Here is a 115,343-nt window from a genome sequence, read left to right on the forward strand (position 1 = left end):
CTGCCACCCGCGGCTTCCCAATCGAAATACGACCTGGAACAGTGGTTCCCCGGCGATGCCAGGGCACAGGCCTTGGCCGTGGCCGCCGAGCACGGCGATGCCGAGGAAGTGCGTCGGCTGATGCGCGAGGAGAAGATCAACCCGGACACGGTGTTCAGCACCGGCGGCACACCGCTGGTGGCCTGGCCCATCGTCACCGAGAACCCCGCGGGCTTGCAGGCGATGCTGGAGAACGGGGCGGACCCGAATGCACGTGTCCCGACGCCCCTGGTCGTGCACTACAACGACGGCAGCGTAGGCACTTACTACAAGAACAACGCGATGGTCTGGGCGGCTCGGGCCGATGACCCTGTCTACCTGCAACTGCTGCTGGACCACGGCGGCGATCCGAACACCCGTAACAGCAACGACGAAACCCTCCTCAAGCAAGCCCGGTTGATGGGCAACCAGTGGGAGAACGTGAAGCTGCTGGTCGAACGCGGCGCGGATGTGAATGCGCTGAGTCAGGGCTCGGCCTTCGTCGACATGTACGCCGGTCTGGGTGGTTTCATGCAGACCCATTGGTTGCTGGAACACGGAGCAACACCAACCCCGTCCACCATCGAAGCCATCTTCTGGCATCCGGGCAATCCCGAGAACCCGACATGGCAGCGTCGCTGTCAGCAGTGGCTGATTCAGCGCGGCTACGAGCGGCCGCCCATGCCAAAAGGTATGCGCAGATTGCGCGAAGCCTTCGGCTTCCCGACGGAAGAAACGGACATTCCCCTGCTGTAACGGAAGAAGGAGTTTTGCATGTACAGCCTGGACGACCTCCTTGACCAGCGCCTGTTGGCGGCTCAACCGGACATTGATTCCGACTCGCCTGCGCCCGCAGGCATCCCGGTACCGTCAGTGCTGGTCGCCGTCGCCTCATCACCTGTGTGCAGAGGCATGAAGCGTCGCGTTCGAGCGACATTGAGCCTGGGTTTTACCCTGCTGCTCAGCGCCTGCTTCCCCCTGCCACCCGCGGCTTCCCAATCGAAATACGACCTGGAACAGTGGTTCCCCGGCGATGCCAGGGCACAGGCCTTGGCCGTGGCCGCCGAGCACGGCGATGCCGAGGAAGTGCGTCGGCTGATGCGCGAGGAGAAGATCAACCCGGACACGGTGTTCAGCACCGGCGGCACACCGCTGGTGGCCTGGCCCATCGTCACCGAGAACCCCGCGGGCTTGCAGGCGATGCTGGAGAACGGGGCGGACCCGAATGCACGTGTCCCGACGCCCCTGGTCGTGCACTACAACGACGGCAGCGTAGGCACTTACTACAAGAACAACGCGATGGTCTGGGCGGCTCGGGCCGATGACCCCGTCTACTTGCAACTGCTGCTGGACCACGACGGCAATCCGAACACCCGCAACAGCAACGACGAAACCCTGCTACTGCAAGCCCGCCTGATGGGCAACCAGTGGGAGAACGTGAAGCTGCTGGTCGAACGGGGCGCGGATGTGAATGCCATGAGCCAGCAACAGGCGTTTGTAGATGAATATGCTTGGGTCGGTGGCTTCATGCAAACCCATTGGTTGCTGGAGCATGGGGCAAAACCGACCCCGTCCACCGTCGAAGCCGTCTTCTGGCATCCAGGTGATCCCGAGAACCCGACATGGCAGCGCCGCTGCCAGCAGTGGCTGATTCAGCGCGGCTACGAGCGGCCGCACATGCCAAAAGGTATGCGCAAATTGCGCGAAGCCTTCGGCTTCCCGACGGAAGAAACGGACATTCCCCTGCTCTAAGGAAAGAAGGAGTTTTGCATGTACAGCCTGGACGACCTCCTTGACCAGCGCCTGTTGCTGCTGCAACTGGACCTCAGCCGCGACCCGGCGGTGCTCGCTCACGCCGAGGCGTTGAGGACCCGGTACTACCATGCGCAGATGGCGATGCTGTGTGAGGACGTCTATGCCTCCGCCCGCGCGGCCGGCACACCGCCGCCGGGTTGGCTGCGCGCCAGCGAGCATCTATCCCTGTTGCGCCAGCAGATGCCGCAACTGGCGGACATGGGTGACAAAGCATTGACTAACCTGCTCAAGCCCAGTGACTCCGGCTTCCGCGCCGAACTCTACCTCCCCGATCCGGTGGTGCTGGGCCTGGACCACCGACCGACCGTGGTGTTCAAGGGCTCCAACGGCGAAGTGCTGCAGGCCGACGGCACCCGCCGGGAAACCGGCCCGGAGGACTTCGGCGCCAACAACTTCCCGCAGGCCGTCGGATTGAAGACGGACTACTACGACCGGGCAATGCGCCTTGCACGTGAATTGAGCAGGCGAGGCATCTCCGTCGACTACGCAGGCCACTCCCTCGGCGGCGGCCTGGCCTCGGCCGCCGTGGCGGTCAGTGGCGAGCGCGGCACCACCTTCAATGCCGCTGGTCTGCACCCGACGACCGCGCCACGCTTCCAGCAGGAAAATCCCGATGTCCGCCTGTATGACCCCCACACCCGCATCGTCGCCTACCAGATACACGGCGAGGTGTTGAACGACGGGTTGCAGAACAACGTTGCACGCATGGATGTGGCGCAGCGCCAGGTGCTGGCGGACGTGCTGAAGGAAACGGCCGACCTGGTCCAGCAGGTGCCCACGCTGAAGCAGGCGTTCGTCCGGCAATTGCAATCCGCGGACATGCCCGACCCGGCCCGCCAGTCGATCACGCGGTTCGTCGACACCCTGGCCACCGGTGATGTCGGTCGCATGCTGGACGCGCTGCCGCTGGCCACCGGTCAGGTACAGCCGCTGGCGGCGAAGACCTGGCGGGATGGCCGGTGGGTCGACCGGCCCGTGGAAATGCCGCTGGATCAGGTGCTGGCACTGGCCGGGCCGACCCTGCGTGCGGTCAAGGACGTGCAGGCCGGCGCGCATCATGGTCATCGCATCGGTGAAGGAGCGCAGGCCGTCGGTCATCTCGCCGGCCAGGCCCTGGACGCCGGCGGCGATGCGCTTCGCGCGGGTGGCGTTCAGACGTCGGCCGCGTTGTCGGCCGGAAGCGCGGGTCTCCACTGGGTGTCCTGCCGCACCGGCGAAACCCTGGGCGAGGCCGCCGCCAAGGCGCGCGAGGTGGCCGGTATGGCGGAAACCCTCGTGCAGGCGCGACACGAGCAGGTGGCATTGGATACGCGCACGGCCACGGGCGTGTTCTGGCAGGCCGTGGCCAACCTCGCTCCAGCCGACAGTCCCCTGGAGCGTTTCGCCGATGCCCGGGTGGAACGCAATCTCGATCACCATGCGGCGGCCCGGCAGTCCGCCGAAGCCGAACAGCAGGTGACGCGCCGGCAGGCCTTGCGGGATGCCGCTGCGATCCGGGCCGTCGGCGACGATGTCTGCCAGCAACTGGACACCGTCCGGGTCACCGTCGACCGGATGCAGCGAACCGCGTTGTCGGGTACGGCCACCGCAATGGATGCCGCGTTGGACCGCACCGGCCATCGGGTAAGGAGCATCGCCGACCATGCACCGGCGGTTGGCGCCACGCTCGGCGGTGCGGCCACCGCCCAGGCCAGCCTGAATCCCCTGGTGAATCCGGCGCTGGTTCCGAAAATGGCACGCCTCGCGCGCACGGCGCCCGAGTTGTTTGAACGCGCGGGGCCCGCCGCCGCCGAAGCCACCGAGCGGCACCTGATGGCCGCCACCGTGCTGCCCAGCCTGCGCATGAACACCGACGTGATGGAAGGCGAGGCCCGATCCTGGCTGGCTGCACAGCAGCGGGAAACACTGCAGCGGGATGCGCCGCGCGAACAACGACCTGCGCCGCATGCGGCAACCGGAGCGTTCAATGATCCCGCGCTCGACCGGGCCTATGCGGCGCTGATGGCGGGTGACCGGGACTGGCTGAGTCGCCTTGCCGACGAGGTTGCGCGTTCCCCGGAAGGACAACGCATGACTCAACGGGGCAGCACGCTGCCGACGCAGCAACCGTCGATGGCGCCGATGGCGGAAGAACAATCCTCGCCATCGCCGCGCGCCCCGAGGATGAGCCGGTGAATGCGCGCAGCCACGCCTTCCTGCAATAACGGCAACGTATCGCCGGTGCCTCAACCGATCGGAAGCGGCGCCGGCGCCAGGGCCGGCATCCGCCGCGCCTGATACCGCTGCCAGAAATGATTGGCCATGCGCAGCGCGGCTTCATCGGCCTCGCGGCGCATCGACGCGTTGCCGCATTCGGCGGTGGTCTGGCGGAACAGCGTGAGCCAGCGCAGGAACATGGCTTCGGTCAGGCCCGGCATGCCCAGATGACAGCTGACCGGCGCGCCATGGAAGCGCCGGGTTCCGCGCAGCAGCGAGGACCAGAACGCGACCAGCAACGAGTGGTGCGCGGCCCAGTCGCGCACGCGCGCGTCAAAGAAAGGGCCAAGCAGATCGTCCTGGCGCACACGCAGGTAGAACGTCTCCACCAGCCTGACGACCTCGGCTTCGCTGCACAGTCCGAGGCCCGGGCCGCCGTCTTCGGGAGGATGAATACGCATGGGGGCTTCCCGGATCTTCAATCCGCGCACCGTATCGCATCGCGCGTGGGTTCCAATTGATCGCGATCAAGTCGCTTGATCGCCGGGCGGCGGGCGAAACGGCGCTGGTTCATCGCACCGCGTACGGACGCGTCTATCCCGCCTGCGCCGGTACCTGCGGCTCCATAGGTTCCATCCCGGCATGGACCGCCCGCTGCAGCACGCGGCTGGCTTCCTGCTGTTCGTGCAGTGGCAATACGTCCAGGAACCGGACTTCGCCACCGGCCAGCACCGCGACCGCCAGGCCGTCGCGGTAGAGCACTCGCGAGCCGGGCACGCGCGCGACTTTCTCGCCGGGCAGCAGCGTGCCCAGCAGGTTGGCCGGATCGGTGGCGGCGATCGCCAGCCACTTGCCGTCGGCCGAGCGGCGGCGCGCCTGTCGCAAGGCCGCGATGGCTTCCGGCAATGCGAACTGTTCGCCCCGAATCCCGGTGATGAAGCGTCCGCCGCGGATTTCCCCGCGCGCCTCCAGGCGTTGGTAGACCCGCGCCAGTTCCCGCCAGGGCGGCAGCCACGCCGCCTCGCGCTCCAGCAATCGCCAGCAGACGACCCCGTAACGCCGCAGCAGGACGCGCGCGACGTGTTCGACCGCCTCGGCCTGGGCGCCGCCGCTGCCCGCCGGAGCGCCGGCCCGGATCAGCGCCCAGCGGCCGGCATCCTGGATGCCGAACATCGGCTTGCGGCGGCGATGGCGGGATCCGCCGTCGCGTTTCGACGCCGGCACCAGCAACGCGCGCAATCCGCCGAAGCTGTCGCAATGGACGCGGCCGCGGACCACCAGTTCCGCCAATGCGTCTTCCAGTTCGGTGCGCAGCAGATGCGCGCCGTCGCCGATCTCGTCGAAGAAGGAAGCGCCTCGGGCACCGAGATGGTCCACGACCCGGCGCGCGCGCGACCCCAGATCCTCGTCATCCGCCGGCGCCGGGGCCAGCCGGGTCCACAGCGGCGCCTGCCGGCGTGGCAGCAGCAGGATGGGCGTGCCGCGCAATGAAACGTTGCCGCGTCCGCCGCCTTCGCTGGCCGGTGGGCGCAACCGCGTCCACAGCGTGCGTCCGGCGGTGCACAGATCATCCAGCCAATGGATCGCGTAGCCGCGCACGCGCGCCGGCAGCAGATCCGTCTCCCAGCTCGCGGCGGGCGCCTCGAATCCTTCCAGTTGACCCAGCACGCCGGCCAGCGCTTCCGGGCCACTCACCCGTTCCGTCTCGCTCAGGTGCTGCCAATCGAACAGGAAGCGCTGGAAATCGCGGGGTTCGACCGGTTCGATTTCACGCCGCAACTGCTTGAGGGTGTAGCGGTGGATGCGCGCCAACAGATGCCGTTCGCACCATTCCTCTTCCCGCGCTCCGGGCGTGAACCGCCCCTGCATCACGTAGCCTTCGCTCTGCAGCGCCAGCAGCGCCGGTTCCACGTCGGCCACGGGCAATGCCAGCGAATGCGCCAGCGCCGTCGCCGTCGCCGGACCCAGCGCGGTCAGCCGCGCGCGCAGCAGTTCGCGCAGCGCGGTCTCGCGCGGCCAATCGGCCTGGGCATATTCATCGGGCGCATCGACCACCGGCTCGATGGGCGCGGCGGGGAACAACGCGCGCAGCATCGGCAGCTGTTCGGTGGCCAGCCACAGCGCCCGCGCGCCGTCATCGCTCAGGCGCATGCAGGTGGCGCGGCCGTCCGCCGCCAGCGCCCGCAACCATTCGCGCCAGCCGGCGTTGTCCGCGCCTTCATCGGCGGTGACGGCGCCCACGCCGGTCAATGCCTCGTGCATTTCGTCTGGATTTCGCGGCTGCGGCCAGGCTTCCTCGCGCACGGCCTGGATCGCGCCGACATCCAGCTTGCCGAGCTCGTCGGCGGACTCGGCTTCGCGATACAGGCGGCTCTGCACGGCCTGGGTACGGCGCTCCTCCAGCGGCGCGTCGTCCAGGAAGGCATAGGGCCGCGCATTGATGACCTCGGCCGCCAGCGGCGACGGCAGCGGCAGATCCCGCGCGACCACATCGATCTCGCCCGCTTCCAGCCGGCGCAGCAGGTGCAGCCAGCCCTCGGTGTCCATCGCCTCGTGCAGGCAGTCGTCCAGGGTCTGCGCGACCAGGGGATGATCCGGAATCTCGCGTTCGCCGACGATGTTCTCCAGGCAGGCGACCTGATCCGGGAACACCGTCGCCAGCAGATCCTCCGACTTCATCCGTTGCAGCTGCGGCGGCACCTTGCGGCCGCCGACGAAGCGCGGCAGCGCCAGCGCGGTGGTCGCGTTCCAGCGCCAGCGCACGCCGAACAGCGGCGCGTCGAGCAGCGCCTGCACCAGCACGTCCTGCGCCGACGACGAGTGCAGGTAGCGCGATACCTCGATGAGCGGGAAGCTGTGGCTGGTGGACAGCGACAGGATGATCGCGTCCTCGGTCGCGGCGGCTTGCAGTTCGAAGTTGAACTGGCGGCAGAAGCGCTTGCGCAGGGCCAGGCCCCAGGCGCGGTTGAGCCGGCTGCCGAAGGGCGAATGAATGATCAACTGGGTGCCGCCGGATTCGTCGAAGAACCGTTCCATCACGATCCGCGACTGGGTCGGCAACTCGCCCAACGCCACCACGGCCTTGCCCAGGTAATCGGTGATCTGGCGTGCGGCCTCTTCGTCGAGCGCCACTTCATCCATCAGCCAGCGGATGCCGGCCTCCTCGCCACCCACGGCGATAGCGGCAGCCACCGCTTCGCGCAGACGCGCCACGCCCGCCGACAGCTCGTCGCTGCGTCCGGGCGCTTCGCCCAGCCAGAACGGAATGTTGGGCGGCGCGCCACGCGCGTCCTCCACCCGCACCCGGCCCGGTTCCACCCGCAGGATGCGGTAGCTGGCGTTGCCCAGCTGGAACACGTCGCCGGACAGGCTTTCGACCGCGAAATCCTCGTTGACCGTGCCGATGGTGTGCGCCTCCGGTTCCAGGATCACCGCGTAGTCGCCGGTATCGGGAATCGTGCCGCCGGACATCAGCGCGGTCATCCGCGCGCCCTTGCGCTCGCGCAGACGACGATGCACGGCGTCGCGATGCAGATAGCCCGCGCGTGGTCCACGCCGGGTGCTGAACCCGTCGGCCAGCATCCGCACCACCGCCGCGTATTCCTCGCGCGTCAGCGCCGCATACGGCGCCGCCCGCCGGACCAGCGCATACAGCGCGTCCTCGTCCCATTCCTGGCTGGCGGTCTCGGCCACCAGCTGCTGGGCCAGCACGTCCAGCGGCGCGACCGGGATGCGCAATGCGTCGAGTTCGCCGCGACGGACGCAATCGAGCAGCGCCGCGCATTCGATCAGTTCGTCGCGCGACTGCGGGAACAGGCGCGCCTTCGGCACGCCGCCGACCGCATGCCCGGAACGGCCCGCCCGTTGCAGGAACGTCGCGATGGAGCGTGGCGAGCCCAGCTGGCACACCAGATCCACGTCGCCGATGTCCAGGCCCAGTTCCAACGACGCGGTCGCCACCAGCACTTTCAGGTCGCCGCGCTTGAGCCGCTGTTCGGCGTCCAGCCGCGCCTCCTTCGCCAGACTGCCGTGATGCGCTGCCACGCCTTCCTTGCCCAGCCGCTCGCCGAGGTGGCGCGCAGCGCGTTCGGCCATGCGCCGCGTGTTGACGAACACCAGCGTGGTCCGGTGTTCGCGCACCAACACCGCGACACGGTCGTACACCTGTTCCCATTGGTCGTTGGACATCACCGCGCCCAGCGGCGTCGGTGGCAGTTCCAGCGCCAGATCGCGCTGCTTGCCGTAACCGATGTCGACGATCTCGCAGGCGGGCGGCTGCGGTTCCCCGCCCGCGCCCACCAGGAACCGCGCGACCGCGTCGATCGGTTTCTGCGTCGCCGACAGGCCCACCCGCACCGGCGGCCGCGCGCACAGCGCCTGCAGGCGTTCCAGTGACAGCGCCAGATGGCTGCCGCGCTTGCTGGCGGCGACCGCGTGGATTTCATCGACGATCACCGTGCGCACGCCGGACAGCATCGTCCGGCCCGATGCCGAGCCCAGCAGCACATAGAGCGATTCGGGCGTCGTCACCAGCACGTGCGGCGGCTTGCGGAACACTTTCTGACGCTCGCCCGCAGGCGTGTCGCCGGTGCGCACCGCGGTGCGGATCTCGACATCGGGCAGTCCCATCTCCGCCAGTTCGGCGCGGATGCCGGCCAGCGGTGCGTCGAGATTGAGGTGGATGTCGTTGGACAGCGCCTTCAGCGGCGAGACGTAGACCACGGCGGTCTCGTCCGGCAGGCCGCCCTCGTCCAGCCCGCGCCGGACCAGATCATCCAGCGCGGCGAGGAAGGCGGTCAGGGTCTTGCCCGAACCGGTGGGCGCCGCCACCAGCGTATGTCGGCCCGCGCGGATCGCGGGCCACGCGGCACGCTGGGCAGGCGTGGGACCTGGAAACGCGCGCCCGAACCAGCGGGCGACGGCGGGATGGAAGGACTCCAGCGGCATGGCGGCGACGATACCGGGAAACTTCCCGGAAAACGGTGAGAACCTGACGCTGGAATGGTGCCGTCCGCGGGCGGATCCAAGCGCGCGGGATGAACGGCCGCCGTCTGCCTGTGTCTTCCCCGCATGCGGGACAAGGAGCGGACCATGGGTTCCTTCCCCCGCAACGCGGGGGAAGGTGTCGAAGGCGGATGGGGGCAAAGGCCCATGCGAAGAGCGCCCCCATCCGGCGCGGGCGCGCCACTTCCCCCGCATGCGGGGGAAGGGAACATGCAGTCCCCCGCGCGTGGCAGGGAACATGCGGGCGACCTGGCGCTTTGTTTCCTAGCCCGCCGCCGGCAGTTCGATCCGGATCACCGTGCCTTCGCCGACGGCGCTGTCCACGCCGATGCTGCCGCCGGCGCGCTGGATCAGGTCGCGCACGACCGACAGGCCCAATCCCGTGCCCTCGCCCGCCGGCTTGGTGGTGAAGAAGGGTTCGAACACCCGCGCCTGCACCTCCGGGCCCATGCCGGCGCCGGTGTCGCGGAAGACAATCGCGATCCGATCCGGTCCGGACGCCTCCGCCTCCAGCTCGAAGCGGCCGCCTTCCGGCATGGCGTGATTGGCGTTCGCGGCGATGTTGAGCGTCATCAGCTCGAACTGGGTCCGATCCAGCCGGATCGGCGACAACGGTTCACGCAGCGCCAGCCGCACGTCGACCTGCGGGTTGAACAGCTGCCGCAGCATCGGCTGCAGTTCGCGCAGCGCATGCGCGGGATCGAAGGTTTCCGGCGTGGTGTCGTCCTGGCGGCTGAAGGTCAGCAGCTTGTGGGTCACCAGGGTCGCGCGGCGCGCGGCCGATTCCACGCCCGCCAGCGCCAGTTTCAGCTCGGCCGGTTCCTCCGTGCGCCGACCGCGCCCCGCATACCCCAGGATCAGGGTAAGCAGGTTGCCGAAATCGTGTGCCACGCCGCTGGCCAGGCGGCCGACCGCTTCCACCTTCTGGGCGTGGATCAATTGTTCCTGCGCGCGTTCGCGTTCGCGGCTTTCCTGTTCCAGCCGGCGGTTGCTGTCCACCAGCGCGTCGCCGCGCGCGTTGGCGTCGCGCAGGCTCTCGCGCAGCGCGGCGGAGCTGCGATCCAGCACCACCGCGATCATCAGGAACATCGCGGTGCGCGAGGCCAGGTCGACCAGCAACGCCCCGGCGTCTCCCTTGCGGTCGATGTCCACCCACATGCCGCCGCAGAACGCCACCGCGATGCACAGGAACATGATCCACAGGGCGCGCCGGCCCACGATCAGACCGGCGATGGCCATCCACAGCACCAGGACCGGTTGCTCATAGACCTGCGCGGCGAAGCCGGTGGACAGGTAGGACGGCACCACGGTGACCGCGAACACTGCCAGCAGCAGGTAGGAAGCGCCGAAGAAGGCGCCGCGCCGGATCAACCAGAAACTGACGCCCGCGGCCGCGCACACCGTCAGGCTGAAGACCATGCTGGCGACCTCGCCGGGACGCCACGGAACATCCATGGACGCCCGGTAGATCCACGCCAACGGCGGAAGCACCGCCAGCAGCAGCGAGATCACCTGGATCATCGGCGCGTTGCGACGCGCCACCGGATCGGCGATCGGCACGTCCCGCAGCCATTGCAGCGGCCATCGCAGCAGCGGGCCGAACAGCAGTATGCGCGTCAGGAGCGTGGGGGGAGCTGCCGATGACGTCCGGGGCATGGTGATCCTCTTGGGTTCCCGGCGTGGCGATGCCCCCTGACATCCCACGCACGGCTTGGCCGGATTATAGGCCGGACGGGTTCTCCGTCACGGTCGAGGTATGCAGTTTCACCTCGACCCGGCGATTCGGAATCAGGCATTCGCGCAGGGCCTCGCGCGGCTTGACCCCGTCGCAGCCCTGGACCTGTTCGGTATCGCCACGGAAGGTGTAGCGGATCGCGTCGGTGGAGACGCCCTGTTCGACCAGCCATTCCCGCACCGTGCGCGCGCGGCGCTCGGACAGACCCTGGTTGTAGTCGTAGCCCCGGCCCTGCAGGCGATCGGCGTGACCCACCAGTTCCACCGATTCCAGGCTCCGGCCTTCCTCGCGCAGGCGCGCCAGTTCCCGCTCCAGGTTCTGCAGCGAGTAGGCGCGGATGTCGCGGCGGCCGTCGCGGTCGAATTCGAACAGCACGTTGGCGGTCAGCACCGCGGCGGTGGCGGGCGCGGCGGGTGTGGCACCGCACTGCCGGGACAGCGCCTCGGCGTCGCTGACCATGTCCTCGGCGATCTGGATGTAGGGCTTGGAGTGGCGCCACTGCTGCTGATTGAACTCGTTGCCCGCGTGCACCAGTTCGACCTCGCCGCAGGCCACCGCCTGCTGCGCGCAGACAAAGCCGGGCGTGCCGTGGATGGCGCCGAGGCGCTTCCACAGATCCTCGCGCACGCGGGCCGCGCCGTTGACCAGCGGGGTGTCGGTCGGCAACGGCGAGACACCCTGCTCCATGCCCACGATCAGCTTCTCCGATTCGGTCAGCGCTTCCTGCGGGAAAGCGCTGCGGTCGTTGCGGGTGTACTCGTGGAAGGACACGTCCAGCCAGCACTGGGCCTTGGACAGATGGTAGTCGCGTACCGGACGTCCGGCGTCGTTCAACGCCTTGATGCGCAGTTGCGTCGCCTCGTAGCCGGAAAGATCGGCATGGATGGCCTCGTCGGTGATGCGATCGCGCGGCGGCACGAGCTGGGTCTGCTGCGCGCCGGCGGTGCCGGCCAGGGCGGCCAGGATGGCGGCGGTGATGAGCGTGGACTTGGTGATGGTCATAGGGGGTTCCTCAGCGCACCGGATCGCGGTAGCGGGCGTCTTCCCTGCGGAAGAGGTCTTCGTCGAACTTGAATCGCAGGCGGATGAATGCGCCCTGCTGCGTGTACTCGTAACCGGTCAGGTCCTCGTCGCCGCGGAAACCGGTGGCGTTGTAACCGACCGACAGCCACAGGTTCTGCCGCAGCAGGCGGCCGACTTCCACGCCGAACGCATACTGGTTGGCGCCGTACTGGCCCCGGAACGTCGAGGCCAGCAGGCCGATGTCCCAGTTCTCGGTGATGTCGTAGACCACCCGGCCCGACAGCAGCACCGCGCGGAAGTCGTCGTCGACGCGACCGGTGTCGGCATAGAAGAAGCTGTCCTGCTGCCACTTCGCCGCCACCCGGCCGGTCAGCCACCACGGCCGCGACGGATGCCAGTCGGCGTGCGCGGACACGATGTGCGCGCTGGTGCGGATGTCCTGGCCGGTGTCGGACCCGAAACCGGAACCGTCCATGCCGCTTTCGTCCTTCTCCAGCTTGTACTCGTAGCGCGCCAGCGCGTTGATGCGGTTGGTGTCGGTATCGCGATAGGCCACGCCCACCTGGAACCGGTCCTGCAATACGTCGCCGCGCGCCGCGTAGGCGGTGCGCAGCAGGTAGTTGCGCGCCAGCACGGTCCAGTCGCGGTTGAGCTTGCGCGCCGCCAGGAACTGCAACAGCGTGGTGTGGTAGGCCTCGTCGGTCGGCGTGCCGGCGACGTCGTCGGAGATGCGGTGTTCCAGGCGGATGTTGCCGCGCCACAGCGGGTTGGCGCTGTAGTCCAGGGCGAACCCTATCCCGGTGGAGTCGCCGACGTTGCCGGAGATCACGTTGGTGTGCTCCAGCGAAGTGTCCAGACGCAGGCCTTCGCGCAGGTCCCAGCGATTGCGCATGCCCGATGCCGCCTGGATGTCGCGGCCGGCGATGGCATCGCGCAACCGGTACTCCGAGAACAGCTGGGTATCGCGCAGGAAGCTGGTGTCCACGCCGACGGCCACGGTGTCGGCCTCGCGGCCGTCCTGGGTCAGTCCATTGACGCCGCTGATGCCGGTCTGCTTCTCGTAGCGGCCATACAGGCGGCTGCGTTCGCGCAACTGGTAGTCCACGCCGAAAGCGACGCGGTTGCGGTCCTCGCCATGGATGTCCTGCTCCACTTCGCCGCCCAGGCTCAGGCGATCGCTGGCGCGGTAACCGACACCGAAGCGCAACATGTCCGAAGACAGCTCGGTGCCGACCGGCAAACCGCTGGCGACATCGTTGGGATTGCCGCTGTTGATGATCGGCAGGCCGGTCAACGGATCCAGCGGCTGCTGGCCATAGCCGAGCGCGCCGCCGCCGCTGCCGGTGGCGTAGCCCCCGGACAGGCCGCCGAGATTGCCGTAGCCGCTGTTGGTCGCCCAGGTGTAGTAGGCGCCGACGGTTTCGCGGATCGCGCGGTAGCCGAAATCCAGGGTCAGCTTGTCGGTGGCCTTGATGCGCGTGCCGATGCTGCCGGCATTGCGCTCGCCGCCGTCGGGATTGCGGTCCTCGCTGCGGAGACCCTCGGCGTACAGCTCGAAACGCTCGTTCAAGCGGTAACGCGTGGTGAGGCTGTACTCGCCGCGCCCGCCGTACAGCGGCGAGGCCGGATTGTTGAATTCCGGATCCGATTGGCCGGCGAACAGTTTCAGATCCGCTTTTTGGCCGACGTGTCCCAGTTCCACCCGCCAGGCGTTGCCCTCCACCAGTCCGCTCAGCCCCTGCAGCGCGGGCGTTCCGTACTGGTTGATGGAGTTGGTGTTGACCTCGCTGCGGGTGCGCGCGGCTTCGGCCACCAACCAGGTGTTTTCACCCAGGCGATAACCGACGTTGGCGCTGCCCATCTCGAAACTGGCGAACGGATTGCGGTCATCCACGTAGGAGCCGCCGATCTCGCCGTTCTTCCCGACCCGCAGCTGCGCGTCGCCGCCGACCACCCAGAACTTCTCGGTGCCCTGGTCCAGTTCATAGGTGATGCGCAGCGACACCGGGTTCAGATCGGCGTCGAACGACGGCAGGAAGCTGTTGAGCAGGATCCGTCCTGAGAACGGTTCGAAGCTGTAATCCACCAGCCGTCCCAACGGGCGCACCGAAACGATGCGCGAGGGCTGGTTGCGATCGCGCACCACCACCTCGACCCGCTCGCTGCCTTCCAGCACCGCGTTGTTGCGCAGGCCGTAGGGACCACTGCCCTGGCTGGGCAGTTCCTCGATCACCTGGCGCAACGAGTCCTCGATGGCGAACACGTTGCCGCGCGCCCGCTCGTTCTCGAAATGCCAGCCCAGGCCGGTCGCGGTGCGGTTATAGGTGCCCAGCACGCGTTGCGGGGCGCGCGAACCGAAGTCGACGCCGGTCTGGGTGGCGATGTTATCGCCGGTCTGGAAGTCGCCGTACAGCAGGTAGTTGCGCCCCTTGTCCACGCGCACGTACAGGCGCTCGGCCGAACGCGCGTCGAAACCGCGCAACGACGCATCGCCGTACACCGGGTAGAACTCTTCCGGCTGGATGTCGCGCAGCAGGCGCGCCCGCACGTCCTTGTCGGAATCGTACGCGGCGGTCAGCAGGTACTCGCCCTTGATCCGGCCCTTGACGAAGAACGCGGCGCGGGCGGCGCCGTTGGCCTTGCCGTTGTTGAACTGCTTCTCCCAGCGGCGGATTTCCCGTTCGAAACCATCGCCGCGGGTACTGCCGTCGATCAGGTTGTCCCCCTTGCGACGGAAGTTGATGACGCCCTCGATCAGGCCGGTCGCGATCATCTCGCGCATTTCCGGCACGAAACCGACCACGCCCTCGGCGGTCTCGCCGCCCGCGGTCACCCGCAGCAGCACGTCCTGCGGGTCGTGCGGCGCCAGCAGATCGAATTCGGCGCGGCCGTCGCGCACCGGCAACTGCACGCCGGGCGTGACCTTGTCGGCATCCAGGCGACCGGGGCCGAGTTCGTCGGTGCGGCCATCCGGCAGCTTGATGCGGCCGCCGGAGTTCTCGACGGTGGCGAAGGCCTCGCCGGCGAGCGGCTTGCCGTCCGCGCCGTACAGATGGACCACCACGTGCACCGGCGACTGGCCGTCGGCCGGCGCGCCATCGCGATCCACTTCCACCACCACCCTCTGCACACCGGCGTTGACGCGATAGTCGACGTTGCCGGGCTGCGCGAACAGCGGCTGCGAAGCGGTCTGCTGGCCCTGCGGCGATTGCGGGAACAGAGGCGCCGCCTGCCCCAGCACCGGCGTGAAGCGCTGATCACCGGAGACGTTCTGCGCCAGCGCCATGGCCGGCATCAGCACCAGCGACAGCGCCAGGCTCAGCGGTTTTCGGGAGAAAGGTTGGGAACGCATGGTCTTCCTGGCCTGGCGGACGCGGGCGGGACGCGGGGTGCGGCTCATGGCTGCACCTCCGTGCCGGCGGCGGGACTCGGGGCGGTCGGCCTCGGATCCACGATCGGCCGCTGGTTCGCCGAATCCGTGCCTTGTTGCGGACTGCGTGCCGGCTTGCTTTCGAAACGCAGCGGGGCCTGCCCGGCTTCGGTTTCCGGCGCGCGGATCTCGCCCTGGGTACGACGCGCCTTGACCTGTTCGATCACCGGATTGGAGCAGCTGCCTTCGATGAAGTCGGCGCGATGCAGCTCGCCGTTCTTGAGATCGATGAACAGGCTGTCGGCATCGCCGAGGTTGCGGTTGCTGCTGGTGGTCAGGCGCGAGCCGACCGGCAGCGTGGACGCGTCCACCTTCAGCGTGTGGCTCTTCGGCGGCAGACCGCAGTAGCTGTACTTGCCTTCCGAATCGCTGATCAGCCAGGTGCCGTCCTCGAAGTACATGCGCACGCCGGGGATGCCCAGCTCTTCCTTGTCCTGCACGTGGTTGACGTTGCAGTCCACGAACACCTTGCCGAGCACGCAGCCCTCGTCGGCGAACACGCCGCCGCTGACGATCACGCGGTACTCCGCCGGGTTGGAGGGCACGGTGCCGCCGTTCGGATACGGCGCCAGCGTGTTCGGATCCACGCAGCCGCCGGTGATCGAACAGCCCCAGGCGCGCGCGCGGTTGATGCCGTCGCCCTGCTGGCTGCCCACGCCCACCCGGACGCGGTAGCTCAGCACCTTCTGCGCGCCCACCGCCAGCGAACCGACGTCGAACACCAGGGTCGGACCGGGTTTGCCCAGCGGATCGGCGATGCCGCTGCCGTCCACCCGGGCGGTGCCGGCGATGAAGGTGAAGCCGTGCGGCAGGCGATCGACCACGTTCACCGTGCCCAGCGCCGCGCCGGCGGTCTGGCGGATGGTGATCGTGTAGACCAGGCTGTCGCCCACTTCCACGGTCTTGCGATCACCGGTCTTGGTGATGACCAGGCCCGGCGCGACCTGCGGATCCAGCGGGATGTGGTTGTGCACCGGCGCGGCCACGCCGGAACCCAGGTTGACCTCCAGGTAGTACGTGGTGCCGCTGCCCACCGGTGCGGTCGGCGCGGTCGCGTTGGTCTGCACCGGATGGCCCACGCCCGGCGTGGACGGCGGCGTCAGCGGCGAGGTTTCCGCCGGAATCATGCCGGACTGGAACGTGTAGCCCGCTGGCGGCACCACCGCGATCTGGAACCGGCACGATGCCGGCGCCGATGGCGCGAGCAGGAACTGGTAGAAGCCCTCCGTGCCCACGGTCATCGACACGCTGCTGCCTTCCACGCTGTAGCCACCGGACGCGGCGTTGAGCAGATGCGCTTCCGGCGAATAGCCGGCGCACACGCCCACCGGGGTCAGGGTGACCCGCGAGCCCGGCACCGGATTGCGGGTGACCGCGTCGTAGACCACGCCACCCGGATTCAACGGCAGGCTCTGCTGCGGCAGGTTCGCGCCCGGCGCCAGCACGACGGACAACTGGGTGTTGCCGCCTTCGCTGCTGCGGCAGGAACTGGCGGTGCCGTTGCCCATCGCGGTATCGGCATCGCAGGGCGCCGGCGGGCCAGCCGCGGTCTCGCCGCTGACCGGCCAGCCCCAGATCACGCCGGAGAACGGATCCCGGAAGCGAATCGACAAGCGCACGCCGGGAACCAGATCCGGCACCGCATAGCTGCCGTCCGCGGCGGTGGTGGTGGTGGCGATCACGCGTCCATCCGCATCCACCACTTCCACGGTCCAGCCGCCGAGGCGGCGATCGCCACCGTCGATCAGGCCGAAGTCGCTGCCCTGGTCGAACCACACCGTGCCGGAGACCGACGCGGCCAGTTGCACCGGCGTCGGCAGACGGCAGGCGTTTTGGGTGATGGCCGGATCGCAGACCGGCAGGTCGTCGACGTTGCCTTCGAAGTCGGCGCGCTCGTCCGGCGTCGGGGTGCGGAACTCGTTCTCGCCGCCGCCCTCGACCAGCACCGCGTTGTTCACCGGCGAGGCCGCCGCCGCGGTGGCGGCGACGCGCACGCGGGCGAGGATGGTGTCGATGGCGGTGGTACCGGCGGCGAGCACCGTGCTGCTGGCGCAACGGAAGCGGCTGTCGCCGGCCGCGCCGGTGCAGGTCCAGCCCGTGCCCACGGGCGTGGACTCCAGGGTCAGGCCGGCGGGCAGGCGGTCCTCCACCACGTATTCGCCGGCGCTCGGCTGCTGGCCGATGTTGCGCACGCGGATGGTGTAGGTACCGACGTTGTTGACGGTGAAGGTCGTCGGCGTGGCGGTCTTGCTCACCACCAGATCCGGCGAATCGCCGATCTCGCCGAAGTTGTTGTCGATCGACTGCCCGCCCGGCGGCAGCACGATGCCGCTGATGGCCGAGGGCGTGGTCGTGACCGGCGTGGCGGTACCCGTGGTGGTGCCGTCGATGGTGCCGGGCGTGGTGATGCCGTTGAGCGTTTCGGCCGGCTGCGTCGGCTCGGTCACCGTGTAGGTGCCCGGACGCAGATTCTCGAAGCGGTAGCGGCCCTCGCTGTCGGTGGTCACGGTGACGTTGACGGTTTCGCCGAGATCGTTGGTGCCGGTCAGCACGACCTGCACGTTCGGGAAGCCGCCCTCGCCCGTGTCGATGACGCCATTGTTGTTGCCGTCGTTGTAGACCCGGCCGGCGATGGTGCCGGCGGGAACCTCACCGAAGTCGTTGTCGCGGGCTTCCTCGCCCACGCCCAGGGTGATGCCGTCGATCACCGACGGCGCGGTGGTCGGCGGGGTCGCGGTGCCGCCACCGGTGCCCGGCACGGTGATGCCGTTGAGCGTGCCGGTCGGCTGCTCGGGTTCGGTGACGGTGTAGGTGCCCGGCGGCAGTTCGGTGAACGCATAGCCACCGTCCGGTTGGGTGGTGACTTCGCGGGTGATGGTGTTGCCGGCCAGATCGGTACCGGTCAGGCGCACCACCACCGAGCCGATGCCCTGCTCCGACGGGTCGATGACGCCGTCATTGTCCAGGTCGCGCCAGACCCGGCCGCTGATCGCGCTGTTGAGCGGGATTTCGCCGAACAGATTGTTCTCCGAGGCCGTGCCGGGCGTGGTCAGGTCAATCACGCTGATCGCGCTCGGCACGGTCGTGATCGGCGTGGCGGTGCCGGACGGCGTGCCGCCGACGGTACCGGCCATCGTCTGGCCATTGCTGGTTCCGGTCGGCTGCTGCGGTTCGGTCACCGTGTAGGTGCCCGGACGCAGGCCTTCGAAACGGAAATCGCCGTTGGCATCCGTGGTCGTGGTGAGGGTCACCGCCGCGCCGCTGTCGTCGGTGCCGGTGAGACGGAGGGTCACGCTTTCGATACCGGTTTCGCTGGCGCCGGCCTGCGCGCCGTCGTTGTTGGCGTCGAAGAACACCCGGCCGGAGACCGACACGCCCAGGGTTTCGCCGAAGTCGTTGCGCACGGAAGACTCGCCCGCCCCCAGCACGATGCCGGCCACCGCGCTGGGCACGGTGCCAGTGGCGGTGGCGGTGCCGGTGGTGACGCCGCCGACGTTGCCGGCCACGGTGATGCCGTTGAGGGTGGGCACGCCACCGACCACCGGCTGCTGCAACTGTTCGGTGACCGTGTAGGTCCCCGCCGGCAGATTGATGAATCGATAGTCGCCGTTGGCGTCGGTGATGACTTGCGTCACCGGATTGCCCAGCACGTCGAGCGTGCCGGCCGGCAGTGTCACCGCGACTCCGGCGATGCCGGCTTCACCCGCATCACGCACGCCATCGTTGTCGGCATCCAGCCAGACGCTGCCGCTGATGGTGGCGGCCAGTTCGCCGAAGTTGTGGTTGCTGGATCCGGTCTGCGGCAGTTGGGTGATGTTGATGACGTTGCTGGTGTTTTCCTGGCCATTGGCCAGGCCGGTGGGCTGCTGTTCGGTGATGCGGTAGTTCTGTCCGGCGATGGCGTCCGGATACAGATAGCCGCCATTGACGTCGGTGGTCAGGGTTTCGCGGGTATCGTCGCCGTTGCCGAACACACCGTCCGGACCGGCGCCTTCGATGACGATCCGCACGCCCGGCAGGCCGGGTTCTCCACTGTCCTGGGTACCGTCGTCGTCGTGATCCAGGTAGACGCGGCCGCTGATCGCCGCGGTGGTCAGCTCACCGAAGTTGAACTGGATACCGTTGCCGGTCAGATCGATGTCCTCGATGGTGTCGGTGCCGTTGCCGGAGGCGCTGGTACGTGGTGCACAACCCGCGCACGGCGTGCCGGCGATGGTGCCCGGATTGATCGCCAGCGGCTGGTTGCGGTAGCCGCCCGGCAACGGTTCGCGCACGGCATACCTGCGCGCCGGGCTCAGGCCGGTGAACTGGTAGCTGCCGTCGGTATCGGTGGTCGTGTCCGCCGCGAAGACGTAGGACGAGGAGGCCGTGTCCCAGACCAGCAGCTCGACCGTGGCGCCCGGAATCGGCGCATCGGTACTCGCGTCGCGCACATTGTTGTTGTTGAGATCGACGTAGACGAAACCGGACAGCGAGAACAGGCGCGGCTCCGGGAAATCGAACTCCACGCCATTGCCGCCGCTGCCCAGGACGATGCCGCCGATCACGCTGTTGCCGGCGGTATTGCTGGCCGTGTAGTCGGCGCCGGCGGGGGTGACGCCGGTGCTGATGCCATTGCGTTGCGGGCGCGGCCGGTTGGGCTGCGGCAGGCCGTTGTCGTAACCGGCCGGCTGGGTCTGGGTGATGGTGTAACCGGCCGCGTCGGCCGGCGCCAGGCCGGTGAACTGATAGTCACCAGTAGCATTCGTGGTGATCGAACGGTTGACCGGATTGCCGTAGCGATCCGTGCCGGTCAGCACCAGGGTGACGCCGGCGATGCCCTGATCGGCGCCGGCGCCGGTACCATCCTGATCGCCGTTGTCGTTGCGATCCAGGAACACGCGGCCGCCGATGCGCGCGTTGCGCACCTGCACTTCCGAACTGCCGTTGTTGTTGGCGGGATTGCCGTCGATCGACACGTCGCCGCCATCCGCGTCCTTGCCCGGCTGGACCTGGGCCTCGTTGGTGCGATTGGTGTCGAAGGGTGCGGCCGCGGAGCCGTCGTAGACACCGGGCACGGCTCGCGCGTACAGGCGCACCGTGACCGTATTGCCCGCGCCACCCGGGAACGTGCCACCAAAATCACAGGTGATCTGCTGGCGTTGCGCGGGTGCGGTGACGCTCGTGACCCCATTGGAGATGAAGCAGACATTGTCGCTGCCCGCCGCCGGCACCGAGGCCGACACCGCCAGCGGACCGGACAACGCCGCCGCGCCACTCGCCGACGCGACCGGCGCCTGCGCGCCGCCGGACAGCCACTCGAAGCCGCTGGGCAGCTGGTCGACCAGGCGCATCTTCTCGACCATGGCCGCGCCGTTGTTGCGCAGGACGATGCTGTATTCGATCGGCTGGGCGACATCCACCGGCGACGGCGTCACCGTGGTCTTGCTGACCAGTTCCAGATCCGCGGACGGGAAGATCGTGCTGTTGACCGAGGCGATGTTGTTGCCGGCCTGGGTCACGTCATCGGTGCATCGACCGGAGCTTTCGTAGGTATTGGTCTCGTCGGCGCACACATAGGCGCGGTTGCCGAACACCACCGGACCGGTAGCGGTGCCGTTCAACGTCATGACCACTTCGAAGTTCACTTCCTGGCCCGCGTCCAGGAAGCTGTCGGCCGGGGTCGCGCCCAGTCGGCAGATGACGTTGGCGTTGGCCGCGGACTGGCTGCACTGCACCGGCTTGGATACCAGCGAGTATCCGACGCTGGCGGCGGCCGCGTTGATGTTGGCCGCGTTGCCGCTCTGCTGGAGGGTGAAACCGGGCGGCACCGTGAGGATGTCGGTCATCTCCACTTCCTCGGCGCGCGAGGGACCGGCATTGCGGATGCTGAAGCGGTAACGCAGCGGGTCGTCCAGCGTGAAGCGGGTCTGGCCGGCCGGATAGACCGCCACCTTGCCCTGCTGCAGATCGATGGCCGGCACGGTCACGTCGAAGGTGGCCGTCTTGCTGTTGTTGGAGCGCGCGGCGGCGTCGTTGCAGGCGCTGGACTGCTGCACCGGTGTGGTCGACGTCTCGGTGCGGTACTCGCAGTAGGCCGGATTGACGGTCACGCCGGCCGTGTTGGTCGCGCCGGGATACAGCACGCTGCCGGAAGCGCCGGACAGGTTGCCGGGCTTCTTGATGCGGGCGCGGATGGTGATCGTGTGGGTTTCGTACCGCGCGACGGTGCCGGTGTTGGTACAGGAGATCGCGCCAGTCGAGTAATTGCTGGCCGCACAACTCATTGCGCCGGTCGCCGGCGTCACGTCGACGATCTCGTAGGCCGGATCAACGAGCGTCGGCGTGCCGGTGAACAGGTTGTCGGTGATGGTGAACCCACCCGCAGGAATGGGATCCGGCCCCAGGTTCTGCGCGGTGAGGGTGAAGCCCATCACCTGCCCCACCGCCGGCGTCGTCGGATTCGCGACCTTGGTGGTCAGCGCGACGTCCACACGCGGCGTCACCACGACGCGGGCGTCGTCCTGCATGGTGCCGCTGAGGATGGCGTTGGGCGAAGTCAGGGTCGCGATGTTGTCCAGGTTGCCGCTGCTCACCGGGCGCGATACCGCCAACTGCACGACGATGGTTTCGCCGGCCGGCACGTTGTTGAACGTACAGGCCAGGTTGGGGTTGCCCGAGGCCAACGAGGCCGGGCAACTGCCGGTCGCGCCGCCCGCGATGCTGGTCGTGATCGATACGGCCGGCGTGCGATGCGCCGGCGCCGGAGCGCCGGGACTGTTGAAGTTGATGATGCCGGGCAGATTGTCGACCAGTCGCAGGGTCGGGATCGTCTGCTGCGCCGGGTTCACCGCGGTGGTCGGGGTGGTGATGGTGATGCGCCAGTACAGCGTATTGGCGTCACCCGCCAGGGTCGGCCCGCTGGCGAGCGGGTCGAACCAGGCCAGATTGTCGACCGAGGACTCCTTGACCACCTTGACCGCTGCGTTGCCGCTGATGATCGGCGTGGCGTTCAAGCCGCTGCCGGCGTCGTCGCAGTCGTTGCCGGTGCGGCCGCCATCGGCGGGGCTCGGGCCATCGTTGGCGTTCAGGCCCAGCGCATCCAGCGCCCGGGTGCCGGTACAGGCGCGATTGCTCAACTCGATGGGCGTGCTGCCGAGCGCGCCGACGGTGGTGCGGAACTGCACCTGGGTGCTGGCGCCGCGCGCCAGCACGCCATCGGCCGTGGTCTGGCAATCGATCCGGGTCGTGCGGCTGCTGTCGCCGACAAAGGCCGGCGGCGTGACCCCCGGTGTCGCCGAACACGTCCAGCCCGCGGTGATCGTGGTGACCAGTCCGCCCGCCACTTCTTCCGGCCGCGCGTAGTCGACCACGCGCAGCGGCCTGGCGGTCGTGTAGGTGGCATCGTGGGTGCTGCCGCTGTCGTTGGTCACCGTCACCGTCGTCGTGATGGCGGCTCCCGGCGCGACCGGGCCGCTGCTGGGATTCTTCGCCTTGTCGGCGCGCAGATCGGCGAAGGGATCGGCGACCTGGAACGGCAGCAGCACGCTGTTGTTGCCCAGATTGGCATCGCCCATGCCCGCGGGTGGCTCGACCACGACCGGGAACTGGCCGTCGGTGGCGCTGGCCGGCATCGTCAGTGGCAGCGTGAACGGCTGCGAGTTGTTCACCGCCACCGTGCCGGTGGTGCAGGTCACCCGGGTGCCGGTGTAGGTGTTGCCCCCCACCGTCAGCGACTGGCCCGGCTGCGCGGTGCAGCCCGGAGGCAACGTACCGATGCCGAATCCGTTCGGAATGATCGTGCTCACGGTGCCGCCGGTCGACGGCTGCGGTCCGTTGTTGCGGAAACGGATCACCAGGTTCTGCGCCGCGTTGGTCGCTTGGTAGCTGGCCGGAAAGGTGCCCTGCGCCTGGATGTCGGTGCCCGGCACCGCGGTATACGGGACGTTGGCGTCGTTGTTGCTGCTGTCGGTGTCCAGGTAGCTGGCGTTGGCCGAGGCGATCGACGCTTCGTTGGTGAACGAGCCGTTGGTCCCCTGGGTACCGATCACCGTGATCCTGCTGGCATTGAGATCGGCCAGCGTGAAAGGACCGCTGTAGGTGCAGGTCAGCCGGCGCGTGCTGTTGGCGTTGGCGACCGTGTTGCAGGTGGGGGTCAACGGGCCGGCGAACGTGCGGCCGGTGAGATTGAAGTCGGTGCTGGTGCCCGGCAGGTTGTCGGTGACGATGATCGAAGCGCCGGCGGGCACGTTGGTGCCGCTGCCGATGCCGGGAGAGAGCTGGAATTGCACCTGGCTGCCCGATACCACGGGACCGGCCGCGGGCGTCGTCCGGGTCTTGTCCACCCGCAGATCGCCGCTGTTGCGCACTTCCGCCGACACCGTCGCCGGCGGCGGCGCGGTACCGGTGGCGGTCAGGTTGAAGCCGCCGACGTTTTGTCCGCGTACCTGGAAGGAGATCGTGCCGCTGGCGCCCGTGGTGCCGTCCGGCACCGCGCACACCAGGTTGGGGGCGGTGTAGGTGCAGCCGGCCGGCAGGTTGGCCGGTTCCACCATCAGCTGGCTGGGAATCAGGATGCTGACCGTGTCGCCCGTCGTGTTCGACGTGCGCGACCAGTGCACGTCGATCTCGGCGGTCATGCCCAGGCCGATGTCCGGCGGCGCGTCGACCGAGGTGGCCACCACCGCGGCCTGCGCCACGGGCGCCAGCAGCATCGCCAGCAAAGCGCCCCAGTGGGAAACACGTGTCGCGCGGGTCGCCGGTTTCCGGCTCCGGTGCTCCGCACAAAACCCAGCCGCCAGCGACACGCCGCCGGCGTTCGCCTTCTCGTCCTGCTTGTACACGCGTTTCCCCTGTTCCGTTTCGCCGCGTGGGGGCGGCGGTTTCGCCACCGCGAACGAACGCCGCCGCATCGCAGCCGGAACAGCCGCAACGGAAGAATTCTTCGGATGGTGTTTTGGCCCCACCGGTCCTGGTGGTGCCGGAAGGTACATGTGAAGAGCATGTACACACCGGCGGGCGCGTGCAGTCTAATGTGTGACTTTAGTCACCGCAATAACGAAACTTCACCCACACTTTCATTGGCTCTCGGTCGCTCTCTCACCAGCAGATCTGGCAATCGTCAGCCCGCCTCGCCCAGCCACAGATAGCCGCTGCCGCGCACCGCGCGCAGCGGCAGTTCGCGCCCGGTCTGCTTCTTCACCCGCGTCCGCAAGCGATGCAGCAGGACTTCCAGCCGGTGCGGATCGAATCCATCCGGGTCATCGGTGAGGCCCTGGATCAACGTATCCCGATCGACCGTCCGCCCCGCCTGCGCCAGCAGCGGTTGCAGGAACGCGCGCTCGCCTTCGGCCAGCAGCAGTTCCAGACCATCCGGCGCGCGCAGCTTCCAGCCGCCGGCGGTCAATGACCACACCGGCGTCGGTTCGGATGTGGCGGCCGCGCGGCTCGTCATCGACATCCGGCGCCGCAGGCTGTCGATGCCCGCGGCGAGCACATCCATATCCACCGGCTTGACCAGATACATGTCCGCACCGGTGCTGAGGCCGCGCGCCATGTCGTCGCTCCTTCCGCGCGCGGTCAGCATCACGATGCCGACCGAGGCGATCTGGCGCAGGTGGCGGGCGACCGCATAGCCATCTTCGCCAGGGAGCCCGATATCCAGCAGCACGATGTCGCACGCCTGCACGGCCAGGTGCCGGTAGAGCGCTTCGGCGCTGGCGAAACCCGAGGCCTCGAAGCCACGCTCGCTCAGTTCCGAAACGATCAATTCGCGGAGTTCATCATCGTCTTCCGTCACCGCGATGCGGGCGGGCGTCAGGGTGGCTTCGGACATGGCGTCAAGCGCGTGGGTGCCTGGATTTCGTGATCTTGATTACGCTTGCAGCATATCGGATTCGTAGTGAGAACGGTTGCCGATCGCCTGTTCCTCGGGGCACGGCGCCAAAGGCTCTCGAATACTCTCTCAATCTCTCCATGGACAACGCCGTGGCGGATGTCACCCAAACAAAATGCCCGTCCTGGGGACGGGCATTCCGTTCGGCACCGCGATGGGGCCGGACTCAATCCTTCCAGGTCTTCCGGATCGGATGGGCCTCGGTGTTGAACACCACCGCGTCGAAGTCCAGCGCGGTCTTGGGCGCGAACAGCAGGTAGTAGTACTTGAAGGTCTCGGCGAACAGGAAGCTCTCCATCGAGTCGTTCTTCTCCTTGCTGCGTACGTCCTTCAGCGCGGCGAAGCCGTGCTCGGTGCGGGTGTGGCGCACGAAGTCCTCGAAGAACTCCTTGCCCATGCCGCGGTAGCGCGCGTCGCCGGTGTAGTGATGCAGGTAGTACGCCGACTCGACGATCTCCGGGCGCAGCGGATAGCCCGGCGAAGTGACTTCCATCTTGGCGTAGTCGATCGCCTCCGGCTCGATGCCGTGCAGACGCCACATCTTCAGGCCGGATTCCTGCAGGCGCTTGGCGCGCTCCAGGTCACCGCCGAACGCGAGCAGGCCCGGCATGAACGCGTCCAGCGCACCGTAGGTGGTCTGGGTGCGCTTGCCGGTATTCATGTCGGTGTAGCCGTACCACAGCTCGCCCTCGCGCACTTCATCGGCGAGGTATTGATTGATCGGACCGATGCTTTCGTCCCACATGCGTTTGCAGTCGGCATCGCCGAACAGCTTCCAGCATTTGAACAGGTACTCGTAGTACGAATCGATGCCACCGGCGATGTGGCTGGTCGGGTTGGTCCACTCGCCGGTCTCGACGTCGATGTTCAGACCGACCAGGCCGATCCTGGAACGGCGATTGAAGGTCTCGGTCAGCGCACGCTTGGCCTTGTCGTAATAGATCGGGTTGCCGGTCAGCTTGCTCAGCGCGCCGAACTCGATCAGCAAGGTGCCGGTCTCGGCCGGATTGCTCACGGTGCCGCGGACCTTGCCGGTGCGCAGGTTGACGTGGGTGTACGGCAGCCCGGTCTTGCTCTCGAACACCGGCAGCAGGCGCTTGCCCAGATCCTCGGCCAGCTTGAGCAGGCGCTCGTCGCCGCTGAGCTGGTAGCCGGATATCAACCCGCCCAGCAGGCGGATGGTGATCTCGAAGTTCTGCACGTACATGTCGTGATCGAACGAGAGCTGGGTGGCGATCAGTTCGCGTGCTTCCGCCGCTTCCTTGTCCAGGCCCAGCAGGATCAGCGTGTCCAGCGCATCGACCGGCGACATCAGCAGCGACTTCTCGTACCAGTCGCGCGGCTGGCCGCTGATCGGCTTCAGATCATCGTGCCCCTTGGCGAACTGCATGTAGCCCTGCCAGGCGTGGCGGGTCTCGGCCTTGACCTGTTCGGCCAGGCGCGCGGCCTCGGCCTCGTCCACCGCCGGCACTTCCGCATTCGCGGCCTTCGCCGCCGGTGCCGGCGCTTCGGTTGCCGCGGGTGCGGCCGTTTCGGCCGCCGGTTTCCGGCTGCAGGCGGTGCCGGCCACCAGGGTCAATGCCATCACCACCGCGCCAGCCAGGCGCTGGCCACGCAGGGCGCGACGGAGGGAATTCGTCGGGTTCGATACGTCGTGCATGGGAGTTCCTCTTTGCGGAAAACGTCAGGGGGCCGGCGCGGACATCGCATCGGCGAGGGATTGCAGGGTCAGCGCCTTGCGCAGCGCCGCCGCGTCGGTCTTCGAAGACACGCGCAGGCTGACGGCTTCGCCCGGCAGCAGATCCAGCGCGTTGTCGGACAACGTCGCGTCGAGATCGCCGAAGTCCAGCCACAGCGCACGCACGAACACCGGCGAACGCAGGGTCAGGCGATAACCGTCGCCGTCGCCGTCGCCGTCGGCGGCCAGGTCGGTGTCGATGCGCGGCGCCGGCAGACGCAGATCCTTCGGCGCGGTGAAGTAGACCAGTCCGCGCGAAACCGTCTCGCCGCCGCGAACCAGATCGAACACCGCGAAGGTGCGCGCGGGATCCGCGCCGTCCAGCAGTTCGGCGTCGCGGAACTCGCCGGCCGGCGTGGCCGCCAGCGCCGCGAGCGTGGCCGGCTGGCGGCGTTCCTTCAGCACGCGGCCATCGAAATCCATCACCCGCAGGCGCCATTCGGCGTCCGTCTGCATGGTCAGGTCGGACAGCAGCGACAACCGGGTCACGCCCTCCTTGCGCAGTGCCGCGATCGCCAGCGGCGCGAAGAAGCGGCGCGCGTGGAAGTTCAGCGGCTTCCAGCGTCCGTGGAAATCCACGCTCGACCACGACGCGCCCGGCCATACATCGTTGAGCTGCCAATACAGCGACCCCATCGTGTACGGCCGCGAGGCGCGGTGATGCAGCGCGGCCAGTTCGATGCCGTCGGCCTGCATCACCCGGCTCAGGTAGACGAAGCCGGGGAAATCGCGCGGCTTGCCGTACTCGCGTTCGATGTACAGCGACAGGCGGGTATTGCCCTCCCCGGCCAGGAACTTCTGGTGCGCCTTGATCACCGGACTGTCGACCGCCTGCTCTTCCGGCTTGGCGAAGCTGGCGATCGTGCGCATGTCCGGCCACGCCTGCAGGCCGAACTCCGACATGAAGCGCGGGGTTTCATCCAGGTAAGCCTGCACCGGCTTGGAACCGGCCCAGACGTCCCAGTAGTGTTTGTCGCCCTTGCGCGAATCGTTGGCCTTCTCGTCCAGATCGTTGCTGGGCGAGCTGGACCAGTACGGCACGCCCAGCCCCTGCTCGCCCACCACCTGGCGCAGGTCCTGTCCGAACAGCGCGACGTAGCCTTGCCAGACCTTGTCGGCGAACACCGGATCCGCCGCGACCAGTTGCTTGCGGTGGCCCCAGTCCTTCCACGCCGTCTCTTCCTCGTTGTTGCCGCACCACAGCACGATGCTGGGGTGGTGGCGCAGACGGCGGATGTTGTCGCGCGCCTCGGCCACCACGTTGGCGCGGAACACCGGGTCGTAACCGGGCTGCATGCCGCCGCCGAACATGAAGTCCTGCCAGACCAGCAGACCGAGCTCGTCGGCGATCTCGAAGAACACATCATCCTCGTAGTAACCGCCGCCCCAGTTGCGCAGCATGTTCATGTTGGCGTCGCGCGCTGCGGTCAGCGCCACCCGCAGGCGCTTCTCGTCTGCACGCGGCGGGAAGGCGTCGAACGGAATGACGTTGGCGCCCTTGGCGAACACCGGCACACCGTTGATCACGAAGGCGAAGCCCTGGCCTTGCCCGTCCGCGTCGACGTCGCGCTTGAGTACGATCGTGCGCAGGCCGGTGCGGCGCTCGCTGCTCGCCTGCCCGCCCTTGGCCTTCACGGTGGCGCGGAAGGTATAGCGCGCCTGTTCGCCGTAGCCGACCGGCCACCAGCGACGCGGTTTGGGCAGGCTCACTTCCACCGTCACCGGCTGGACACCGGCGGTCAGCGCGGCCTTGCGACGCAGGATGTCGACGCGACGCCCCTCCGGATCCCGCACTTCGATTTCCACGTCGGCGGAGGTGGCGCGGGCGGCATCCACTTCCACCAGCACCGACAGCCGTGCCTGTCGCTCGTCCAGCGCATCGGTGCGTACCGCCAGATCGGTGATGCGCAGATCATTCCAGCTCTCCAGCCGGATCGGCCGCCAGATGCCGGCGGTCACGTAGCGCGGACCCCAGTCCCAGCCGAAGTGATAACCGGGCTTGCGCACGAAGTTGCCGACCATCGCGTCCTTCGGCTCGTCGCCATGGGGCGAAGGATAGTTGCCGGCGATCTTGTGCGGCATCGCCTGCACCTTCGGCAGCAGCGTGCGGATCGGCGAACGGAACACCACCCGCAGTTCATTGCCGCTCGCCTTCAGGCGGCCATCCACGCGTGCGCGCCAGGTGCGGTGGCTGTTGTCCGCCTTCAGCAGCGGCTGGCCGTTGAGCTCGACCTCGGCGAACGTGTCCAGCCCCTCGAACACCAGTTCGGCATGCGGGCGCGCCAAGGTGGCGGCATCGACGTCGAAGCGGCCCAGGTACTCCCAGTCGGCGAGGCCGATCCATTGCAGTCCGGCTTCCGGCGCGCCGACATAGGGATCCGGAATCACGCCGTTGGCGAACAGATCGGTATGGACCGTACCCGGCACCGCGGCCTTCGCCCATGCGGCGGCCTGCGGATGCGCCGGGAGCTGGGCATCGCCGGGCAGCAGGCGGAAGCGCCAATCGGCGGTGACCGCCTGCGATTGCGCGGCGGGCCGCGCGACAGCTGTCGCGGCCAGCAGCAACCAGCCGAGGCAGAACGCCACCCGCAACCAGGCGGGAACGACAGCGGCGATACGGTGGACTCTCATGAACTCGCTCCTCCTCTTTGACCGACGCGGTTCCTTGCCATGACGGAACCCGCGCGGCCTGACCCTGCGCTGTTCCCGCCACGCACGCGTGATGCGGGAACCTTTGCATCCGCCCGCGATCCGGTGCCCCGGATCCGGCCGGACCTCCCGATTCAATGCCGCAGCTGCGTCGCGTCCAGCGGTTTCAGCGACGCGTCGCCCTTCGCCCAGCTCAATCCCAGGCCGATATCGCCCGAACGCTGGTAGAAGTCCAGTCGCAGGCGATGCCAGCCCCGGCGCAGCGGCACGCTGCCTTCCACCGGCTGGTCGTAGGTCTCGTTGCGCACCACCGCCTCGCCGTCGATGTACAGCGCGGACGCGTCGTCGGCCTGCGCGCGGAAGCGGTACAGCCCGTCCTCGGGCACGTGCAGCCAGCCCTCGAAGACCAGGCCGAAATGCTCGTGCCGGCCGTAGCCGCGCCAGTCGAACGCCTGCGCGCTGCCACTGCGCACCGGCTTGGCCGCTTCCATCTCGGCGAAGCGATCGAAGGTGCCTTCGTAGTAGCGGTACGACACGCCGGCCTCGCGGGCGTCGGTCGGCTCGGGCTGCGCCGGCTTGTAGCGGCGATTGCGCAGGGTCGCCCGATGGATCGCGCTCTCGCGGCCGTCGGCGGTGATCGTCAGCGTGCGCACCGTGACCGCGCCATCGGCCGGCACGGTGACGCTGGCCGGCCCGGTCGCCTGCGGCGAGGCGGTGGTCGGGACGCTGCCGTCCAGGGTGTAGTGGATGCGACTGCCGGGCACGCGCGGCCGCAGGTCCAGCGTGTACTGGTCCTGTTCCACCGCCAGGCCGTCGCGCAACCCCCACGGCGCCGGGATGCGGAAACCGACGCCCGCCTGCGCCAGGCGCGGATACTGCCCGGACAGGCGCCGATCGAAGGCGTCGAAATCGCGCTTCGCCTGCGGCGTCCACGCGATCTCGGCCAGCGCCAGCAGGCGTGGAAAGACCATGTACTCGAGCACTTCCTCACGGGGAATGCGTTCGGTCCACACGTTGGCCTGCACACCGAGGATGTGATGGCGCTTGTCCGCTTCCAGCTCGACCGGCACCGGGTCGTAGGCGTAGACCGTCTCGATCGGCAGTTCGCCGCCCTTCTGCCACAACTCGCTGTCCTTCGGTCCCTGCCCGTAGTCGAAATAGCAGCAGCGGGTCGGCGTCATGATCACGTCGTTGCCGTGGCGCGCAGCCGCGATCCCGCCGGCTTCGCCACGCCACGACATCACGGTCGCGTCCGGGGCCAGCCCGCCTTCAAGGATTTCGTCCCAGCCGATCAACCGCTTGCCGCGCGAATGCAGGAAGCGCTCGATGCGGCGGATGAACCAGCTCTGCAGTTCGTGTTCGTCCTTCAGACCTTCGCGGCGGATCACCTCCTGCGCCGCCGCGCTCTGCTGCCAGCGCGTCTTCGGCGCCTCATCGCCGCCGATGTGCACGTACGGCGCCGGGAACAGCGGGATGACCTCGTCCAGCACGTTCTCCAGAAACTTGAACGTCGGCTCGGTCGGACAGAAGATGTCGTCGAACACGCCCCAGGTGGTGCCGGTCTCGAACGGTCCCGGCGTACAGCCCAGTTCCGGATAGGCGGCCAGCGCGGCCAGCGCATGGCCCGGCATCTCGATTTCCGGAATCACCGTGATGTGCAGTTTGGCCGCATAGGCGACCACGTCGCGCACCTCGTCCTGGGTGTAGAAGCCACCATAGGGCGTGCCGTCGCCGTCGGTTTCCCTGCGCTGTCCACCCACCTCCGTCAGGCGCGGATAGCGCTTGATCTCGATGCGCCAACCCTGGTCGTCGGTGAGATGCCAATGGAAACGGTTGAGCTTGTAGTGCGCCATCCGATCGAGCGTCTGCTTGATGAGCGCGACCGGGAACCGGTGGCGGGCCACGTCCAGGTGCATGCCGCGATAGGCGAAGCGCGGCGCGTCCTCGATGCTTTGCGCGGGCACTTCCAGGCGTTGCGCGCGCTCGATGGGCAGCAGTTGCATCAGCGTCTGCACCCCGTAGAACTGGCCGGCGGCGTCGCCGCGCAGGTTGACGCCCCGCGGTTGCACGTGCAGCTGGTAGGCCTCGGCCGCGATGCCCTTGCCGGCGGATGCCAGCCGGATCACATCGTCGGTCTCCATCGATGCCTTGCCGCAATCACGCAGCGCCCAACCCTGCCGCTCGCGCAGCCAGGCATTGAGCAGTTCGGCATTCGCCTGCGAATCCCTGCCCTCCGCGCACAGTCGCGTGGACGGCGACAGCACGAAGGTTCCGGTTTCCGGTTTGATCGATGCCGGCAACGGCACCAGCGAGGGCCCCGATGCCTGCGCGTGCGCGAATCCCGAAGCCAGCAGGGTCAGTCCTGCCGCCAGCCAACGTTGCATCGATCCAAAATTTGACGCGTGTGTTCCGTGCAAAGCCCTTCCCTCCTCGCTCGGTGTGGTGACCCGGCTCAGCCGCGCGGGCGCACCACGTTCAGTACCTCATGGCAGGCACCCATGGTGTGGTAGTCCGTCTTGCCGGCCGGACTCTTCTCGTCGCTGTACTTGCGGTTGTCCGCATCCAGGATGCGGTACCACGCGCCGTAGCGGTGATCGACGAAATGCTTCCAGGCGTAGTCCCACAGGCGGTCATACCACTGCCAGTAGGACGCATCGCCGGTGCCCTGCGCCAGCAGCGCGGCGGCGGCCAGCGATTCGGCCTGCACCCAGAAATACTTGTCGTCGTCGCAGACGGAGCCATCCGGCGCGAAGCCGTAGTAGAGCCCCCCGCGTGCCTCGTCCCAGGAACGCGCCACCGCGACATCGAACAGATGGCGCGCGGTCGGCACCAGCCAGTCGGCTTCGACATGGCGATCCAGGATCATCAGCAGCTTGGCCCACTCCGTCTGATGGCCCGGCTGGAATCCCCACGGGCGGAACAGGTGCTTGGGATTGTCGCGGTTGTAGTCCCAGTCGATGTTCCACCGGGTGTCGTAGTGTTCCCACACCAGACCGTCGGCCTTGGCGGCCTGGCGGCGGGTCATGTGGTCGGCCAGTTGCAGGGCGCGTTCGACGTAGCGGCGCTCGCCGGTGGCCTCGAACGCCGCCAGCATCGCCTCGCACATGTGCATGTTGGCGTTCTGGCCGCGGTAGCCGGTGAAGTTCCACTGCGCGTCGGCTTCGTCCTTGTACAGGCCGTATTCCGGTTCCCAGAAGCGCTGCTCCAGCAGGTTCCAGGTTTCGTCCATCCAGCCCCGCGCTTCCTCCACCCCGGCCTTCACGCCGCAGGAATATGCCAGCAGGACGAAGGCCACGCCGTAACAGTGGTTCATGTCGTCCTCGACGACACCGTCGCGCAGCGTCCACGCGTAACCGCCGGTGGCCGGATTGCGGTGCACCTCGCGCAGGTAGCGCAGGCCGTGCTTCACCGCGTCCAGGTATTCGGAATTGCCGAACTCGCGGAACGCCATCGCGTAGTTGAAGACGAAACGCGTGCTGCTGACCAGGTGGCGATGGCCGGCGTCGTAGACGCTGCCGTCGTCGCGGAAGTAATGGAAGAAGCCGCCGGCCGGATCGATGGCGCGCGGATGGTAGAAGGCCATGGTCTGCGCGATGTGTTCGCGCAGGAACGCGGGCGACCGGAAATCCGGCGCGATGTCAGGCGTGCTCATGTTGGTCCTGCAGCAGTTGTTGGACTTCGGCCAGGGCCGGCATGGCGGCGAAGGCGCCCTTGCGGGTCACCGCCAGCGCGCCGACCGCGGCGCCGAAGCGGAGGGTGTCCTCGATCGCCGCGCGATCACGGCAGAACGCGGTGAAGCCGGCACCATCCCCGCCCCGCTCGCCCAGCCGGAACAGCAGGCCGCCGACGAAGGCGTCGCCGGCCGCGGTGGTGTCACGCGTCTCGACCCGGAAGCTGGTCACCTGTCCCTCGGCCTCGCGGGTGAACCAGCGGATCGGCGCGGCGCCATCGGTGATGATCAGCAACTGCGCCTGGCCTTCGAACAGGCGTTCGCGCACCTTGGTTTCGCCTTCCCCGCCACCGCCCATCGGGCGCGCCAGGTAGTCGAGCTCTTCCTGCGACAGCTTCACCAGATCCGCGTTGCCCAGTGCTTCCCACAACCGCGGAGCCGGATCCACGCCGGCCGGCCACAGCGCCGGACGCAGGTTCAGATCCAGGCTGACCACCGCGCCGGCCGCGCGTGCGCGCAGCATGCCATTGAAGGTGGTTTCGGCGATGGTCGGTTCGGTCAGGCTGTTGGAACAGACATGGAAGCTGCCGGTGCCGTTGAAACAGTTCGGCTGGAAATGCTCGGTCCGGAACAGCAGGTCGGCCGCCGGCGGCCGGTAGAAACTGAAGCTGCGTTCGCCCGCCGCGTCCAGGGCGACGAAGGCCAGCGCGGTCTTGGCCTCGCCGGTGCGCACGACGCAATCGGTGGCCACACCGGCCGATTCCAGGCTGTCGCGCAGGAAGTCGCCGAACATGTCCTCGCCGAGCATGCCGGCGAAATGGGTGTCCGCCCCCAGTCGCGCCGCGGCCACCGCCACATTGGCGGGAGCGCCGCCCGCGTATTGCAGGAAGGCGCGCGGGGTATCCGGCGTGGCCGGCGGCTGGGCGAGTAGATCGATCAAAACCTCGCCGAAACAAACGATCTTCGACATTTTGGCCCTACGCTCCCTTGGCCGCCGAGGCGTCCGGGCGGGAACCCGAGAGGCCGTAGAAGATGATGTAGCCGTAGCAGAGCAGCGGCAGGATGAAGGCGTGATGCAGACCGATGTTGTCGGCCAGTACGCCTTGCAGGTACGGAATGATCGCACCGCCGACGATCGCCATGATCAGCAGGCTCGAGGCCTTGCCGGTCAGCGGTCCCAGACGCTCGATGCCCAGCGCGAAGATGGTCGGGAACATGATCGAATTGAACAGGCCCGTGGCCACCACGCTGTACACGGCAACCTGGCCCTCGGTCAGCATGGTCATGGCCAGCAGAACGACATTCACCGTGGCGAAGATCGCCAGCAGCTTGCGCGGCGAGAATTTGACCATGATCGCCGAGCCGACGAAACGGCCGATCATCGCCATGGTCCAGTAAGCGGCGACGTAGTGGGTGGCTTCCTGTTCGGTGAAGCCGCCGATGTTCGGCATCGACAGGTAATTGACCAGGAAGCTGCCGATCGCCACCTCGGCGCCGACGTAGAAGAAGATGCCAAGCACACCGTACAGCACGTGGCGATGACGCAGCGCCTCGCCCAGCGTGTGTTTGACCGGATCCGCCTGTTCGGTGGATTCGGTCAATGCCGGCAGGCGGAACAGGAACACGAACACCGCCAGCAGGAACAGCGCGATGCCCAGACCCACATAGGGGCCCTGCACGGCCTGGGCTTCCTGGACGCGGTAAGCCAGTTGCTCGGCTTCAGGCATGGCCGCGATCTGATCGGCGCTCTTGACCGTGTTGCCCAGAATGAGCAGGCCACCGAAGATCGGCGCAATCGCCGTACCCAGCGAATTCAACGCCTGCGCCAGGGTCAAGCGGCTGGAGCTGGTCTGCTCCGGTCCCAGCAGCGCGACATACGGATTGGCCGCCACCTGCAGCACCGTGATGCCGGTGGCCAGCACGAACAGCGCCCCGAGGAAGGCTTCATAGATGCGCAGTTCGGCCGCCGGCCAGAAACCCAGCGCGCCGATGCCGGCGATCACCAGGCCAGCGACGATTCCCTTCTTGTAGCCCAGGTGCGCGACCAGCCGGCCGGCCGGGAGCGACATCAGGAAGTACGCCCCGAAGAAGGTGAACTGCACGAGCATGGCGCGCGCGTAGTTCAGTTCGAACACCGCCTTCAGGTGCGGGATGAGGATGTCGTTGAGGCAGGTCAGGAAGCCCCACATGAAGAAGATCGTGGTGACCACGGCCAGGGCCACGCGGGTGTTGACCGCGGGGGCGCCGGCGGAGGTCCGGGGCTGGGGTGTCGGAGCAAAGGCCATGCGGGGCTCGCCTCAGGGTGCGGTTGGTACGAAGAAGGAAGACATCGGGTGCGCCAGGATCATGGGTGCGGCGCCCCGCTGCTCTCGCGGATGCGCAGTTCCACCGATGCGGTGGTGCGCTGCGGCGGCGCTTCGGGTTCACCGAGCCGGCGCAGCAGCAGTTCGGCGGCCTGCCGGCCCCGCTCGCGCGGATTGACCGCCAGCGTGGTCAGCGGCGGCGTGGTCACCGCGGCCTCGGAAATATCGTCGAAACCGGTGACCGCGAAATCGCGCCCGGCATGGATGCCCCGCGACGCCAGACCGAGCATCAGGCCGAGCGCGACGGTGTCGTTGTAGCAGACCGCCGCGGTCGGGGCCGGTTCGCTGGCGAACAGTTCACCGGTGCGCGACGCGGCTTCCAGGCGGTTGGGCGCGGACTCGATCATCCGGCCATCCTCGACGGCCAGGCCGGCTTCCCGCATCGCCTGCGCGTAGCCCGCGCGGCGTTGCCGGCAGGAAGACGAATCGGCGTGGCCGCCAAAGAACGCGATGCGTCGATGGCCCAGCCCGATCAGGTGCTGGGTCGCCATGTAGGCGCCACGCTGATTGTCCAGGGCCAGGAAGTCCCAGTCGGCGCCGTCCAGTTCGCGGTTGAACAGCAGCACGTTGCCGTGCGCGCCCAGCACCTGCCGCAGTTGCGTGCTGTCGCTGCCTTCGGCCGGCGACAGGATCAGGCCGGCGGGCATGTGCTCCATCAGCGTGGACAGCACGGCCTGCTGGCGTTCGGGCGACTCGGCGGTGCTGCCCAGCAGGGTCACGTAGCCGCGCGCGCCCAGGGCCTCGTCCACGCCGGCCGCGAATTCGGCGAAGAACGGGTTTGAGAGATCATTGATGACCAGCGCGACGCTGGAAGACGTCTGCCGGCGCAGGTTGGCCGCGCCCCGGTTGTAGACATATCGCTGGCGACGCAGTTCGGCCTCGACCCGCGCCCGGGTATCCGCATGCACCAGCGGACTGCCGCGCAGCACCAGCGATACGGTCGCGCGCGAGACTCCGATCGCGTTGGCGATATCGGTGACCGTGACGGCCCGGCGGCCGGCCTTGCGGCCCGCCCCTGCACGGGTGCCTTTCCCTGTCGCGCTGGCTTTGTCTTTCATCTGTTCGTAACGTCCCGGGAAGCCGCAAGCCTAAACGATCACGCGGGGGAAAATGCCATGCCGGCCGCCGGACCGGTGGGAGAGAGAGCCGGCGCGGCGGCGGACATGGCGCAACTCACTGCGCTCCCGCGGACGGAACGGCGCAGAACGACACCGGCAGATCACCCGCGCGGGTGCCCCAGCCGGTGGTCGGCGGGGTGGCGGTCAGCGCGTACTCGATGCGGCCGCCCTGCTGCAGGCGATTCCAGTCCAGCCAGACCGGCGCATGCGCCTGTCCATCCACGCGCACGCCGTCCACATACTGCAGCCTGCGGCCATCGGCGCCGGGGGCGTCGATGCGCAGGGTGCGGCCCTGGCCCAGATCCATCTCGACCCGGCTGAAGCGCGGCGCATGCAGCAGGAACTGGCCGGTGCCGGGCACGGCCGGATACAGGCCCATGGCACTGAACAGGTACCACGCCGACATCGTGCCGAGGTCATCGTTGCCGGTGACGCCGTTGGGCGCGTTGGTGAACAATTGCTGGGCCGCGCGCAGCACGGTGGTGGTCTTCCACGGCTGGCCGATCAGCGTGTACATCCACGGCGCGTGCAGATCGGGTTCGTTGTTGGGGTTGTAGCGGTACTGGTTGTAGTAGCTGTACGGACCGACCACCCACTCCTTGCGCGCCGCGTGCAGCGGGTCCTTCACCAGCGCGTCGTAGGCGAAGAACATGTCCAGGCGCTTGCCGGCCTGCTCGACACCATGCATCGCCTCGACCAGGCCCGGCACGTCCTGCTGCGCCAGCCACTGGTACTGCCAGGCGGTGCCTTCGTGGAAACCGTGGTGCGAGCGCGGGCTGTAATGACCGTCGGCCGGCACGTACCAGCTGCCGCCCTCCATGCGCGGACGCGGGAAGCCCTCGAAGCCGGCCTCCTCGTCGCGCACGCCGGCATCCCACACCTTGCGCCAGTTGCGGCCGCGCTCGCGCAGCACCGCCACGTCCCCGCCCAGACCGAGGCCATCGGCCATCTGCGCCAGCGAGCAATCGGCCAGCGCGTACTCCAGCGTGGCCGAACCGCCGTGGTGCGGATCCACATCCATGCCCTTGGACGGCCAGGCGCGGTCGTACTGGACGAAACCATTGGCCAGGTAGCTGGCGTTGCCCGAACGACCGGCATGGCGCGAGTTGGTCGGCGGCATCTCGAACGCGTTCTGGCGCAGCGCCGCGTAGGCCTGCTTCTCGACGCCCTTGAGCGCGCCGAAGCGCCACAGATCGACCATGAACGGGGTGACCGGATCGCCGGTCATCACGTTGGTCTCGAAGTTGGCATAGCCCCAGCGCGGCAGCCAGCCACCCTGCTCGTGGATCGCCAGCAGCGAACGGCCGATGTCGCGCGCGCGCCCGGGGCGCAGCATCGCCAGCAGCTGGTTCTGCGAGCGGTAAGTGTCCCACAGCGAGAAGTATTCGTAGTAGGTCCAGCCGTCGGCGCGGTGGATCTGCTCGTCGTAGCCGCGATAGCGGCCATCGGCGTCGCTGCCGGTCAGCGGTTGCAGCAGCGCGTGGTACAGCGCGGTGTAGAACACCGTGCGGTCATCCGGGTTGCCGCCCTGCACGCGCACGCTGGCCAGTTCCTCGCGCCAGGTGTCCTGCGCCTGCTTGCGCATCTGGTCGAAGCCGAGCAGCTTGCCACCGCGCATGCCATCGCTGCGCAGGTTGTTGCGCGCGCCTTCGGCGTCGACGTGCGAGATCGCGCTGATCGCGGTGACCGCCTTGCCCTTGCTCGTGTCGAAGCTCAGCCAGGCGCCGTTGAGCTTGGCCTCGCCTTCCATGCTGTGACGCGCGCCCGGCAGGCCACCGGTCTCGCCCCAGGTACCGAACGCTTTGAACGGCCGATCGAACTCGATGCGGAACCAGGTGGTGTACTGGTGGCCGCCGCAGAAGCTGCGGGTGACCAGCTTGCCTTCCACCACCCGATCGCCGACCACGTCGACGGTGCTGCCGATCACCGAATGGCGCTCGTTGGCCTGCGCGACGTTGACCAGCACATGGCCTTCATTGGCGCCGGCGGAGAAGGTATAGCGCTCGGCCGCCGCGCGGGTCAGCGCGGTCGCCTCGGCGTCGATGCCGCCGTAGTCGAGCAGGCGCACCTTGTAATAGCCCGCCTGCCCCACTTCGCCGTCATGGCTATAGCGGGAGGCATAGGTCTTGTGATTGAAACGCTTGGGATCCTTCGTGTCGAAGTCGCCGCCCGGGCCGATGGTGCCGGTGACCGGCAGGACCGAGACCTGGCCGCCCTGCTCCCAGCAACCGGCGCCGGACAGGAACGAATGGCCGAAGCCACGAATCTTGGGGTCGTCGTAACGCCAGCCCGTGTAGTGCTCACCGATCGGGCTGACCTGGATCAGGCCGAACGGCGCCGAGGCGCCGGGGAAGGTGTTGCCGTCGTCCTTGCTGCCGATGAAGGTGTTCACCTCGCGCACCGCGTCCACTGCCGGAGCGGCCTGGACCAGCGGCGCCGCCAGCGCCAGGAGACCCGCAAAGGCCAGCGAGGCCGTGCGGAAACGCGGGGAAATCGGGACTCGGGACGTCGGTGCCATGCGGTCTGATTGCCTTGTATGCATGCGGTCTCGCGACCGCGGGTTGGAGCTCCCGGATTCCATGCGGCATCGCCTTCGGGAAGGCGATGCCACCGGATTGTATGACGCGTCATACGGTTGCTGGAGCGGTAAAACTGGCCCGGCCGAAGCCGGGCCGACTTGCCCGGGCCGTCCCGGAGGACGGGAGAGATCCCGGGGTCCTGCTTAGAACGTGAACACGTATTCCATCGCGACCTCACGGCCCACCGCGCTCAACAGGCGGGTCGGCGCGAAGTCGTAGTCGAGCTTGTACGGATCCTTGTGGTTCCAGCTGGCCGCGTTGAAAGCGTTGTTCACATAGAAGTTCAGCTTGGCGTGCTCGCTGATGCGATAGCCGACATTGAAATTCCAGGTGATGAACGGTCCGACGCGTCCGTAGTAACGCTTGGTGGACTGACCGGCGTTCGGGTTCGGATTCGGCTGGCCGTTCGGCAGCGTGGCCGGCTCGTGGCAGTTCAGCGACGGGTTGTCGCTGGGCACGTAGCCATCCGCGAACGGCAGGCAGCCGCCGGGGTTGCTCAGGCGATCCGTGCCCCAGTGGTAGCGCACGCCGGGCACCGAGCCCACGCGGTCGGCGTAGACGTTGGCGTTCCAGTTCCCGCGCTGCCAGGCCACGCTCGCACGCAGCTTGCTGCGCAGGTCGCGGTCACGACGCTCCGGGTTCGGATCGTTCTCGTAGCGCTGTTCCTTGGTCGACAACTGGTTGGTGTAGTTGAAGCCGAACTGGAAATTGCCCCAGTTGTCGGTGTCCAGACGGTAGCGACCGGTCACGTCCACGCCCTTGACGGTGCGCTGGGCCAGGTTGAACGGACCCCGCTCGATCGAGACCAGGCGGCCATCGACGCGCGTCACACGGTCGTAGATGCCCTGGCAGTACTCGGCGCCGGCCGGATTCGACCACGGCGTGCCATCCATGTTCATGCCGGTACGGCAGCCTGCTTCGGCCGCCAGGATTTCATCGGCGCCGACGTCGACGATCATCTCTTCCAGCTTGATCATCCAGTAGTCCGCCGAGAACGACAGATTCTGCATCGGATCCCAGACGAAACCGACCGTCCACGACTCGCCGGTTTCCGGCTTCAGGAACGGTGTGCCGCGACGATTGATGTCGAAGGTGTACCAGACGTCCGGATTGCCGACGCCACAGTTGTTGGTCTGGTAGGCGCCGCTCTGGATGCAGGTCAGACGATCGGTGGTGGTGACCGCCGCGCTGCTGGGCTGGCCCAGCAGGTAGTGCATGTCGGGCGCGTGGAAGCTGGTCGCGTAGGAACCACGCACCAGCAGGTTGTCCAGCGGACGCCACTCCATGCCCAGATTCCAGGTGGTTTCCTTCTGCGAACCGACGTTCAGACCAGCATCGTTGTTGTAGGCCTTGTAGCTACCGTAGCGATCGTAGCGCGCGGCTGCGGTGGCGGTCAGCGAACTCAACAGCGGCACCTTGAATTCAACGCCCGCCGAGTAGCGGGTACGTTCGCCGCCGCCGCGATCCACGTTCTGCAAATCGAAGTCGATGCCGGCGCGGGCATCCGGGTTCAGCGTATAGCCCTGCTGGGCGGCTTCCACGACCGCCGCGAATCCAATCGGACCCGCCCAGCCTTCAAACAGATCGCCGGATACATCGAACGATGCCTGATTGACCCAGGACGCCGCCTTGTTGACGGCCACCGTACCGAACTGTCGGTACGCGTCCGGGGTGATTGGATTCCACCAACGCTCTTCGTTCAGATCGTAGATGGCTTCGCCATCGGGCGTGGTGCCCAGGCGCGGGCCAAGGAAGTAGTCATACGACTTCTGCTCGTCCACCACGTTCTGCCGCTCTTCCACGCGGTAGTAGGAGCGGCCGATGGAGGCGTTCCAGTCGAAGCGATCGGCAAAGGTGCCCCGCAGGCCGGCGCTCCAGTCCCACGACAATTCCTGGTTGGTGTTGCGCAATGTATCCAGGCCGCCCACTTCATTCGGAGTGAGCTGGCGCGAGCCAATCAGCGCACGACCGGACGGCTGGTCGATGAAGTAGCCATTGGCATCGTCGACCAGGTACACGCTCGGCGGCGCGGTGCCCCAGAGCGCTTCGGAATGGAACACTGCCAGGTTCGACCATGCCTGCAGGCCGTTGCCGAAGTCCCATGTGCCATACAGATTGCCGGAGAGATTCTCCGAACCGCTGGTAAGCAGCCAGTTGGCGTAGTCCGCGCTCATGCCGCACAACTGGCCGGTATTGGTGACGGTGTTGGTGCCGTAGTTGTAGACCAGACGGTCGGCGGTGTAGTACTCGCCCCCGAACTTGTCGCAGGTGCCCGTCGGTGGAGCCAGACGGGTGCCGCTGCCGGCATCGATCAGTGCCAGACCGGTGTTCGGACGGAAGCCGACCTTGCGCTGCTCCATGTTCCAGGAAGAGTGCGGCGCATCCGAGTTGTCGTCCATCTCGGGACGGTCACGACCGAACAGCGGATCGCGCTTGTTGTACTGCAGGGCGTAGGTCACGCTCCATTGCTGGCCGGTCTTGCCGCCCGCCCAGGACAGATCCCAGGTATCGCGGCCACCTTCGGTCGAGGAACCGCCACGGATGCGGAACTCGTCGCCGTCGTAGTTCGTCTTCAGGATGATGTTGACCACGCCGGCGATCGCGTCGGAACCGTAAATCGCGGACGCGCCACCGGTCAGCACTTCCACGCGCTCGACTGCGGCCGCGGGAATGTTGCTGTAGTTGGAGAAATTGGTTTCGCCGTTGTACGGCAGCGGGTAATCGGCGACACGGCGGCCGTTGACCAGCAGCAGCGTGCGGTTCGGCCCCATGCCGCGCAGGTTCAGGCCGCTGGCGTTCGGGGTATGGGATCCCCACTGCGAATCGGCTTCGACCGTGCCGGTGGCCTCGGTCAGGGTGGTGAGCACGTCGTAGACGGTGACGAAGCCTTCTTTCTTGATCTGGTCGGCGCTGATGATGTTGACCGGCGCCGGGCCTTCCACCTGGGCGCGCTTGATGCGCGAGCCGGTGACGGTGACGGTGTCGAGTTCCTTGGTGGACTCGGGTGCGGCCTCCTGGGCGGCCACGGACAGTGCGGGAAGCATCGCCAGCAGCAACGCGCTGCTCAGGATGTTGCGACGATAGCGGTGGGACTGAGCCATTTTGCTGATTACTCGGTGGGTGGTGTTGCGTGTGGGTGTGTGAGACAGCAGTGGGACGTGTCCAGAAGTTTTCTTTCGATTTAATCCCGCGTTTGAATCGGTCTAATCGATTCTTCCGCGCGCTCTGGATCGATCCAAATTAAGCATGGGTGAACACAAGCCGCATTCCGCACCGCAACAATCCGCGAACCGGTCAGATTTGAATCGAAATAAATGTTTCAAATCAAAATGTTGCAGGCCCCCCATTCGGGGTGCTGCCACAGCTTCATGACGGAGGCATGAAGGAACTGCGCTAAAAGCGACCGCTGACGTGGCGGCGGCGATGGCCCAGCCCGGCCACCGCCCGCTCCGCCGGAGCCTCAACGTGTGGCCAGCGCCTGCCGGAACGCGGCCACGATCGCCGGATCGGTCTCCTGGCGGTCGTACTCCAGCCCGGTCAGGGCGGGGTTGCGGAACGCCATCGCGGAGGGCCGCCACACCTTCGCCGAGGCATGCACTTCGGAAACGCCCGTGGCCTCGATGAGACCCGAAACGTTGCCGGGAGTGAGCCCCGCGCCCGCCAGGATCGACAGCCGACCGGCGGCCTGCCGCACGAATCCCGCGATGGCCAGGGCGCCCTGCACCGCATCGGCCTGTGCGCCGGACGTCAGCACCCGGTGGCACCCCAGGGCGATGATGGACTCCAGCGCCTGCACGGGGTCACGCACGGCGTCGAACGCACGGTGAAAGGTCACCTGCATGCCGGACGCCGCCGCCACCAGCTCGCGGCACAGCGGCAGGTCGATGGTGCCGGTGGAATCCAGCGCGCCGATGACCACGCCGTCGCAACCCAACTGCCGGCAGGCCGCGATATCGCGCAGCATCACCTCGGTTTCGCGGGCGTCGTAGAGGAAGTCGCCCGCGCGCGGCCGGATCAACACGAAGATCGGAATCGAAAGCTTATCCCGGGTCATCGCCAGGGTGCCGTAGGACGGGGTGGTTCCGCCCTCGCCCAGGTTCTCGCACAGTTCGATCCGGTCCGCGCCGCCGGCCTGCGCGGCCAATGCCGACAGGTGCGAGTTGGCGGCGATTTCCAGCACGAGGCCGTTGGGAAAGTCGCTCATGACTGGGTGGTGGTGTAGACCGAACCGGATTCGCGCAGATCGTCGCGCTTGCCGGCGTCGCACACCGCGTAGACGAAGCCGCGATGCAGCGCGAACGCGCCGACCTCGCCGTGCTTGTTGAGCGCCAGGAAGCAGACCTGCAGGTTCCTGCTGGCTTCGGGACGCTTGCGCACCACCCGGTCGATGGCTTCACGGCAGGCATCCATCGGCGAGCGCCCCTGGCGCATCAGTTCCACCACCAGGAAGCTGGCGGCGTTGCGGATCATTTCCTCGCCCACGCCCGAGGCGGTGGCGGCGCCGACTTCGTTGTCGACGTAGAGCCCCGCGCCGATGATCGGACTGTCGCCGACCCGGCCGTGCATCTTCCAGGCCATGCCGCTGGTGGTGCAGGCGCCGGCCAGACGGCCCTGCGCATCGATGGCGAGCATGCCGATGGTGTCGTGGTTGTCCTTGTTGCCGGGCTGGCCACGCCGTTCGGCGTTGATCTCCGGCTTGTACTCGGCGGTCTTCAGCCACTCGCGCCAGGCCTTCTCGGCCTGCGCCGTGAGCAGGCGTTTTTTCTCGAAGCCCTCGGCGATCGCGAATTGCTGGGCACCCTCGCCCACCAGCATCACGTGCGGGGTCTTCTCCATGACACGCCGCGCCACCGAAATCGGATGCAGGATGTCTTCCAGCGCGGCAACCGCGCCACAGCGTCCGTCGCCATCCATGATGCTGGCGTCCAGGGTCAGCACGCCGTCGCGATCCGGATTGCCGCAATGGCCGACCGTGGGATTGCACAGATCGCTCTCGGCCCAGCGCGCCCCGGTTTCCACCGCGTCCAGCGCGTTGCCGCCACGGGCCAGCACCGGCCAGGCCGCCTGGTTGGCGGGCACACCGAAATCCCAGGTGGACACCACCCGCGCGCCGGTCGTGGAAGCGGCGCCCGCGCGCACGGCGGGCATGGACAGGGCGCCGGCGGCCAACAGGCCGGCCTGCAGGAACTGCCTGCGATCAGTCATCGGATCCTCCCTCGGGATGGGCGCGCATCGCGCCTTGTCGGTTCAATCCAGGTGGTGCGAGGCGTACCACGCGGCCGCGCCCATCACGCCGAGCTGGCCGTGATCGACCCGCCACACCGGCACGTGCCGCAGCACGTGACCGAGTACGCCCTTGTTGAGATAGCGCTCGCGGAACGCGCCCTTGCGCAGGAACTGTTCGATATGGCCGGAGATGCCACCGGCCAGGTAGACCGCCTTGGCGCCGAAGGCGATCGCCAGATCGCCGGTCAGGCTGCCCAGCCAGCCGCAGAACACCTCCAGGGTTTCCACCGCGAGCGCGTCATCGCCCGCCTGCGCGGCCGCGATCAATTGTTCCGGGGTCTGCCAGCGCGGCACCGCGCCGCGGATTTCGCACAGGCAGGGATACAGGTTCATCAGTCCGCTGCCGGACAGCACACGCTCGTTGTCCACGTGCGGCCAGCGCTTCATCAGCAGCGCCAGGACTTCCATCTCCAGCGCATTGCCCGGCGCCAGCGCCGCGTGACCGAACTCGCTGGCCAGCACCGGCCGCGTGCCGCCCTCGAAACGCAGCGCGGCGCCGAGTCCGGTGCCCGGACCGAGCACCAGCGCCGGCCAATGGAAGGTGTGCGGATGATCGCCGCTCAACGGCGACAGACCGTCGGCGTGCAGGTAGGGCACCGCGTAGGCGACCGCCTCGAAATCGTTGATCAGCGCCAGCGAGCCCAGCCCGGACGCCTGCCGGGTGCGCTCCAGCGACACCGGCCACGGCAGGTTGGCATTGACCAGGGTGTCGCCGTCCAGCAGTCCGGCGATCGCCACCACGGCCGCCTCCGTCCTGGCGTGCTCGGCGTCGGCGAACGCCCGCAGGATTGACGCCAGGTCCGGGTAATCCGCGCAGGCGTACTTCTGGTAAGCAAGAATCTGCGGTGCGCGGCCCGCCGCCACCACGACCCGCGCCAGACGGGCGAAAGTGCCGCCGACATCGGCGACGATCAGTTCCCGGCCGGGGGCCGCGTGCGTGGCTTGGGTCATCTGCGGCACTTCAGGATTGGCCGGGTACGGTACCGCTGCTGCATTCACGCGTTAGCCCTGGTTTGGATCGATTCAAGCGCCTGGATTCTGTGGCATCGCAAGGCGTTTGGAAAGATGCCGGGTCCATACCGGGGCGTACTCCACGGGCGCTCGGAAAAACACCCGTTCACTTTAGCAGGCATCCGCCAGCGGTTCGCGGCCGGACTGGACCCGCCTCCAATGCTTATCCCCGCGTGTATGGCGCGGGATTCGGCTGCACATTCACCGGCGACGCGGGTAAAGTACCGGCCAGCCATGTCCCTTCCCTCTCTGCTGCTGCGGATCGTGTTGAGCGTCACCCTGCTGGTCTCGGGGACGGGCAACGCCGTGGCCGCGTTGCAGATGCATCTGGCCCAGGCCAACCTGCCGCATCACGGGCATGCGATGGATGACTGCGCCATGACGGCCATGGCCGAACCGGCGATGTCCGCGCCCTGCCACGATATAGACGGTTCCCGGTTCGCCCCCGAACCGGCGCCCGTCCAGGACCATGGACAGCCCGATTGCTGCTCCACGGGCCATTGCGATGGTTTCTGCGCCCAGCAGGCCCCCGCCACGATGCCGGCCGCATGGACGGGCAACGGACCGCGCGCCAGCGCCGATCCGCTTGGCCCGGTGCCCACGGGCCATCCGGCCCCGCCGCTTCCTTCCCCGCAGCGACCTCCCATCGCCTGAATCCGGCCCCGCAGGGCCGTGGATATTCCGCGCGCCACGACACAGCCGTCGTCCCGCGCGTCTTTCATGCAGTCCCGACCCCGGGCTGCCTTTGAATATCGTCAGGAGTTTTCATGTCTTCCGATTCTTTCGGCGCGGGATCCGGCTCCGGATTCCAGCTTTCCCGGCGCCGCTTCGTCACCGGCCTGGCCGCTGGCGGCGTTGCCGCCGGCTTTGGCCTCGCGCGGTTGCCCGCATGGGCGAGCACGGCACATTCGATGTACCAGGCGCCGGTGTTGACCGGCACCGATTTCGATCTCGCCATCGGTACCTCGCCGGTCAATTTCACTGGCCGCCCCCGCCCGGCCATCACCGTCAACGGCAGTCTTCCCGCACCGATCCTGCGCTGGCGCGAAGGCGACACCGTGACCCTGCGGGTGGCCAATCGCCTGCCCGACGCGCACAGTTCGATCCACTGGCACGGCATCCTGCTGCCGGCCAACATGGATGGCGTTCCGGGCCTGAGTTTCGACGGCATCGCGCCGGGTGAAACCTACCAGTACCGCTTCCAGCTCAAGCAGTCCGGCACCTATTGGTACCACAGCCATTCGATGTTCCAGGAACAGGCCGGCCTCTACGGCGCGCTGGTCATCGATCCGGCCGAGCCGCCGCCCTACCGCTTCGATCGCGAGCACGTCGTGCTGCTGTCCGACTGGACCGATCTGGATCCGGCCGCGCTGTTCCGGCGGATGAAGAAGATGCCGATGCACGACAACACCTACCAGCGCACGGTCGGCGATTTCGCCCGCGACGTCCGCCGCGACGGTTGGTCGGCGACGCTGTCCGACCGTGGCATGTGGGGACGCATGCGGATGACGCCCTCGGACATCTCCGACATCAACGCGCACACCTACACCTACCTGATGAACGGCAACGCGCCCGCCGGCAACTGGACCGGACTGTTCCGCTCCGGCGAGAAGGTGCTGCTGCGTTTCATCAACGGCTCGGCGATGACCTACTTCGACGTGCGCATTCCCGGGTTGAAGATGACCGTGGTCGCGGCCGACGGCCTGTACATCCATCCGGTCACCGTCGACGAGTTCCGCATCGCGGTGGCCGAGACCTTCGACGTGCTGGTGGAGCCCAGCGGCCAGGACGCCTTCACCATCTTCGCCCAGGACATGGGCCGCACCGGCCATGCGCGCGGCACGCTGGCCGTGCGCCAGGGCCTGGAAGCACCGGTGCCGGCACGCGACCCGCGCCCGCTGCTGACGATGTCGGACATGGGCCATGACATGGGCGGTGGCGGTCACGACATGGGCGGCCACAAGGGCATGGAAGGCGGTTGCGGCGCGAACATGTCCGGGCAGAAGGGCATGGAAGGCGGCTGCGGTGCGAGCATGGGCCACGGCGCGCATGGCGCCGGTGGCGGCAAGGCGCCGGTGCATGCGCCCAGCGAAGCCGGCAACCCGCTGATCGACATGCAGACCGCGGCCACCTCGCCCAAGCTGGACGACCCCGGCATCGGCCTGCGCGACAACGGCCGCAAGGTGCTGACCTATGGCGACATGAAGAGCCTGTTCGACGATCCGGATGGACGCGATCCGGGTCGCGAGATCGAACTGCATCTCACCGGGCACATGGAGAAGTTCGCCTGGTCGTTCAACGGCATCCCCTTCGCCGGCGCCGAGCCGCTGCGCCTGAACTACGGCGAGCGCATGCGCATCGTGCTGGTCAACGACACGATGATGCAGCACCCGATCCACCTGCATGGCCTGTGGAGCGATCTGGAGGACGACCAGGGCAACTTCCACCTGCGCAAGCACACCATCGACATGCCGCCCGGCACCCGGCGCGCCTATCGGGTACGCGCCGACGCGCTTGGCCGCTGGGCGTTCCACTGCCATCTGCTGTACCACATGGAAGCCGGCATGATGCGGGAAGTGCGGGTGGAGGAATGAACATGCGTCCCCATCTCCCATTCGGCCTTCTCGCCGCCGCACTCTCACTGGCGCTCGCCGGGAACGCCAGCGCCCAGCAGCACGATCACGGCGCCCACACCGCGCCCGCGCAACAGAAGCCGGTCGCACCGCCGGTGGAACCCGCGAAGACCGACCATTCACAGATGGATCATTCAAGGATGGATCACGCGAAGACGGACGATTCCCGGATGGACCACTCGCAGATGGACCATGGTTCGGCAAGCCAGGCTCCCACCGAACCGCGCGAGCCCATTCCGGCCGTCTCCGACGCCGATCGCGCCGCGGCCTTCCCGCCGATCAAGCCGCACGCGATGGAACACGCGCCCGCGTTCAATTCGCTGGTGATGATCAACCGCCTGGAAGGCTGGGATGCGGACCACGGCACCGGACAGGCCTGGGAAGGCAGCGCCTGGTTCGGCAGCGATCTCAACCGGCTGTGGCTGCGCAGCGAAGGCGAGCGCGAAGGCTCGCGCACCGAATCGTCCGAACTGGAGGTCCTGTACGGTCGCGGCATCTCGCCCTGGTGGGACGTGGTGGTCGGCGTCAAGCAGGATTTCCGCCCGGCCGATTCACGCACCTGGGCGGCCTTCGGCGTGCAGGGCCTCGCGCCGTACAAGTTCGAGATGTCCGCCACCGCCTACCTGGGCGAATCCGGACAGGTCATGGCCACCGTGGAAGCCGAGTACGAATTGCTGCTGACCAACCGCCTGATCCTGCAACCGCTGGTCGAAGCGAGCTTCTCGTCCAAGGACGTGCCCGAGTATGGCGAAGGCACCGGCCTCAACAAGGTCGAGGCTGGCCTGCGTCTGCGCTATGAAATCAACCGGCGTTTCGCGCCCTATGTGGGCGTGGTGCACGAGCGGCTGTTCGGCGATACCGCCGACTATCGCCGTGGGGAAGGTGGCGACGTCACCGATACCCGCTTCGTCGCCGGTATCCGCTTCTGGTTCTGACCCCCGGGCGACGGCAATGCCGTCGCCCTCATCCCGATTGGAGAATGACCCGATGAAAACCATCCCCGCCTCCGCCCTGCTTGCCTTGTCGCTGTTGGCCGCGCCCGTGTTCGCCCAGGATCACGGCAGTCACGCCGGACACGGCGCCCAGCCCGCCGCCAAGAAAACCGAGACCGGCAACGATCAGGCGTTTGATCGCCTCGACAAGAACCGCGACGGTTTCGTCAGCAAGGCCGAACTGCCCGAGCGCCACCCGCTGCTGCCGCATTTCGGCATGGGCGACAAGAATCGCGACGGCAAACTGGATCGCAAGGAATTCGCCAGCGTGATGGCGATGCTGTAAGTCCCGCCGGCGGGATCCAGCCGGATTCCGCCGGTCTTCCGGAGAAACGACAACGATGAACTCCCTGATCAAACACGTCACCGCCACCGTCTTCCTGGCGGGTTCCGGCGCGCTGCTGATGGCCTGCGGCGCCGCACCCGGCGCGGCCTCCGCCAGTGATCGCGTCGCGGCCGCCCCCACGCCCTCGCCCATCCCGTCCGCGACGACATCCGCCGGTTCCCTCGCCGCCGCGCCCGCCCACCTGCCGCTGATCCGCGTGCACAAGAGTCCCAGCTGCGGTTGCTGCGGCGTATGGGTGGACCACGTCCGCGCCGCCGGTTTCCCGGTCGAGGTCCATGACACCGAGGACATGATGACGGTGAAGGATCGCCTCGGCGTGCCCGAGCCGATGATGTCCTGCCATACCGCCGAGGTCGACGGTTATTTCGTCGAGGGCCATGTCCCGGCCGAGGACATCAAGCGCCTGATCGCCGAGAAGCCCAAGGCACGCGGCATCGCCGTGCCCGGCATGCCGCTCGGTTCCCCGGGCATGGAAATGCCCGATGGTCGCATCCAGCCCTATGAAGTGGCCCTGGTCGGCGGCGACGGCGCCACCGAAACCTTCTCGCGCCATCCCTGAAGAAAGAGAACCCCGGCGGATGTCATTTCCGCCGGGGCAGTTCCGCGCTTCGGCTAGATCTTGAAGTCGTCGTAGGCGATTCGCGCCTCGTCCACGCCCAGCCGCTTCAACAGTTGCCGCGTCGCCATCAGCATGGCCGGCGGGCCGCACAGATAGAAATCGCAGGCGTGCAGATCCGGATGGTCACGCAGCAGGGTGTGTTCGGCGACTTCATGCACCAGCCCCCGCAGCAGTCCATCACCGCACTCGGCCTCGTCCGAGAGCACCAGATGCCAGCTGAAGTTCTCATGCCGTTGTGCCAGCGCCGCCATTTCCTCGATGTAGGGCGCGTCGCGCAGGCTGCGTGCGCCGTACCAGAAATGCATGCGTTCGCTGGCCCCGCCATCCAGGCAGGCATGGATCATCGCGCGCAGCGGGGCCATGCCCGCGCCGCCACCGATGAACACCTTTTCGCGATGACCGTGCTTGATGGCGAAATCGCCAAACGGTCCGCTGAAACGCACCCGATCGCCTGCCTTCAACGAGTACAGGTAGGTCGAACCCTTGCCGGTCGGCACCCGCTTCTTGCCCTGTGCGCCCGGATTGAAGCGCGCCAGCAGGCTGAGGCGCCCGTCCGTGCTGGCCACTGGCAGCGACAGCGAATAGGAGCGCCGCACCGCTTCCTTGTTGACCAGATCGGCCGGCAGTTCCAGCGCCCGCCAGTCATCGCGGTGATGCTCCGGATGCCCCAGATCGCGGGATCGCAGGCGGTAGTCCGGCACATGCACCTGCAGGTAGGCACCCGGCTGGTACTCCTCGCCCAGCGCGGTGTCCGTCTTCAGCACGATCTCGCGCAGGAACGGCGTCACCGCTTCCACCCGTTCGACCACCGCCTCGTGTTCGGTCCACAGCCGGCTGCCACCCGACACCTCGACGTGGGTGTCCTTGTCGACGTGCAGATTGCAGGCCAGCCGATAACCGAGTTTCAGGCGCGATTCGGGCAGGTGCGCGCGATCGGCCGCGGTCGCCGCCGGCGGCGTGCCGCGGAACCGGACTTCGCACAGGCCGCAACTCTGCCCGCCACCGCAGTTGGACGGCAGCTGCAGGCCGTTGCGCGCCAGTGCCAGATAGACGTTGTCGCCATCGGCGGCGGTGACCGTACGCAGGCAGGTACCGTCCGGATCATGCACGGCCAGTTCGTGCCCGCCACGCCAGCGGCGAGGCACGAATTCGCTCAGGCGGAAACTCGCGAACAGCAGCCACACGCCGGTCAGCGCCATCCACAGTCCGCCGATGCCCGCCGATACCACCAGCGGATTGTTGAAATTCACGCGTCCGCTGTAGTCCATGATGTGCAGCATCCAGAACACGTCGAACAGCCGCCAGGTGCGGTTGCGGTGTTCGAGCACCTGGCCGGTGTCCGCGGCCAGATACACCGTCGTTTCCTCGGCATCGTCGAAATCCACCCGCCACAGCCGGCCGGGGTGATCGCGTACTTCCAGCGTGCGTTCGAGCAGGCGCGCCGGCGCGGGCCGGCCCGGACCGGTGTAGGACGCCCTCGCCAGCTGGCCCGCCAGCGCCGCGTCGATGCCCAGGTGCGTTCCCTGCCGCGCATCGACCAGATGGATGCGCGCGCCGTCGAACACCTGGTACACCGGTCGTTCCAGTAACCAGCCGGTCGCCACCGTGAGCGCCTTGTCTCCCGCCACCGGCAGCGCGGCCGATGCCGGGCGCGCGTCCGCCGGCCATGGTCGCGGCGGCGTCGCGTGCGCGCGGAACTCGTGCCCCTGCACCTTGTCGTGTTCCAGCCAGGCCATCATCAGGCCGCTCGCCATCCACAGCACGAACTGCGCGGCGATGATCAGCCCGACCCACTTGTGCAGTTTCCTCAGCCAGGGCGTCATGCGCTGCGCCTCCGGGTGAAGCTGTAGAACAGCAACCACGCGCCGCTCAGGGCGAACAGCACGCCGCTGGCCGCCGCCACCCGCAGCAGGGTGTTGTTGACGTCCGTGCGCTTCTCGTAGTCCATGATGTGGAACATCCACAGGAAGTCGAACCAGCGCCACAGGCTATGCCGGCGCGCCAGCAGTTCGCCGGTGTCGGGCGAGAAGTACAGCGTGGTCTGGCCGCGGTCGTCGAACCGCACCGCCCACATCGGCACCGGCCGGGTCTGCACCTCGCGCGGCGCGCGGGTGATCCATTCGGCGCCGGTCACTTCCGCCTCGCCCTGGTAGACGGCTTTCGCCAGCGCGACCACTGTCGTTCGCTCCAGCGGTGTGATGCGCTCGCCGGTGCCGGCATCCACCAGGGACGCGCGATCGCCCTGGCGGATTTCATAGACCTCGCGTTCCAGCAGGCGTTTGATCTTCAGTGCGGTGATGTCGGGATAACGCGCGGCCAGCTCCGCCTGCGCCACGCGTGGCGCGTTCGCGGCCAGGGGTTCGCTGTGGCTGTGCGCCAGATGGTCGCCATGGATGATGTCGAGCGGCACGACGGTCATGTAGACGCCGCTGATCATCCAAAGCAGCGCCTGTACACCGACGATCAGCCCGATCCATTTGTGGACGCGGCGCGCCCAGAAAGCGGGTTTCATTCGATTGTTCCTGTTGGGTGCGGCGTGGCCGCGATCGCCCCGTCCGCCGGCAGGCCGGCGGACGGGTCACGGTTCACCAGCGGTAGCCGAAACGCGCGTACCAGCGCCTGCCCAGCAGGTCGTAGGTCATCGTGTCGGTGTTGCCGTCCGTATAGCTCTGGATGAACGGTGCCTGCTTGTCCCACAGATTGTCGATGCCGAACGAGACGTCGAACGACTTGCCCACCGGCGCGAACTTCACCTGCACGTTGTGATAGGTCAGGCTGGGTGCGTGATCGCCCGTGAAGCCCTTCGTGGCGGTGATGTCGTCGGTCTTGCCGATGTATTGCACGCTGTAGGAGCCCGACCAGGCCTCACGCTTGGCCGTCAGCGAGGTGAAGGCCCGCCAGTGCGCGTAGCTGCCGCGCCCGCCGGTGATCTTGCCGGCGTATTCGATCAGATCCGCACCCGGGAACGGCCGCACGTCGTACCGGTCCAGGTAGGAGACATCCATGCTGAAGGTCGAGTCGAAACCCATCGCATCGAACTCGTACAGGCCACCCAGATCGATGCCGGAAATCCGCTCGTTGGCCGCATTGACCGGCTGCGATGACAGGAAATCCACTTCACCGGTGATCGGGTTGCGGGTGAAGTTCTCGCTGCCGCAGAACGGATGCGCCAGGCCCGGGGTGGTGTAGCAGATGGACAGCTTGGTCGAGCCGTCGATGCGCTGGATCGCGTTGTCGATGCGGATGTTGAAGTAGTCCACGGTCAGGGTGAGCCCCGGCAGGAAGCCCGGCGTCCACACCGCGCCCACGGTCAGCGACTTTGCGTCTTCCGGTTCCAGATCCGGATTGCCGCCGGAGGTGGTCAGGATGGTGTTGCCCGGCTGCACGTAGCCGGCCGGCACGCCGTAGGCCTGGCAGTTCTGGCGCACGGTCGGGTCGATGGTCGTGCTGGTGCTCCAGCCGCTGCAGGGATCGGTCGTGGTCAGGTTGCCCTCGGCGACGCCGCCGAACAGCTCGGGAATGTTCGGGATGCGAAAAGCGGTGGCGTAGTTGGCGCGGATCTTGAGCGACGGCATCACCTGCCAGTCCAGGCCGACTTTGTAGTTGATGTCCTCGCCGAACAGGTCATAGTCCGAATAACGCACGGCGGCATTGAGGATCAACGAATCCGCGATGGCGCTGTCCATCAGCAGCGGCACGGCGAACTCGACAAACGCTTCCTTGGCGGTGTACTCGCCGGCGATCGCATCCTGCTGGTTGGTGTTGGCGATGCCCATCACGGTCAGCGGATCCGGATCGCGCCAGCCGCGCTCCTTGCGGACCTCGATGCCGGAGGCGAAGCCCACCCAGCCCGCCGGCATCTCGAACAACTGGCCGCTGATGTTGGCGGTGAAGCTCTTCTGTTCGTTGCCGCCATGGTCGCGGGTGGTGAACAGGATGTAGTCCAGCACTTCCTGGGTGACGTCGCCGTAGCCCAGGTAGTCGGCGCAGGGGATCGCCGCGCCCGGCGCATTGCTGCAGATCGCGGTGTTGAGGGTCTGGTCCACGCGGTCCAGGTTGGCGACCTTGGTGGAACCGTCCAGGCCGGTGTTGCGCCCCCAGTTCAACGCGGCCGACCAGTCCCAGTTCATGCCCAGCTGGCCTTCCAGTCCGACCACGGCGCGGAAGGTGTTGGTGTCCTGGAAGAACCGGCGGGTGCCCGCCTCTTCCAGCCGGCGGCGCTGCAACAGCAGGTCCTGTCCGGTCGGGTTGGTCGGGTGATCCGCGGCGATGTTGATCGGCCGGTACACGCCAAGCCCGCCGGGGGTTGCCAGTTGGTGCGATTGGCGGTTGGTGTACATCAACTCGGTGAACAGGCGCGTGGTGTCGCTGAGCTGGGTATCACCGAACAGGCTGAAGCTCAGGCGCTTGATCGGGTTGACCGCGTTGAGGGTCGGGTTGCCGTTGTAGTTGTGCTTGGCGGCCGAATAGGGCTCGTAGAAGTCGCCGTCGCCGTTCGGATCCTGATTGAAGTTGACCCGGCTGCCGTCGGCCAGCAACGCGCGGCCGCCGATGGTGGTGGAACTGCCCGAGCAGACCAGGCCGCCGGTTTCCTCGTCCACCGCCAGCCCGCACGGCGCGCGCGTGGCCATGTTGACACTGCCACTTTCCGAGTAGCTCAGTCCGGCCATCAGCGAACCGCGCTCACTGGTGGTGCCCCAGACCAGATCGAAGGATCCGTCTTCGCCATCGCTTTCGAAGGTCTGGCCGTAGCGCATCGCCAGTTCGGCGCCCTCGAAGTTCTTCTTGGTGATGATGTTGACCACGCCGGCCACGGCATCGGCGCCATAGATCGCCGACGCGCCGTCCTTCAGCACTTCGATGCGCTCGATCAGCGCCACCGGGATCATGTTCAGGTCGACCGAACTGTTGGCGCCGGTGCCGCCGTTGACCACGCGGCGGCCATTGAGCAGCACCAGGGTGCGGTTGATGCCGAGGCCACGCAGGTTCACCTGGGTGGTGCCGTAGCCGTTCTCGGCCCAGTAGGCATTGGTCTGGCTGCCGGCGAAACCGGCGGAGGCCGGCAGGCGCTGCAGCAGGGTCTCCACCGAGGTGGCGCCGGAGCGCTGGATTGCTTCGGCGTCGACGACACTCACCGGACCGACGCCTGAAATCTGCAGGCGCTTGATGTGGCTGCCGGTCACCTGGACGGTGTCCAGCGTGGTGGCCTGTTCCTGGCCGGACTGCTCTGGATTGGATGGGGTTTCCTGCGCGTGCAGGGTGTGGGCGAAGCCCGCGCACAACAGTGCGCCGACGGCTGCGGCCAGCGGATTGGGTTTGAAAAACATGGGCTCTCTCCCCGTGTCGGGTGTCTTGTCTGGTTCGGATGGTGTCCCGCGGAAAGTCCGGCAGGACGAACGGGCCGCGCGGGGCGGCCGTGACAAGATCAGCCGATCGGAGGTCGGAACACGCGCGAGACGCCGCTGCGCACTTCCGGCAGCAGCGGGGGATTCAGATAGGGCGCATCGAGGACATGCTGGGCCGCGAACAGCGGCGCGCTGCGTCCCGGATAGAAAGTGAGCACGCAACTGCAGGCGCAACTGGTCGCGCTGCCGCAATCGCAGTCGTCGTGGTGATCGCCGTTCGTCGGATCGCCGGTCAACCAGCCGGCATCGGCGGTGCAGGCGGGCGCACCGCGGTCGGGTTTGGCCTGTTCATCATGCTGTCGATGGCTGCCTGCGCCACGCTCGCCGCCACCGACCGTGGCCAGATCGTCGACCGCCATCCGCGTCGCCGCCCACGCGCTGGCCGCGCCATCCAGGCAAAGGATGGTGATCAGGACCAGTCGCAGGAGCAGGCGAATCGACATCGGGAAAAGCGGGCACCAGGTTGTCTATACGAGAGACTTAACACTTATCGAAAACGAGTGTCAACCGTTTGTGCGGCGCGTCATCGAAATCACTGGCGGAGGTTGTATAGACATGACATGCTTTTTCCATGGAGACGCCCAAGCCGCACTACCTCAAGCTGAAGCAGTACATCCTCCGCCATATCACCAATGGCGATTGGCCGCCGCTGAGCCGGGTGCCCAGCGAGAACGATCTGGTGGTCAAGTTCGGCGTTTCGCGGATGACCGTCAACCGCGCACTGCGCGAACTCAGCGACTCCGGCGTGCTCACCCGCGTGCAGGGTGTCGGCACCTTCGTCGCGGGTCCGAAGGCCGAGTCCGCGATGTTCGAAGTGCGCAGCATCCGCGAGGAAATCGTCGCGCGCGGGCAGGTCCACAGCGTGCAGGTGCTGATCGGCGAGGCGGTGGTCGCGCGCCCCACCGTCACCAGCCAGTTCGGACTGGAATCCGGCGCCGAACTCTTCCACAGCCGCCTGCTGCACAAAGCCAACGGCAAACCGCTGCAGCTGGAGGATCGCTTCGTCAATCCGGCCAGCGCGCCGGACTACCTGGGCATCGATTTCCAGACCGAAATTCCGCACCAGTACCTGATGCGCGTGGCGCCGCTGGAGCGTACCGAACACGTCATCGAGGCCGAGACCGCCAACAAGCGGCTGGCCGCGCAACTGGAGATCGCCGAGGGCGATCCCGTGCTGGTGCTGACCCGCCGCACCTGGTCGCGTGGCCAGGTCGTCACCTGGGTCCGCCTCACCTACCCCGCTTCCCGCTATCGGTTCGTCGGCACCTTCCAGGTCGGCGCCACCATCACTCCAGGAGGATAACCATGACCGCCACCGATCCCTCGCGCACCGCCGGTGCCCGTCCCGTCCGCGCGCCGCGCGGCACCGACCTGCATTGCCGCAGCTGGCTGACCGAAGCCGCCTACCGCATGCTGCAGAACAACCTGGATCCGGATGTGGCCGAGCGCCCCGACGAACTGGTCGTGTACGGCGGCATCGGCCGTGCCGCACGCAACTGGGCCTGTTTCGACAAAATCCTGGAAACCCTGCGCACGCTGGGCGATGACGAGACCCTGCTGATCCAGTCCGGCAAGCCGGTCGGTGTGTTCCGCACCCACGCCGACGCGCCACGCGTGCTGCTCGCCAACTCCAATCTGGTTCCGCACTGGGCCACCTGGGATCACTTCAACGAGCTCGACAAGAAGGGCTTGATGATGTACGGCCAGATGACCGCCGGAAGCTGGATCTACATCGGCAGCCAGGGCATCGTCCAGGGCACCTACGAAACCTTCGTCGAACTCGGCCGCCAGCACTACGGCGGCGACTGGTCCGGCAAGTGGATCCTCACCGCCGGCCTCGGCGGCATGGGTGGCGCGCAGGCGCTGGCGGCGACGCTGGCCGGCGCCAGCAGCATCGTCATCGAATGCCAGGAATCGCGCATCGACTTCCGCATGCGCACCCGCTACGTGGACTTCAAGGCCAGGAGCATCGACGAGGCGCTGGAGATCATCCGCACCACCGATCGCCCGGTCTCGGTCGGGCTGCTTGGCAACGCGGCCGAATTGCTGCCGAAGTTCGTCGAACTGGCGCGCCACGGCGTGGCCAGGCCGGACGCGGTCACCGACCAGACCTCCGCGCATGATCTCATCAACGGCTACCTGCCGGCCGGCTGGACGGTCGAACAATGGATCGCCGCGCGCAACGGCGGCGACGCCGAGCGTGTCGCGCTGACCGACGCCGCCGCCGATTCCTGCGCCGTCCACGTCAAGGCGATGCTCGATTTCCATCACATGGGCGTGCCGACGATCGACTACGGCAACAACATCCGCCAGGTCGCCAAGGATCGCGGCGTCGCCAACGCCTTTGACTTCCCCGGCTTCGTCCCGGCCTGCATCCGTCCGCTGTTCTGCCGCGGCATGGGCCCGTTCCGCTGGGTCGCGCTGAGCGGCGATCCGGAGGACATCTACAAGACCGACGCCAAAATCAAGGAACTGTTCCCCGACAACGCCCATCTGCACCGCTGGCTGGACCAGGCGCGTGAACGCATCGCGTTCCAGGGCCTGCCCGCGCGCATCTGCTGGCTTGGGCTGGGCGAGCGCCACCGCGCCGCGCTGGCGTTCAACGAGATGGTCCGCAACGGCGAACTCAAGGCGCCAATCGTGATTGGCCGCGATCACCTCGACTGCGGTTCGGTGGCCAGCCCCAACCGCGAGACCGAAGGCATGCGCGACGGTTCCGACGCGGTCTCCGACTGGCCGCTGCTGAACGCGATGCTGGCGACCTCCGGCGGCGCCACCTGGGTCAGCCTGCACCATGGCGGCGGCGTCGGCATGGGTTTCTCCCAGCACTCGGGCGTGGTCATCGTCTGCGACGGCAGCGAGGCCGCCGACCAGCGTCTGTCGCGCGTCCTGTTCAACGATCCGGCGATGGGCGTGATGCGCCACGCCGACGCCGGCTACGAGGACGCCCTCGCCTGTGCCCGCGAACACCACCTGCATCTGCCTGCCACCACCGGATAAGCCTCCATGTTGAATCTCGTTCCCGGCCAGCTGTCGCTGGTCCAGATCCGCGCCATCGCCAACACCTTCGAGCCGATCCAGCTGGATCCGGCCTGCCTGCCGGCGGTGCGCGCCTCCGCCGAAACGGTGCAGTCGATCGTCGCCGCCGGCGCGCCCGCCTACGGCATCAACACCGGCTTCGGCAAGCTCGCCAAGGTGCACATTCCGGTCGACCAGCTGGAGCAGTTGCAGACCAACCTGGTGCGCTCGCACGCGGTCGGCATGGGCCCGCTGCTGGACGACGACACCGTGCGCCTGATCCTGGCGCTGAAGATCGCCTCCCTGGCACGTGGTTTCTCCGGCGTGCGCGAGCAGACGCTGCAAGCCCTGATCGCCATGTACAACGCGCAGATCTGGCCGTGCATCCCGTCGCAGGGTTCGGTCGGCGCGTCCGGCGATCTGGCGCCGCTGTCACACCTGAGCCTGGCCGCGATGGGCGAAGGCCAGGTCCGAGTCAACGGTGAACTGCGCGACGCCGGTGAAGCATTGCGCGCCGCGGGCATCACCCCGATCAAGCTCGCCGCCAAGGAAGGCCTGGCCCTGCTCAACGGCACCCAGGTCTCCACCGGCATCGCCCTGCGCGCCCTGTTCGCGGCCGAGCAGGTCTATTCGGCCGCGGTGCTGGCTGGCGCGTTGAGCGTGGATGCCGCCTGCGGTTCCGACGCGCCGTTCGATCCGCGCATCCACGCCGTGCGCGGCCAGCCCGGCCAGATCGAGGTCGCCGCCGAGTATCTGCGCCTGCTGCGCGGCAGCGCCATCCGCGAGTCGCACCGCCACAACGATACCCGCGTGCAGGATCCCTACAGCCTGCGCTGCCAGCCGCAGGTCATGGGCGCCTGCCGCGACCAGTTGCAACAGGCCGCGCGCACGCTGTGGATCGAGGCCAACGCGGTGTCCGACAATCCGCTGGTGTTCACCGACACCGGTGACGTGATCTCCGGCGGCAACTTCCACGCCGAGCCGGTGGCCTTCGCCGCCGACCAGATCACCATCGCGGTTTCCGAAGTCGGCGCGCTGTCCGAACGCCGCATCGCCCTGCTGATCGACGCCAGCATCTCCGGCCTGCCGGCCTTCCTGGTGGCCGAGCCGGGCATCAATTCCGGCTTCATGATCGCCCACGTCACCGCCGCCGCGCTCGCCAGCGAGAACAAGACCCTTGCCCATCCGGCCAGCGTCGATTCGCTGCCGACCTCCGCCAACCAGGAGGACCACGTCAGCATGGCGACCTTCGCCGCGCGCAAGGCCGGCGACGTGGCGACCAACGTGCGCCGCATCGTCGCCATCGAACTGCTCGCCGCCGCCCAGGGCATCGATTTCCGTCGTCCACTGAAGTCCTCCGACCTGCTGGAAGCCGCCCACGCCCGCGTCCGCGCGGAAGTGCCGCACTACGGCGAGGACCGCTACCTGGCGCCGGAAATGCAGGCATTGGAAGCACTGGTCGCCAGCGGTACATTGACGGCCTTCGTCGACATGCCGCTCGGAGCATCCGCGTGATCCCAGGCTGGAAAGGCCGCATCGATTCCCCCGGCGACGGCGACACCCGCCGCTGGCACCAGATCGTCGCCACGCCCGAGGCGGGCGCGCCCGCCGGTGTGGCGCTGGTGGGTTTTGCCTGCGACGAAGGCATCCGCCGCAACAACGGCCGCACCGGCGCGGCGCAGGGCCCGATGGTCCTGCGCGCGGCGCTGTCGAACCTGCCGGTCCGCGACGACGCCCCGCTGTACGACGCGGGTGACGTGATCTGCGAGGGCGAGGATCTGGAAGGCGCGCAGGTGGCGTTCGGCGCCCGTGTCGCCGCCCTGCTCGACGCCGGCCACCTGCCGATCGGTCTGGGGGGCGGGCACGAGATCGCCTTCGCCAGCTACCTGGGCCTGATCGGGCACCTGCGCGATCGCCGGCCGCGCGTGGGCATCGTCAATTTCGACGCGCATTTCGATCTGCGCCAGCAACCGGTCGGCAGTTCCGGCACGCCGTTCCTGCAGGCGCTGGATCACGCCGCCGGCATCGGTCTGGATCTGCAGTACCTGTGCCTGGGCATCAGCGCCTCGGCCAACACCCGCCAGTTGTTCGAGACCGCGCGCCGGCGGGGCGTGCGCTATCTGCTGGACGACGAGATGGACATGCGCCGGCTTGATCTCTGCCAGCAGCGCGTGGCCGACTGGCTGCGCGACATCGACCTGATCTACCTGACCGTCTGCCTGGATGTGCTGCCGCATGCGATGGCGCCCGGCGTCAGCGCGCCGAGCGCCCGCGGCGTGCCGCTGGAAGTGCTGGAACCGCTGCTGGAAACCATCGCCGCCACCGGCAAGGTCGCGCTGATGGACGTGGCGGAGCTGTCGCCTCCGTTCGACCGCGACAACGGCACCGCCCGGGTCGCCGCCCGCCTGATCCACCGCGCGGCGCACGCCATCCGCGGCTGAGCCCGCCAATGTGACAAAACCCTTGACTCTTGACCAAGGTCAAGGGTGCAGAATGGCGCCATTCCGAACCGGAGAACGCCATGAATATCGGCCAATTGGCACGCCTGGCGGGCGTGCCCATCGATACCGTCCGCTACTACGAGCGCCAGCAGTTGCTGCCTCCGCCGAGCCGCAGCCCCGCCGGCTACCGCCGCTACGAAAGCGGGGACGTCATCCGCCTGACCTTCATCCGCCGCGCCAAGGCGCTCGGCTTCACCCTGGATGAAGTCCGCGATCTGCTGGAAATCAGCGCCGGACGCGAGGACATGGGCCAGATGAAAGCCGCCGCCGCCAGCAAGCTGGCCGTCGTCGAGGAGCGGCTGGCCGAGATGACCCGCATGCGCGATGCCCTGCGCACCCTGGTCGAGGCCTGTCCGGGCCATGGCGATCTGAGCGAGTGCCCGATCGTGGCCGCGTTGGCCGAGGAGCCGAAATGAGCGGCTCCCGCCATTCGCACGACAAGCCGGATGCCAACAGGACGCAAGGTGGATGCTGCGGTGACGGCTCGCCTTCCACGCCAACCTCCGCGCGTGACCCGGTTTGCGGCATGAGCGTCGATCCGGCCACCACGCAGCACCACGTCGAACACGATGGCCAGACGTACCATTTCTGCTCTGCCGGCTGCCGCGACAAGTTCGTCGCCGAACCGGCGCGATTCCTCGCCGCATCCGCGACCGAAGAGAAGCCTTCGGCCTGCCGTGGCGGCGGAAAGGACGAAGATGCCAGCGCCGCGAAGGCGAAGGGTGCCTGCTGCCAGGCCAGCGATGCGGAGCATTCGCACGCGGGCACGCATGCGCGCGGGCATGCCCCGACCGCGCCTTCCCACGCCGGTCATGACCACGCACACCAACACGCCGCCCACGCGGCGGGCACCGTGATCGATCCGGTCTGCGGCATGAGCGTGGATCCCGACGCCACCGCGCATCGCGCCGAACACGACGGCAAGACCTATCACTTCTGCTCAGCCGGCTGCCGCGGCAAGTTCATCGCCGATCCGCCGCGCTGGCTGGCACCGAAGCGCGAGCCGGAAGCCGCGGTGCCCGGCGCGCAGTACACCTGCCCCATGCATCCGGAAATCGTCCGCGACGGTCCCGGCACCTGCCCGATCTGCGGCATGGCGCTGGAACCGATGATGCCTTCGCTGGACGATGGCGAGAATCCGGAACTCATCGACTTCCGCCGCCGTTTCTGGTGGACCCTGCCGCTGAGCGTGGCGACCCTGGTGCTGGCGATGTTCGGCCAGTACTTCCATTCACTGTCGCCGACCACGCGCACCTGGATCGAACTGGTGCTGAGCACACCGGTGGTGTTGTGGGCGGCATGGCCGTTCTTCCAGCGCTGGGCGCAGTCCATCCGCAACCGCAGCCCGAACATGTGGACGCTGATCGGCACCGGCGTCGGCGCGGCCTACGGCTACAGCGTGGTGGCGACGGTCGCGCCGGACCTGTTCCCCGCCTCGTTCCACGAACACGGCCGGGTTGGCGTCTATTTCGAGGCCGCCGCGATCATCGTCTCGCTGACCCTGCTGGGCCAGCTGCTGGAACTGAAGGCGCGCTCGCAGACCTCGGCGGCGATCAAGGCGCTGCTCGGACTCGCCCCCAAGACCGCCCGCCGCCTGCGCGAGGATGGCCAGGAAGAGGACATCGAACTCTCGCACGTCCACGTCGGCGATCGCCTGCGCGTGCGTCCCGGCGAAAAGGTGCCGGTGGACGGCGTGGTGATCGAAGGGCGTTCGCACATCGACGAATCCATGCTGACCGGCGAACCGGTGCCGGTGTCCAAGGCCGACGGCGACGGTGTCATCGGCGCGACCATCAACGGCTCCGGCAGCCTGATCATCCGCGCCGAGCGCGTCGGCAGCGACAGCGTGCTCGCCCAGATCGTGCAACTGGTGGCGCAGGCGCAACGCTCGCGCGCGCCGATGCAGCGGCTGGCCGACAAGGTATCGTTCTGGTTCGTGCTGGCGGTGCTGGCCGCGGCTGTGCTGACCTTCCTGGGCTGGGGTCTGTTCGGTCCGGAACCGTCGTGGACGTATGCCGTGCTCAACGCGGTCTCCGTCCTCATCATCGCCTGCCCGTGTGCGCTGGGCCTGGCCACGCCAATGTCGATCATGGTCTCCACCGGACGCGCCGCCCAGCTGGGCGTGCTGTTCCGCGATGCCGAGGCCATCGAAACCCTGCGCAGGGTCGACACCCTCATCGTCGACAAGACCGGCACGCTCACCGAAGGTCGCCCGGCGTTCCGCACGCTGATTCCAGCCATCGGATTCGACGAGAACGAAGCGCTGCGGCTGGCCGCCAGCCTGGACGCCGGCAGCGAGCATCCGCTGGCGCACGCCATCGTCGCCGAGGCGCGCGAGCGCGGTATCGCCCTCGCCTCCGCGCAGGATTTCGAGTCCTCCAGCGGCATCGGCGTGCGTGGCCACGTGGATGGCAAGGCATTGGCGCTGGGCAACACCGCGCTGATGCAGGAAACCGGCGTCGACGTCTCGGCGCTGGACACCGACGCCCGCCGCCTGCGCGCCGAAGGCGCCAGCGTGATGTTCCTGGCCGTGGATGGTGGCGTCGCCGGGCTGATCGCGGTGGCCGATCCGATCAAGATCACCACGCCTTCGGCGCTGCGTGCTTTGCAGGCGGCCGGCGTGCGCATCGTGATGGCGACCGGCGACGGCGAGCGCACCGCGCAGGCCGTGGCGTCGCAGGTCGGCATCGACGAGGTCCACGGCGAGGTGCGTCCGGCCGACAAGGCCGCGCTGGTCGCCCGCCTGAAGGCCGAGGGCCGGGTGGTGGCCATGGCCGGCGACGGCATCAACGACGCGCCCGCCCTCGCCTCCGCCGACGTCGGCATCGCCATGGGCACCGGCACCGACGTGGCGATGTCCAGCGCGCAGGTCACCCTGGTCAAGGGCGATCTGGGCGGCATCGTCCGCGCCAAGGCGCTGTCGGAAGCGACCGTGCGCAACATGCGCCAGAACCTGGGCTTCGCGTTCTTCTACAACGCGCTGGGCGTGCCGGTCGCCGCCGGCCTGCTGTACCTGTTCGGCGGCCCGCTGCTTTCGCCGATGCTGGCTGCGCTGGCGATGAGCCTGAGCTCGGCCTCGGTGGTCGCCAACGCCCTGCGCCTGCGTCACCAGTCGCTGCCGATGGCCGGCTGAAGCCGCTGCTCCCGTGAACGGATGCGCCGCTAGAATGCGGCGCATCCTTCAGGCGCGGGGTCCACCGGTACATGCAAGATTCGCAGATACGGTCCGGCGCAACCTCCCCCTGGCGTTATCTGCTGCTGGTCGCCGCACCGCTGCTGGCCGCGCTGCTGCTCTCGCGCTGGCCGTTGCCGGTGTCCGCGCCACCGCCGGCACCCGCGGCGGACGCCGGCCACGGCGGCGCTGGCACGCCGTTGTCCCTGTTCCTGCTGCAACTGTTGGTGGTGCTGTCGGTGGCCAAGGGGGCCGGCTGGCTGCTGAAGCGTTTCGGTCAGCCCGCGGTGATCGGCGAAATGGCCGCCGGCCTGCTGCTGGGGCCGCTGCTGTTCGGGGCGGTGATGCCGGAAACCCAGGCCTGGCTGTTCGCGCCCGGATCGCTCGGCGCACTCGGGTTGATCAGCCAGTTGGGCGTGCTGATGTTCCTGTTCGTCGCCGGCGCCGAACTTGAACTGTCCACCCTGCATGGCCGCCGCGCCTTCGCCCTGCTGGTCAGCCACAGCGGCATCGCCCTGCCGTTCCTGTGCGGCGTGCTGCTGGCGTTCGCGTTGTTCAACGCGCATGCGCCGGCCGGCGTCGGCTTCGCCAACTTCGCCCTGTTCCTGGGCGTATCGCTCAGCATCACCGCCTTCCCGGTGCTGCTGCGCATCCTGTCCGATCGCGGCATCACCCACACCCCGCTCGGCCGCATCGCGGTCGCCTGCGCCGCGCTGGGCGACGCCAGCGCGTGGTGCCTGCTGGCCGCCATCGTCGCCTCGGTGCAGGCCAGTGGCTGGAACGCGGCCCTGATCAGCCTGCTGGGCACGCTGGCATTCGCCGCCGCGATGATCGCGCTGGTGCGGCCGTGGCTGTCGCGGCACGAAGTCGCACCCGAGCGCGAGGGCCGCCATCTGATTGGCCTGCTGCTGATGGCGCTGGCCGCCGCGCTGGTGACCGAGCTGCTCGGCATCCATGCCTTGTTCGGCGCATTCCTGGCCGGCATCGCCGTATCCGGCAACACGCGCCTGCGCGAACTGCTTATCCAGAAGGTCGAACCCTTCGCGATCTCGCTGCTGCTGCCGCTGTTCTTCGCCATGACCGGGCTGCGCCTGCGCGTGGACGGCTGGCGGGCCAGCGACCTGCTGCTGTGCGTGATCGTGATCCTCGTCGCCAGCCTCGGCAAGGGCCTGGGCACCTGGCTGGCCGCGCGCAGCGCCGGCATGCCGCGGACCGATGCGCTGCGCCTGGGCGCCTTGATGAACACGCGCGGCCTGATGGAACTGATCGTGCTCAACCTGGGCTACGAGATGGGCTTGATCGGTGATCGCCTGTTCGCGGTGCTGGTGATCATGGCGCTGGTGACCACGGCGATGACCGGCCCGCTGCTCAACTTCATCGAGCGCCGTGCGCGGTCGGCCTCGTCTGCGTAGCGGCCGGGCTGAAAAGCACGCCCATCCCGGTGGGGGACGGGGCGGAACGCCGTGATGGCGAGGTGATCTCCTCTCTCCCCACCGAATCACGACCGGCGAAGTCACGGCGTCGCCTGGCCCATGCCGCACCGGCACACGGAAACCGCTCCCTCCCCCGCCTGCGGGGAGGGTTGGGGAGGGGCAAGCGGAAGAATTCCACACCACGACACTCAACGTCGGAAATACAGCCCCTGCATCACCACGTTCGACAGAAAGCAGCGCTGAAAAGCGCCCCATCCCGGCCTTCCCCCGCAAACGGGGGAAGGAGCGGAACGTCGTGATGGCGAGGTGATCTCATCTCCCCACCGAATCACGACCGGCGAAGTTACGGCATCGACCCAGCCATACCGCACTGGCACACGGAAACATCCCCTCCTCCGCTTGCGGGGGAGAGTTGGGTGGGGCAAGCGGAAAAATCCCGCGCCACAACACCCAACGCCGGCAACCGCCCCACACCACCACGCCCGTCAGGACATGACGGCCGAAAAACGCCCCGTCAGGGCCGCCCCCATTCGATACTGACCACCTGCGGTTCCTGCCCGGTTTGCTCCAGCCCAAGGAACACGGCTTCGCTGCCGCGGTCATTGCAAAGCGCCACATAGATGTGGATGTGTCCTTCCCACCGATCGGGCGGCTCGCTTGTCACCGTGTCGATCGGTTCCTCCAGGTAGCCGGTCATCTCTTCGTAGCACTGCTTCAGTTGGGCAGGCGTGCAGTCGGCTCCCAGCTTGGCACCCATCATCTGGTGGGCAGCCTCGAATCGGCCGTCGATCAGGTGGTAGGCAAACCGCTCTCCCGCCTCGATGGCGGCTTCCTCTTCCTCGAGGGTCAGCGGATCGCGCCCCGCTTCGGCCTCCGAATCCTCATCGTCGATCTGTTCACCCAGCGCCGCATTGGTCTGCAACAAGGCCATCAGTTCCTGCTGCAGATCCTGCATCGGACCCGGTGCATTCATCATCGCAGTCAAGCTTTCAGGCAGCCCCATATCAATACTACCCGGCGGATCAACGCCATCGACCAGCCCTGCTTGCCCGCTCCGTCGGTCATTGCGCAAAGCACGGGCGCGGCGTGCGAAGTCGAGGTAGACCGATTCCTTCAGGCCATTGAGTTCCCACGCCCTGTCCAGTGACGCCGCAAGATTGAAGGCTTCCTCCGCCGCGGCGTAGTCCTCCAGTTCCATCAGAACCAAGCCGCGCCAATGCGCCCAAGTCTGTTCGGGAAACAGATCCAGCGCCATGCCATACAACTGTTCGGCTTCGCGCAGGCGCTCGTGCCGGGCCATTCTGTTGTCCTCCGCCCGTGCGGCGGTTCGCCGGGCCAGACTGACGATCGCCGATGCCGCCCGCTGTTTGATGCGATCACTCATAGGTCACGCCCTTTCCCGTTCATGCGTAAGGTCTTCGTTGGAGTCATTCAACCTTCATCATGCCATCATGCGATGCGCTTCCCGCGTGCTGGCCTTTGCCTGTTCTTCTCTTTTTACCCACGGATAACCGCGATAACTTCGCCTTTCCCGTGACAACGAAAACATTGGCTCGAAAACGCTCAAAGTTAGTCGACAGGACCCAGCGCCAGCGCCAGACTCCGACGTCTGGAGCTCATCGCTCCTTTGCATGGAAGTACCTCTTTCGTTGTCCGCGAACTCATTCATCGTCGTCACTGGACGGCGAGCGGAAAACCTACTTCATCGTCGGGAGGCAGATACTGGCAGGCTTCGGCTCTTCCACCCTCTGGCATCTGCCCGCCGCTTTGCGGCTGCTGGCAATTATCGGGCTCACGCTTGCAATCCACCAGCGCCCCATTTCCAGATCAACCTGAAAGAAGAACTTCGAGATGTCCCGATCACGTTCCACCATCACACTCATGATGCTCTGTCTCATGGTAGCGACAACTACCCAGGAAACGCTGGATCAGCCCCCGAAAGGAAATACCATGACTTCAACGACAATGGCTTCCCAGGACCCCGCGAGCATCATCGCAACTCATATCCCGGCCGGATATCGTGAAGTTGCCAGACGCAACGTCACCGTCGACAAACAAAAAGCTGAGCTGGTTCGCTACGAACGCAAGGATGCTCGCAACGCAGCGCTCGGAGGCGAACATTTCAGCGCCGTCATAGCGAACGATGGTCGCCTGATGGGCTTTACCCGCATGGACCTCGACCTCGCCGGAGGCGAACTTCCCACACGAGACGAAACGCAGGAAATCGCCATGGACTTTCTGCGGACTGTTGCACCCGACCTCCTGCCGGGAATGAAACTCAGCTGGATCGAACCACATGACGAACCACTGCGCGTGATTCGCAACGGCAAGACGGAGAACCTGACACTCACAGGCATGAAAGTGAAGATGCGCAACACCGCCGACGGCCTCTGGATGTGGGTCATCGTCGGAGCCGATCGCAAGGTGATGGTGTTCGAACGGGACATCCATTGGATCACATTCCCCGGCCATCGCGGCACTGAAAAATGGCTCCATGACACATGGCTGTCTGAGAATGGATATAAAGTTCGAGACTCCTGAGCATTCTGGCAAACTGAATCTGAGGAGAACATTCCTATGGTCATGCATCTCAATATCCAAGGAAAAGCCCGGCATCGCCGGGCTTTTCCTTGGATTAAAACTGATCGACGGACTCACTTCACCTTCGCGTAAGTCCCCTTCAATGCCACGCCCGACATGATGTTGCCGGCGTAGCATTCATAGTTGGTGGGGCTCTTGAACTCGTTCTTCTTGAAGTAGCTGGTGATGTCGATCACCGCGTTGGCGCCGCGCGCCTTGGCGCTTTCCTGGAAGGCCTTGAGCACCGACAGGGCGACCCAGCGGCAGGATTCCACATCGTTCTTGCCGACGCCGTTGGTCTTCTTGTTGGAGACGTCCTCGCCCATGCGCGAAGTCACCGCGGGGTGGGCCTGGCCGGACAGATAGAACCGCACGCTGCCGTCGATGCCGGCTTCCTTGGCCTGCGGCGAGTCAATCAGTTCCTGCAGCGGCAGTTCCAGGCGGGTATCGCCGGCAAAGGCGTTGGGCGGGGCGATGGACAGGGTCAGCAGGGCGGCGGTGAGCAATCGTTTCATGTCGGCACTCCTTGTAGTGAAAGAAAAACGGTATCAGTCCTGCCAGCGGCGGAAGATCAGCGAGGTGTTGATGCCGCCGAAGGCGAAGTTGTTGCTCATCACGTGTTCGGCCCGCAACTCGCGTCCTTCGCCGGTGATGTAGTCCAGGTCGGCGCAACGCGGATCGCGCGAGTCGAGGTTCAGCGTGGGGGCGAACCAGCCCTCGCGCATCATTTCGATGGTGGCCCAGGCTTCATAGGCGCCGCAGGCGCCCAGGGTGTGGCCGACGTAGCTCTTCAACGAACTGATCGGAATGCGCGGACCGAATACCTGCGCGGTCGCGGTGGTCTCGGCGATGTCGCCGTGGTCGGTGGCGGTGCCGTGCGCGTTGACGTAGTCGATGGCGTCCGGCGTCAAGCCGGCGTCTTCCAGCGCCAGCCGCATCGCTTCGGCCATGGTGTCGGCGCTGGGCTGGGTAACGTGCTGGCCATCGCTGTTGGTGCCATAACCCACAATTTCAGCCAGGATGTTCGCGCCCCGCGCGCGCGCATGCTCCAGTTCTTCCAGGATCAGCGTGCAGGCACCCTCGCCCAGCACCAGGCCGTCGCGGTCGGCGTCGAACGGCCGCGGCGTGGTCTGCGGATCGTCGTTGCGCACGCTGGTGGCGAACAGGGTGTCGAACACCGCTGCGGCGGTGGCGTCGAGTTGTTCCGCGCCACCGGCGACCATCGCGATCTGCTTGCCGAAGCGGATCGCCTCGTAGGCGGAACCCACGCCCTGGCTGCCCGAGGTGCAGGCGCTGGAAGTGGTGATGACCCGGCCGGTCAGGCCGAAGAACACGCCGATGTTCACCGGCGCGGTATGGCTCATCATCTTCAGATAGGTGGTGGCGTTGATGCCGTCAGTGGTGTGCTCGTTGAGCATCCGGCCGAAGTCACCGATTGCGCTATGAGTACCGGCCGAGGAACCGTAGGACACCCCCACCCGGCCGCTGCGCAGCAACGGCTCGCCCAGCAGGCCGGCCTGTTCCAGCGCCAGCTCGGTGGCGCGCACCGCCATCAGCGCGACCCGGCCCATGCTGCGGGTGGTCTTGCGGTTGTAGTGCGCGGGCAGTTCGAATTCGGCGGCGGGCGCGGCCAACTTGGTGTTCAGGCCCTCGTAGACATCCCAGTCCTGCATGTGGCGCACCGCGTTGCGGCATTCGCGCAGGCGCAGATGCACGCTGGACCAGTCGTTGCCCAAAGGGCTGATCGTGCCAGCGCCGGTGATCACCACGCGTTTCAGTCGTGTATCGCTCATCCGATCAACCCTCCATTGACGGAGATGACCTGGCGGGTCACATAGGCGGCCGCGGGCGACAGCAGGAACGCCACCACCGCGGCGACTTCCTCCGGCTGGCCCATGCGGCGCATCGGGATCAGCTTGAGCGCTTCCTCGGCCACTTCGCCGGCCACCATCTCGGTGTTGATCAATCCGGGGGCGACGCAGTTGACGGTGATCTCGCGACTGGCCAGTTCCAGCGCCAGCGCCTTGGTCGCACCGATGATGCCGGCCTTGGCGGCGCTGTAATTGGCCTGCCCGCGATTGCCGACCAGGCCGGACACGGACGACAGGGTCACGATGCGGCCGGGTTTGCGTCGGCGCACCATCGGCATGGTCAGCGGATTGAGCACGTTGTAGAACGCGTCCAGATTGGTGTGAATCACCGCGTCCCAGTCCTCCCCGCTCATCGCCGGGAAAGCGTTGTCGCGCGCGATGCCCGCATTGCAGACCACGCCGTAGTACGCGCCATGCGCGGCGACGTCGGCTTCCAGCGCCTGCGCGGCGGCGGCGCGATCGCCCACGTCGAAACCCATCACCCGCGCCTGCCGGCCAATCGCGCGGATCTCCGCGGCCACGGCCTCGGCTTCCTCCCCCCGGCTGCGGTAGTGCACCACCACGTCAAACCCGTCCTGCGCGGCACGCAGCGCGATCGCGCGCCCGATGCCACGGCTGGCCCCGGTAACCAGGACCGTCGAGTCTCCACTCATGCTTGCTCGTTCTCCAGATAGGCCATCGCGTCCGGTGGTTCGAACACCGACACGTTGGCGCTTGCGATTTCGTCCCCGTTCGCCTCGATCCGGCAGGCGAACATCCCCAGGCCATTGTCGCCCAACATCTCGCGAATCGCCTCCACCCGCAGCAGGGTGCCGGCCGGGAAATGGGGCCAGATGGACTGGTACCGGCGGGTGCCCAGCAGGAAGCCGATGTTCGGCTCGCCACCGGCCTGGCGGGCGCGGCAGCCGGCCCAGGCGGCGATCGCCTGGGCCATGTACTCCACTCCGACCCAGGCCGGGACGCCGGCTTCCTCGCTGAACGGTCCGTCCGCCGGAACCCGCACCTCGACCGCCACCCGGTCCTCGTCCCAGCCGAGCAGGCGGTCGATCAGGCGCAGGGTGCCGCGATGCGGGATGACCCGTTCGATGTCGTACAGCGGATGCGCGATATGGATGCTGTCGCCCTGCATCATCCGGCTCCCAGCAACAGGACGGCGTTGCTCCCGCCAAACGCGAACGAATGGCTGAGCACATGCCGCAGCGGACACGCGGCGCGTTCACCGGGGACGGCGAAGCGCAGCGGCGCCAGCTCCGGATCCGCCTCGCCATCCCACCAGTGCGGCGGCAGTCGATGTTCGGGATTGGCGGCCAGCGCGAGCCAGGACAGCCCGGCCTCGATCGCGCCCGCCGCGCCCAGGGTGTGTCCGGTCAGCGGCTTGGTCGAACTCACGGGTGTATCGGGCCGCATCGTCGCGGCGACGGCGCGGCTTTCCATCGCGTCGTTCTGCGGGGTGGCGGTCCCGTGCAGGTTGACGTAGTCGATGTCGTCCGCGTGCAGGCCCGCGCGCGCCAACGCCTGCTGGATCGCCGCGATTGCACCCACGCCCTGCGGCTCCGGCGCGGAAATATGGTGGGCGTCGGCGGTCTCGCCCCACCCGGCCAGCCGTACAGGGCCGGAATCACGGGTCATCAGGAACAGCGCCGCGCCCTCGCCGATGTTGATGCCGTTGCGATGACGCGAAAACGGGTTGCAGCGGGCGGCCGACACCGATTCCAGCGCGCTGAAGCCGTCGATGGTGAAGCGGCACAACGAATCCGCGCCGCCGGCGATCACCGCGTCGACGATGCCCGCGCGCAACAGCCGCGCACCCGAGGCCAGCGCCTTGGCGCTGGAGGAACAGGCCGTGGAAATGGTCCAGGCCGGACCATGCACGCCTGCCTCGGCGGCGATGAACCGCGCCGGCGTGCCGATTTCCTGCTGGGCATAGTGGAACCCGGCAGGCCACACGCCATGCGCGTGCTTGAACGGCAATGCCTGTTCGGACTCACCGATGCCCGAGGTGCTGGTTCCCAGCACCACCGCCACGCGATCCGCGCCATGGCGTTCGATCGCGGCGGCCACCGCGGGTGCGATCTGGGCGAACGCATCGCGCAGCAGCGCGTTGTTGCGTCCCCGCAGTTGCAGCGGACAGTCCGGGAGATCCGGCAACGGCGTGGTCACCGTGCCCAGCACCAGCGGGCGTCCCGGCGTGAGCGCCTCGCTGACGCCGGCCCCCGCCGGCGAATCGCTGGCGAACAGCGCCGCGGCGACCGCGTCAGGTCCGCGTCCCAGCGCGCAGGTGATGCCGAGTTCGTTGAGGAAGACCGACGCGGTGCTCACGGGACCGGTTCTCCACCCACCGTCTGGATGTCCAGCGCGTAGCCTTCGGCCAGATTGCGCAGCCGCAGACGATCCGGCGCTTCGCGGATGAGCACCAGCCAGGCGGTACCGTCCCGCAGCAACCGCCGTTCGCGTCCGTCGTCCTCCACCCGCCATTCGGCCGGCAACGCACCGCGCACGGCATCCACCGGCCACAGCGCGAACTGGAGATCGTCCAGCACACGCTCGCCGCGCACCGCCGGCGGCAACCAGGGCGCGCGTTGCTGTCGCAATTCCCGGCCGTCCCATTGCAGGCGCACGCCGGACTGGCCGAGCGCCTGCACGGCCAGCCGCACTTCCTGCGCATCCACTTCCAGCAAGGCATCCAGATCGCGTTGTTGCGCGCCAAACTCGAAATGCAGGCGCTGCTGCACCGCCAGCGGCTCGCCCAGCGCGGCCGGCGCCAGCCGCAACGCCGGCAACGCGACCGCCGGCGCCGGCGCGCGATGCGCGCAGGCGGCCAGCAGGCACAGCATCCCCAACAGGACGATCAGGCGTCGCACAGTTCCTCCAGCACGCGCAGGCGGCGGCCGGTGTCGGCGACATAGGGGTTCTGGGTATCCCAGGCATAGCCGGCCAGGATCGAGCAGATCATGCGACGAATCTCCGGCTGCTGGTCAGGATGGAAAATGATCTTCTGGAAGCCGCCTTCGTACCAGGCTTCCACGAAACGGCGGAACGTCTGCACGCCCGCGCGCAGTGGTATCGAATAGTCGTTTTCCCAGTCCACGGTTTCCCCCGCATACCGGCGCCGCAGGCAGTCGGCCGCCAACTGCGCCGACTTGAACGCGATGGTCACGCCCGAGGAGAACACCGGATCCAGGAATTCGCCGGCGTTGCCCAGCAAGGCGTAGCCGGATCCCCACAGCGAGTTCACGTTGGCCGAGTAACCGGTGATCTGGCGCACCGGCAGCACCGCCCACTCGGCGTTCTTCAGCAACCGGGTGAGGTTGGGATCCTCGCCGACGATCGCCTGCAGGCGCTCCAGCTCCGTGCCCGGATAGCGATTGAGGAACTCCATTTCCGCGACCACGCCCAGCGAGCAGCAGCCATTGGAGAACGGGATGGTCCAATACCATACGTCGACGTGCTCGGGGTGGGTGGTGATCAGGATCTTGTTCCGATCGAAGCCGGCATCCTGCGCGATGTGGTCGCGAACGTGCGTGAAGATGGCCCCGCGCACCGGAAAATTCGATGGTGATTCCAGTTTCAGCAGCTTGGGCAGCAGGCGACCGAAGCCGCTGGCGTCCAGCATGAAGTCCGCTTCGACCTGGTAGATCTCGCCCTCCGGCGAGCGCACGGTCACCCGCGGGCGCTCGCCCGGTTCGGCCGCCAGCACCTCGTGCCGGTAGCGGACCTCCGCACCCATCCGCTCCGCGCCCTTGGCCAGCACGTGGTCGAAGTCGGCGCGCTGCACCTGGTAGGTGGTGCCCCAGCCCGGCGAGAACTTGTCGCGGAAATCGAACTGCGTGGTGCGCTCACCACGCACGAACGCGGCGCCGTTCTTGTACTGGAAGCCGGCTTCCACCACGTCCCGCAACAGGCCGGCGGCTTCGATGTATTCCATGCTCTGCGGCAGCAGGCTCTCGCCGATGGAGAAGCGCGGGAACTGCTCGCGCTCCAGGATCAGGACGCTGCGCCCCTGCTGGCGCAGCATCGCCGCCGCCACCGAGCCCGCCGGGCCCGCACCGATGATGAGGATTTCCGTTTGTTCGACTTTCATTCCGTAGGACTCGTGTTCGTGGATGGACGGGGACTGGCCGATGGGCGGGCCGACGGGCGCGCCGATGGGCGGAACAACGGTGAAACCAGCCAGACCAGGCCGATGCCCAGCAGCAGCGTGAGACCGAAGGCGCGCAGCGCCGGCGTGGCCGACAGGGCCAGCAAACCGAATGACAGCCAGGTGCTGGCTGCGCCGATGCAGACCGCCATCCACGCGCTGGCGTCGCCACGGTGTTCGGTCAGGAAGATGCCGTAATCGATGCCCATGCCGAGCAAGAGCAGCAGGGCCAGTACGTTGAAGAGCTGCAGCGGCTGCCCGGCCAGGCCCAGCAGCGCCACGGTCAGCGCGCCGGCCAGCAGCGTCGGCAGCATCACCCGCCACGCGCCGGCGCGATAGCGCCACCACAGCAGCGCGTACACCAGTACCGCACCGGCCAGCAGCAAACCGCTCATCAGGTGGCGATGGTGGCGAAGCAGGCGCGAGAAGTCGGCGGTGCGGTCGACCCAGCGCACACCGGGCAGCTGCGCGGCCTGTTGCTCCAGCAACGCCAGCGCACCGTCGCGTCCCAGATCATCGATCAGCACCACGCTGGCCAATTGCCCGCCCACCTGCCCCAGCCACTGGTGGCGGAACGGCGCGGACACCGGCGAAGCCAGCCATGCCTCGGGCCGCAGGGCCGTGGCGCTGAAATCCGGTCGCGCCAGCGATTCTCCCAGGGCCTGTCCAACCTGCGTCATCACCGCGCTCTCCACCCGTCCGGTCAGCGCGGCATCGGCCTGTTGCCGGCGCTGCGACGGCAGCCAGTCGCTGATCGCGCGATGGCCGCCGATGCGGCCATCGGCTTCCAGCTTGCGCAGGCGTGCGGTCAGGGCCTCTTCTCGTTGCAGCAGGGTTTCGGCGTCGCCGGCGCGAATCAGGAAAAACTGCGCCGGGCTCGGCATCCCCAGCAGTCGCCCCACTTCGATCTGCTGGGTCATCACCGCCGGCGGCGAGGATTGCAGGCTGCGCAGGTCGTCATCGCCGCGCACGCGCAGCAGGCCGGCGACCAGTACCACCGCCAGCAATACGCCCGCCACCATCCAGCCACGGCTGCGAACCGCGCGCGGCCAGCGGTCCAGCGAATGGCCAATCACCTGCGAGAAACGCGTGTCGCGAACCTGACCACCGTCGAGCCAGGGAAACAGGCAGATCACGGTCAGGAACGCTCCCGTCAATCCGACCACCGAGAACAGCGCCATCTGCCGCAGCCCCGGAAACGGCGCCAGCCCCAATGCCAGATAGGCCAGCGCGCTGGTCGCCAACGCCAGCCACAGGCCGGGCAGCAGATGGCGCAGCAGGGTCCAGCGCCGCTCCGCCGCCACGCCCTGGCGCGAGGCGAACCAGTGGATGCCGTAGTCCTCGGCCACGCCGACCAGACTGGCGCCGAAAATCAGGGTCAGCAGATGGACCTGACCGAACACCAGCGCGGTCACCGACAGCGCGGTCGCGCAACCGACCACGAGCGAGGCGGCCACCAGCAGAATCGGGCGCAACGAACGGAACGACAACCAGACCAGCAGCAATACCGCCGCCAGCGAGCCCCAGCCGATGGTGTTGATTTCGCGGTTGGCCTGCACCGCCGCCGCCTCGGCATGCAGCGGCACGCCCGCGCGCAGCACGCGCACCGAAGGCTCGGCCGTGCGCGCGGTGGCGCCGGCGCGATCCAGCGCATCCTGGATGATGCGTTCGCCGTCGAGCCGGAACGCGGAGGCACGGGTCTGGAACGTCAGCACACTCCAGTGCAGGCCGTCCTTCTCCAGCAGGCCGTCCTCGCCGACACTCAGGCCCGACGCCTGCGCGCGCGCCTGCCACCATTGCGGCCACAGGCCCAGCGGATCCTGTCGCCACTCCGTCAGGCGCGGCGCGCCCATCGGTCCGTACAGCGCCGCCAGCGCCTGCTCGGCGAAGGCGCCAACCTCGGTTTCCGCCAACTGGCCGCGCTGCGCGGGCGTCAGCAGGCGATTCCGGTACGGCGCGTAGAACGCCTGCGCCTTTGGGAACCAGTCCGCCGCGTTGTCAGCCGGCGCGAACGGCAACCGTGCGACGTCCTCGCCCGCCAGCGAGCGCCGGAACGCCGCTTCGGCCCGTTGCGCCCGCGCCGGTTCGGAGGCGCCCAGCATCACCACGATCTGGCGCGCGCCGGCATCGGCGATGCGTTCGGTGGCATCGGCCAGCACACGATCGTCGGCGGCCCGCGGCAGCAGCGCGAGGATGTCGCTGTCAATGGGCGGGTGCTGCCAGAACCGCCACTGGTGCACCGCGACCGCGACCACCACTCCCAGCCACAGCAGGGCCAGCCAGCGCCAGCCCGCGCGCCAGCGTCGATCCCGGGCGTCCAGGCCTTCAGTCAAAGCAGCGCGCCTCGTCCGCACTCAGGCTGGCCGGAGCGTCCTTCAGTTCGGAAAAACGCAATTGGGTGCTGTCGCCGTTGGCCTCCTCGATCCGCACCTCGCGCACGTAGCGATCACCGCTCAGCACGATCCGCGCGAACGCTTTCGCCAGCGCCGCCGAGCGTGGCTTCAGGCTCAGCCGCCAACCGTTGTCCGGCAGCGCCTGCGCCTGGGTGTCGAAGCGCGAGGACAAGGCCCCGACATCGCCGCTGACCAACGCGAACATCATCGCGTTGACCGAACGCAGCGCCGGTTGTTCGCGTCCGTCCACCTCGACCCGCTGACTGCCGTCGCGCTGGCGGCTGAGGATGCGGTCGCGGGTGATCACCACCTCGGACGGGAACGGTTTTTCCGTGGCCCAGATCACGCCCTGCTGGCGCGACACCACGAACCGGCCCTGCGAGCGCAGCGGGTTCCTGAAGCCGGTGATCCGCTTTTCCTGATCGAACCGCCCGCGCAGCACTTCCACCTGGGCGACGCGCTGCTTGACCACCGCCAGATCGTCCGCGGCGCGGGCGGGCGGCGGCCACGTGATCGCGGCCAGCGCCAGTACCGATGACAACAGAAAGCCCGACCACCGTTTCATGCGACCTGCACTCCCAGCCGTTCCCACAGCACCGGCGGACACACATAGAGCATCTCGCCTGAAGCGGCATCGACCGCCACCTGGAGGGTGTGGGCGCGGGTCAGGACCTGTCCGGATTCGGCGTCGCGGATGGCGTATTCCAGCTTCAGCCGGTTCTCCCACTCCACGATTTCCGCACGCACCACCAGTGGCTGCGCATAGCGCAGGGGGCGGATGTACTTGATGCGTGCATCCACCACCGGCCACAGGAAGCCGGAAGCCTGCATCTGCGGATAGTCGTAGTCGAACCGTTGGAGCAGCGCGCAGCGGGCCAGTTCGAGATACTTGAAGTAGTTGCCGTGCCAGACCACATCCATGGGGTCGCAATCGTGAAATGCGGGCGAGAGCGCGATTTCGCGGGACAGGTCAGGCGTCGGCATACAGGCTCCAGCGCCGCTCACGGACGTCCCCGCACAGCGCACGCAGTTCGGTATCCAGCGCGCGGTCTTCCTCGACCAGGGCGATGCGCCCGCGCAGATCCGCGTACATCGCCGCGGCCTGTTCGCCGAACGCGGCCGAACCACCGGCCCGGGCGCGCAGTTCCACCGCCTGGCGCGCGGCGATCAGCATGGCCGCGACCACCTGCTCGGTCAGCGTGATCACGCGCAGGCAGTCGCGTGCGGCGATCGTGCCCATGCTGACCTTGTCCTGGTTGTGGCATTCGGTCGAGCGCGAGAACACCGAGGCCGGCATGGTCAGTTTCAGCGCCTCGGCGGTCCACGCCGACACGCTGATCTGCAGGGCCTTCAGACCATGGTTGATGGCCGCGCGCGGACCGGTCGCGGCGGACAGGTTGGACGGCAGCCCGTGGTTGAACCGGGTATCCACCAGCAGCGCCAGCTGGCGATCCAGCAGGTCGGCCAGATTGGCGACCGCATTCTTCATCGCATCCATCGCGAAGGCGATGTGGCCGCCGTAGAAATGTCCGCCGTGCAGGATCTGGCCCCGCTCGGGATCGATCAGCGGATTGTCGTTGGCGCTGTTGAGCTCGGTTTCGATCAACTGGCGGAAGAACGGAAGCGCGTCTTCCAGCACGCCGATCACGTGTGGCGCGCAGCGCAGCGAATAGCGGTCCTGCAGGCGCTGCTCGTTGCGCGGCGGGCGGTCGCTGTGCAGATCCTGGCGCAGGCGCGCGGCGGTTCGCGATTGACCGGGATGCGGCTTGGCGTCGAACAGCACCTCGTCGAAGTGGTGCGCGTTGCCGTCGCTGGCCAGTACGTTGAGCGCGGTCAGTCGTGTCGCCAGCCGGCCCAGGTAATCGGCCCGTTCCCAGGCCAGGCAGGCCAGCGCGGTCATCACCGCGGTGCCGTTCATGATGGCCAGCCCTTCCTTCGGCCGCAGCTTCAGCGGTGCCATGCCGATCTCCGCCAGCGCCTCGGCGGCGGGGCGGCGCACGCCGGCATGGATGACCTCGCGCTCGCCGCACAACACCGCCGCCACGTAGGACAGCGGGGTCAGGTCGCCGCTGGCGCCCACCGAGCCTTCCGCCGGAATCAGCGGCAGCACGTCGTGCCGGAGCAGGTTCTCCAGCCCGTCCAGCAGGCCCTGGCTGACCCCGGACATGCCGCGCGCCAGCGATGCCAACCGGGCCGCGAGCACCGCGCGGGTTTCCTCGGCGTCGAGGAACCGCCCCAGACCACAGCCGTGGTAGGTGTAGAGATGGTGCGGCAGTTCGGCGACCAGTTCCGGCGGAATGTTGACCGTGCAGGAATCGCCGTACCCGGTGGTCACGCCGTAGATGACGCCGTCTTCGCGCAGCACGCGATCCAGGAAGTCGGCGCCGCGCGCGATCCGCGCGCGGAAACCGGCGTCATCGGACAGGCGGGCCTCGCGCCGCCGGCGCGCCAGCGCCGTCACGTCCTCGATGCGCAGCGGGGCATCGCCGAACCGGACCGCGCCGGCGTCACTCTCGGGGGGAAGCGTCATGCGTAACCTGATCCCAGAAGGGGAAGAAATTGAACCAGTCGTAGGGAGCGCCGACCAACTGGCGCTCCAGCCATTGTGCGAACCGTCCGGCATGTTCCGCCAGCGCCGCGTCGCGCGAACCGCGTGGCAGGCGCACGACCTCCGCGAACGGCTCGAACCGGACTTCGTAACCATCGCCGGCATGGGTGCAAGCCATCGTGAATACCGGGCATCCCAGCGCCGACGCCAGCGCGTAGGCGCCGATCGGAAACGCCGCCGTATGTCCCAGGAACGGCACCCGCACGCTGCGCCCGCCCTGCAACGGCACCCGGTCGCCGGCAATGGCGACGAACTCGCCGGCGGCGATGCGCTCGGCCAGCACCGTGGCGGTGGCCGGCCCCAGTTCGGTCACCTGCATCAGGCGCACGCCGTTGGCCGGATCCAGCCGATCCAGCAACCGGTTGAAACGCGCGGCGTGTGCGGTATGCACGAGCGCCGTGAGCCGGAAGCCCGGAACCCGATCGGCCAGCGCCTGGCACAGTTCCAGGCAGCCGATGTGGGCGGTGATGATCAGCCCGCCACGGCGCTGCGCGACCATCGCCATCATCACGTCGCGGTGGGTGGTGACCTTTTGCTCCGGATATCGGTGGCCCATCGCCAGGATCTTGTCCAGCAGGGTCTCGGCGAACATGAAGAAATGGCGCAGGCTGCGCCGGGCGCCGGGCTCGCGGCCGAACACGCCGCGATCGTGTGCATGCAGCCGACGCAGGTATTGCAACGACGCGGCGCGCGCGGTGCCATTGCCCAGCCAGTGCAAGAACACGACCGGGTAGACGCACAGCCGGAACGGCCAGCGTCCCAGCCAGCGGTGCACGCCGCAGAGGAAGCGCACGCCAGCCACCGAGGTGGACTCGGCGATGTCGGCCCAGTGCGGTTGTCCGGCGTCGCTCACGCGGGCATCGTCCGGCCGCGCAGCAGCCAGCGCGGCAGGCGCCGCAGCATGCCGAAGAACAGCCGCGCATGCATGCGGCTGATCCGCACGTTGTCGCGCCAGACATCGAAATGCGACACGCCGTCACTGGGATAGGTCACCCGGGTCGGCAGATTGATCACCGCCATGCCACGCCAGAACAGCCGCACGATGATCTCGACGTCGAAATCCATCCGCCGTCCGATCGGCTCCTGTGCCATCAGCGCCAGCACCGGCGCCAGCGGATAGATGCGAAAGCCGCACATCGAATCGCGGATGGCGAACGACAGCGTGTTGATCCAGACCCAGACGTGGGTCAGGTAGCGTCCATACAGGCGCCCCTTGGGCACGCTGTCGTCGTATTCGGGCACGCCGCAGATGATCGCGTCCGGCTGCTTCCGCGAAGCCTCGGCGAAACGCGGAATGTCGCCGGGATCGTGTTGCCCGTCGGCGTCGATCTGCAAGGCGTGGCTGGCTCCCAGCCGCGCGGCTTCGTGAAAGCCCGCCATTACCGCGCCGCCCTTGCCCTGGTTCCGGGCAAACCGCAGCAGTCGCACACGCGGCGCATGCGCCCGGGCCAGTTCATCCAGCACCTGCGCGCAGGCCGGACCGGAACCGTCGTCCACCAGCAGGCAGTCCAGGCCGGTGGCGAGCACGCCCCCGACCATCGCGCCGATCGCGTGTTCGTGATCGAACACCGGAATGATCACCAGCATGCGTTCGTCCTGCATCGCTCAGCTCTCCGCCTGCGCGCCGAACACCACCCGGCCGCTGGCATGCGGACCATGCGCGGAGGTGTACTGGAAGGCCAAAGTTGCCTTTTCCGCGGCCCATTGCAGGTGCAGGCGAATGCGATCGCCGGGGCGCGCGACCCGCTGGAACTTCAGCGCCTCCATGCGCAGGAACCGCGGCGGCATCGGGAATACTTCGCGGCCGAACCGGATCGCCCAATCCAGTTGCGCCACGCCGGGCAGGATCGTCGCCTGCGGGAAATGGCCGTCGAACACCGCCAGATCCGCATCGAGATCCAGCTCGAGTTCGGCGACCGCGGATTCGCGCACGCGCCAATGCGGTTCCGGGCGCTCGGGCCGGAACAGCGCGGTCAGCGCGCGCTCGGTGACCTTGCCCTGCGCGTTCACCGGCAGGGCCGCGGCGTAACGCCAGCGCCGCGGTCGGATCACCGCGTCGTGTCGACTGGCCAGATGCTGGGACAGCAGCTGCGAGAACGCGCGCCGCCCCTGGCCACGCAACAGTTCCCAGCCCGCCTCGCTGGGCACCACCACCGCCACCAACGCGTCACGCGTGCCGGGCAGCACGCAGACGCGCGCCTCGGCGACTCCCGGATGGATGCCGATGTCCCGTTCCAGCGCGTCCAGCGATACCCGGCGCTCCTCGATCTTGACGATCCGGTCCGCGCGCCCGAGCAGTCGGAACCCGCCGCCTTCCGCGCTGACCTGATCTTCACTGGTCCACCAGTCCCGTGCCTGCGCCAGGTGCGGCGAGCGCACCTGCAAGCGTCCGTCGTCGATGCGCCAGTCGACACCGGGCAAGGCTCGCCAGGACGGCAGTTCGCTGTCCCAGCGGCGCCAGGCGATGCCGCCGGTCTCGCTGCTGCCGTAAATCTCGGTGGGGGCCACGCCCAATCGCTCGCGGGCTTCCAGCGCGGCTTCCGCCGCCAGCGCGCCGCCGGATGAAAACACGGCCCGCAACTTCCCCCGCAGGGCGTTCCAATCGAGTTGTTGCGGCAACCGTTTCAGGTGCGCCGGGCTGGCCACCAGCAGCGAAGGCTGCACGGCCAAGGCGGCCAGCAGATCCTCATGGAAGAAGGTCCGCGGCGCGATCGGCCGGCCGGACGCCAGCGGCCAGAGCACCCGGAACAGCAGCCCGTAGATATGCTGGTGCGACACCGTGCCATGCACCGTGGCGGTTCCCGCGTCGGCGCCGAAGGCCGCCTCCAGCGCTTCCACTTCCCGCGCCAGCTGATCCAGACGCTTTTCGATGGCCACGGGTTCACCGGTACTGCCGGAGGTGAACACCACCAGCCGGGCCGCCGCTTCATCCAGGGGCCGCAGATCCTGCTCGCCCGCCGACGCCGCGGCCACCAGACCACCGTCCGGGAAATCGCCCGCGAACCCATCCACCTGGCCCGCCAGGCGTTCACGCGTGGCGGGCAGGTTGTCGGCGCACAGGAACACCCGCTTGCCCGCGTGCCAGGCACCGAAGAGGGCGGCGGCGAATGCCAGGGCATCGTCGAAACAGAGTGCCCAGTCCTCTCCCCCGGCTTCTGCGAATGCCGTCCGCCACTCCAGCACGCTGGCCCGGAACGCCGGATGCTCCCACCCGGGGCCCACCTTCCGCCCCACGCGGGGCTGGACGGCGATGCGATCCAGCGGCAACCACTCACTCATGCCGGTGCGCCGCCCGCACGCGCTGCCGCACCAGCCATTCGCCCGCGAACAGCGCGCCCATCAGCAGATAGGCGATGCCGCCGTTGTAGAGCGCCCAGACGCGATCGGTGGTCCATAGAGCCGTTGCCAGCGCCAGCGCGCCATTGAAGATGAAGAACACGCACCACACCTGGGTGACCCGTCGGGTGTAGGCGACCGCGCGCGGCGGCAGATCCGGTTCGCTCAGGCGGGCGATGCGCTCCACCACCGTGGGTGGAAACCGCAGGCTCACCGCGAACACCACCAGCATCACCGCGTTGACCAGCGCCGGATACAGCTTCAGCGGCAGCGCATCGTTGAACAGCGTGGTCAGCCCGGCCAGGATTGCCGCCCCGCCCGCCGCGGCCAGCCAGACCGGCTGGCGGGTGGCCAGCGCGCGCAGCAGCGCCAACGCCATCAGCAGCAGGGCCAGCCAGCGCGGCTCGAACCGGCCCAGCGCCAGATAGACGACCAGCGGATAGGCCAGCGACAGCGCGATGAACAATGCCGCGCGGACCCGGTTCGCCATGAACGCGCCGCGCCTTGATCAGGCGGCTTGGTCGCGGATCAGGCCATACAGCACGTCGACGACGTCCTGCACCGTGCGGACGGTCTTGAACGCATCCGGCTGCAGGTTGCGGCCCAGCAGCGGCTTGAGCTGGACGATCAGATCGACCGCGTCGATGCTGTCGATGTCCAGATCGTCGTACAGGCGCGATTCCGGCGTGATCTTCGCCGGATCGATTTCGAAAGTGTCGTGCAGGATCGTGGCGATCCGATCGAATAGTTCGTTCTTGGTCATGTCTCTCCCCTCGCCGCGTACGTCACGCCGCCCGCTGCGATGCCACGAATTCGGCCAGCGCGCGCACGCTGGCGAAGTGCCGGCGGGTCTCCTGCGAGTCCGCCGACAGGCTGACGCCATAGCGCTTCTGCAGCGCCAGGCCCAGTTCGAGCGCATCGATCGAATCCAGCCCCAGTCCCTCGACGAACAGCGGCGCCGCCGTGTCGATGTCATCGGGACCGATGTCCTCGAGGGACAGGGCGGTGATGATCAATTCCTTGATCTCGTGCTCAAGTGCCTGCACGCGTTTCCTCTCTCCGAAAAAGGTGTCGTCAAACAAAAAGAAAGTTCGTCAAATAGTCGGTGAGCCGCCTGGCGGCTGCCGCGTCCCCTCCGGTTCCGGGCTCGGCGGCATTCAGGAACCGTGCGACTGGCAGGTCTTCCTGAACGTCCACCACCACATGGAACCGGCGCGTGGGCACACGATACCATTTCTCCCCTTTCCCCAGCGTCATCGGCGTGCAGCTCAACCTCACCGGCGTCACGTCCAGACGGCCCCGGACGGCGATGTTGGCGGCACCGCGCTGCAGCCTGGGTGGCTGCCCGCGGACGGTCCGCGTGCCTTCCGGAAAGATCACCAGATTGCCCCCCGCCTTCACCGCCGCGATGCAATCCTCCACCAGCCCGGCGCCGTCGTCGTTGGATACGTAACCCGCGGCCCGGACCGGCCCCCGCATGAAGGGATTCCGGGCCACCGCCGATTTCACCACGCAGTCGGCGTTCGGCAGCAGCGACACCAGGAACACCACATCGATCAGGGTGGGATGGTTGGCAAGGATCAACAGCCCGTCGCGCTGGAGGCGCTCGCGGTGACGGATCTCGTAGGTCAGCAGCCCCAGCCGGCGCATCAGCTCCACATGCGCGGCGAAACTGCGCTGCACGGTCCGCCGGACCAGTCGCCGCCGCCGCCGCGGGTCGCGCACTAACCATTGCATGGGCGGGAACACCAGTACCCGCAGGACCAGCCCGCCCAGGCCGAACGCCAGGAAACTGAGGCCGGTGCCGAGCACCCGCCAGAGGTGGTTCAGGCGATCACCCACCGTGGCGCCACTCCCACTGCTGGGCGTCCACCCGGTGCCGCAATGCCCCGGATCCGGTCAGCAGGAAACGCAGGACTTCCAGGCCGTGCGGCAGGTCCGCTGGCGGCGCCTGCCCGGTTTCCGTACCCGCCCCGCAGGCAAGGGAGACGCGGATGCCTTCCCGATCCGCGGGCGCCACCCGCCAGCACCAGGCATGGAAGGGGTCGGGCTCGTCCCTGAAATCGGCATAGACCTCGGGCAGGGCCGCGTCGTAGATCACCACCAATACCTCCGGCGCGCCGTCCCCGAGCAGCCCGGCCGCCTCCACCAGCGCCGTTTCCGGGGTGGCCCGCCCCGCCGCCAGCGCCAGATAGTTCCCGCGTTCTCCCCGCACGATTGAATACAGCGCGGCGATCGCGTTGTGCACGGACAGGCCGAAACTGGTGGGCGACAGGGTTTCCCGCCGACTCAGCGCTTCCAGCAGTTGCACCGAGCAGGCCACGTCGCCATGCCGCGATGCGAACACGAACGGAATGCCTTCCGCTTCCGCGCGCTGGCACCAATAGGCGGTCTGGATGGCCATCCGGCCCAGGCGATCGATGCGCCGCCGCTGCATGGCCGGCACTTCGCCCAGGGCCGGTGTGCCGTCGCCGACCGGAATGAAGGGTTTCCGTGCCCACGCCCGCCAGGCCTCGGCCGTCTCCAGTCCGGGCGCCCAGGCGGCCCACTCGGCGATGGTGAACTGAATATTCACGATGCTGCGTACCGCCTGTTTTCTGCGAGCGCCTATTCCAACGGATGTGCCCCGAATCCGCCACCGTGAAATTTTTTTTTCACGAATACTTGCAAGTCGCCAAGGCTCTCCCTACAATTTCGCCTCTCCCGCCGCGTGGGGCCATAGCTCAGCTGGGAGAGCGCTTGCATGGCATGCAAGAGGTCGCCGGTTCGATCCCGGCTGGCTCCACCAACTTTCCAGGCATTAGGCCGTCTGGAAAGAAAAACTTAAGCGGCAAAGTTTCAAACGCGTCCCCATCGTCTAGAGGCCTAGGACATCACCCTTTCACGGTGGCGACCGGGGTTCGAATCCCCGTGGGGACGCCAATTTTGAAGAAGCAATCAGGGCCCGGGAAACCGGGCCCTGATTGTTTTTGTCTTGCTGTTCGAATGGGTAACCGGAATGCCGCCCGTCTTTCCGGCGTGAATCAGGCCCGCTTGTGCAACGCGACGATGCGCCACCCTTCCGCCAATGTTTCATCGCAACGTGTCTGCGAGGCGCGTACCACTAAGCGGCATCCAGCGCCGCGCTTTCCACTGCCTTCAGCGTCGCCACTCCATGCCCCTGCTCGGCCAGGTACTCCAGCCATTTGCCGAGAAAGGTGTTCATGCGCATGCGATGGCTGATCACTTCCGCCGGTGGCGGGTACAGACCGATCACATCCTGCCAGCGTCGGCCCACATAACAGTGGGTGGCCTCGGCCTGATGCGCGTCGCGGTAAAGGCGCACGAAGGCGGAGGGATCCGGTTCGCCGGTCAGCGGATCACGCAGGTCGTAGGTAATCCGCAGCTCGACCGTGTAGCGATGGGTCTCGATCACCTCCAGGCGCACGTCCAGGCCGTCCCCGACCGAAGACAGGTAGGTACCCGCGGTCAGATGATCCGGCGCGAACAGACGCATCAGCCGCGCATGGTTTTCCGCATACAGCGCCATCAGCCAGCCGAAGCGGCTGAGCTTGGGAATGCGGGCCTGGCGGTCGGTGGAGGGCGGTTGCATGGGTCCGATGCTACACGCTGGCCGCGGCTCGCGGCAGCATTGACGGCATCGCCCGGGAAGCCTAAGTTAAGGTTTCCCGTCACGGGATTCCACGGTCATTTCCGGCCATTTCAGGCCCCTTCCCCGTCTCAGAACATCTCGCGCTGCAGCCCCAGCGTGGACAGCACCTTGCTGGAGATTTCCTCGATCGACTTGTTGGTCGTGCTCAGGGTCGGAATGCGCTCCACCTGGAACATCGCCTCGGCGGAAGCGACTTCGCGCTTGCACGTATCCAGTTGCGCGTAGCGGGAATTGGGGCGGCGCTCCTGCCGGATCTGGTGCAGGCGGTCGGGATCGATGGTCAGCCCGAACAGCTTGCGCCGATACGCCCGCAGGCGCGGCGGCAGCCGATCGGTTTCCAGATCCTGATCGGTCAGCGGATAGTTCGCCGCGCGTATCCCGTAGTGCAGCGCCAGATACACGCAGGTCGGGGTTTTGCCCGCGCGCGACACGGCCACCAGGATGACGTCGGCTTCTTCGTACTCCAGCGCGATGCCGTCGTCGTGGGTCAGGGCGAAGTTCATCGCGTTGATGCGGCGATGATAGGTCTCGAAATCCACCAGTCCGTGCGCCTGGCCCACCCGCGATTGCCGGGGCGTGCCCAGCTCGCGCTCCAGCGGCTCGATGAACGGCGCGAACACGTCCAGCATCAGGGCGCCGCTCTCGGCCAGCACCCCGCTCAGGGCCGGATCCACGCAGGAATTGACCACGATCGGCCGGGTTCCGAGCGCGACCCCGGCCCGGCGGATGCGGTCGGCGGCGTCCCGGGCCTTTTCCTCGTCGTCCACGAAGGAAATGCGATCGGTCTGGAAGCGGAAACCGGTGAACTGCGTCAGCAGGCTGTGACCGATGGTCTCGGCGGTGATGCCGGTACCATCGGAGACGTAGAACACCGGCCGGGTCACCAGGCCGGGCTGGTCCGGATTCATCATGAAACCCCCTTCAGATCAAGCTTGTCTGCAATTGGTATTGCATAGCATCATATCGCCTCTTTCCCCACGGACACGGCCCGGCCGATGGTCTCGGCGCGGCGCACGGTCAGCTTTGGAGCTTAACGCTTGAACGAGAACATCCTCTGGCTGCATGCGTTGCGCCTGTCCGACCTTGCCCGCGTCGGCGGCAAGAATTCCTCGCTTGGCGAAATGATCGGCCATCTGGCTGGCTTGGGCGTGTCCGTGCCGGGCGGCTACGCGACCACGGCCGAGGCGTTCAAGGCGTTCATCACCCACAACGACCTGTCCAAGCGGATCTTCGACAAGCTCGCCACCCTGGACGTCGAGGACGTGCCGGCCCTGACCGCCGCAGGCCGCGAGATCCGCGGCTGGGTCATCGATGCCCCGCTGCAGCCCGATCTGGACCAGGACATCCGCGACGCCTACGCGCAGCTCTGCGCCGAAAACGGCGGCGGCGAAGTCGCGGTCGCGGTGCGTTCCTCCGCCACCGCCGAGGACCTGCCCGACGCCAGCTTCGCGGGCCAGCAGGAAACCTTCCTCAACGTCACCGGCGCGGAAGACGTGGTCCACAAGGTGAAGGAAGTCTTCGCCTCGCTGTACAACGATCGCGCCATCGCCTACCGCGTGCACCACGGCTTCAAGCACGAGGACGTGTTCCTGTCCGCGGGCGTGCAGCTGATGGTGCGCTCGGACGTGGGATCTTCCGGCGTGCTGTTCACTCTGGACACCGAGTCCGGCTTCCGCGAGGTGGTGTTCGTCACCGCCAGCTACGGCCTGGGCGAGAACGTCGTGCAGGGTGCGGTGAATCCGGACGAGTTCTACGTCTACAAGCCCACCCTCGCGCAGGGCAAGCCGGCGATCCTGCGCCGCGCCCTGGGCAGCAAGCAGATCCGCATGGTCTATTCGGACAGGCCGGGCGAGCGCGTGCGCAACGAGGACACCCCCGCCGAATTGCGCGGCAAGTTCTCCATTTCCGACGTCGACGTGCAGGAACTGTCCAAGCAGGCGCTGGTGATCGAAAAGCACTACGGCCGTCCGATGGACATCGAATGGGCGAAGGACGGCGTCAGCGGCAAGCTGTTCATCGTGCAGGCGCGACCGGAGACGGTGAAGTCGCGTGCCAAGGCCACCCAGATCGAACGCTACGCGCTGGAAAAGCGCGGCACGGTCATCGCCGAGGGGCGTGCCATCGGCCAGAAGATCGGCAGCGGCGTGGCCCGCGTGGTGCGTTCGCTGGAAGACATGAACCGGGTGCAGGCCGGTGACGTGCTGGTCGCCGACATGACCGATCCGGACTGGGAACCGGTAATGAAGCGCGCCTCGGCCATCGTCACCAACCGCGGTGGCCGCACCTGCCATGCGGCGATCATCGCCCGCGAACTGGGTGTGCCGGCCGTGGTCGGCACCGGCAACGCGCTGGACAGCATCGCCGATGGCGTGGAAGTGACGGTCAGCTGCGCGGAAGGCGATACCGGCTTCATCTATGACGGCGCCCTGCCCTTCGAGCGCACGACGACCGATCTGGACAATATGCCGCCGGCGCCGCTGAAGATCATGATGAACGTCGCCAACCCGGAGCGCGCGTTCGACTTCGGCCAGCTGCCCAATGCCGGCATCGGCCTGGCCCGACTGGAAATGATCATCGCCAGCCACATCGGCGTGCATCCGCTGGCGTTGCTGGAATACGACCGCCAGGACCTGGATACCCGTCGCAAGATCGACGCCAAGATGGCCGGCTACGCGGACCCGGTGAGCTTCTACGTGGATCGCCTGGCCGAGGGCATCGCCACCATCACCGCCTCGGTCGCGCCGAATCCGGTCATCGTGCGCCTGTCGGATTTCAAGTCCAACGAATACGCCAACCTGATCGGCGGCACCCGCTACGAACCGCATGAAGAGAACCCGATGATCGGCTTCCGTGGCGCCAGCCGCTACGTCGATGCCTCGTTCGAACCGGCCTTCGCGCTGGAATGTCGCGCGGTGCGCAAGGTCCGCGACGAGATGGGCCTGGACAACCTGTGGGTGATGATCCCGTTCGTGCGCACCCTGGAGGAAGGCCGCAAGGTGGTCGAGGTGCTGGCCCGCCACGGCCTGAAGCAGGGTGATGGCGCGACCGCCGGAAAGCCGGGACTGAAGATCATCATGATGTGCGAAGTGCCTTCGAACGCGCTGCTGGCGGACGAATTCCTGGACATCTTCGATGGCTTCTCGATCGGCTCCAACGACCTGACCCAGCTGACCCTGGGCCTGGATCGCGATTCCAGCATCGTCGCCAACCTGTTCGACGAGCGGAACCCGGCGGTCAAGAAGCTGCTGTCGCTGGCCATCCAGTCCGCGCGCGCCAAGGGCAAGTACGTCGGCATCTGCGGCCAGGGCCCTTCCGATCACCCGGATCTGGCCGAGTGGCTGATGCAGGAAGGCATCGAGTCGGTGTCGCTGAATCCGGACACCGTGGTCGATACCTGGCTGCGTCTGGCAAAGCGAAAAGCGTCATAATCCGGGCCGCATGGCCCTGATCACGCTCCCGACCAAGACGCCCCCCGCGGCGTCCACGCCCTCCGCCCCCCGCGCGTTCGACTGGAGTTCGATCGACTGGGGGGCGGTGCTCGCCAACTGGGCCATCGCCGCCGCCATCGTGCTGGTCGGCTACTGGCTGTCCAAATGGATCAGCCGGATCGTGTACCGCGCGCTGACCCGGGGGGGCGTCGAAGCCACCCTCGCCGGCTTCCTCCGCAATGTCTGCTATGCGGTGATGATGGTGGTGGTGCTGATCGCCGCGCTGCAGAAGATCGGCGTGCCCACCACGTCGGTGCTGGCGGTGGTCGGCGCCGCCGGCCTGGCGGTGGGCCTGGCGCTCAAGGATTCGCTGTCCAACATCGCCTCCGGGGTGATGTTGATCGTGCTGCGGCCGTTCCGCGACGGCGATCATGTGCAGGCCGCCGGATTGGAGGGCGTGGTCGAGGAAGTGCGTATTTTCCAGACCCGCCTGCGCACCTTCGACAATCGCCTGATCGTGCTGCCCAACAGCATGATCACCACCGCGCCGATCATCAATTTCACTGCCAAGCCGCGCCGCCGCGTCGACATCCTGGTCGGCGTCGGCTACGACGATGACCTGAAGCAGGCCAAGAATGTGCTGCTGTCACTGGCGCACGCCAACCCGCTGGTGCTGGCGGATCCCGCGCCGGCGGTCATGGTGAGCAAGCTGAGTGAAAGCAGTGTCGATCTGACCCTGCAGGCCTGGGTGAAGACCAAGGACTTCGGTGACGCCCGCAGCCAGCTGACCGAAGCCGTGCGCACCGACATCATCGGCCACGGCCTCAACATCCCGTATCCGCAGCGTGATCTGCACGTCTACCATCACAATGCCGACGGCACCCCGCTGACCAACCTGGTCACCCGCGCCGTCGCCGACGATGGCGATGTGGCGCCGTCGCCGACCACGTCCGCCCCCTGACCCGCCGGTTCCTGTGGGAGCGACGTCAGTCGCGATTACTTCACCGGGGACGACGGTTCGGTGTTGATGATCTATCGGGTCGCGACTGACGTCGCTCCTACAGCCGATTGCTCCATGCAGGAGCGACGTCAGCCGCGACCGGGTACTTTCCGAACGAGGCCATCGCGACTCACGTCGCTCCCACAGGTACAGATGCAGGGAAAGCGCGCCTCAGCCGGCCAGTTCGGCCAGGTGCTTGCGGTAGTGGCGCAGTTCCTCGATGGAATCGCGTACGTCGCTGAGCGCGGTGTGCGCAGCCTGCTTGCGCACGCCTTCCAGCACCGGCGGGGCCCAGCGGCGCGCCAGTTCCTTCAGGGTGCTGACATCGAGGTTGCGGTAGTGGAAGTACTTTTCCAGCCGCGGCATCAGGCGATGCAGGAAGCGGCGGTCCTGGCAGATCGAGTTGCCGCACATCGGCGACGCGTTGGCCGGCACCCATTCGGTCAGGAAGGCCACGGTCAGTGCCTCGGCCTGGCCCAGGCTGACCTGGCTGTCCACGACCCGCTGCCACAATCCGGACTTGCGATGCTGGTTGCGGTTCCAGTCGTCCATCGCCTCCAACGCCTCCAGCGGATGGGCGATGGCCAGTTCCGGCCCCTCGGCCAGCACGTTCAACTGCGAATCGGTGACCACCGTGGCGATTTCCAGGATGGAGTCTCCGCCTGTATCCAACCCGGTCATTTCCAGGTCGATCCAGATGAGTCGGTCGTTGTTCGCGTTGCTGGCTGCCATGCACCTGTCCGTCGGAAGGATGAAGCCGGAAATCTCCGGCGCGTTGCGGGAAATCCGCGTGATGTCATCATAACGCAGACGCCCACCACGACCGGCCCATGAACAATTTCGCGCACTACGCCGTCCTGACCGCGATGCTGGCGCCCGCGTTCTTCCTGACCGCCACCGCCTCCCTGCTGCTGTCCGCCAACAACCGCCTGGCCCGGATCATCGACCGCGCCCGCACCCTGCTGCGCGAGCTGGTCGACATCGAGGACGAGCACGAGCGCCAGCTCTACGAGATGCGCATCCGCCTGCAGCGCCGCCGCAGCCTGATCATCCTGCGCGCCGGCCAATTGCTGTATGTGGCCATCAGCTGTTTCGTCGGCACCAGCCTGGCGGTGGCGGTGGACACCTTTCTCGGTCACCGGCTGGGCAGCCTGCCCACCTGGCTGGCCGCGGCCGGGGTTCTGGCGATGCTCGCCGCCAGCCTGTTGCTGGCGCGTGAATCCACCCTCGCGGTGACCGCCATCAACGAGGAAATGGATCACCGGCACGTCAAGCGCCGGTAGGACGACGGCGCTTGCTCCGCTGGTGCCAGGCCGCTCCCTGGAGGGGTCAGAAAGCGGCGGAGCAGGCGCCGCTCTACCGCAGCGGACGGCCGCGCTTGGCGCGGAAATAATTGGTCAAACGCCGACCGGCCTCGTCTCCCAGTATCCCGCCCCGCACCTCCACGCGATGGTTGTGGCGCGGATCGGCCAGCAGATCGAACACGCTGCCGCAGGCGCCGGTCTTCGGATCGGTGGCGCCATAGACCACCCGCGCGACCCGCGCATGCACCATCGCCATCGCGCACATCGCGCAGGGCTCCAGGGTGACGTACAGGGTCGTGCCGACCAGCCGGTGGTTGCCCAGCGCTTGCCCGGCGCGACGCATGGCGACGATCTCCGCATGCGCGCTGGGGTCGTGTTCGGCCAGGTTGCGGTTCCAGCCCTCGCCCAGCACCTGCCCGTCCGCATCCACCAGCACGGCACCCACCGGAATCTCGTCGTCCTCGCGTTCAGCCCGCTCGGCCAGCGCCAGCGCGTGCTGCATCCAGCGGATATCGTCGTCATGCGTGGCCATCGGGTGCGATTCGCTCAGCGGAAGGCCGACATCGTGGTCGATGCGGGCGGCCAGCGTCAACGCGACCGGCACCGCGCGCATATGCCTACGTATATCCGGCACGCACCAACGGTTGCGACGGGAACGCCAAGGCAGGCTGTTCCTGCCATCCGGCGCTGCCGATAATTTTCTCCGGCGGCAACGAACGTCAAGCCGACGTCCACGCTTCCATCGCATCTCGCACTCCTTCTCACGCAGGCAACGGACATGGATCCCGACCCAGGCTGCCGCACCCGGCCGCCGTTCTCCTTTCTCTCTGAATTCACCGTTCGCATTCCCTTCCGCGCCTGATCAATGACGGGCCCGACGGGGGATCCGCCGAGGTCATGTCATGGACAACACCCGTATCCACGCCGCGTTGCGCGCGGCGCTGCTGTTCCAACGCCCTTCCCGCCTGCTGACCGCGCATGGCAGCGACGTCTTCGCCGGCGCGCTGGCGTCCTGTCCGCCCCGGCTGGTCGCCGAAGCGTTGGCCCAACTGCCCGCGGATGCAGGCATCCGGGTCCGCCAGGCCCTTCCCGGTTCGTTGAGCCGCGATTTGCGTCGACTGGCACGGCCCGCGGCATGTCCGGAAGTTCTTTCGGTCGGCGGCCACGTGGCGACGACCGCGCGGGAACCAGCATGAGCGTCACCACCTCCGGCGCGGCCAACGCCGCCGTCGTCCGCCGGGACGGCCCCCGCCAGATCCGGATCAGCCTGTGCGTGCAGGTCGGCCTGCATCCGCGGGTGGAACGCTGGTTGCGCATGAGCATCCGCCAACGGTGCCTGCGCCTGCATGCCTGTCATCGCAGCCGTGCCACGGCGCCCTGGGTGTTCTATCTCGACGTTCCCGTCGACACGCGCCGCGAACTGCTCCGCCGCCTGCGTCGCCTGCGCCTTCGTCCCGGGATACGTCAGGCGTCCTGGGAATTCGTGCCTGCCTGATCCACGCGTCCTCCACCTTTCCACATCTCCCGAAGAGACTCTCATGTCCCACAGGAACCTAGCCACCATCGCGCTGATGTCATGCGCGATCCTGACCGCCTGCGGTCTCTCCCCGGCCTCCACTGCCGATGGCGGCGCGCCGCTTCGCCATGACGGCGGCGTCGTCGAGGTGCCGCCGTCCTCGCCGTTGCGCGAACGCCTCCAGATCACCATTGCGACGGTCTCCGAGATCGCCCGGCCACTGGGCGCGCCGGGCGCCATCGAGGCCGCGCCTGAGAAACGGGTCAGCATCACGCCCCCGGTGCCCGGGCGGGTGGTGAAGATCCACAAAGTCCTGGGCGATCGGGTACGCGCGGGCGACGCGCTGTTCACCCTCGATTCCGCCGAAGCGGCCGGTGCGCGCGCCGAACATGCCAAGGCGATCGCCACCGCCGCCCAGGCAAGGCGCGACCTTGAACGCGAGCGCCAGTTGTTCGATGCGGATGTGGGCGCGCGCAAGGACTTCGAGGCCGCGCGGCTCACCCTGGTCAGCGCCGAAGCCGATGCCCGCGCGGCCACCGCGCAGTTGGCCCAGTTGGGCGCAGCCCGGGGCACGGGCCGCGCCTATGTACTGCGCTCGCCGATCGGTGGCCGCGTGGTGGAAATGCTGGGAGCACAGGGCGGCTACTGGAACGACATCAACGCGGCGGTGATGGCGGTCGCCGATCTTTCGACCGTGTGGATGACCGCCAGCGTGCCCGAACGCGACGCCGGCCAACTGTTCGTCGGCCAGCCCGCCAGCATCGTCCTGGACGCACTTCCCGGGCAGCCCATTCCGGGACACGTGCGCTACATCGACGAAATGCTGGATCCGGAGACCCGCAGCGTCCGGGTACGGGTGGCACTGGCCAACGCCGATGGCCGTTTCCGTCCAGGCATGTTCGGGCGGATGGTCCTGCAGGGGCGTGCGGAATCGGCGCTGATGGTGCCCGCCTCGGCGGTGTTGCAGGACGGCATGAACGCGCGCGTCTTCGTAGAGCGCGCACCGTTCCGGTTCGAGCCACGCACGGTGACGACCGGCTTCCAGCAGGGCGAACGCATCGAGATCGTCTCCGGCCTCAAGCCCGGCGAACGCATCGTTACCCGCAACGGGGTGCTGCTCAATGATTGACCGCATCGTCAACACCTGTTTCCGCCGACGCGGAATCGTCTGGCTGGTGTTCGCCTTCGCCGCGCTGTACGGGTTGTTCTGCTGGAAACAGCTGCCCGTGGAAGCCTATCCGGACATCGCCGATACCACCTCTCAGATCGTCACCCAGGTTCCCGGCCTGGCCGCCGAGGAAATCGAACAGCAGATCACCATTCCACTGGAACGCGCCCTGCTCGGCACGCCGGGCATGCACGTACTGCGGACCCGCAGTCTGTTCGGTCTGTCGCTGATCACGGTGGTGTTCCAGGACGGTGTAGATGGCTACTGGTCGCGCCAGCGCCTGCAGGAGCGGCTCGACGAAGTCGATCTGCCCTATGGCGCCGCGGCGGGCCTGGATCCCTACACCTCGCCCACCGGAGAGATCTACCGCTACACCCTGGAAAGCCCCACCCGCAGCCTGCGCGAACTGTCCGAACTGCAGTTCTGGACCGTCATTCCACGCCTGCGCAAGGCGACGGGCGTGGCCGACGTGACCAACTTCGGCGGCCTGACCACCCAGTTCATGCTGGAACTGGAACCCGACCGGCTGACCCAGTACGGGCTGACCCTGGGCGACGTCGTCGATGCGATCAACGCCAACAACGAAAGCGGTGGCGGCAGCGCGGTCGATCGCGGCGAGATTTCCTACGTCGTGCGCGGCGTCGGCCTGCTGCGCTCCCTCGACGACATGGGCAACGTGGTGGTCAAGAGCGTCAATGGCATCCCGGTGCTGGTCAAGGATCTCGGCCGCCTGACCTATGGCAACGTCGAGCGCCGTGGCGTCCTGGGCAAGAACGCCAATCCGGATACCGTCTCCGGCATCGTGCTGCTGCTCAAGCAAACCAATCCGTCCGTGGCGCTGGACGGGATCCACGAGGCGGTACGCGACCTCAATGCGAACCTGCTGCCGGCCGACGTGAAGCTGGTTCCCTACCTGGATCGCAGCACGCTGATCGAGCAGACCACGCATACGGTCGGCAAGACCCTGGCCGAGGGATTGCTGGTGGTCTCGCTGGTGCTGCTGCTGTTCCTGGGCAGCCCGCGCGCGGCGCTGATCGTGGCCCTCACCATCCCGCTGGCGCTGCTGCTGGCCTTCGCCTTCATGCATCACTTCCGGATCCCGGCCAACCTGCTTTCGCTCGGCGCGATCGACTTCGGCATCCTGGTCGATGGCGCGGTGGTGGTGGTGGAGAACATCCTGCGCAGGCGCGAGGCCCGCGAACAACGCCCGCTGTCCCCGCATGACGCCATCGCCGCGACATTGCAGGTCGCCCGTCCGATCTTCTTCGGCATGAGCGTGATCGCTGCCGCCTACCTGCCGCTGTTCGCGTTCGAGCGCATCGAATACAAGCTGTTCTCGCCGATGGCCTGGGCGATCGGCGGCGCGCTGGTGGCCGCGCTGTTGGTGGCGCTGACACTGACCCCGGCGCTGGCCTGGCTGGCGTTCCGGCGCCCACGCAAGGTGTTCCACAATCCCGCCCTCGCCTGGCTGGGCCGCCGTTATGACGGCTTCCTGCAACGCAGCCTCGGCCGCCGCCGCTGGCTGGCTGGCGGCACCCTGACCGCATTGCTGGTGCTGGGCCTGCTGGCCGGCAGCATCGGCCGCGACTTCCTGCCTTATCTCGACGAGGGTTCGATCTGGCTGCAGGTGCAGATGCCGCCGGGCATCACCCTGGACAAGGCCGCCGCGATGGCCGACGAACTGCGCGCCGCGACCCTGGAGTTTCCGGAAGTCTCCCACGTGGTGACCCAGACCGGACGCAACGACGACGGCACCGACTACTGGACGCCTTCGCACATCGAGGCCAGCGTCGGACTGCACCCTTACGGCAGTTGGAAATCCGGCATCGACAAGCAGGAACTGATCCGCAGGCTGGGCGAGCGCTACGCCCGCATGCCCGGCTACTCGGTGGGATTCATGCAGCCGATGATCGATGGCGTGCAGGACAAGCTGTCCGGTGCGCACAGCGATCTGGTGGTCAAAGTCTTCGGCCAGGATCTGGACGAGGCCCGGCGCATCGCCACCGGGGTGGCAACCACGCTGCGCAAGCTGCCCGGCGCGGCCGACGTCGCCGTCGACGTCGAGCCGCCGCTGCCCAACCTGCGCATCGAACTGGACCGCGCGGCCGCCGCGCGCCATGGCATCAATGCCGCCGAGGTCGCGCAACTGGTCGCCACCGGCATCGGTGGCGCCGGCATAGGCCAGATCTACATCGGCGAACGCAGTTACGACATGACCGTGCGCTTCACGCCCGAGGCGCGCGCCAATCCGCAGGCCATCGCCGATCTGCGGCTGACCGCCTCCAATGGGGCCAGGATTCCCTTGGCCGATGTCGCGGCCATTTCCACCACCTCCGGCGAGAGCGTGATCGTGCGCGAGATGGGCGAACGCCACATCATCGTGCGGCTCAATACGCGTGGTCGCGATCTGGCCAGCTTTCTCGCCGAAGCACGCCCGGCGGTCGAGCGCGAAGTGAAGTTCGATCCGCGACGCTTCCGCATCGAATGGGGCGGCCAGTTCGAGAACCTGCAGCGTGCGGAAGCGCGGCTGATGATGATCCTACCGTTGACGCTGGGCATCATGCTGCTGCTCCTGTTCGCCGAGTTCGGCAACCTGCGCCAGCCGCTGCTGGTGCTGGGCGTGGTTCCGCTCGCGATGATCGGCGGCTTCGCCGGCCTGCATCTGCGCGGAATGACCCTCAATGTCTCCAGCGCGGTCGGTTTCATCGCCCTGTTCGGCGTGGCGGTCCTGGGCGGCGTGCTGATGGTCGCGCAGATCAACCGGCTGCGGCGCGAAGAAGGACTTGCCCTGCGCGAAGCGGTGCGCGAAGGCGCGCTGAGCCGGATGCGCCCGGTGCTGATGACCGCCAGCGTGGCCGCGTTCGGTCTGTTCCCGGCCATGCTGGCGACCGGACTGGGCAGCGACGTCCAGCGCCCGTTGGCGACCGTGGTGGTGTGTGGCCTGGCCAGCGCCACCGCGCTCACCCTGCTGTTGTTGCCCGGACTGTACTACTGGCTCGAATCGCGCTTCGAGAAATCTCGCTTCGAGAAGTCCCGCTTCGAGAACCGGACGGCGCGCAACCGCACTTCCCCATCCCCCGCTACCCGTTCGCCGGAGGCATCCGCATGAAATCCCCCTCGCGCTTCCGGCTTCCCCGCCGATGGCTGGCGCATTGCGCAGCCGGCTGCCTGCTGGCGCCCCATCTCGCCGGCGCGACTCCGTCGCTCCGCTTCCAGGAGTACCTGGATATGGTGGAACAGCGCAATCTTGAACTGGCCGGCCAGCGTGAAGCCCTGACCGCCGCCCGCGCCGGCATCGGCATCGCCGGCCTGCGGCCGGATCCCGAGTTCACCTGGGAGGCCAGCCGCGAGCAGGTCCGCGCCCATCATCCGCGCCCGGTCAGCCGGGGTCCCACCGTCAGCTGGACCCTGGAGACCGGCGGCAAGCGCGGCGCCCGATTGCGCCTGGCCCGCAGTGAACTGGCCGTCGCCAGCGCGAACCAGCGGACGGTGCTGCATCAGGTCTATTCCGATGCCGCTTCGGCCTTCGCCGATGCCTGCCACAGCCACGCCGTCCTCGAACGCAAGGAACAGACCCTGGCCGCGCTGGACGGTACCGTGCGTGCCAACCAGACGCGCCACCGGCTTGGCGATATCGGTGGCGTCGAATTGTTGCAGTCGCGGCTCGAACGAAATCGCTTCCAGGCCGAAGTGATCCAGGCCAGGGCGGAGGCGGAGGCGGCACGGCTCGCGCTGTCGGTTCCGCTGGGAAGCGACGCCGTCGAAGTGTTCGGTGATCGCGGCTACGACTGCGCATTCGCGCCATTCGCCGGCGGCGAGAATCTTGCCGAACTGCTGCCGGCGGCGATGCAGGCGCGCGATGAAATCCAAATGGCGCGCGCAGAACTGCAACGCAGCGACGACAACGCCGGTCTGGTCCGCGCAAACCGCTGGCTCGATCCGACGCTTTCGGTGGGCGTGTCGTCCACGCGTGGTTATCCGGCCGGGCTGGACGAGGATGGCGGCGTCGTGGATGCGACTCCGAAGTCACGGGAGCTCACCGTCTCGATCAGCATCCCCATTCCGCTTTCGCGCCGCAACCGCGGCGATCTGGTGCAGGCGGATGCCGAACGCGCGCAGGCCGCGCTGGCGCTGCGCCAGGCCGAACGGGTGGCCGACACCGAGGTGCGCTCCGCCCATCGCCGTTTCCTGGCCGCGCGCGAGAACGTCGCCCGCTATCGAAACGGCGTGCTCGACGATGCCCAGCGGGCGCTGGACGGCGTCCGTCTTTCCTACCGCAACGGCGCCTCTTCGCTGCTGGAACTGCTGGATGCCCAGCGTTCCGCCGACGAAACCCGGCTCGACTATCTGCAGGCCGAACATGATCTGGCGATGGCCACCGTCGTCCTGCAACTTGCCATCGGCCAGCGTCCGCGGTTGTGAGGAACGCCGGCCATGCATCCACGTTCCGATCCCGCCGTCATGTCGTCACCAGTGCCGCAATCGGCGTCGACGGTCCTGCATCATCGGCTCACCGTGATCGTCACCGCCGAAGCGGTACGACAGGTCCGCAAGCTGATCGGGCGAGCCATCCACGACCTTCGCGTTCCGCTGGATTCAATACGCCAGGAGCCCATCCTGGCCTCTCCGTGCCGCTACCAGCTGAGCGGCGAGTTCCCGGGCTCGCCGGAACTCGCGCAACGGCTCATGCGTTTGCTGCTGACCCACTTGCCGCTGCCCTGCCTGGTGGTGGCGCGGCTGGAAACCCTGGGCGAGGCGGCGCGGGCCGGTGGGCGGGAATGCGCGCCGTTGTCCCGGCCCTCGCCGCGGACGCGGGAATGTCGCGATCTCCTGGATTGAACCTATACCCGGGTATATCCGCGGCACACCACGAGAGGCTAGGCGCCGACGCATGCGACGCGAATAATCCATCCCACGCATCGCGCACGGCATCGCAGGCCGATGCATCCCCGGTTTTCCCGCAATCAGGAACATCCATGGATCCCGACCCTGGTCGACGCGTCCCGTTGCGCGTTCTTCCCGCATTCCGCCTTTCCATCCCGGTGCCCTCGCCGCCTCCCTCCGACACCTGATCGCCGGGGAGCCTCGCGGGCGCCCCTCGCAGGCCTTTTCCCCATGATTCGCCAGTCCCCCCTTTATCCCGCCATCCGCGCCAGTGTCCTGGCACGGGACGTCACCGCGCTGCACCGGCTGCTTCGCGAACGCGGCGCGCCCGATTTCGCCATCGCGCTGTCTTCCTGCTCACCGCGCGTGGCCGCCGACATCCTGTCGCTGCTTTCGATGCCGGATCGCCTGCGCGTCCTGCCCCACCTGCCCACCGGCGTGCGGCGCCATGTGCAGCCGCTGTATCGCACACGGACGCCGCGCGCCGACGCTGCTCCCTCCCCCCTGCAGTCGCGGTACTCCGCATGATGGCCCTGTCGTTCCGCGCGGCGGAGACCGGCACGCGCCATCCCTACTTCCGCCTGAGCCTGCGCGTGGACGCGGGCCTCGCGGACACCGTGGTCGCCCGGGTGCGCGCCGCCAGCGGCACCGATCTGCGTCTGCTGTTCGTGCATCGCCGCCATGGTCACACGGTGTTCGGCATCAGCGCGCCGCACCATGCCCGGCTCCAGGTTGCCCGCCTGGTCCGCCGGCTGAACCAGCACCCCGGCGTGCGTTCGCTGCGCTGGGAAGTCGTGCCCACCACCGCCGACGCCTTCGCCCCCTTTGCCTGAGTTCCGCGTCCCCGCGGACTCCCGGCGCACCTCCGCGCGCCGCCCATCCAGGAGTTTTCCATGAACCTGCTCAAGACCTGGTTCGATACCTTTCTGCACAGCCGCCGCGCCGCCGGCCTGTTCGGCCGTCGCGCCATGCCCGGGGCCGGCTTCGGGCGCGCCGATGCGCGCGCGACTGCCGTCCTTCCGTCCCGCACCCTGCTGCAGACGGCGCGGGACGACGTGGCCGCCGCGCTGGCGCGCCTGCAATCGCACGAGGACGGCCTGAGCATGGCCGAAGCCGCGGAGCGCCGGACGCGCTTTGGTCCCAATGAAGTCGATCACGAGAAGCCGCTGCCCTGGTGGCGCCATCTGTGGCAGTGCTACCGCAATCCCTTCAACCTGCTGCTGACCGTGCTGGCTGCCGTGTCCTACCTCACCGAGGATGCGAAGGCGACCGTCGTCATCGGTACCATGGTGCTGCTGTCCACGCTGATCCGGTTCGTCCAGGAAGGGCGCTCCAATCGCGCGGCCGAGCGCCTGAAGGCATTGGTCGGCAACACCGCGACCGTGATCCGGCGAGACCTGGGCACCGAGGCCGCCGACGTCGCCGAGCGCTACTTCGGCACGCACCTGCATTCGCGCCGTCCGCCGAGCCGGCAGGAAGTGCCGATCCGCGATCTGGTCCCGGGCGACCACATCGTGCTGTCGGCCGGCGACATGATTCCCGCCGATTGCCGCGTCCTGGCGGCCAAGGATCTGTTCGTCGCCCAGGCGGCGATGACCGGCGAATCGCTGCCGGTGGAGAAGTTCGCCGAAACCAGCCGGGACGAGGGCGGCGCGCTCGAACAGAACAACCTGCTGTTCATGGGCACGAATGTCGTCTCCGGCACCGCCACCGCACTCGTGGCGGCAACCGGCCAGGAGACCTGCTTCGGCGCCGTCGCCCATCGGGTCACCGCCGGCGATCACGCGCCCACGGCGTTCCAGGCGGGCGTCAACAGTGTCAGCTGGCTGCTGATCCGCTTCGCGCTGGTGATGGTGCCCTTCGTGCTGCTGATCAACGGCTTCACCAAGGGCGACTGGATGGAAGCATTCCTGTTCGCGCTGTCGGTCGCGGTCGGACTGACCCCGGAAATGCTGCCGATGATCGTCACCTCCACCCTGGCCAAGGGCGCGGTGCTGCTGGCGCGCCGGAAGGTCATCGTCAAGCGGCTGGACGCGATCCAGAACTTCGGCGCGATGGAAGTGCTGTGCACCGACAAGACCGGCACCCTGACCCAGGACCGGATTGCGCTGGAGCGGCATACCGATGTGTTCGGCCACGATTCGGAGGACGTGCTCAAGTTCGCCTATCTCAACAGCCACTACCAGACCGGGCTGAAGAATCTTCTGGACCGTGCGGTGCTGGAACACGTGGAACTCCAGACCGAATTGCGACTCGCCCAGGACTATCGGAAGGTCGACGAGATTCCATTCGATTTCGAGCGCCGGCGCATGTCGGTGGTGGTGTCCGAGCGCGAGGATCACCACGAACTGATCTGCAAGGGCGCGGTGGAGGAAATGCTCGCGGTCTGCACCCGGGTTCGCGACGGCGACACCGTCGTGCCGCTGGATGCGCGCATGCTGGCGCGCGTCCGTCGGGTCACCCAGGAACTCAACGAGGAAGGCCTGCGGGTGGTCGCGGTGGCGATGAAGGAGACCCCGCCCGCCCGCGACGCCTACTCCATCGTGGACGAATGCGATCTGACCCTGGTCGGCTACGTCGCTTTCCTCGATCCGCCCAAGGAATCGGCGGCGCCCGCGCTGCGGGCGCTCGCCGACCACGGCGTGGAGGTCAAGGTCCTGACCGGCGACAACGAACTGGTCGCGGCGCGGGTGTGTTCGCAGGTCGGTCTGGAGGGCGACGCGGTCATCACCGGTCCGCAACTGGATCGGATGACCGATGCCGCGCTCGCCAGCGCCGTCGAACACTATCGCGTGTTCGCGCGACTCAACCCGCTGCACAAGGAGCGCCTGGTGCGCGCCCTGCGCGCGCAGGGCAAGGTGGTCGGCTTCCTCGGTGACGGCATCAACGACGCCCCCGCCCTGCGCGCGGCGGACATCGGCATCAGCGTGGATGGCGCGGTCGACATCGCCAAGGAAGCGGCCGACATCATCCTGCTGGAGAAGAGCCTGATGGTGCTGGAGGAAGGCGTGGTCCAGGGCCGCCGCACCTTCTGCAACATGCTCAAGTACATCCGCATGACCGCCAGCTCCAACTTCGGCAACGTGTTCTCGGTGCTGGTGGCCTCGGCGTTCCTGCCGTTCCTGCCGATGCTGCCGCTGCAACTGCTGGTGCAGAACCTGCTGTACGACGTGTCGCAGATCGCCATTCCGTTCGACAACGTGGACGAGGAACTGGTGCGACGCCCGCTGAAGTGGAACCCGGCGGACATCGGTCGCTTCATGGTCTTCTTCGGCCCGATCAGCTCGATCTTCGACATCACCTGTTTCGTGGTCATGTGGTACGTATTCGGCGCCGACACGGTGGCCGAACAGGGGCTGTTCCAGTCCGGCTGGTTCGTGGTCGGCCTGCTCACCCAGACCCTCATCGTGCACATGATCCGCACGCCGCGCCTGCCGTTCGTGCAGAGCCTGGCCGCGCCGCCGCTGCTGGTGATGACCGGCGTGATCATGCTCATCGGCGTGCTGCTGCCCATGAGTCCGTTGGCCGGCTACTTCAAGTTGCAGGCCCTGCCCACGGGCTACTGGCCGTTCCTGGTGGCGATCCTGCTGGGCTACGCGATCCTGACCACGCTGCTGAAACGTTTCTACATCCACCGCTTCGGCTGGCAATGAGCGGGCGCGAACATCGTCCGCGAGGAAGCCCCCATGAATCTGGACCTGAATCTGCCCCCGTTCGACCCGGGGGCCACCCTGAGCTCGCTGATCAGTCTGGCGACGGCATTCCTGCTGGGCTCGCTGATCGGCTTCGAGCGCCAGGTGCGGCAGCGCACCGCGGGGCTGCGCACCAACACCCTGGTCGCGGTGGGCGCGGCCGTGTTCGTGGATCTGGCCGTGCGTTTCCATGCCCTGCATGGCGGCACGCCGGGCCCTTTGCAGGTGGTGGCCTACGTCATTTCCGGCATCGGCTTCCTCGGCGCGGGCGCGATCATGAAGGAAGGCGCGCAGGTATCCGGCCTCAATACCGCGGCCACCCTCTGGGGTTCTGCAGCGGTCGGCGCCTGCGCGGGCGCCAAGTTGCTGCCGGAAGCGGCCATGGCCGCGCTGTTCGTGCTCATCGCCAACACCGTGCTGCGACCGGTGGTCAATCGCATCAATCGCCGCCCGTTGCAGGAGGAGTTCAGCGAAGCGATCTATGCCATCCACGTGATCTGCGAGCGGGCGGCGCAGGCCGGCGTACTGCAGCGGACCACCGATCTGCTGGAGGACGCGCACTATCCGATCCGTTCGCTCGAACAGCAGCCCTTCGGCACCGATGAAGTCGAACTCGAAGCGGTCCTGTATGCGACCGCGGTCGAGGCGGACGAACTGGATGCGGTGATGGCCACGCTTTCACGTTTGCCCGGCGTATCACAAGCCTTCTGGAACGCCAGCGCCGAGGAATGAATCCCGCCTCGGCGCCTGCGGGGCGGTGCTATCCTGCGTCGCCTCCGGGACACTGACACCTAGGATCATGCGCGCCCCCTCCTCCCGCCTGAGCCTCAGCATCGCCATCGCCCTGGCGATCATGGCGGCCATCTTCATCGCCGATACCTCCACCGACTACGCCGTGGCCGCCGCCGGTTTCTATACCGTGGTCATCCTGGCGGTCGCCCACCGGTTGTCGGCCGGCCAGCTGATGTTGCTGGCCGGCGCCTGCATCGGGCTTACCATCCTCAGTTTCGCCCTGACCGGGTTCGGCAGCTACCGGGTGGGCCTGATCAATTCCGCCATCGGCATCGTGACCATCGTGGTCACAACGTACCTGGCGCTGAAGATGGAAGCCGCCCGCGCCACCGCGCAGGAAGCGCAGGCCCAGCTGCTGCGGGTGGCGCGCGCTTCCACCCTGGGCGAGTTGACCGCGTCCATCGCCCACGAGGTCAACCAGCCGCTCGCCGCGATCGTCACCAGCGGCAACGCCTGCCAACGCTGGCTCGCACAGGCGCCTCCCAATGTGGACAAGGCGCAGCAGGCGGTCGAGCGCATGCTGGGCGACGCCCAGCGCGCCAGCGAGGTCATCGTCCGCATCCGCGGCATGACCCGCGGCCAATCGCTGCAACCACAGGCATTCGCGATCAATCCGGCCATCGAGGAGATCCTCTCGCTCTCGCGCGCCGAGCTGGAGCGCCATGAGGTGGACATCACCCTCGATCTGGCCGACGACTTGCCACCGGTGTTCGCCGACCGCGTGCAGGTACAACAGGTACTGGGCAATCTGGTGCTGAACGCGGTGGAGGCAATGTCGGGAATGCCCGACGGACCGCGCACCCTGGGTCTCGCGACCGCGCGCGGCGCTGCCGGCCATGTGCTTGTCAGCGTTTCCGATACCGGCGGCGGCCTGCCCTTCGCGGCGGCCGATCAGATTTTCGAGGCGTTCTGGACCACCAAGGCCGATGGTCTCGGCCTGGGCCTGAGCATCAGCCGCAGCATCATCGAGGCCAACGGCGGCCGGATCCAGGCGCGCAACCACGCCGAAGGCGGCGCGATCTTCCAGTTCGAACTGCCCGTGGTACCGGGAGCCTCCGCATGAACCAGCGACGTTCCGCCACGCCCACCGAACCCGCCCCGCTCGTCCACCTGATCGACGACGATCGTTCCGTGCGCGCGGCGCTGGAGGATCTGCTGGCGTCCGTTGGTCTGCGCGTGCGCGCTTTTGGTTCGGTCAGCGAGTTCCTTGCCGCCCCGCGCGAGGATGTCCCGGGCTGCCTGATCCTGGACGTGCGCATGCCGGGCCGGAGCGGGATGGATTTCCATAGGCAGATGGGGGAGCTGGACATCCATCTGCCTGTTATCTTCATCACCGGCCACGGCGATATCGCCATGGGCGTGGAAGCGATGAAGAACGGCGCCGTTGAGTTTCTCACCAAGCCATTCCGCGATCAGGATCTGCTGGATGCGATCCAGCAGGGCATCGAACGGGATCGGCAGCGCCGCCGGGAAGAAGGCGCCATCGACGAGCTGCGCCAGCGCTGGGCCTCGCTCAATGCCGGCGAGCGGGCCGTGGTCCAGGGCGTGGTGCGCGGACGGCTCAACAAGCAGATCGCCGCGGACCTCGGGGTCAGCGAGATCACCGTGAAGGTCCGCCGCGCCCAGGTCATGCGCAAGATGCAGGCGAGAACGCTGGTCGATCTCGTACGGATGTACGACCGCCTGCAGGCGTCGTAGCGATTCACTTCCGAGAATCCCGCGCTGCCGCATCCACGTGGTTGCCGGACCGCCATTGCCCGCCCGGACCGGCCGCAGGCATTGAGGCACATCGCGACTTCCAGCGTCCGCGCTCATCGCCATGCGTCCGTGCTCGACTTTCCCGCCTCACTCGACGATGAGCCCGAGTCGGGTTGAGCCCCGACACCCGCAGGCATCACGGCTCGCGCGGGTACCGGGTCCGTCCGCGGGAACCGCTCCGCCTTCTTTCAACTTCCGAGGAACGAATTCGTTCCACACGAACAGACGATGGGCGGCGGAAGCCACCGCCCCGGTCTTCGTCAAGACGCGCGACGTGCCGGCGGCATCAGGCGACGCCCAGCTTCCCGCGTTCTCCCTCGCGGGGCGCAGCGAGTTCCTCGGGGCTCACGAATTCGGCTAGATCCGCGGCCTCGTAGAACGGCCGGATTTCCACCTCGCTCGGGCCCGACATCGGTGCGCGCCTGGCCCAGGCCATCGCCTCGTCGATGTCCTTGACCTCCCAGATCGAGAAGCCGGCGATCAGTTCCTTGGTTTCGGCGAACGGCCCGTCGGTGACCGTCAGGTGGGCGCCGTCGTAACTGAGACGCTTGGCCTCGGTATTGTTCTTGAGGCCGGCTGCAGCCACGAAGATGCCGGCCTGGACCAGTTCCTCGGTGAACCGATCCATCGCCGCGAAGGCTTCCAGCGCCTCCGGGGTGGGATCGCCGATCTTGTCGCCACCCTCGATGGCTTTCACGAAAACCAGTACGCGCATGTCTGTCTCCTGATGGAGTCCGCCCCATTGGCGTCTCATCTGGACGACGAACCGGTGAAGCGGCAATCGACGCTGCTCGAACGCTTCTTAAGAACAATCGGCAAATGATTGTTTCAAAAAACTTTTATCGTGCGACTTCTTATTCCCACTCGATGGTGGCGGGCGGCTTCCCGCTGATGTCGTAAACGACACGAGAAACACCACGCAACTCATTGATAATTCTGTTTGAAACAACGCCCAACAGATCGTACGGCAGGTGCGCCCAATGCGCGGTCATGAAGTCGATGGTCTCGACCGCACGCAGGGCGATGACCCATTCGTAGGCACGGGCGTCGCCGACCACGCCGACCGACTTGACCGGCAGGAACACCGCGAACGCCTGGCTGACCTTGTCGTACCAGTCGGCCTTGCGCAGTTCTTCGATGAAGATGGCGTCCGCGCGCGCCAGCAGGTCGGCGTACTCGGCCTTGACCTCGCCCAGGATCCGCACGCCCAGCCCCGGACCCGGGAACGGATGGCGGTAGACCATCGTGCGCGGCAGGCCCAGTTCCACGCCCAGCCGGCGCACTTCATCCTTGAACAGCTCGCGCAGCGGCTCCACCAGGCCCAGTTTCATGTGCTCGGGCAGGCCCCCGACGTTGTGGTGGCTCTTGATGACATGGGCCTTGCCGGTCTTGCTGCCGGCCGACTCGATCACGTCGGGATAGATGGTGCCCTGCGCCAGCCACCTGGCATTCTTCAGCTTGTTCGACTCTTCCTCGAAGATCTCGACGAACAGATTGCCGATGATCTTTCGCTTGGCTTCCGGATCGCTGACACCTTCCAGTGCCTTGAAGTAACGCTCGGCGGCGTTGACCCGCACGATCCGGACCCCCATGTGTTCGGCGAACATCGCCATCACCTGGTCGCCTTCCTGCCAGCGCAACAGGCCGGTATCCACGAACACGCAGGTCAGCTGATCGCCGATCGCCTTGTGCAGCAACGCGGCAACCACCGAGGAATCCACGCCACCGGACAGACCGAGGATGACCTCGTCGGAACCGACCTGCTCGCGCACGCGGGCGATCTGGTCGTCGATGATGTTGGCGGCGGTCCACAGGGTCTTGCAGCCGCAGATTTCCGCGACAAAGCGGCGCAGCAGGGTCTGGCCCTGCTTGGTGTGGGTCACTTCCGGATGGAATTGCACGCCGTACCAGCGCTTGTCTTCCAGCGCCATCGCGGCGACCGGGATGCGATCGGTGACGGCGGTAATCGTCCAGCCTGGCGGCGCCTTGGCGACGTGGTCGCCGTGGCTCATCCACACGTCGATGCGCGGGTCGCCCTCATGGTCGCTCAGCCCGCCCAGCAACGCATCGTGCGCCACCAGTTCCACTTCGGCATGGCCGAACTCGCGGGCGTCGGCGGCTTCGGTGGCGCCGCCCAGTTGTGCGGCCAGGGTCTGCATGCCGTAGCAGATGCCGAGGATCGGCAGGCCGGCGTCGAACACCTGCTGCGGTGCCTTCGGCGCATCCGGCAGCGTGGTGGATTCCGGGCCGCCGGAAAGGATGATGCCCTTGGCGCCGAACTTCGCGATTTCCTCGGGATCATGATCCCAGGCCCAGATTTCGCAGTAGACGCCAATTTCGCGAATGCGGCGGGCGATCAGCTGGGTGTACTGCGCGCCGAAATCGAGGATGAGGATTTTGTCGCTGTGCAGATCGGTCATGGGGCGGTTCCGTTGATGCCGGGCGCAGTTCCCGGGGCGTGGATGCTCTGCGTGAGCGAGGCGATGAACGCCTTGCGTTGTTCGAGTTGACGGGGCCGGTCGCTGTGCCAGCGCAGGGCGATCAACGCGTTGGCCAGGGCGGGACGCTGTTGCGATGAAACCACGGGCTCCAGCGGCCACATCACCATCGCGACTTCACGCACCTGGGTTCCCGGCACGTCAATCAATTGATATGCGGGAATTGCGACGATGGCATCGCCCTGGCGCGCTTCCCATACCTCGATGTCATGGCGCATGCGGGAGGGATCCACGGGACCGCTTTCACGCAGCACTTCCACGGCATCCGGCCCGGACACGGGCGCCGGCAGGCACTGCACGCTGGCGGCGGGCGCGCGCTCGCCGGCATCGTCCAATTGCCAGCGCTGTCCCGGTTCCACTTCACGCATGCGCCAGCCGGAAGGCAGCGCAAACGCAATGCCGCAACCGGTGAAGAGCTCCGCGTGCAAGACCGCCGCTTCCGGCAACCCGGCGCGCGGCGGTGATCCGGTCTGCACGCATGCCGCAAGCAGCGGCACCATGCAGCAGATGGTGAGGCGGAATGCGCGGCGCATCGCCTCGCCTACCCCATCCGGTAATTCGGCGGTTCCTTGGTGATCTGCACGTCGTGGACGTGGCTCTCGCGCTGGCCGGCGCCGGTGATCACCACGAACTTCGGCTTGCTGCGCATCTCCTCGATGGTCGCGCAACCCACATAGCCCATGGTGGCGCGCAGGCCGCCGACCAGTTGATGGATGATGCCGCCGACAGAGCCGCGGTACGGCACGCGGCCTTCGATGCCTTCCGGCACCAGCTTGTCGGCGTCGGACGCATCCTGGAAATAGCGGTCCTTGGACCCCTTCTCCATCGCGCCCAGGCTGCCCATGCCGCGATAGCTCTTGTAGCTGCGGCCCTGGAACAGTTCGACCTCGCCCGGGGCCTCCTCGGTGCCGGCGAACAGACCGCCGATCATCACCGTGGACGCACCGGCGGCGATCGCCTTGCCGATGTCGCCGGAATAGCGGATGCCACCGTCGGCGATCAGTGGAATGCGGTCCTGCAACGCCTCGGCGACCATGTCGACCGCGGTGACCTGCGGCACGCCCACGCCCGCCACCATGCGGGTGGTGCAGATGGAGCCGGGCCCCACGCCGACCTTGACCGCGTCGGCGCCGGCGTCCATCAGCGCCAGCGCGGCGTCGCCGGTGACGATGTTGCCGCCGATGACCTGCAGTGACGGGAAGCGCTTCTTGACCCAGGTCACGCGCTCCAGCACGCCCTGCGAATGGCCATGCGCGGTGTCTACGATGACCACGTCCACGCCGGCCGCCACCAGGGCTTCCACGCGCTGGTCGGTGTCGCCGCCCACGCCCACCGCCGCGCCGACGACCAGGCGACTGGCGCTGTCCTTGGCGGCATTGGGGTTGTCGGTCTTCTTCTGGATGTCCTTGACGGTGATCAGGCCGCGCAGTTCGAAACCGTCGTTGACCACGAGCACCTTTTCGATGCGGTGCCTGTGCAACAACTGCAGGACTTCGGCGTCGCTGGCGCCTTCGCGGACCGTGATCAGCCGATCCTTCTTGGTCATGATGTGGCGGACCGGGTCGTCGAGCTTGGTCTCGAAGCGCATGTCGCGGCTGGTGACGATGCCGACAAGCTGGCCGCCATCGACGACGGGCACGCCGGAGATGTTGCGTGCGCGGGTCAGCTTCAGCACTTCCGCGATCGTCGTTTCGGGACCGACCGTGAAGGGTTCCTTGATGACACCGGCCTCGAACTTCTTGACCTTGGCCACTTCCGCGGCCTGCTGTTCGACGGTCAGGTTCTTGTGGACGATGCCGATGCCACCCATCTGCGCCATCGCGATGGCCAGGCGGGCTTCGGTGACGGTATCCATGGCTGCCGAGACGATCGGCAGGTTCAGCCGGAGGTCGCGCGTGAGGCGCGTCGCCAGGCTCACGTCTTTCGGCAGGACGGTGGAATGGGCGGGGACGAGCGAGACGTCGTCGTAAGTCAGTGCTTCAGCCTGGATGCGTAGCATCGGCGGACCCGGAGTGTGGGGAAGCGCGATATTGTAGCCCGTTGCGGCCCCGAATGTCAGCGGCTGGCGGGATTCAGCGTGCCGCCGGCGCGGCTTCCGCGGCTTCCAGGGTGTTCTGCATCAAGGTGGCCACGGTCATCGGCCCCACCCCGCCCGGTACCGGGGTAATCCAGCTGGCGCGGGCGGCGGCTTCGTCGAAACCGACATCGCCGACCAGCCGGCCGTCATCCAGCCGGTTGATGCCCACGTCGATGACCACCGCGCCCGGCTTGACCCACGCACCCGGGATCAGGCCCGGGCGTCCCACCGCCACCACCAGGATGTCGGCGTCGCGGACCCGCGCTTCCAGCACCTCCGGAGAGGTGAACTTGTGGCAACTGGTCACCGTGCAGCCCGCGATCAGCAGCTCCAGCGCCATGGGTCGGCCGACATGGTTGCTGACGCCCACGATGGTGGCGTTCTGGCCGCGCACCGGCCGGTCCGTGTAGGCCAGCAGCGTGGTGATGCCGCGCGGCGTGCACGGGCGCAGGCCGAACTGGCGCAAGGCCAGGTGGCCCACATTGGCCGGATGGAAGCCGTCCACGTCCTTGCGCGGATCAATGCGTTCGATGAGGCGGCTGGCATCAGGAATACCCGGCAGCGGCAGCTGCACCAGGATGCCGTGGATCTTCGGGTCCGCGTTCAACTGGTCGATCAGGGTCAGCAACTGCGCTTCGCCGGTGCCCTCCGGCAGATCGTAGTCGTAGGCATGGATGCCGACCTTCTCCGCCGCCCGGCGCTTGTTGCGCACGTACACGGTGGACGCGGGGTCGCCGCCCACCAACACCACCGCCAGTCCCGGCCGATCCCCGCCCGCGGCCAGGCGCGCGTCCACCCGCGCCTTCAGTTCGTCAAGCAGGTTTTCGGCAACGCGGCGGCCGTCCAGGATTCGGGCAGTCATCGGGATCGGAGGGGATCGGAGCGGTGTAAAGTCCGCACATTCTCCCCGATTCCGGCTTTCCTGTGTGAGCGGCGGCGCGGCCGCCCCGCGGAAACGCCGTCACAGGAACCCCGATGACCGACACCACCACCCTCGAAGCCGCCGCCTTCCGCCGCCTGCTCCAGCACCTGAACGAGCAGCGTCCCGATGTGCAGAACATCGACCTGATGATCCTCGCCGGCTTCTGTCGCAACTGCCTGGCCGACTGGTATCGCGAAGCTGCCGCCGAACGGGGCGTGCCGCTGGACAAGGAACAGGCGCGCGAGCGCATCTACGGCATGCCTTTCGCGGAGTGGAAGGCGCGCCACCAGCCGGAGGCCACGCCCGAACAACTGGCCGCCTTCGAGACGGCCCGCAAGCGGCATGGCTGACGCGCGGAGGCGTCGCATGTGGCCGTGGCTGGCCATCGCCGCCCTGCCCCTGCTGCTCTGGCTGGCACTGTGCGCCGGCATGTATGTGCAGCAACGCCATTTCATCTACTTCCCGCAGGCCACCCGGACCACGGCCGCGGACACGAACTTCGAGCTCCGGCGTGAGGGACTCGCCCTGCGTGGCTGGCAACTGCATCCGCGACAGCGGGATGCGCTGATCTACTTCGGCGGCAACGCCGAACGCGTGCAGGACAACGCTGCCGATTTCGATCGCAGCCTGCCGGACTGGACCGTCTATCTGCTGCCCTATCGCGGATACGGACCCAACCCCGGCGAGCCGGACCAGACCACGCTGGTGGCCGATGCGCTGGCCCTCTGCGACGAGGTACGCCGCCGCCATCCCCAGGGCCGGATCGCAATTGTCGGCCGCAGCCTGGGCAGCGGCGTGGCCGTACAGGTCGCCGCTCACCGCCCGGTCGATCGGCTGGTGCTGGTCACGCCGTTCGACAGCCTGTCCGAAGTCGCCGCCACCCACTATCCCTGGCTGCCGGTGCGCTGGTTGCTTCGCGATCGCTATGACTCGGCGAGCGGACTGCGGGCCCACCGGGGGAAATGGCTGGTCCTGCGTGCCGGACGGGACGCGGTGGTTCCTCCCCGGCATACCGACCGGTTGATCGCCGCTGCGCCGACGCCGCCGCAGGTGGTCGATTTCCCGGAAGCCGGCCACGATGACTTGTCCCTGTCGCCACGCTACTGGTCGGCGATGGCCGGGTTCCTGCGCGCGGACCGTCAATCGACGGTTCGCTGACGCCTCATTCCTCTTCCTCGCCGATGGCCTCGGCGGCCTCGTCGTTGAGCGCCCTCGCTTCGCGACGTGGCGGGGTAAACGGCGTGGGCGTCGGCTTGAACGGCTGGTTGCCGCGCATCAGCGGGATACCGGCGCGCACGTCGCCCGCGGCGATTTCCAGTTCGAACCGCTCGGCATCCAGCCGGCGCACTTCCTCGGCGATTTCGGCGGCTTCGTCTTCCGGCACGCCCAGATGGATCAGGGTCGCCTGACCGAAGTTCACCGCCGATTCGAAGGTTTCGCGGATCTGGAAATCGACGCCGGCGGCGACCAGCGCCAGCGAATGCTCGCGATCGAACGAGCGGACCAACAACTTGGCCTGCGGAAATTCCTGCCTGGCCAGTTCGACGATGCGGCTCGCCGACTCGCGCTGGTCGATGCAGACCGCAATCGCGCGGGCGCTGTCGGCCCCCGAGGCGTGCAGCACGTCCAGGCGGGTGCCGTCGCCGTAATAGATCTTGAAACCGAACTCTTCGGCGCTGCGGATCATCTCGATGTCGTTGTCGATGATGGTCACGTCCACGTCACGCGCCAGCAGCGACTGGCTCATCACCTGGCCGAAGCGGCCGAAACCGATGATCAGCACGCTGCCGCTCAGGCCTTCCGCCTTGTCCACGCCTTCCAGATTGGCCTGGGTCCTGGGCGCGAAGCGGCGGAACAAGGTGGCGAACAAGGGCGTCAGCGCCATCGACAGCACCACGATCGCGGTGAGGTTGGCGGCGATTTCAGCGTCGATGACATGGGCCGCCGCGGCCGCGCCGAACAGGACGAACGCGAATTCACCACCCTGCGCCATGACCACCGCGCGATCCAGCGCCTCGGCATGACAGGTCCGGGTCAAGCGGGCGACCACGTAGATGGCGATGGCCTTGACCAGCATCATCGCCAGCACCGCGCTCAGGATCAGCGGCCAATGGCCCCATACCACGCCCAGGTCCAGGGCCATGCCCACGCCGAGGAAGAACAGGCCCAGCAGGATGCCGCGGAAGGGCTCGATGTCCGCCTCGATCTGGTGGCGGAAGGTCGACTCGGACAGCAGCACGCCCGCGAGGAACGCGCCCATCGCCATCGACAGGCCACCGAGTTGCATCAGCAGGGCCGCGCCCAGCACCACCAGCAATGCGGCGGCGGTCATCACTTCGCGCGCGCGCGCCGCGGCGAGAATCCGGAACAGCGGGTTGAGCAGCCAGATGCCGGCTGCCACCAGGCCTGCCACCGACGCGGCGGCGATGCCGATCCCCATCCAGCGCGACTCGCCACCACGGGCGGCCACGTCCGGCGACATCAGCGCGACCACCGCCAGCAGCGGGACGATCAGCAGGTCTTCGAACAACAGGATGGAAACGATGCGCTGGCCACGCGGCAATGCGATGTCGCCGCGCTCGCCCAGCAACTGCATGACCACCGCGGTGGAGGTCAGCACGAAGCCCATCGCGCCGATGAAGGAGACCGGCAACGAATACCCGAACGCCAGACCCACGCCGGTCAGGGCGACCCCGCAGGCCAGGATCTGCAGCGTGCCGAGTCCGAAAATCTCCCCGCGCAGGCTCCACAGGTGCGAGGGCCGCATTTCCAGGCCAATCACGAACAGGAACATCACCACGCCCAATTCGGCCACGTGGAGGATGGCCTGGGCATCGGAGAACCAACCCAGCCCGAACGGACCGATCAGCAGACCGGCCGCGAGATAGCCCAGCACGGAGCCCAGGCCGAGGCGGCGGAAGATCGGCACGGCGACGACGGCCGCGCCCAGCAAGGCGACGACCTTGACCAGGTCGCTGGTGGTGGATTCGACGGACATGGCCGTCAGTCTAGCGTCACCTGCTCCTGTCTGGTGTTGCGGCTACATCATCGGCCGCGATCAGGCTTCGGACGCGAGTCCGTGGGCCCTGCCCCTGCGCAGCGCACGCGTTTCCCAGACCGCCACCACGATCATCACCAGCGTCGTGCCGATGCCAAGCGACAGCGCCGAAGGATGGGCCACCGCGACCCAACCGCCCATCAGCGCCAGCAGGGCCAGCCCGACCAGGTGCGAAAGCGGCGGGAAACGGCGCTCCCGGGTAAGCCATTTGAACAGCGCGTTGCCGATCAGATAGAGCGCGGGACCGCCCAGGATCGCGATGATGCCCGCCAGCGAAGCGTGGTCCGGATGCACCAGCACCAGTTCATCGGCTACCGCGCATACGATGATGCCCGCCACGATCAACAGGTGCGCATAGGTGTATGCCACCCGCGCGAGGCGCCCGGGATCATCCGAATGGGAGATGCGGTGGCTGCCATGCTCCGCTCCCGAGTCGAAGTACACCCACCACATCGCCACGCTGCCCAGGAACGCGGCCAGGAACGCCGTCAGCGCCGCCGGTGTCCAGGCCAGATTGGCGAACGTGGCGCCGGTGACCAGCAGTGATTCGCCCAGCGCGATGATCACGAACAGCATGCAACGTTCGGCCAGATGCGCGCCGTCCACGTCCCAGTCGCTGGTCCGCGACCGGCCCAGGCCAGGCACGCGGAAGTAGAGAGCGGGCGCCGCGTATTCGATGCCCAGGGCGATGAGCCAGCAGATCAGCCGCTGCTGGCCTTCCAGCATGCCGCCGGCGAACCAGAACGCGCCGGACAACAGCAGCCACAGGGTGATCCGCAGGAAGTTGTCGCGCTGCTCCGGATGCCCGCGGAACGCACACACCATGAACAGCGAACGTCCGACCTGCATCGCCGCGAACAAGGCGCCGAAGACCCGCCCGCCGTCGCCGAACGCCTTCGGGACCGAAGATGACACCACCAGCCCGCCCAGCATCAACGCGAACAGCAGCAGGCGCACCGCGGTGGTATCCGGGTTCAGCCAGTTGGTGCACCAGGAAGTGAAGATCCACAGCCACCAGATGGCCAGGAACAGCACCGACG

At 67.5% G+C, this 115,343-nt stretch carries 87 protein-coding genes and 2 tRNA genes (1 of these 89 running past the window's edge); 35 read left to right on the forward strand and 54 right to left on the reverse strand.

Going from position 1 to position 115,343, the window contains the following annotated elements; genetic code table 11:
* The 3 genes from AC3DEZ_RS12530 to AC3DEZ_RS12540 form a co-directional block, all read left to right on the forward strand.
* The coding region (locus AC3DEZ_RS12530) for an ankyrin repeat domain-containing protein (protein WP_488388509.1) at positions 1 to 774 on the forward strand (774 nt) is incomplete at its 5' end.
* An 18-nt stretch (positions 775 to 792) separates the two neighbouring features.
* On the forward strand, positions 793 to 1,770 hold the full coding sequence (locus tag AC3DEZ_RS12535) for an ankyrin repeat domain-containing protein (RefSeq protein ID WP_488388510.1): 978 nt from the start codon (positions 793 to 795) through the stop codon (positions 1,768 to 1,770).
* A gap of 18 nt (positions 1,771 to 1,788) precedes the next feature.
* Positions 1,789 to 4,008, forward strand: a complete 2,220-nt coding sequence (locus AC3DEZ_RS12540; protein WP_488388511.1) for a Tle-like phospholipase domain-containing protein — start codon at positions 1,789 to 1,791, stop codon at positions 4,006 to 4,008.
* 50 nt (positions 4,009 to 4,058) lie between these two features.
* On the opposite strand, the gene AC3DEZ_RS12545 is transcribed toward AC3DEZ_RS12540, so the two are convergent.
* The 19 genes from AC3DEZ_RS12545 to AC3DEZ_RS12635 all read right to left on the reverse strand — a co-directional run bounded on the left by AC3DEZ_RS12545 (position 4,059) and on the right by AC3DEZ_RS12635 (position 45,449).
* Positions 4,059 to 4,490 carry a group III truncated hemoglobin gene (locus tag AC3DEZ_RS12545; protein ID WP_488388512.1) on the reverse strand — a complete coding sequence of 144 codons (432 nt, stop codon included), beginning with the start codon at positions 4,488 to 4,490 and terminating at the stop codon, positions 4,059 to 4,061.
* 133 nt (positions 4,491 to 4,623) lie between these two features.
* Positions 4,624 to 8,976 (reverse strand): DEAD/DEAH box helicase, encoded by a 4,353-nt coding sequence (locus tag AC3DEZ_RS12550; protein ID WP_488388513.1) that lies wholly within the window; start codon positions 8,974 to 8,976, stop codon positions 4,624 to 4,626.
* 321 nt (positions 8,977 to 9,297) lie between these two features.
* Complete coding sequence (locus AC3DEZ_RS12555; RefSeq protein WP_488388514.1) at positions 9,298 to 10,689, reverse strand: sensor histidine kinase; 1,392 nt, start codon at positions 10,687 to 10,689, stop codon at positions 9,298 to 9,300.
* Positions 10,690 to 10,753: 64 nt separating this feature from the next.
* Positions 10,754 to 11,770, reverse strand: coding sequence for an OmpA family protein (locus AC3DEZ_RS12560; RefSeq protein WP_488388515.1), 1,017 nt, complete (start codon positions 11,768 to 11,770; stop codon positions 10,754 to 10,756).
* A gap of 10 nt (positions 11,771 to 11,780) precedes the next feature.
* Positions 11,781 to 15,191, reverse strand: coding sequence for an Ig-like domain-containing protein (locus AC3DEZ_RS12565; protein ID WP_488388516.1), 3,411 nt, complete (start codon positions 15,189 to 15,191; stop codon positions 11,781 to 11,783).
* Positions 15,188 to 24,043: an SdrD B-like domain-containing protein gene (locus tag AC3DEZ_RS12570; RefSeq protein WP_488388517.1), complete on the reverse strand. Its 8,856-nt coding sequence runs from the start codon at positions 24,041 to 24,043 to the stop codon at positions 15,188 to 15,190. The genes AC3DEZ_RS12565 and AC3DEZ_RS12570 overlap by 4 nt, the downstream gene beginning before the upstream one ends.
* 278 nt (positions 24,044 to 24,321) lie before the next feature.
* Complete coding sequence (locus AC3DEZ_RS12575) at positions 24,322 to 25,035, reverse strand: response regulator transcription factor (protein ID WP_488388518.1); 714 nt, start codon at positions 25,033 to 25,035, stop codon at positions 24,322 to 24,324.
* A 226-nt stretch (positions 25,036 to 25,261) separates the two neighbouring features.
* The gene (locus AC3DEZ_RS12580; protein ID WP_488388519.1) at positions 25,262 to 26,755 is read right to left on the reverse strand and encodes a glycoside hydrolase family 47 protein; all 1,494 of its coding nucleotides are present in this window, start codon (positions 26,753 to 26,755) and stop codon (positions 25,262 to 25,264) included.
* A gap of 24 nt (positions 26,756 to 26,779) precedes the next feature.
* Positions 26,780 to 29,464 carry a beta-mannosidase gene (locus tag AC3DEZ_RS12585; protein WP_488388520.1) on the reverse strand — a complete coding sequence of 895 codons (2,685 nt, stop codon included), beginning with the start codon at positions 29,462 to 29,464 and terminating at the stop codon, positions 26,780 to 26,782.
* 152 nt (positions 29,465 to 29,616) lie between these two features.
* The gene (locus AC3DEZ_RS12590) at positions 29,617 to 31,866 is read right to left on the reverse strand and encodes a family 20 glycosylhydrolase (protein WP_488388521.1); all 2,250 of its coding nucleotides are present in this window, start codon (positions 31,864 to 31,866) and stop codon (positions 29,617 to 29,619) included.
* Between the two features lie 68 nt (positions 31,867 to 31,934).
* Positions 31,935 to 33,134, reverse strand: a complete 1,200-nt coding sequence (locus AC3DEZ_RS12595) for an AGE family epimerase/isomerase (protein WP_488388522.1) — start codon at positions 33,132 to 33,134, stop codon at positions 31,935 to 31,937.
* Positions 33,121 to 34,122: a carbohydrate kinase family protein gene (locus AC3DEZ_RS12600; RefSeq protein ID WP_488388523.1), complete on the reverse strand. Its 1,002-nt coding sequence runs from the start codon at positions 34,120 to 34,122 to the stop codon at positions 33,121 to 33,123. Before AC3DEZ_RS12600 ends, AC3DEZ_RS12595 begins: the two co-directional genes overlap by 14 nt.
* 7 nt (positions 34,123 to 34,129) lie before the next feature.
* Positions 34,130 to 35,437, reverse strand: a complete 1,308-nt coding sequence (gene fucP / locus AC3DEZ_RS12605) for an L-fucose:H+ symporter permease (RefSeq protein WP_488388524.1) — start codon at positions 35,435 to 35,437, stop codon at positions 34,130 to 34,132.
* Between the two features lie 59 nt (positions 35,438 to 35,496).
* Positions 35,497 to 36,573, reverse strand: coding sequence for a LacI family DNA-binding transcriptional regulator (locus tag AC3DEZ_RS12610; protein ID WP_488388525.1), 1,077 nt, complete (start codon positions 36,571 to 36,573; stop codon positions 35,497 to 35,499).
* A 115-nt stretch (positions 36,574 to 36,688) separates the two neighbouring features.
* The gene (locus AC3DEZ_RS12615) at positions 36,689 to 39,151 is read right to left on the reverse strand and encodes a GH92 family glycosyl hydrolase (protein WP_488388526.1); all 2,463 of its coding nucleotides are present in this window, start codon (positions 39,149 to 39,151) and stop codon (positions 36,689 to 36,691) included.
* 204 nt (positions 39,152 to 39,355) lie between these two features.
* Positions 39,356 to 42,313 carry a TonB-dependent receptor plug domain-containing protein gene (locus AC3DEZ_RS12620; protein WP_488388527.1) on the reverse strand — a complete coding sequence of 986 codons (2,958 nt, stop codon included), beginning with the start codon at positions 42,311 to 42,313 and terminating at the stop codon, positions 39,356 to 39,358.
* Positions 42,314 to 42,672: 359 nt separating this feature from the next.
* A complete protein-coding gene (locus AC3DEZ_RS12625) occupies positions 42,673 to 43,416 on the reverse strand; it encodes a copper homeostasis protein CutC (RefSeq protein ID WP_488388528.1) in 744 nt (247 codons plus the stop codon).
* Complete coding sequence (locus AC3DEZ_RS12630; RefSeq protein ID WP_488388529.1) at positions 43,413 to 44,417, reverse strand: glycosylasparaginase; 1,005 nt, start codon at positions 44,415 to 44,417, stop codon at positions 43,413 to 43,415. The genes AC3DEZ_RS12625 and AC3DEZ_RS12630 overlap by 4 nt, the downstream gene beginning before the upstream one ends.
* 42 nt (positions 44,418 to 44,459) lie before the next feature.
* A complete protein-coding gene (locus tag AC3DEZ_RS12635) occupies positions 44,460 to 45,449 on the reverse strand; it encodes a glucokinase (RefSeq protein WP_488388530.1) in 990 nt (329 codons plus the stop codon).
* A 294-nt stretch (positions 45,450 to 45,743) separates the two neighbouring features.
* On the opposite strand from AC3DEZ_RS12635, the gene AC3DEZ_RS12640 reads away from it, so the two are divergent.
* The 5 genes from AC3DEZ_RS12640 (at position 45,744) to AC3DEZ_RS12660 (ending at position 50,039) form a co-directional block, all read left to right on the forward strand.
* Positions 45,744 to 46,163: a CopL family metal-binding regulatory protein gene (locus AC3DEZ_RS12640; protein ID WP_488388531.1), complete on the forward strand. Its 420-nt coding sequence runs from the start codon at positions 45,744 to 45,746 to the stop codon at positions 46,161 to 46,163.
* A gap of 113 nt (positions 46,164 to 46,276) precedes the next feature.
* Entirely contained in the window at positions 46,277 to 48,103 is a 1,827-nt protein-coding gene (locus AC3DEZ_RS12645) for a copper resistance system multicopper oxidase (RefSeq protein WP_488388532.1), read from the forward strand.
* 2 nt (positions 48,104 to 48,105) lie between these two features.
* A complete protein-coding gene (locus tag AC3DEZ_RS12650) occupies positions 48,106 to 49,077 on the forward strand; it encodes a copper resistance protein B (protein ID WP_488388533.1) in 972 nt (323 codons plus the stop codon).
* A 52-nt stretch (positions 49,078 to 49,129) separates the two neighbouring features.
* Complete coding sequence (locus tag AC3DEZ_RS12655; RefSeq protein WP_488388534.1) at positions 49,130 to 49,420, forward strand: EF-hand domain-containing protein; 291 nt, start codon at positions 49,130 to 49,132, stop codon at positions 49,418 to 49,420.
* Between the two features lie 55 nt (positions 49,421 to 49,475).
* The gene (locus tag AC3DEZ_RS12660) at positions 49,476 to 50,039 is read left to right on the forward strand and encodes a DUF411 domain-containing protein (protein WP_488388535.1); all 564 of its coding nucleotides are present in this window, start codon (positions 49,476 to 49,478) and stop codon (positions 50,037 to 50,039) included.
* A gap of 53 nt (positions 50,040 to 50,092) precedes the next feature.
* Here the strand turns inward: AC3DEZ_RS12660 and AC3DEZ_RS12665 are convergent, their stop codons facing one another.
* The 4 genes from AC3DEZ_RS12665 to AC3DEZ_RS12680 all read right to left on the reverse strand — a co-directional run bounded on the left by AC3DEZ_RS12665 (position 50,093) and on the right by AC3DEZ_RS12680 (position 55,947).
* A complete protein-coding gene (locus AC3DEZ_RS12665; RefSeq protein ID WP_488388536.1) occupies positions 50,093 to 51,922 on the reverse strand; it encodes a 2Fe-2S iron-sulfur cluster-binding protein in 1,830 nt (609 codons plus the stop codon).
* Positions 51,919 to 52,611 carry a PepSY domain-containing protein gene (locus AC3DEZ_RS12670; protein ID WP_488388537.1) on the reverse strand — a complete coding sequence of 231 codons (693 nt, stop codon included), beginning with the start codon at positions 52,609 to 52,611 and terminating at the stop codon, positions 51,919 to 51,921. Before AC3DEZ_RS12670 ends, AC3DEZ_RS12665 begins: the two co-directional genes overlap by 4 nt.
* Before the next feature lie 73 nt (positions 52,612 to 52,684).
* Positions 52,685 to 55,426, reverse strand: coding sequence for a TonB-dependent receptor (locus AC3DEZ_RS12675; RefSeq protein ID WP_488388538.1), 2,742 nt, complete (start codon positions 55,424 to 55,426; stop codon positions 52,685 to 52,687).
* A 98-nt stretch (positions 55,427 to 55,524) separates the two neighbouring features.
* Positions 55,525 to 55,947: a CopL family metal-binding regulatory protein gene (locus tag AC3DEZ_RS12680; protein ID WP_488388539.1), complete on the reverse strand. Its 423-nt coding sequence runs from the start codon at positions 55,945 to 55,947 to the stop codon at positions 55,525 to 55,527.
* A 128-nt stretch (positions 55,948 to 56,075) separates the two neighbouring features.
* Here AC3DEZ_RS12680 and hutC point away from each other — a divergent pair, with 128 nt between their 5' ends.
* The 7 genes from hutC to AC3DEZ_RS12715 all read left to right on the forward strand — a co-directional run bounded on the left by hutC (position 56,076) and on the right by AC3DEZ_RS12715 (position 65,607).
* A complete protein-coding gene (hutC, locus tag AC3DEZ_RS12685; protein ID WP_488388540.1) occupies positions 56,076 to 56,807 on the forward strand; it encodes a histidine utilization transcriptional repressor HutC in 732 nt (243 codons plus the stop codon).
* A gap of 2 nt (positions 56,808 to 56,809) precedes the next feature.
* A complete protein-coding gene (gene hutU, locus AC3DEZ_RS12690) occupies positions 56,810 to 58,504 on the forward strand; it encodes a urocanate hydratase (protein ID WP_488388541.1) in 1,695 nt (564 codons plus the stop codon).
* A gap of 6 nt (positions 58,505 to 58,510) precedes the next feature.
* Positions 58,511 to 60,037 carry a histidine ammonia-lyase gene (gene hutH, locus AC3DEZ_RS12695; RefSeq protein WP_488388542.1) on the forward strand — a complete coding sequence of 509 codons (1,527 nt, stop codon included), beginning with the start codon at positions 58,511 to 58,513 and terminating at the stop codon, positions 60,035 to 60,037.
* On the forward strand, positions 60,034 to 60,963 hold the full coding sequence (gene hutG, locus AC3DEZ_RS12700; RefSeq protein ID WP_488388543.1) for a formimidoylglutamase: 930 nt from the start codon (positions 60,034 to 60,036) through the stop codon (positions 60,961 to 60,963). The genes hutH and hutG overlap by 4 nt, the downstream gene beginning before the upstream one ends.
* Positions 60,964 to 61,043: 80 nt before the next feature.
* The gene (locus AC3DEZ_RS12705; protein ID WP_488388544.1) at positions 61,044 to 61,439 is read left to right on the forward strand and encodes a heavy metal-responsive transcriptional regulator; all 396 of its coding nucleotides are present in this window, start codon (positions 61,044 to 61,046) and stop codon (positions 61,437 to 61,439) included.
* Positions 61,436 to 64,156 (forward strand): heavy metal translocating P-type ATPase, encoded by a 2,721-nt coding sequence (locus tag AC3DEZ_RS12710; protein ID WP_488388545.1) that lies wholly within the window; start codon positions 61,436 to 61,438, stop codon positions 64,154 to 64,156. Before AC3DEZ_RS12705 ends, AC3DEZ_RS12710 begins: the two co-directional genes overlap by 4 nt.
* Positions 64,157 to 64,227: 71 nt before the next feature.
* Positions 64,228 to 65,607 carry a cation:proton antiporter domain-containing protein gene (locus tag AC3DEZ_RS12715; RefSeq protein WP_488388546.1) on the forward strand — a complete coding sequence of 460 codons (1,380 nt, stop codon included), beginning with the start codon at positions 64,228 to 64,230 and terminating at the stop codon, positions 65,605 to 65,607.
* Positions 65,608 to 66,142: 535 nt separating this feature from the next.
* Here the strand turns inward: AC3DEZ_RS12715 and AC3DEZ_RS12720 are convergent.
* Complete coding sequence (locus AC3DEZ_RS12720) at positions 66,143 to 67,012, reverse strand: tetratricopeptide repeat protein (RefSeq protein WP_488388547.1); 870 nt, start codon at positions 67,010 to 67,012, stop codon at positions 66,143 to 66,145.
* A gap of 467 nt (positions 67,013 to 67,479) precedes the next feature.
* Between AC3DEZ_RS12720 and AC3DEZ_RS12725 the strand changes: the two genes are divergently transcribed.
* Positions 67,480 to 68,169, forward strand: a complete 690-nt coding sequence (locus AC3DEZ_RS12725) for a hypothetical protein (RefSeq protein WP_488388548.1) — start codon at positions 67,480 to 67,482, stop codon at positions 68,167 to 68,169.
* A gap of 113 nt (positions 68,170 to 68,282) precedes the next feature.
* On the opposite strand, the gene AC3DEZ_RS12730 is transcribed toward AC3DEZ_RS12725, so the two are convergent.
* From AC3DEZ_RS12730 to AC3DEZ_RS12820, 19 genes are read right to left on the reverse strand one after another with little or no spacing between them, the layout of a single operon-like run.
* The gene (locus AC3DEZ_RS12730) at positions 68,283 to 68,723 is read right to left on the reverse strand and encodes an excinuclease ATPase subunit (protein ID WP_488388549.1); all 441 of its coding nucleotides are present in this window, start codon (positions 68,721 to 68,723) and stop codon (positions 68,283 to 68,285) included.
* A gap of 33 nt (positions 68,724 to 68,756) precedes the next feature.
* Positions 68,757 to 70,001, reverse strand: a complete 1,245-nt coding sequence (locus tag AC3DEZ_RS12735; protein ID WP_488388550.1) for a beta-ketoacyl-ACP synthase — start codon at positions 69,999 to 70,001, stop codon at positions 68,757 to 68,759.
* Positions 69,998 to 70,732 (reverse strand): 3-ketoacyl-ACP reductase FabG2, encoded by a 735-nt coding sequence (locus tag AC3DEZ_RS12740; RefSeq protein WP_447102294.1) that lies wholly within the window; start codon positions 70,730 to 70,732, stop codon positions 69,998 to 70,000. The genes AC3DEZ_RS12735 and AC3DEZ_RS12740 overlap by 4 nt, the downstream gene beginning before the upstream one ends.
* The gene (locus tag AC3DEZ_RS12745) at positions 70,729 to 71,208 is read right to left on the reverse strand and encodes a hotdog family protein (protein ID WP_488388551.1); all 480 of its coding nucleotides are present in this window, start codon (positions 71,206 to 71,208) and stop codon (positions 70,729 to 70,731) included. Before AC3DEZ_RS12745 ends, AC3DEZ_RS12740 begins: the two co-directional genes overlap by 4 nt.
* On the reverse strand, positions 71,208 to 72,398 hold the full coding sequence (locus AC3DEZ_RS12750; RefSeq protein WP_488388552.1) for a beta-ketoacyl-ACP synthase: 1,191 nt from the start codon (positions 72,396 to 72,398) through the stop codon (positions 71,208 to 71,210). Before AC3DEZ_RS12750 ends, AC3DEZ_RS12745 begins: the two co-directional genes overlap by 1 nt.
* The gene (locus tag AC3DEZ_RS12755) at positions 72,395 to 72,940 is read right to left on the reverse strand and encodes a DUF3261 domain-containing protein (RefSeq protein WP_488388553.1); all 546 of its coding nucleotides are present in this window, start codon (positions 72,938 to 72,940) and stop codon (positions 72,395 to 72,397) included. The genes AC3DEZ_RS12750 and AC3DEZ_RS12755 overlap by 4 nt, the downstream gene beginning before the upstream one ends.
* Complete coding sequence (locus AC3DEZ_RS12760) at positions 72,928 to 74,160, reverse strand: NAD(P)/FAD-dependent oxidoreductase (protein WP_488388554.1); 1,233 nt, start codon at positions 74,158 to 74,160, stop codon at positions 72,928 to 72,930. The genes AC3DEZ_RS12755 and AC3DEZ_RS12760 overlap by 13 nt, the downstream gene beginning before the upstream one ends.
* Positions 74,157 to 76,550, reverse strand: coding sequence for an MMPL family transporter (locus AC3DEZ_RS12765; RefSeq protein WP_488388555.1), 2,394 nt, complete (start codon positions 76,548 to 76,550; stop codon positions 74,157 to 74,159). The genes AC3DEZ_RS12760 and AC3DEZ_RS12765 overlap by 4 nt, the downstream gene beginning before the upstream one ends.
* Positions 76,543 to 77,175, reverse strand: coding sequence for a LolA family protein (locus tag AC3DEZ_RS12770; protein ID WP_488388556.1), 633 nt, complete (start codon positions 77,173 to 77,175; stop codon positions 76,543 to 76,545). The genes AC3DEZ_RS12765 and AC3DEZ_RS12770 overlap by 8 nt, the downstream gene beginning before the upstream one ends.
* The gene (locus AC3DEZ_RS12775) at positions 77,172 to 77,594 is read right to left on the reverse strand and encodes an acyl-CoA thioesterase (protein WP_447102301.1); all 423 of its coding nucleotides are present in this window, start codon (positions 77,592 to 77,594) and stop codon (positions 77,172 to 77,174) included. Before AC3DEZ_RS12775 ends, AC3DEZ_RS12770 begins: the two co-directional genes overlap by 4 nt.
* Entirely contained in the window at positions 77,581 to 79,140 is a 1,560-nt protein-coding gene (locus AC3DEZ_RS12780) for an HAL/PAL/TAL family ammonia-lyase (RefSeq protein WP_488388557.1), read from the reverse strand. Before AC3DEZ_RS12780 ends, AC3DEZ_RS12775 begins: the two co-directional genes overlap by 14 nt.
* On the reverse strand, positions 79,118 to 80,071 hold the full coding sequence (locus AC3DEZ_RS12785) for a lysophospholipid acyltransferase family protein (RefSeq protein WP_488388558.1): 954 nt from the start codon (positions 80,069 to 80,071) through the stop codon (positions 79,118 to 79,120). The genes AC3DEZ_RS12780 and AC3DEZ_RS12785 overlap by 23 nt, the downstream gene beginning before the upstream one ends.
* Complete coding sequence (locus AC3DEZ_RS12790) at positions 80,068 to 80,820, reverse strand: glycosyltransferase family 2 protein (RefSeq protein ID WP_488388559.1); 753 nt, start codon at positions 80,818 to 80,820, stop codon at positions 80,068 to 80,070. The genes AC3DEZ_RS12785 and AC3DEZ_RS12790 overlap by 4 nt, the downstream gene beginning before the upstream one ends.
* A 3-nt stretch (positions 80,821 to 80,823) precedes the next feature.
* Complete coding sequence (locus AC3DEZ_RS12795) at positions 80,824 to 82,497, reverse strand: ApeI family dehydratase (protein WP_488388560.1); 1,674 nt, start codon at positions 82,495 to 82,497, stop codon at positions 80,824 to 80,826.
* On the reverse strand, positions 82,490 to 83,044 hold the full coding sequence (locus AC3DEZ_RS12800) for a COG4648 family protein (RefSeq protein ID WP_447102306.1): 555 nt from the start codon (positions 83,042 to 83,044) through the stop codon (positions 82,490 to 82,492). Before AC3DEZ_RS12800 ends, AC3DEZ_RS12795 begins: the two co-directional genes overlap by 8 nt.
* Before the next feature lie 18 nt (positions 83,045 to 83,062).
* A complete protein-coding gene (locus AC3DEZ_RS12805; protein WP_141452713.1) occupies positions 83,063 to 83,317 on the reverse strand; it encodes an acyl carrier protein in 255 nt (84 codons plus the stop codon).
* A 22-nt stretch (positions 83,318 to 83,339) separates the two neighbouring features.
* A complete protein-coding gene (locus tag AC3DEZ_RS12810; protein ID WP_447102307.1) occupies positions 83,340 to 83,600 on the reverse strand; it encodes a phosphopantetheine-binding protein in 261 nt (86 codons plus the stop codon).
* Between the two features lie 28 nt (positions 83,601 to 83,628).
* On the reverse strand, positions 83,629 to 84,396 hold the full coding sequence (locus tag AC3DEZ_RS12815) for a lysophospholipid acyltransferase family protein (RefSeq protein ID WP_488388561.1): 768 nt from the start codon (positions 84,394 to 84,396) through the stop codon (positions 83,629 to 83,631).
* Positions 84,389 to 85,129, reverse strand: a complete 741-nt coding sequence (locus AC3DEZ_RS12820) for a beta-ketoacyl synthase chain length factor (protein ID WP_488388562.1) — start codon at positions 85,127 to 85,129, stop codon at positions 84,389 to 84,391. Before AC3DEZ_RS12820 ends, AC3DEZ_RS12815 begins: the two co-directional genes overlap by 8 nt.
* Positions 85,130 to 85,266: 137 nt before the next feature.
* Here AC3DEZ_RS12820 and AC3DEZ_RS12825 point away from each other — a divergent pair.
* Together AC3DEZ_RS12825 and AC3DEZ_RS12830 are read left to right on the forward strand one after the other, a co-directional pair.
* Positions 85,267 to 85,342, forward strand: a tRNA-Ala gene (locus AC3DEZ_RS12825).
* Positions 85,343 to 85,400: 58 nt separating this feature from the next.
* A tRNA-Glu gene (locus AC3DEZ_RS12830) sits at positions 85,401 to 85,476 on the forward strand.
* A gap of 181 nt (positions 85,477 to 85,657) precedes the next feature.
* Here AC3DEZ_RS12830 and AC3DEZ_RS12835 read toward each other — a convergent pair.
* Complete coding sequence (locus AC3DEZ_RS12835) at positions 85,658 to 86,146, reverse strand: DUF1249 domain-containing protein (protein WP_488388563.1); 489 nt, start codon at positions 86,144 to 86,146, stop codon at positions 85,658 to 85,660.
* Positions 86,147 to 86,274: 128 nt separating this feature from the next.
* The gene (ppsR, locus tag AC3DEZ_RS12840; protein WP_488388693.1) at positions 86,275 to 87,114 is read right to left on the reverse strand and encodes a posphoenolpyruvate synthetase regulatory kinase/phosphorylase PpsR; all 840 of its coding nucleotides are present in this window, start codon (positions 87,112 to 87,114) and stop codon (positions 86,275 to 86,277) included.
* A gap of 129 nt (positions 87,115 to 87,243) precedes the next feature.
* On the opposite strand from ppsR, the gene ppsA reads away from it, so the two are divergent.
* Together ppsA and AC3DEZ_RS12850 are read left to right on the forward strand one after the other, a co-directional pair.
* Positions 87,244 to 89,634, forward strand: coding sequence for a phosphoenolpyruvate synthase (ppsA, locus tag AC3DEZ_RS12845; protein WP_488388564.1), 2,391 nt, complete (start codon positions 87,244 to 87,246; stop codon positions 89,632 to 89,634).
* Between the two features lie 10 nt (positions 89,635 to 89,644).
* Positions 89,645 to 90,595, forward strand: a complete 951-nt coding sequence (locus AC3DEZ_RS12850; RefSeq protein WP_488388565.1) for a mechanosensitive ion channel family protein — start codon at positions 89,645 to 89,647, stop codon at positions 90,593 to 90,595.
* Between the two features lie 210 nt (positions 90,596 to 90,805).
* On the opposite strand, the gene orn is transcribed toward AC3DEZ_RS12850, so the two are convergent.
* On the reverse strand, positions 90,806 to 91,366 hold the full coding sequence (gene orn / locus AC3DEZ_RS12855) for an oligoribonuclease (protein WP_488388566.1): 561 nt from the start codon (positions 91,364 to 91,366) through the stop codon (positions 90,806 to 90,808).
* A 98-nt stretch (positions 91,367 to 91,464) separates the two neighbouring features.
* Between orn and AC3DEZ_RS12860 the strand changes: the two genes are divergently transcribed.
* Positions 91,465 to 91,917, forward strand: coding sequence for a DUF2721 domain-containing protein (locus tag AC3DEZ_RS12860; RefSeq protein WP_488388567.1), 453 nt, complete (start codon positions 91,465 to 91,467; stop codon positions 91,915 to 91,917).
* A 73-nt stretch (positions 91,918 to 91,990) separates the two neighbouring features.
* Here AC3DEZ_RS12860 and tadA read toward each other — a convergent pair whose 3' ends face one another.
* Complete coding sequence (tadA, locus tag AC3DEZ_RS12865; protein ID WP_488388694.1) at positions 91,991 to 92,470, reverse strand: tRNA adenosine(34) deaminase TadA; 480 nt, start codon at positions 92,468 to 92,470, stop codon at positions 91,991 to 91,993.
* Positions 92,471 to 92,840: 370 nt separating this feature from the next.
* Between tadA and AC3DEZ_RS12870 the strand changes: the two genes are divergently transcribed.
* The 12 genes from AC3DEZ_RS12870 to AC3DEZ_RS12925 all read left to right on the forward strand — a co-directional run bounded on the left by AC3DEZ_RS12870 (position 92,841) and on the right by AC3DEZ_RS12925 (position 105,688).
* A complete protein-coding gene (locus tag AC3DEZ_RS12870; RefSeq protein WP_488388568.1) occupies positions 92,841 to 93,134 on the forward strand; it encodes a hypothetical protein in 294 nt (97 codons plus the stop codon).
* Positions 93,131 to 93,433 (forward strand): hypothetical protein, encoded by a 303-nt coding sequence (locus tag AC3DEZ_RS12875; RefSeq protein ID WP_488388569.1) that lies wholly within the window; start codon positions 93,131 to 93,133, stop codon positions 93,431 to 93,433. The genes AC3DEZ_RS12870 and AC3DEZ_RS12875 overlap by 4 nt, the downstream gene beginning before the upstream one ends.
* A gap of 43 nt (positions 93,434 to 93,476) precedes the next feature.
* Positions 93,477 to 94,583 carry an efflux RND transporter periplasmic adaptor subunit gene (locus AC3DEZ_RS12880; RefSeq protein WP_488388570.1) on the forward strand — a complete coding sequence of 369 codons (1,107 nt, stop codon included), beginning with the start codon at positions 93,477 to 93,479 and terminating at the stop codon, positions 94,581 to 94,583.
* The gene (locus AC3DEZ_RS12885) at positions 94,576 to 97,731 is read left to right on the forward strand and encodes an efflux RND transporter permease subunit (protein WP_488388571.1); all 3,156 of its coding nucleotides are present in this window, start codon (positions 94,576 to 94,578) and stop codon (positions 97,729 to 97,731) included. Before AC3DEZ_RS12880 ends, AC3DEZ_RS12885 begins: the two co-directional genes overlap by 8 nt.
* Entirely contained in the window at positions 97,728 to 99,044 is a 1,317-nt protein-coding gene (locus AC3DEZ_RS12890; protein ID WP_488388572.1) for a TolC family protein, read from the forward strand. Before AC3DEZ_RS12885 ends, AC3DEZ_RS12890 begins: the two co-directional genes overlap by 4 nt.
* A gap of 12 nt (positions 99,045 to 99,056) precedes the next feature.
* Entirely contained in the window at positions 99,057 to 99,461 is a 405-nt protein-coding gene (locus AC3DEZ_RS12895) for a hypothetical protein (protein ID WP_488388573.1), read from the forward strand.
* 276 nt (positions 99,462 to 99,737) lie between these two features.
* Positions 99,738 to 100,034 (forward strand): hypothetical protein, encoded by a 297-nt coding sequence (locus AC3DEZ_RS12900; RefSeq protein ID WP_488388574.1) that lies wholly within the window; start codon positions 99,738 to 99,740, stop codon positions 100,032 to 100,034.
* Positions 100,031 to 100,339, forward strand: coding sequence for a hypothetical protein (locus AC3DEZ_RS12905; RefSeq protein ID WP_488388575.1), 309 nt, complete (start codon positions 100,031 to 100,033; stop codon positions 100,337 to 100,339). Before AC3DEZ_RS12900 ends, AC3DEZ_RS12905 begins: the two co-directional genes overlap by 4 nt.
* Positions 100,340 to 100,399: 60 nt before the next feature.
* Positions 100,400 to 103,159 carry a magnesium-translocating P-type ATPase gene (gene mgtA, locus AC3DEZ_RS12910; RefSeq protein WP_488388576.1) on the forward strand — a complete coding sequence of 920 codons (2,760 nt, stop codon included), beginning with the start codon at positions 100,400 to 100,402 and terminating at the stop codon, positions 103,157 to 103,159.
* A gap of 33 nt (positions 103,160 to 103,192) precedes the next feature.
* Positions 103,193 to 103,930, forward strand: coding sequence for an MgtC/SapB family protein (locus tag AC3DEZ_RS12915; RefSeq protein ID WP_488388577.1), 738 nt, complete (start codon positions 103,193 to 103,195; stop codon positions 103,928 to 103,930).
* A gap of 67 nt (positions 103,931 to 103,997) precedes the next feature.
* Complete coding sequence (locus AC3DEZ_RS12920; protein WP_488388578.1) at positions 103,998 to 105,053, forward strand: sensor histidine kinase; 1,056 nt, start codon at positions 103,998 to 104,000, stop codon at positions 105,051 to 105,053.
* Positions 105,050 to 105,688 carry a response regulator transcription factor gene (locus tag AC3DEZ_RS12925; protein ID WP_488388579.1) on the forward strand — a complete coding sequence of 213 codons (639 nt, stop codon included), beginning with the start codon at positions 105,050 to 105,052 and terminating at the stop codon, positions 105,686 to 105,688. Before AC3DEZ_RS12920 ends, AC3DEZ_RS12925 begins: the two co-directional genes overlap by 4 nt.
* A gap of 346 nt (positions 105,689 to 106,034) precedes the next feature.
* Here AC3DEZ_RS12925 and AC3DEZ_RS12930 read toward each other — a convergent pair whose 3' ends face one another.
* From AC3DEZ_RS12930 to folD, 5 genes are all read right to left on the reverse strand, one after another.
* Positions 106,035 to 106,463, reverse strand: a complete 429-nt coding sequence (locus tag AC3DEZ_RS12930) for a YciI family protein (RefSeq protein WP_488388580.1) — start codon at positions 106,461 to 106,463, stop codon at positions 106,035 to 106,037.
* A 139-nt stretch (positions 106,464 to 106,602) separates the two neighbouring features.
* Positions 106,603 to 108,168, reverse strand: coding sequence for a glutamine-hydrolyzing GMP synthase (gene guaA / locus AC3DEZ_RS12935; protein ID WP_488388581.1), 1,566 nt, complete (start codon positions 108,166 to 108,168; stop codon positions 106,603 to 106,605).
* Positions 108,165 to 108,779 carry a hypothetical protein gene (locus tag AC3DEZ_RS12940; RefSeq protein WP_488388582.1) on the reverse strand — a complete coding sequence of 205 codons (615 nt, stop codon included), beginning with the start codon at positions 108,777 to 108,779 and terminating at the stop codon, positions 108,165 to 108,167. Before AC3DEZ_RS12940 ends, guaA begins: the two co-directional genes overlap by 4 nt.
* Before the next feature lie 8 nt (positions 108,780 to 108,787).
* The gene (guaB, locus tag AC3DEZ_RS12945; RefSeq protein WP_447102326.1) at positions 108,788 to 110,245 is read right to left on the reverse strand and encodes an IMP dehydrogenase; all 1,458 of its coding nucleotides are present in this window, start codon (positions 110,243 to 110,245) and stop codon (positions 108,788 to 108,790) included.
* Between the two features lie 73 nt (positions 110,246 to 110,318).
* Positions 110,319 to 111,185, reverse strand: coding sequence for a bifunctional methylenetetrahydrofolate dehydrogenase/methenyltetrahydrofolate cyclohydrolase FolD (gene folD, locus AC3DEZ_RS12950; RefSeq protein WP_488388583.1), 867 nt, complete (start codon positions 111,183 to 111,185; stop codon positions 110,319 to 110,321).
* 113 nt (positions 111,186 to 111,298) lie between these two features.
* On the opposite strand from folD, the gene AC3DEZ_RS12955 reads away from it, so the two are divergent.
* Together AC3DEZ_RS12955 and AC3DEZ_RS12960 are read left to right on the forward strand one after the other, a co-directional pair.
* The gene (locus tag AC3DEZ_RS12955) at positions 111,299 to 111,595 is read left to right on the forward strand and encodes a DUF1244 domain-containing protein (RefSeq protein ID WP_488388584.1); all 297 of its coding nucleotides are present in this window, start codon (positions 111,299 to 111,301) and stop codon (positions 111,593 to 111,595) included.
* A gap of 16 nt (positions 111,596 to 111,611) precedes the next feature.
* Positions 111,612 to 112,403, forward strand: coding sequence for an alpha/beta hydrolase (locus AC3DEZ_RS12960; protein ID WP_488388585.1), 792 nt, complete (start codon positions 111,612 to 111,614; stop codon positions 112,401 to 112,403).
* A 4-nt stretch (positions 112,404 to 112,407) separates the two neighbouring features.
* On the opposite strand, the gene AC3DEZ_RS12965 is transcribed toward AC3DEZ_RS12960, so the two are convergent.
* Both AC3DEZ_RS12965 and AC3DEZ_RS12970 read right to left on the reverse strand, forming a co-directional pair.
* Positions 112,408 to 114,243: a monovalent cation:proton antiporter-2 (CPA2) family protein gene (locus AC3DEZ_RS12965; protein WP_488388586.1), complete on the reverse strand. Its 1,836-nt coding sequence runs from the start codon at positions 114,241 to 114,243 to the stop codon at positions 112,408 to 112,410.
* 60 nt (positions 114,244 to 114,303) lie between these two features.
* Positions 114,304 to 115,343, reverse strand: the 3' portion of a protein-coding gene (locus AC3DEZ_RS12970; RefSeq protein WP_488388587.1) for a low temperature requirement protein A. Its footprint extends 154 nt past the window's final position; only the last 1,040 of its 1,194 coding nucleotides appear in the window; the start codon falls outside the window, past its right edge; the stop codon is at positions 114,304 to 114,306.

Source organism: Pseudoxanthomonas sp. 134C1 (assembly GCF_057773065.1).

Bases quoted from the DNA above. Each gene is read 5' to 3' on its own strand.
- AC3DEZ_RS12710 (WP_488388545.1), top strand. From the start codon at position 61,436: ATGAGCGGCTCCCGCCATTCGCACGACAAGCCGGATGCCAACAGGACG.
- AC3DEZ_RS12615 (WP_488388526.1), bottom strand. From the start codon at position 39,151: ATGGCACCGACGTCCCGAGTCCCGATTTCCCCGCGTTTCCGCACGGCC.
- AC3DEZ_RS12620 (WP_488388527.1), bottom strand. From the start codon at position 42,313: ATGGCTCAGTCCCACCGCTATCGTCGCAACATCCTGAGCAGCGCGTTG.
- AC3DEZ_RS12905 (WP_488388575.1), top strand. From the start codon at position 100,031: ATGATGGCCCTGTCGTTCCGCGCGGCGGAGACCGGCACGCGCCATCCC.
- AC3DEZ_RS12675 (WP_488388538.1), bottom strand. From the start codon at position 55,426: ATGTTTTTCAAACCCAATCCGCTGGCCGCAGCCGTCGGCGCACTGTTG.
- hutC (WP_488388540.1), top strand. From the start codon at position 56,076: ATGGAGACGCCCAAGCCGCACTACCTCAAGCTGAAGCAGTACATCCTC.
- AC3DEZ_RS12650 (WP_488388533.1), top strand. From the start codon at position 48,106: ATGCGTCCCCATCTCCCATTCGGCCTTCTCGCCGCCGCACTCTCACTG.
- AC3DEZ_RS12915 (WP_488388577.1), top strand. From the start codon at position 103,193: ATGAATCTGGACCTGAATCTGCCCCCGTTCGACCCGGGGGCCACCCTG.
- folD (WP_488388583.1), bottom strand. From the start codon at position 111,185: ATGACTGCCCGAATCCTGGACGGCCGCCGCGTTGCCGAAAACCTGCTT.
- AC3DEZ_RS12880 (WP_488388570.1), top strand. From the start codon at position 93,477: ATGTCCCACAGGAACCTAGCCACCATCGCGCTGATGTCATGCGCGATC.
- AC3DEZ_RS12800 (WP_447102306.1), bottom strand. From the start codon at position 83,044: ATGGCGAACCGGGTCCGCGCGGCATTGTTCATCGCGCTGTCGCTGGCC.
- AC3DEZ_RS12875 (WP_488388569.1), top strand. From the start codon at position 93,131: ATGAGCGTCACCACCTCCGGCGCGGCCAACGCCGCCGTCGTCCGCCGG.
- AC3DEZ_RS12960 (WP_488388585.1), top strand. From the start codon at position 111,612: ATGTGGCCGTGGCTGGCCATCGCCGCCCTGCCCCTGCTGCTCTGGCTG.
- AC3DEZ_RS12630 (WP_488388529.1), bottom strand. From the start codon at position 44,417: ATGACTGATCGCAGGCAGTTCCTGCAGGCCGGCCTGTTGGCCGCCGGC.
- AC3DEZ_RS12660 (WP_488388535.1), top strand. From the start codon at position 49,476: ATGAACTCCCTGATCAAACACGTCACCGCCACCGTCTTCCTGGCGGGT.
- AC3DEZ_RS12925 (WP_488388579.1), top strand. From the start codon at position 105,050: ATGAACCAGCGACGTTCCGCCACGCCCACCGAACCCGCCCCGCTCGTC.
- AC3DEZ_RS12640 (WP_488388531.1), top strand. From the start codon at position 45,744: ATGTCCCTTCCCTCTCTGCTGCTGCGGATCGTGTTGAGCGTCACCCTG.
- AC3DEZ_RS12555 (WP_488388514.1), bottom strand. From the start codon at position 10,689: ATGCCCCGGACGTCATCGGCAGCTCCCCCCACGCTCCTGACGCGCATA.
- AC3DEZ_RS12885 (WP_488388571.1), top strand. From the start codon at position 94,576: ATGATTGACCGCATCGTCAACACCTGTTTCCGCCGACGCGGAATCGTC.
- AC3DEZ_RS12790 (WP_488388559.1), bottom strand. From the start codon at position 80,820: ATGCAGGACGAACGCATGCTGGTGATCATTCCGGTGTTCGATCACGAA.
- AC3DEZ_RS12580 (WP_488388519.1), bottom strand. From the start codon at position 26,755: ATGCACGACGTATCGAACCCGACGAATTCCCTCCGTCGCGCCCTGCGT.
- AC3DEZ_RS12535 (WP_488388510.1), top strand. From the start codon at position 793: ATGTACAGCCTGGACGACCTCCTTGACCAGCGCCTGTTGGCGGCTCAA.
- AC3DEZ_RS12900 (WP_488388574.1), top strand. From the start codon at position 99,738: ATGATTCGCCAGTCCCCCCTTTATCCCGCCATCCGCGCCAGTGTCCTG.
- AC3DEZ_RS12930 (WP_488388580.1), bottom strand. From the start codon at position 106,463: ATGCGCGTACTGGTTTTCGTGAAAGCCATCGAGGGTGGCGACAAGATC.
- AC3DEZ_RS12585 (WP_488388520.1), bottom strand. From the start codon at position 29,464: ATGAGAGTCCACCGTATCGCCGCTGTCGTTCCCGCCTGGTTGCGGGTG.
- AC3DEZ_RS12760 (WP_488388554.1), bottom strand. From the start codon at position 74,160: ATGAAAGTCGAACAAACGGAAATCCTCATCATCGGTGCGGGCCCGGCG.
- AC3DEZ_RS12795 (WP_488388560.1), bottom strand. From the start codon at position 82,497: ATGAGTGAGTGGTTGCCGCTGGATCGCATCGCCGTCCAGCCCCGCGTG.
- AC3DEZ_RS12870 (WP_488388568.1), top strand. From the start codon at position 92,841: ATGGACAACACCCGTATCCACGCCGCGTTGCGCGCGGCGCTGCTGTTC.
- AC3DEZ_RS12575 (WP_488388518.1), bottom strand. From the start codon at position 25,035: ATGTCCGAAGCCACCCTGACGCCCGCCCGCATCGCGGTGACGGAAGAC.
- tadA (WP_488388694.1), bottom strand. From the start codon at position 92,470: ATGGCCACGCATGACGACGATATCCGCTGGATGCAGCACGCGCTGGCG.
- hutU (WP_488388541.1), top strand. From the start codon at position 56,810: ATGACCGCCACCGATCCCTCGCGCACCGCCGGTGCCCGTCCCGTCCGC.
- AC3DEZ_RS12655 (WP_488388534.1), top strand. From the start codon at position 49,130: ATGAAAACCATCCCCGCCTCCGCCCTGCTTGCCTTGTCGCTGTTGGCC.
- AC3DEZ_RS12780 (WP_488388557.1), bottom strand. From the start codon at position 79,140: ATGACGCTTCCCCCCGAGAGTGACGCCGGCGCGGTCCGGTTCGGCGAT.
- AC3DEZ_RS12590 (WP_488388521.1), bottom strand. From the start codon at position 31,866: ATGCAACGTTGGCTGGCGGCAGGACTGACCCTGCTGGCTTCGGGATTC.
- AC3DEZ_RS12735 (WP_488388550.1), bottom strand. From the start codon at position 70,001: ATGAGCGATACACGACTGAAACGCGTGGTGATCACCGGCGCTGGCACG.
- AC3DEZ_RS12955 (WP_488388584.1), top strand. From the start codon at position 111,299: ATGACCGACACCACCACCCTCGAAGCCGCCGCCTTCCGCCGCCTGCTC.
- guaB (WP_447102326.1), bottom strand. From the start codon at position 110,245: ATGCTACGCATCCAGGCTGAAGCACTGACTTACGACGACGTCTCGCTC.
- AC3DEZ_RS12645 (WP_488388532.1), top strand. From the start codon at position 46,277: ATGTCTTCCGATTCTTTCGGCGCGGGATCCGGCTCCGGATTCCAGCTT.
- AC3DEZ_RS12635 (WP_488388530.1), bottom strand. From the start codon at position 45,449: ATGACCCAAGCCACGCACGCGGCCCCCGGCCGGGAACTGATCGTCGCC.
- AC3DEZ_RS12770 (WP_488388556.1), bottom strand. From the start codon at position 77,175: ATGAAACGGTGGTCGGGCTTTCTGTTGTCATCGGTACTGGCGCTGGCC.
- AC3DEZ_RS12940 (WP_488388582.1), bottom strand. From the start codon at position 108,779: ATGCGCCGCGCATTCCGCCTCACCATCTGCTGCATGGTGCCGCTGCTT.
- AC3DEZ_RS12680 (WP_488388539.1), bottom strand. From the start codon at position 55,947: ATGTCGATTCGCCTGCTCCTGCGACTGGTCCTGATCACCATCCTTTGC.
- AC3DEZ_RS12965 (WP_488388586.1), bottom strand. From the start codon at position 114,243: ATGTCCGTCGAATCCACCACCAGCGACCTGGTCAAGGTCGTCGCCTTG.
- AC3DEZ_RS12740 (WP_447102294.1), bottom strand. From the start codon at position 70,732: ATGAGTGGAGACTCGACGGTCCTGGTTACCGGGGCCAGCCGTGGCATC.
- AC3DEZ_RS12595 (WP_488388522.1), bottom strand. From the start codon at position 33,134: ATGAGCACGCCTGACATCGCGCCGGATTTCCGGTCGCCCGCGTTCCTG.
- AC3DEZ_RS12715 (WP_488388546.1), top strand. From the start codon at position 64,228: ATGCAAGATTCGCAGATACGGTCCGGCGCAACCTCCCCCTGGCGTTAT.
- mgtA (WP_488388576.1), top strand. From the start codon at position 100,400: ATGAACCTGCTCAAGACCTGGTTCGATACCTTTCTGCACAGCCGCCGC.
- AC3DEZ_RS12725 (WP_488388548.1), top strand. From the start codon at position 67,480: ATGTCCCGATCACGTTCCACCATCACACTCATGATGCTCTGTCTCATG.
- AC3DEZ_RS12665 (WP_488388536.1), bottom strand. From the start codon at position 51,922: ATGACGCCCTGGCTGAGGAAACTGCACAAGTGGGTCGGGCTGATCATC.
- AC3DEZ_RS12775 (WP_447102301.1), bottom strand. From the start codon at position 77,594: ATGCCGACGCCTGACCTGTCCCGCGAAATCGCGCTCTCGCCCGCATTT.
- AC3DEZ_RS12670 (WP_488388537.1), bottom strand. From the start codon at position 52,611: ATGAAACCCGCTTTCTGGGCGCGCCGCGTCCACAAATGGATCGGGCTG.
- AC3DEZ_RS12610 (WP_488388525.1), bottom strand. From the start codon at position 36,573: ATGAAAGACAAAGCCAGCGCGACAGGGAAAGGCACCCGTGCAGGGGCG.
- hutH (WP_488388542.1), top strand. From the start codon at position 58,511: ATGTTGAATCTCGTTCCCGGCCAGCTGTCGCTGGTCCAGATCCGCGCC.
- orn (WP_488388566.1), bottom strand. From the start codon at position 91,366: ATGGCAGCCAGCAACGCGAACAACGACCGACTCATCTGGATCGACCTG.
- AC3DEZ_RS12600 (WP_488388523.1), bottom strand. From the start codon at position 34,122: ATGTCGAAGATCGTTTGTTTCGGCGAGGTTTTGATCGATCTACTCGCC.
- AC3DEZ_RS12545 (WP_488388512.1), bottom strand. From the start codon at position 4,490: ATGCGTATTCATCCTCCCGAAGACGGCGGCCCGGGCCTCGGACTGTGC.
- AC3DEZ_RS12835 (WP_488388563.1), bottom strand. From the start codon at position 86,146: ATGCAACCGCCCTCCACCGACCGCCAGGCCCGCATTCCCAAGCTCAGC.
- guaA (WP_488388581.1), bottom strand. From the start codon at position 108,168: ATGACCGATCTGCACAGCGACAAAATCCTCATCCTCGATTTCGGCGCG.
- AC3DEZ_RS12720 (WP_488388547.1), bottom strand. From the start codon at position 67,012: ATGAGTGATCGCATCAAACAGCGGGCGGCATCGGCGATCGTCAGTCTG.
- AC3DEZ_RS12705 (WP_488388544.1), top strand. From the start codon at position 61,044: ATGAATATCGGCCAATTGGCACGCCTGGCGGGCGTGCCCATCGATACC.
- AC3DEZ_RS12730 (WP_488388549.1), bottom strand. From the start codon at position 68,723: ATGAAACGATTGCTCACCGCCGCCCTGCTGACCCTGTCCATCGCCCCG.
- AC3DEZ_RS12745 (WP_488388551.1), bottom strand. From the start codon at position 71,208: ATGCAGGGCGACAGCATCCATATCGCGCATCCGCTGTACGACATCGAA.
- AC3DEZ_RS12550 (WP_488388513.1), bottom strand. From the start codon at position 8,976: ATGCCGCTGGAGTCCTTCCATCCCGCCGTCGCCCGCTGGTTCGGGCGC.
- AC3DEZ_RS12565 (WP_488388516.1), bottom strand. From the start codon at position 15,191: ATGAGCCGCACCCCGCGTCCCGCCCGCGTCCGCCAGGCCAGGAAGACC.
- AC3DEZ_RS12540 (WP_488388511.1), top strand. From the start codon at position 1,789: ATGTACAGCCTGGACGACCTCCTTGACCAGCGCCTGTTGCTGCTGCAA.
- AC3DEZ_RS12805 (WP_141452713.1), bottom strand. From the start codon at position 83,317: ATGACCAAGAACGAACTATTCGATCGGATCGCCACGATCCTGCACGAC.
- AC3DEZ_RS12895 (WP_488388573.1), top strand. From the start codon at position 99,057: ATGCATCCACGTTCCGATCCCGCCGTCATGTCGTCACCAGTGCCGCAA.
- AC3DEZ_RS12560 (WP_488388515.1), bottom strand. From the start codon at position 11,770: ATGACCATCACCAAGTCCACGCTCATCACCGCCGCCATCCTGGCCGCC.
- AC3DEZ_RS12920 (WP_488388578.1), top strand. From the start codon at position 103,998: ATGCGCGCCCCCTCCTCCCGCCTGAGCCTCAGCATCGCCATCGCCCTG.
- fucP (WP_488388524.1), bottom strand. From the start codon at position 35,437: ATGGCCTTTGCTCCGACACCCCAGCCCCGGACCTCCGCCGGCGCCCCC.
- AC3DEZ_RS12850 (WP_488388565.1), top strand. From the start codon at position 89,645: ATGGCCCTGATCACGCTCCCGACCAAGACGCCCCCCGCGGCGTCCACG.
- AC3DEZ_RS12860 (WP_488388567.1), top strand. From the start codon at position 91,465: ATGAACAATTTCGCGCACTACGCCGTCCTGACCGCGATGCTGGCGCCC.
- AC3DEZ_RS12890 (WP_488388572.1), top strand. From the start codon at position 97,728: ATGAAATCCCCCTCGCGCTTCCGGCTTCCCCGCCGATGGCTGGCGCAT.
- ppsR (WP_488388693.1), bottom strand. From the start codon at position 87,114: ATGAATCCGGACCAGCCCGGCCTGGTGACCCGGCCGGTGTTCTACGTC.
- AC3DEZ_RS12625 (WP_488388528.1), bottom strand. From the start codon at position 43,416: ATGAGCGACTTTCCCAACGGCCTCGTGCTGGAAATCGCCGCCAACTCG.